Source organism: Enterococcus sp. DIV0840, from assembly GCF_050527835.1.
Taxonomy (GTDB): Bacteria; Bacillota; Bacilli; order Lactobacillales; family Enterococcaceae; genus Enterococcus_L; species Enterococcus_L ureasiticus.
Genome location: NZ_CP172876.1, coordinates 749730 through 865072, shown reverse-complemented (window position 1 = coordinate 865072; position 115343 = coordinate 749730). Strand labels below are relative to the sequence as shown.

At 35.9% G+C, this 115343-nt stretch carries 107 protein-coding genes, 2 pseudogenes and 1 other annotated feature (2 of these 110 cut by a window edge); of the genes and pseudogenes, 29 read left to right on the top strand and 80 right to left on the bottom strand.

Features of this window, described 5'->3' with window-relative positions:
- Positions 1-473, bottom strand: the 5' end (the start) of a protein-coding gene (gene dapF, locus IGL98_RS04040; protein ID WP_206842740.1) for a diaminopimelate epimerase. 502 nt of this gene lie to the left of the window's left edge; only the first 473 of its 975 coding nucleotides appear in the window; it begins with the start codon at positions 471-473; its stop codon lies off the left edge, out of view.
- 130 nt (positions 474-603) lie between these two features.
- Positions 604-1212, bottom strand: coding sequence for a superoxide dismutase (locus IGL98_RS04035; RefSeq protein ID WP_206842738.1), 609 nt, complete (start codon positions 1210-1212; stop codon positions 604-606).
- 168 nt (positions 1213-1380) lie between these two features.
- Between IGL98_RS04035 and IGL98_RS04030 the strand changes: the two genes are divergently transcribed.
- The 3 genes from IGL98_RS04030 (at position 1381) to IGL98_RS04020 (ending at position 4490) form a co-directional block, all read left to right on the top strand.
- On the top strand, positions 1381-2193 hold the full coding sequence (locus tag IGL98_RS04030) for a DUF1189 domain-containing protein (protein ID WP_206842737.1): 813 nt from the start codon (positions 1381-1383) through the stop codon (positions 2191-2193).
- A 142-nt stretch (positions 2194-2335) separates the two neighbouring features.
- The gene (ispG, locus tag IGL98_RS04025; RefSeq protein ID WP_206842736.1) at positions 2336-3427 is read left to right on the top strand and encodes a flavodoxin-dependent (E)-4-hydroxy-3-methylbut-2-enyl-diphosphate synthase; all 1092 of its coding nucleotides are present in this window, start codon (positions 2336-2338) and stop codon (positions 3425-3427) included.
- Positions 3428-3527: 100 nt separating this feature from the next.
- The gene (locus IGL98_RS04020; RefSeq protein WP_206911754.1) at positions 3528-4490 is read left to right on the top strand and encodes a phosphoglycerate dehydrogenase; all 963 of its coding nucleotides are present in this window, start codon (positions 3528-3530) and stop codon (positions 4488-4490) included.
- A 54-nt stretch (positions 4491-4544) separates the two neighbouring features.
- Here IGL98_RS04020 and IGL98_RS04015 read toward each other — a convergent pair whose 3' ends face one another.
- On the bottom strand, positions 4545-5483 hold the full coding sequence (locus IGL98_RS04015) for a glycosyltransferase family 2 protein (RefSeq protein WP_206842734.1): 939 nt from the start codon (positions 5481-5483) through the stop codon (positions 4545-4547).
- A 413-nt stretch (positions 5484-5896) separates the two neighbouring features.
- On the opposite strand from IGL98_RS04015, the gene IGL98_RS04010 reads away from it, so the two are divergent.
- Positions 5897-7384 carry a helix-turn-helix domain-containing protein gene (locus IGL98_RS04010; RefSeq protein ID WP_206842733.1) on the top strand — a complete coding sequence of 496 codons (1488 nt, stop codon included), beginning with the start codon at positions 5897-5899 and terminating at the stop codon, positions 7382-7384.
- A gap of 113 nt (positions 7385-7497) precedes the next feature.
- Here IGL98_RS04010 and IGL98_RS04005 read toward each other — a convergent pair whose 3' ends face one another.
- The 10 genes from IGL98_RS04005 to IGL98_RS03960 form a co-directional block, all read right to left on the bottom strand.
- Entirely contained in the window at positions 7498-7809 is a 312-nt protein-coding gene (locus tag IGL98_RS04005) for a HesB/YadR/YfhF family protein (RefSeq protein WP_206842732.1), read from the bottom strand.
- 179 nt (positions 7810-7988) lie between these two features.
- Complete coding sequence (locus IGL98_RS04000; RefSeq protein WP_206842731.1) at positions 7989-8654, bottom strand: potassium channel family protein; 666 nt, start codon at positions 8652-8654, stop codon at positions 7989-7991.
- A gap of 167 nt (positions 8655-8821) precedes the next feature.
- Positions 8822-9454: a response regulator gene (locus IGL98_RS03995; protein WP_206842730.1), complete on the bottom strand. Its 633-nt coding sequence runs from the start codon at positions 9452-9454 to the stop codon at positions 8822-8824.
- Positions 9429-10532 (bottom strand): sensor histidine kinase, encoded by a 1104-nt coding sequence (locus tag IGL98_RS03990; protein ID WP_069645633.1) that lies wholly within the window; start codon positions 10530-10532, stop codon positions 9429-9431. The genes IGL98_RS03995 and IGL98_RS03990 overlap by 26 nt, the downstream gene beginning before the upstream one ends.
- Complete coding sequence (gene liaF, locus IGL98_RS03985; RefSeq protein ID WP_069645634.1) at positions 10529-11260, bottom strand: cell wall-active antibiotics response protein LiaF; 732 nt, start codon at positions 11258-11260, stop codon at positions 10529-10531. Before liaF ends, IGL98_RS03990 begins: the two co-directional genes overlap by 4 nt.
- A 198-nt stretch (positions 11261-11458) precedes the next feature.
- Positions 11459-11932: a transcription elongation factor GreA gene (gene greA, locus IGL98_RS03980; RefSeq protein ID WP_069645635.1), complete on the bottom strand. Its 474-nt coding sequence runs from the start codon at positions 11930-11932 to the stop codon at positions 11459-11461.
- Between the two features lie 261 nt (positions 11933-12193).
- The gene (gene mltG / locus IGL98_RS03975) at positions 12194-13363 is read right to left on the bottom strand and encodes an endolytic transglycosylase MltG (protein ID WP_422851613.1); all 1170 of its coding nucleotides are present in this window, start codon (positions 13361-13363) and stop codon (positions 12194-12196) included.
- A 438-nt stretch (positions 13364-13801) separates the two neighbouring features.
- Positions 13802-15139 carry a H2O-forming NADH oxidase gene (gene nox, locus IGL98_RS03970; protein WP_206911753.1) on the bottom strand — a complete coding sequence of 446 codons (1338 nt, stop codon included), beginning with the start codon at positions 15137-15139 and terminating at the stop codon, positions 13802-13804.
- A gap of 234 nt (positions 15140-15373) precedes the next feature.
- Positions 15374-16027 carry an HAD family hydrolase gene (locus IGL98_RS03965; RefSeq protein WP_206911761.1) on the bottom strand — a complete coding sequence of 218 codons (654 nt, stop codon included), beginning with the start codon at positions 16025-16027 and terminating at the stop codon, positions 15374-15376.
- Between the two features lie 100 nt (positions 16028-16127).
- Complete coding sequence (locus IGL98_RS03960; RefSeq protein ID WP_206911752.1) at positions 16128-16997, bottom strand: SPFH domain-containing protein; 870 nt, start codon at positions 16995-16997, stop codon at positions 16128-16130.
- A 168-nt stretch (positions 16998-17165) separates the two neighbouring features.
- Here IGL98_RS03960 and IGL98_RS03955 point away from each other — a divergent pair, with 168 nt between their 5' ends.
- Complete coding sequence (locus IGL98_RS03955; protein WP_206911751.1) at positions 17166-18137, top strand: ring-cleaving dioxygenase; 972 nt, start codon at positions 17166-17168, stop codon at positions 18135-18137.
- Positions 18138-18160: 23 nt separating this feature from the next.
- Complete coding sequence (locus tag IGL98_RS03950; RefSeq protein WP_206842726.1) at positions 18161-18781, top strand: flavin reductase family protein; 621 nt, start codon at positions 18161-18163, stop codon at positions 18779-18781.
- A 68-nt stretch (positions 18782-18849) separates the two neighbouring features.
- Here the strand turns inward: IGL98_RS03950 and IGL98_RS03945 are convergent, their stop codons facing one another.
- The 4 genes from IGL98_RS03945 to IGL98_RS03930 form a co-directional block, all read right to left on the bottom strand.
- On the bottom strand, positions 18850-19200 hold the full coding sequence (locus IGL98_RS03945; RefSeq protein WP_206842725.1) for an iron-sulfur cluster biosynthesis family protein: 351 nt from the start codon (positions 19198-19200) through the stop codon (positions 18850-18852).
- A gap of 77 nt (positions 19201-19277) precedes the next feature.
- On the bottom strand, positions 19278-19769 hold the full coding sequence (locus tag IGL98_RS03940) for a gamma carbonic anhydrase family protein (RefSeq protein WP_206911750.1): 492 nt from the start codon (positions 19767-19769) through the stop codon (positions 19278-19280).
- A 125-nt stretch (positions 19770-19894) separates the two neighbouring features.
- Complete coding sequence (gene efrB, locus IGL98_RS03935; RefSeq protein ID WP_206842723.1) at positions 19895-21661, bottom strand: ABC transporter ATP-binding protein; 1767 nt, start codon at positions 21659-21661, stop codon at positions 19895-19897.
- A complete protein-coding gene (locus IGL98_RS03930) occupies positions 21658-23388 on the bottom strand; it encodes an ABC transporter ATP-binding protein (RefSeq protein ID WP_206911749.1) in 1731 nt (576 codons plus the stop codon). Before IGL98_RS03930 ends, efrB begins: the two co-directional genes overlap by 4 nt.
- Positions 23389-23582: 194 nt before the next feature.
- On the opposite strand from IGL98_RS03930, the gene IGL98_RS03925 reads away from it, so the two are divergent.
- The 3 genes from IGL98_RS03925 to rnjA all read left to right on the top strand — a co-directional run bounded on the left by IGL98_RS03925 (position 23583) and on the right by rnjA (position 26150).
- Positions 23583-23972, top strand: a complete 390-nt coding sequence (locus IGL98_RS03925; RefSeq protein ID WP_206842720.1) for a YbaN family protein — start codon at positions 23583-23585, stop codon at positions 23970-23972.
- Positions 23973-24265: 293 nt separating this feature from the next.
- Complete coding sequence (locus IGL98_RS03920) at positions 24266-24478, top strand: DNA-directed RNA polymerase subunit epsilon (protein ID WP_069645646.1); 213 nt, start codon at positions 24266-24268, stop codon at positions 24476-24478.
- Between the two features lies 1 nt (position 24479).
- Positions 24480-26150 carry a ribonuclease J1 gene (gene rnjA, locus IGL98_RS03915; protein ID WP_206842719.1) on the top strand — a complete coding sequence of 557 codons (1671 nt, stop codon included), beginning with the start codon at positions 24480-24482 and terminating at the stop codon, positions 26148-26150.
- 59 nt (positions 26151-26209) lie between these two features.
- On the opposite strand, the gene IGL98_RS03910 is transcribed toward rnjA, so the two are convergent.
- The 4 genes from IGL98_RS03910 to IGL98_RS03895 all read right to left on the bottom strand — a co-directional run bounded on the left by IGL98_RS03910 (position 26210) and on the right by IGL98_RS03895 (position 28422).
- Positions 26210-26692: a glycosyltransferase gene (locus IGL98_RS03910; protein ID WP_430605008.1), complete on the bottom strand. Its 483-nt coding sequence runs from the start codon at positions 26690-26692 to the stop codon at positions 26210-26212.
- A gap of 60 nt (positions 26693-26752) precedes the next feature.
- The gene (locus IGL98_RS03905; protein WP_206911747.1) at positions 26753-27418 is read right to left on the bottom strand and encodes a hypothetical protein; all 666 of its coding nucleotides are present in this window, start codon (positions 27416-27418) and stop codon (positions 26753-26755) included.
- A complete protein-coding gene (locus tag IGL98_RS03900) occupies positions 27415-27852 on the bottom strand; it encodes a MerR family transcriptional regulator (protein ID WP_206842717.1) in 438 nt (145 codons plus the stop codon). The genes IGL98_RS03905 and IGL98_RS03900 overlap by 4 nt, the downstream gene beginning before the upstream one ends.
- Before the next feature lie 120 nt (positions 27853-27972).
- A complete protein-coding gene (locus IGL98_RS03895; RefSeq protein ID WP_206842716.1) occupies positions 27973-28422 on the bottom strand; it encodes a universal stress protein in 450 nt (149 codons plus the stop codon).
- Positions 28423-28599: 177 nt separating this feature from the next.
- Here IGL98_RS03895 and IGL98_RS03890 point away from each other — a divergent pair, with 177 nt between their 5' ends.
- Positions 28600-28749 (top strand): hypothetical protein, encoded by a 150-nt coding sequence (locus IGL98_RS03890; protein WP_167351769.1) that lies wholly within the window; start codon positions 28600-28602, stop codon positions 28747-28749.
- Positions 28750-29064: 315 nt separating this feature from the next.
- On the opposite strand, the gene IGL98_RS03885 is transcribed toward IGL98_RS03890, so the two are convergent.
- From IGL98_RS03885 to IGL98_RS03870, 4 genes are all read right to left on the bottom strand, one after another.
- Positions 29065-29265 (bottom strand): cold-shock protein, encoded by a 201-nt coding sequence (locus tag IGL98_RS03885; protein ID WP_010760372.1) that lies wholly within the window; start codon positions 29263-29265, stop codon positions 29065-29067.
- 148 nt (positions 29266-29413) lie between these two features.
- Positions 29414-30082, bottom strand: coding sequence for a RadC family protein (gene radC, locus IGL98_RS03880; RefSeq protein ID WP_069646029.1), 669 nt, complete (start codon positions 30080-30082; stop codon positions 29414-29416).
- Positions 30083-30168: 86 nt separating this feature from the next.
- Positions 30169-30828 (bottom strand): HAD family hydrolase, encoded by a 660-nt coding sequence (locus IGL98_RS03875; RefSeq protein WP_206842715.1) that lies wholly within the window; start codon positions 30826-30828, stop codon positions 30169-30171.
- Positions 30829-30975: 147 nt separating this feature from the next.
- Positions 30976-32295 (bottom strand): bifunctional folylpolyglutamate synthase/dihydrofolate synthase, encoded by a 1320-nt coding sequence (locus IGL98_RS03870; protein WP_206911746.1) that lies wholly within the window; start codon positions 32293-32295, stop codon positions 30976-30978.
- Positions 32296-32658: 363 nt separating this feature from the next.
- Between IGL98_RS03870 and IGL98_RS03865 the strand changes: the two genes are divergently transcribed.
- The 4 genes from IGL98_RS03865 to IGL98_RS03850 all read left to right on the top strand — a co-directional run bounded on the left by IGL98_RS03865 (position 32659) and on the right by IGL98_RS03850 (position 39103).
- Positions 32659-35226: a YfhO family protein gene (locus IGL98_RS03865; RefSeq protein ID WP_206911745.1), complete on the top strand. Its 2568-nt coding sequence runs from the start codon at positions 32659-32661 to the stop codon at positions 35224-35226.
- Between the two features lie 21 nt (positions 35227-35247).
- Positions 35248-35841: a TVP38/TMEM64 family protein gene (locus IGL98_RS03860; protein WP_206842711.1), complete on the top strand. Its 594-nt coding sequence runs from the start codon at positions 35248-35250 to the stop codon at positions 35839-35841.
- Positions 35842-36077: 236 nt separating this feature from the next.
- Positions 36078-36530, top strand: a complete 453-nt coding sequence (locus IGL98_RS03855) for a DUF1307 domain-containing protein (protein WP_206842709.1) — start codon at positions 36078-36080, stop codon at positions 36528-36530.
- A gap of 17 nt (positions 36531-36547) precedes the next feature.
- Complete coding sequence (locus tag IGL98_RS03850) at positions 36548-39103, top strand: BspA family leucine-rich repeat surface protein (protein WP_206842707.1); 2556 nt, start codon at positions 36548-36550, stop codon at positions 39101-39103.
- An 80-nt stretch (positions 39104-39183) separates the two neighbouring features.
- Here IGL98_RS03850 and IGL98_RS03845 read toward each other — a convergent pair whose 3' ends face one another.
- The 7 genes from IGL98_RS03845 to IGL98_RS03815 form a co-directional block, all read right to left on the bottom strand.
- Positions 39184-41829: a valine--tRNA ligase gene (locus tag IGL98_RS03845; protein ID WP_206911744.1), complete on the bottom strand. Its 2646-nt coding sequence runs from the start codon at positions 41827-41829 to the stop codon at positions 39184-39186.
- A gap of 77 nt (positions 41830-41906) precedes the next feature.
- Positions 41907-42127 (bottom strand) — a binding site (T-box leader).
- Positions 42128-42171: 44 nt separating this feature from the next.
- Entirely contained in the window at positions 42172-42663 is a 492-nt protein-coding gene (locus tag IGL98_RS03840; protein WP_206842702.1) for a thiol peroxidase, read from the bottom strand.
- 144 nt (positions 42664-42807) lie between these two features.
- Positions 42808-43461, bottom strand: coding sequence for a redox-sensing transcriptional repressor Rex (locus IGL98_RS03835; protein WP_206842699.1), 654 nt, complete (start codon positions 43459-43461; stop codon positions 42808-42810).
- Between the two features lie 150 nt (positions 43462-43611).
- Entirely contained in the window at positions 43612-44817 is a 1206-nt protein-coding gene (thiI, locus tag IGL98_RS03830) for a tRNA uracil 4-sulfurtransferase ThiI (protein WP_339099615.1), read from the bottom strand.
- A 44-nt stretch (positions 44818-44861) separates the two neighbouring features.
- Positions 44862-46010, bottom strand: a complete 1149-nt coding sequence (locus IGL98_RS03825) for a cysteine desulfurase family protein (RefSeq protein ID WP_206842698.1) — start codon at positions 46008-46010, stop codon at positions 44862-44864.
- 121 nt (positions 46011-46131) lie between these two features.
- Positions 46132-47853: a septation ring formation regulator EzrA gene (gene ezrA, locus IGL98_RS03820; protein ID WP_069645660.1), complete on the bottom strand. Its 1722-nt coding sequence runs from the start codon at positions 47851-47853 to the stop codon at positions 46132-46134.
- A 229-nt stretch (positions 47854-48082) separates the two neighbouring features.
- Entirely contained in the window at positions 48083-48748 is a 666-nt protein-coding gene (locus IGL98_RS03815; protein ID WP_206911743.1) for an HAD family hydrolase, read from the bottom strand.
- A 194-nt stretch (positions 48749-48942) separates the two neighbouring features.
- Here IGL98_RS03815 and IGL98_RS03810 point away from each other — a divergent pair, with 194 nt between their 5' ends.
- On the top strand, positions 48943-50295 hold the full coding sequence (locus IGL98_RS03810) for an aspartate kinase (protein WP_206911742.1): 1353 nt from the start codon (positions 48943-48945) through the stop codon (positions 50293-50295).
- 94 nt (positions 50296-50389) lie between these two features.
- Here IGL98_RS03810 and IGL98_RS03805 read toward each other — a convergent pair whose 3' ends face one another.
- The 7 genes from IGL98_RS03805 to IGL98_RS03775 all read right to left on the bottom strand — a co-directional run bounded on the left by IGL98_RS03805 (position 50390) and on the right by IGL98_RS03775 (position 57783).
- Positions 50390-51616 (bottom strand): collagen binding domain-containing protein, encoded by a 1227-nt coding sequence (locus tag IGL98_RS03805; protein ID WP_206913091.1) that lies wholly within the window; start codon positions 51614-51616, stop codon positions 50390-50392.
- Positions 51617-51652: 36 nt separating this feature from the next.
- Positions 51653-52738, bottom strand: coding sequence for a non-hydrolyzing UDP-N-acetylglucosamine 2-epimerase (gene wecB / locus IGL98_RS03800; protein ID WP_206913089.1), 1086 nt, complete (start codon positions 52736-52738; stop codon positions 51653-51655).
- A gap of 130 nt (positions 52739-52868) precedes the next feature.
- Positions 52869-54125: a glycosyltransferase family 2 protein gene (locus IGL98_RS03795; RefSeq protein ID WP_206913087.1), complete on the bottom strand. Its 1257-nt coding sequence runs from the start codon at positions 54123-54125 to the stop codon at positions 52869-52871.
- Between the two features lie 320 nt (positions 54126-54445).
- A complete protein-coding gene (locus IGL98_RS03790; protein WP_206913085.1) occupies positions 54446-54964 on the bottom strand; it encodes an HAD family hydrolase in 519 nt (172 codons plus the stop codon).
- 227 nt (positions 54965-55191) lie between these two features.
- Positions 55192-56031: a Cof-type HAD-IIB family hydrolase gene (locus IGL98_RS03785; protein WP_206913084.1), complete on the bottom strand. Its 840-nt coding sequence runs from the start codon at positions 56029-56031 to the stop codon at positions 55192-55194.
- Positions 56032-56065: 34 nt separating this feature from the next.
- Complete coding sequence (locus tag IGL98_RS03780; protein ID WP_206913082.1) at positions 56066-56899, bottom strand: DUF72 domain-containing protein; 834 nt, start codon at positions 56897-56899, stop codon at positions 56066-56068.
- 143 nt (positions 56900-57042) lie between these two features.
- Positions 57043-57783 carry an acyl-ACP thioesterase domain-containing protein gene (locus tag IGL98_RS03775; protein WP_206845136.1) on the bottom strand — a complete coding sequence of 247 codons (741 nt, stop codon included), beginning with the start codon at positions 57781-57783 and terminating at the stop codon, positions 57043-57045.
- A gap of 418 nt (positions 57784-58201) precedes the next feature.
- Here IGL98_RS03775 and IGL98_RS03770 point away from each other — a divergent pair, with 418 nt between their 5' ends.
- The 3 genes from IGL98_RS03770 to IGL98_RS03760 all read left to right on the top strand — a co-directional run bounded on the left by IGL98_RS03770 (position 58202) and on the right by IGL98_RS03760 (position 60951).
- Positions 58202-59047 carry a helix-turn-helix domain-containing protein gene (locus IGL98_RS03770; protein ID WP_206845139.1) on the top strand — a complete coding sequence of 282 codons (846 nt, stop codon included), beginning with the start codon at positions 58202-58204 and terminating at the stop codon, positions 59045-59047.
- Positions 59048-59285: 238 nt separating this feature from the next.
- Positions 59286-59870, top strand: coding sequence for a lytic polysaccharide monooxygenase (locus tag IGL98_RS03765; RefSeq protein ID WP_069645670.1), 585 nt, complete (start codon positions 59286-59288; stop codon positions 59868-59870).
- A gap of 31 nt (positions 59871-59901) precedes the next feature.
- Positions 59902-60951, top strand: a complete 1050-nt coding sequence (locus tag IGL98_RS03760; protein WP_206845142.1) for a chitinase — start codon at positions 59902-59904, stop codon at positions 60949-60951.
- Between the two features lie 56 nt (positions 60952-61007).
- On the opposite strand, the gene IGL98_RS03755 is transcribed toward IGL98_RS03760, so the two are convergent.
- The 5 genes from IGL98_RS03755 to IGL98_RS03735 all read right to left on the bottom strand — a co-directional run bounded on the left by IGL98_RS03755 (position 61008) and on the right by IGL98_RS03735 (position 70407).
- Positions 61008-61631, bottom strand: a complete 624-nt coding sequence (locus IGL98_RS03755; protein WP_206845152.1) for a recombinase family protein — start codon at positions 61629-61631, stop codon at positions 61008-61010.
- A 42-nt stretch (positions 61632-61673) separates the two neighbouring features.
- Positions 61674-63818 carry a peptidase domain-containing ABC transporter gene (locus IGL98_RS03750; RefSeq protein WP_242590294.1) on the bottom strand — a complete coding sequence of 715 codons (2145 nt, stop codon included), beginning with the start codon at positions 63816-63818 and terminating at the stop codon, positions 61674-61676.
- Between the two features lie 10 nt (positions 63819-63828).
- Positions 63829-66942, bottom strand: a complete 3114-nt coding sequence (gene lanM, locus IGL98_RS03745; protein WP_206913080.1) for a type 2 lanthipeptide synthetase LanM — start codon at positions 66940-66942, stop codon at positions 63829-63831.
- 109 nt (positions 66943-67051) lie between these two features.
- Positions 67052-67246, bottom strand: a complete 195-nt coding sequence (locus IGL98_RS03740; RefSeq protein ID WP_206845177.1) for a mersacidin family lantibiotic — start codon at positions 67244-67246, stop codon at positions 67052-67054.
- Positions 67247-67368: 122 nt separating this feature from the next.
- Positions 67369-70407: a SpaA isopeptide-forming pilin-related protein gene (locus tag IGL98_RS03735; RefSeq protein ID WP_206913072.1), complete on the bottom strand. Its 3039-nt coding sequence runs from the start codon at positions 70405-70407 to the stop codon at positions 67369-67371.
- Positions 70408-70653: 246 nt separating this feature from the next.
- Here IGL98_RS03735 and IGL98_RS03730 point away from each other — a divergent pair, with 246 nt between their 5' ends.
- Positions 70654-71526 carry a helix-turn-helix domain-containing protein gene (locus IGL98_RS03730; protein ID WP_206913071.1) on the top strand — a complete coding sequence of 291 codons (873 nt, stop codon included), beginning with the start codon at positions 70654-70656 and terminating at the stop codon, positions 71524-71526.
- Between the two features lie 19 nt (positions 71527-71545).
- Here the strand turns inward: IGL98_RS03730 and IGL98_RS03725 are convergent, their stop codons facing one another.
- From IGL98_RS03725 to IGL98_RS03700, 6 genes are all read right to left on the bottom strand, one after another.
- On the bottom strand, positions 71546-73795 hold the full coding sequence (locus tag IGL98_RS03725; protein ID WP_206913068.1) for a vWA domain-containing protein: 2250 nt from the start codon (positions 73793-73795) through the stop codon (positions 71546-71548).
- Between the two features lie 36 nt (positions 73796-73831).
- Positions 73832-74491, bottom strand: a complete 660-nt coding sequence (locus IGL98_RS03720) for a hypothetical protein (RefSeq protein WP_206913065.1) — start codon at positions 74489-74491, stop codon at positions 73832-73834.
- Between the two features lie 16 nt (positions 74492-74507).
- Entirely contained in the window at positions 74508-75380 is an 873-nt protein-coding gene (locus tag IGL98_RS03715) for a BsaA family SipW-dependent biofilm matrix protein (RefSeq protein ID WP_206845191.1), read from the bottom strand.
- Positions 75381-75439: 59 nt separating this feature from the next.
- A complete protein-coding gene (locus IGL98_RS03710; protein WP_206913063.1) occupies positions 75440-76201 on the bottom strand; it encodes a hypothetical protein in 762 nt (253 codons plus the stop codon).
- Between the two features lie 36 nt (positions 76202-76237).
- Positions 76238-77287 (bottom strand): BsaA family SipW-dependent biofilm matrix protein, encoded by a 1050-nt coding sequence (locus tag IGL98_RS03705; protein ID WP_206845208.1) that lies wholly within the window; start codon positions 77285-77287, stop codon positions 76238-76240.
- A 91-nt stretch (positions 77288-77378) separates the two neighbouring features.
- The gene (locus IGL98_RS03700) at positions 77379-78131 is read right to left on the bottom strand and encodes a signal peptidase I (protein WP_206913062.1); all 753 of its coding nucleotides are present in this window, start codon (positions 78129-78131) and stop codon (positions 77379-77381) included.
- A gap of 466 nt (positions 78132-78597) precedes the next feature.
- Here IGL98_RS03700 and IGL98_RS03695 point away from each other — a divergent pair, with 466 nt between their 5' ends.
- A complete protein-coding gene (locus IGL98_RS03695; protein WP_069645683.1) occupies positions 78598-79167 on the top strand; it encodes a recombinase family protein in 570 nt (189 codons plus the stop codon).
- A gap of 164 nt (positions 79168-79331) precedes the next feature.
- Here IGL98_RS03695 and IGL98_RS03690 read toward each other — a convergent pair whose 3' ends face one another.
- The 3 genes from IGL98_RS03690 to IGL98_RS03680 form a co-directional block, all read right to left on the bottom strand.
- Positions 79332-79646, bottom strand: a complete 315-nt coding sequence (locus IGL98_RS03690) for a DMT family transporter (protein ID WP_206845214.1) — start codon at positions 79644-79646, stop codon at positions 79332-79334.
- A complete protein-coding gene (locus tag IGL98_RS03685) occupies positions 79643-79978 on the bottom strand; it encodes a DMT family transporter (protein WP_206845215.1) in 336 nt (111 codons plus the stop codon). The genes IGL98_RS03690 and IGL98_RS03685 overlap by 4 nt, the downstream gene beginning before the upstream one ends.
- Positions 79979-80779: 801 nt before the next feature.
- On the bottom strand, positions 80780-82108 hold the full coding sequence (locus IGL98_RS03680; RefSeq protein WP_206845218.1) for an aminopeptidase C: 1329 nt from the start codon (positions 82106-82108) through the stop codon (positions 80780-80782).
- Between the two features lie 147 nt (positions 82109-82255).
- Between IGL98_RS03680 and IGL98_RS03675 the strand changes: the two genes are divergently transcribed.
- The 3 genes from IGL98_RS03675 (at position 82256) to IGL98_RS03665 (ending at position 84758) form a co-directional block, all read left to right on the top strand.
- Positions 82256-82630, top strand: a complete 375-nt coding sequence (locus IGL98_RS03675) for a GntR family transcriptional regulator (RefSeq protein ID WP_069645687.1) — start codon at positions 82256-82258, stop codon at positions 82628-82630.
- Between the two features lie 14 nt (positions 82631-82644).
- A complete protein-coding gene (locus IGL98_RS03670; protein WP_206913061.1) occupies positions 82645-84027 on the top strand; it encodes a DUF5808 domain-containing protein in 1383 nt (460 codons plus the stop codon).
- A gap of 251 nt (positions 84028-84278) precedes the next feature.
- Positions 84279-84758, top strand: a complete 480-nt coding sequence (locus IGL98_RS03665; protein ID WP_206913059.1) for a GNAT family N-acetyltransferase — start codon at positions 84279-84281, stop codon at positions 84756-84758.
- A gap of 78 nt (positions 84759-84836) precedes the next feature.
- Here the strand turns inward: IGL98_RS03665 and IGL98_RS03660 are convergent, their stop codons facing one another.
- From IGL98_RS03660 to IGL98_RS03600, 13 genes and pseudogenes are all read right to left on the bottom strand, one after another.
- Positions 84837-85454 carry an AAA family ATPase gene (locus tag IGL98_RS03660; protein WP_206845235.1) on the bottom strand — a complete coding sequence of 206 codons (618 nt, stop codon included), beginning with the start codon at positions 85452-85454 and terminating at the stop codon, positions 84837-84839.
- 4 nt (positions 85455-85458) lie between these two features.
- The gene (locus tag IGL98_RS03655) at positions 85459-86322 is read right to left on the bottom strand and encodes a class II fructose-bisphosphate aldolase (RefSeq protein WP_206845239.1); all 864 of its coding nucleotides are present in this window, start codon (positions 86320-86322) and stop codon (positions 85459-85461) included.
- A gap of 23 nt (positions 86323-86345) precedes the next feature.
- Entirely contained in the window at positions 86346-86747 is a 402-nt protein-coding gene (locus IGL98_RS03650) for a tetratricopeptide repeat protein (RefSeq protein ID WP_206845241.1), read from the bottom strand.
- 14 nt (positions 86748-86761) lie between these two features.
- Positions 86762-88051 (bottom strand): PTS sugar transporter subunit IIC, encoded by a 1290-nt coding sequence (locus IGL98_RS03645; protein ID WP_206913057.1) that lies wholly within the window; start codon positions 88049-88051, stop codon positions 86762-86764.
- Between the two features lie 30 nt (positions 88052-88081).
- Positions 88082-88387, bottom strand: a complete 306-nt coding sequence (locus IGL98_RS03640) for a PTS sugar transporter subunit IIB (protein WP_206845247.1) — start codon at positions 88385-88387, stop codon at positions 88082-88084.
- 24 nt (positions 88388-88411) lie between these two features.
- Positions 88412-90511, bottom strand: a complete 2100-nt coding sequence (locus IGL98_RS03635; protein ID WP_206913055.1) for a BglG family transcription antiterminator — start codon at positions 90509-90511, stop codon at positions 88412-88414.
- Positions 90512-90723: 212 nt separating this feature from the next.
- Positions 90724-90924: a heavy-metal-associated domain-containing protein gene (locus IGL98_RS03630; protein ID WP_206845258.1), complete on the bottom strand. Its 201-nt coding sequence runs from the start codon at positions 90922-90924 to the stop codon at positions 90724-90726.
- Positions 90925-90960: 36 nt separating this feature from the next.
- Positions 90961-91407, bottom strand: a complete 447-nt coding sequence (locus IGL98_RS03625) for a CopY/TcrY family copper transport repressor (protein ID WP_069645703.1) — start codon at positions 91405-91407, stop codon at positions 90961-90963.
- Between the two features lie 243 nt (positions 91408-91650).
- Positions 91651-92169 (bottom strand): GrdB-related putative oxidoreductase, encoded by a 519-nt coding sequence (locus IGL98_RS03620; protein WP_206845260.1) that lies wholly within the window; start codon positions 92167-92169, stop codon positions 91651-91653.
- Positions 92170-92184: 15 nt separating this feature from the next.
- Positions 92185-93542, bottom strand: a pseudogene (gene celB / locus IGL98_RS03615) (PTS cellobiose transporter subunit IIC).
- A 21-nt stretch (positions 93543-93563) separates the two neighbouring features.
- The gene (locus tag IGL98_RS03610; RefSeq protein ID WP_206845262.1) at positions 93564-93893 is read right to left on the bottom strand and encodes a PTS sugar transporter subunit IIB; all 330 of its coding nucleotides are present in this window, start codon (positions 93891-93893) and stop codon (positions 93564-93566) included.
- Positions 93894-93916: 23 nt separating this feature from the next.
- Positions 93917-94870: pseudogene (locus tag IGL98_RS03605) on the bottom strand (N(4)-(beta-N-acetylglucosaminyl)-L-asparaginase).
- 294 nt (positions 94871-95164) lie between these two features.
- Positions 95165-96418 (bottom strand): transposase, encoded by a 1254-nt coding sequence (locus IGL98_RS03600; RefSeq protein WP_206847206.1) that lies wholly within the window; start codon positions 96416-96418, stop codon positions 95165-95167.
- Positions 96419-96669: 251 nt separating this feature from the next.
- Here IGL98_RS03600 and IGL98_RS03595 point away from each other — a divergent pair, with 251 nt between their 5' ends.
- From IGL98_RS03595 to IGL98_RS03580, 4 genes are all read left to right on the top strand, one after another.
- Entirely contained in the window at positions 96670-97437 is a 768-nt protein-coding gene (locus IGL98_RS03595; RefSeq protein WP_206841509.1) for a MurR/RpiR family transcriptional regulator, read from the top strand.
- Positions 97438-97594: 157 nt separating this feature from the next.
- Complete coding sequence (locus tag IGL98_RS03590) at positions 97595-98014, top strand: effector binding domain-containing protein (protein ID WP_206841506.1); 420 nt, start codon at positions 97595-97597, stop codon at positions 98012-98014.
- A 241-nt stretch (positions 98015-98255) separates the two neighbouring features.
- Positions 98256-99587: a PTS sugar transporter subunit IIC gene (locus IGL98_RS03585; protein WP_206841504.1), complete on the top strand. Its 1332-nt coding sequence runs from the start codon at positions 98256-98258 to the stop codon at positions 99585-99587.
- A 142-nt stretch (positions 99588-99729) separates the two neighbouring features.
- Positions 99730-101160: a 6-phospho-beta-glucosidase gene (locus IGL98_RS03580; RefSeq protein ID WP_206841501.1), complete on the top strand. Its 1431-nt coding sequence runs from the start codon at positions 99730-99732 to the stop codon at positions 101158-101160.
- A gap of 143 nt (positions 101161-101303) precedes the next feature.
- On the opposite strand, the gene IGL98_RS03575 is transcribed toward IGL98_RS03580, so the two are convergent.
- Both IGL98_RS03575 and IGL98_RS03570 read right to left on the bottom strand, forming a co-directional pair.
- Positions 101304-102002 (bottom strand): phage tail tip lysozyme, encoded by a 699-nt coding sequence (locus tag IGL98_RS03575; protein WP_206841499.1) that lies wholly within the window; start codon positions 102000-102002, stop codon positions 101304-101306.
- Positions 102003-102107: 105 nt separating this feature from the next.
- Entirely contained in the window at positions 102108-102731 is a 624-nt protein-coding gene (locus tag IGL98_RS03570; protein ID WP_206911795.1) for a peptidoglycan amidohydrolase family protein, read from the bottom strand.
- Between the two features lie 915 nt (positions 102732-103646).
- On the opposite strand from IGL98_RS03570, the gene IGL98_RS03565 reads away from it, so the two are divergent.
- Positions 103647-103868, top strand: a complete 222-nt coding sequence (locus IGL98_RS03565; protein WP_206911794.1) for a hypothetical protein — start codon at positions 103647-103649, stop codon at positions 103866-103868.
- Positions 103869-103957: 89 nt separating this feature from the next.
- Here IGL98_RS03565 and IGL98_RS03560 read toward each other — a convergent pair whose 3' ends face one another.
- Positions 103958-106180, bottom strand: a complete 2223-nt coding sequence (locus IGL98_RS03560) for an ATP-binding cassette domain-containing protein (protein WP_206911793.1) — start codon at positions 106178-106180, stop codon at positions 103958-103960.
- 491 nt (positions 106181-106671) lie between these two features.
- On the opposite strand from IGL98_RS03560, the gene IGL98_RS03555 reads away from it, so the two are divergent.
- The gene (locus tag IGL98_RS03555) at positions 106672-107406 is read left to right on the top strand and encodes a MerR family DNA-binding transcriptional regulator (RefSeq protein WP_206841491.1); all 735 of its coding nucleotides are present in this window, start codon (positions 106672-106674) and stop codon (positions 107404-107406) included.
- Between the two features lie 335 nt (positions 107407-107741).
- Here IGL98_RS03555 and IGL98_RS03550 read toward each other — a convergent pair whose 3' ends face one another.
- From IGL98_RS03550 to IGL98_RS03500, 11 genes are all read right to left on the bottom strand, one after another.
- Positions 107742-108035 carry a hypothetical protein gene (locus tag IGL98_RS03550; RefSeq protein WP_206841489.1) on the bottom strand — a complete coding sequence of 98 codons (294 nt, stop codon included), beginning with the start codon at positions 108033-108035 and terminating at the stop codon, positions 107742-107744.
- A complete protein-coding gene (locus IGL98_RS03545; protein WP_206841487.1) occupies positions 108016-108288 on the bottom strand; it encodes a hypothetical protein in 273 nt (90 codons plus the stop codon). Before IGL98_RS03545 ends, IGL98_RS03550 begins: the two co-directional genes overlap by 20 nt.
- Before the next feature lie 111 nt (positions 108289-108399).
- Positions 108400-108576, bottom strand: a complete 177-nt coding sequence (locus IGL98_RS03540) for a hypothetical protein (RefSeq protein ID WP_206841483.1) — start codon at positions 108574-108576, stop codon at positions 108400-108402.
- 457 nt (positions 108577-109033) lie between these two features.
- Entirely contained in the window at positions 109034-110290 is a 1257-nt protein-coding gene (locus tag IGL98_RS03535; RefSeq protein WP_206841481.1) for a lipase, read from the bottom strand.
- The gene (locus IGL98_RS03530) at positions 110291-110701 is read right to left on the bottom strand and encodes a hypothetical protein (protein ID WP_206841477.1); all 411 of its coding nucleotides are present in this window, start codon (positions 110699-110701) and stop codon (positions 110291-110293) included.
- 197 nt (positions 110702-110898) lie between these two features.
- A complete protein-coding gene (locus IGL98_RS03525) occupies positions 110899-111048 on the bottom strand; it encodes a hypothetical protein (RefSeq protein ID WP_206841473.1) in 150 nt (49 codons plus the stop codon).
- 1 nt (position 111049) lies between these two features.
- Positions 111050-111442: a hypothetical protein gene (locus tag IGL98_RS03520; RefSeq protein WP_206841471.1), complete on the bottom strand. Its 393-nt coding sequence runs from the start codon at positions 111440-111442 to the stop codon at positions 111050-111052.
- A gap of 301 nt (positions 111443-111743) precedes the next feature.
- Entirely contained in the window at positions 111744-112274 is a 531-nt protein-coding gene (locus tag IGL98_RS03515; RefSeq protein ID WP_206841468.1) for a DNA-3-methyladenine glycosylase I, read from the bottom strand.
- A gap of 122 nt (positions 112275-112396) precedes the next feature.
- Positions 112397-113320: a transketolase family protein gene (locus IGL98_RS03510; RefSeq protein ID WP_206911792.1), complete on the bottom strand. Its 924-nt coding sequence runs from the start codon at positions 113318-113320 to the stop codon at positions 112397-112399.
- Complete coding sequence (locus tag IGL98_RS03505) at positions 113320-114150, bottom strand: transketolase (RefSeq protein WP_206841464.1); 831 nt, start codon at positions 114148-114150, stop codon at positions 113320-113322. Before IGL98_RS03505 ends, IGL98_RS03510 begins: the two co-directional genes overlap by 1 nt.
- A protein-coding gene (locus IGL98_RS03500) for a PTS ascorbate transporter subunit IIC (RefSeq protein ID WP_206911791.1) crosses the window boundary here: on the bottom strand, positions 114150-115343 show its 3' portion. The gene runs 174 nt beyond the window's last position; the window shows 1194 of its 1368 coding nt (coding positions 175-1368); its start codon lies off the right edge, out of view; its stop codon occupies positions 114150-114152. Before IGL98_RS03500 ends, IGL98_RS03505 begins: the two co-directional genes overlap by 1 nt.

Sequence of the window (115343 nt, the reverse complement as noted above, 5' to 3'; positions counted from 1 at the left end):
CTTGATAATTCTGGAATCACTTCATCGATTATCGTATTATTTGTAGTATGCATCGGGATCGCTTCAGCCTCGAAGCGAACTGGTGAAATCTCCACTTGATAGGTCGCCACTTGTTTAGCTAAATTGGGTGCTTGCCTCACTTTGAGATCTGCAAACATGGTTTCTATAGTGAAAGATTCTTTGTCATATTTTTCAGCTAAATATCTAGCGACTGTGCGTAATCCATTACCGCACATGCTGGCTTCGCTACCATCACTATTGATTACACGCATCTTAGCTAATGATTCTCCTTTAGCTACCTTTTCTACAAGCAACAGGCCATCTGCTCCATTGAGTAAACCATTATCTCTATCACACAAATAGGTGCGTAAAGCATCGATTTCTTCATCTGTAAAGGCACGTTCCAATTGTGTTTCATCTATTAAAAAGAACTCATTTTCTGATCCGTGAACTTTTTGCATCGTTATATTCATTATAAAACTCCTTTACACAATGCTCTCCATTTTTTTTATTCTTAACTATAAGTATGCCACAAACAAAAGGAGGAAAACAGTGTAATTTACTGTTTTCCTCAAAAAGTTTCTAAAAATTCTATTTTTCAGATTATTTGGTTGCTGCGAAGCGTTTGTTAACTTCATCCCAGTTTACAAGATTCCAGAATGCGTCAATATAGTCTGGACGTACATTTTTATAGTTTAGATAATACGCATGTTCCCAAACGTCTAAGCCTAAAACTGGTGTTTTACCATCCATTAAAGGTGAATCTTGGTTAGGTGTTGAAGTAATTTCTAATTTACCGTTATTTGAAACTAACCACGCCCAACCTGAACCAAATCGCCCAGTTGCGGCTGTTTTAAATTCTTCTTTTAATTTATCGAAACTACCAAAAGCTGCATCGATAGCGTCTTTGATATCACCTGTTGGTGCGCCGCCAGCATTAGGAGCCATGATTTCCCAGAAGAATGAGTGATTCGCATGTCCGCCACCGTTATTACGTACAGCAGTACGAATATCTTCAGGAATACTATCCATGTCAGAAATCAACTCTTCTACTGATTTAGTCCCAAGTTCAGGATGTTTTTCGATTGCTGCATTTAAATTCGTCACATAAGTGTTGTGATGTTTGTCGTGGTGTAGATGCATTGTTTCTACATCAATATAAGGTTCTAATGCATCATAAGCATAAGGTAGATCTGGTACAGTGTAAGTCATAATAAAATCCCTCCATTAATTAAGTATAACGTTTCATACATTCATAGCATAACAGATTTTATGGCAACCTTCAAAGTAATTGCTTACAAAGTTCGGGCTAAACTTGTTTTTCCCTGTTAACTCCTTTAAAATGACGAGTGTACTCAATTTCAAGTCAGGAGAGAATTTATGAACTCATTTACACTTTTTAAACACTCATTATTTCAGTTAACTGATCTCCATCAGGCTAAAAAAATGCCGTTTTGGAAAGTCATTTTATATGTTGTTTTTCTAAGTATCATTCTTGCCCTTCCAATAACAAAACAAATCTTTTCTATAATGCAAGATATCAAAAGTGATGGACAAGAAATTGCCGCAAAATTACCAGATTTTAACATCACCGACGGAAAACTAAAAACAGCAAGCGGAGCTGAAGGATTTATTTATCAAACAAACTCGATCATTTTCACTTTTGATCCTGATGGAAAACGATCACTTAACGATGTCACGGCTGATTCAGTCGGTAATGCTGTTGGTTTAGGCTTTTTACAAGATGAATTTGTGGTGTCTTTACCTAATTCAAGTGCCGCAGACTCTTTGCTAGGTACCAGCCAATTTGAAGTTCCTTATGCTAAAGGGACCTTAGATGGTTTAAACAGTACAGATTTAAAAGAGGCCTTGGATGAAGCCAGTGTTCCTTTTTGGATAAAACTAATTGTATTTGTCGTTACTTTATACCCAACTTTCATCAACTTGGTTATCAATTTACTTATGATCGCAATCGGTGCAAATCTATACAGTAAGATTCGTTTGTACAAGCTACGATTTTTAGATTGCTTAAAAATCTCAACCTATTGCGCAACATTCCCTGTAATTGTCAGCAGTATTATTCATTTTATTAATCGATCTTTTGATGATAGTTTTTTGATTGTTTTCGTTTCTTTATTGATCTTTTTCTTTGCGACACGTACTGAAGAGCGGCAAGAACCACCTTTAGCTTAATGTAAAATCAGAATCACTGGATCTAGGTTTAATCTTTTATTACATTCTCAGGTGTATGATTATGTGATAAGATAAACCATGAATTATACTTGTTGAAATCTAATCAGCAAAATAATAGTGTAGCAATAAGGAGAGAATCATTATGGGAGAATTGACCCATCGTAAAAATACACGTCAAGTTAAGGTCGGCGACTTAACCATTGGCGGAAGTGATGAATTATTCATTCAAAGTATGTGCACAACAAAAACACATGATATTGAAGGCACTGTAGCACAAATCAAGCGTTTGGAAGATGCTGGCTGTCAAATCGTTCGAGTAGCTGTTCCAGATGATGCAGCGGCTGAAGCCTTAGGTGCTATCAAAAGTCAAATTTCAATTCCTTTGGTTGCTGATATTCATTTCGACTATCGCTTAGCATTAAAAGCAATCGAACAAGGTGTTGATAAGATCCGAATCAATCCTGGAAATATCGGACGTAAAGACCGTGTAGAAAAAGTTGTTACTGCATGTAAATCTAAAGGAATACCAATAAGAATCGGTGTTAATGCCGGTTCTCTAGAAAAAAAATTCTTGCAGAAATATGGTTATCCTACGGCTGAAGCTATGGTTGCCAGTGCTGTTGAACATATTAAAATACTTGAAGAGTTAGAATTTTACGATATTATCGTTTCATTAAAAGCTAGTGATGTTAACTTAGCCATTGAAGCCTATACTTTAGCTGCACAAACGTTTGATTATCCTCTACATTTAGGGATCACTGAAGCTGGGACCAAATTTTCTGGCGGAATGAAGTCTGCCGCAGGACTTGGTGCATTACTGTCTCGAGGTATTGGAAATACTTGTCGTGTTTCATTATCCGCTGATCCTGTAGAAGAAATCAAAGTGGCTAAAGAAGTCTTAAAAGCTTTTGGTTTAGCAAGTAATGCTGCTACGTTAATTTCTTGTCCAACTTGTGGACGGATTGAAATTGATTTGATTCCTATCGCTAATGAAATCGAAGAATATATTGAAAAAATCAAGGCTCCCATCAAAGTTGCTGTTCTAGGCTGCGCCGTTAATGGCCCTGGTGAAGCACGTGAAGCTGACATTGGGATTGCCGGTGGAAATGGTAAGGGGATGCTTTTCAAAAAAGGAAAAATCATTCGTACCGTTCCAGAAGAAATCATGGTTGATGAGTTGAAAAAAGAAGTTGATAGTCTTGCCGCAGCATATGCTCGTGGAGAAAAAATATAATATAGCTGATTCTCAAAAAAAGATTGAAACTAGCAATAGTTCAATCTTTTTTAGTTTGAGAAGCTTTTTTGTTACAATGGACTAGCGAGGGGGAATCGACATGGGACAACCAATAATTTATCTTTATGAACAGATGAGAGAAGAACAAGTTGAGACAATCAGACAAAGCGCTCCTGATTACATTGTTATTGATGCTACCAGAGAATCACCACAAATAATTGAGGACGATATTGAGGTCATGTTAGGCTGGGATAAAGATTTAGGACAGCGTTTATTAAATTCTGAAACGAGCCATCTAAAATGGGTCCAATCTATTTCTGCTGGTGTGGATACCTATGATTTAGACCATTTTTCTAAAAAAGGCATTTTGCTGTCTAACGCTAGTGGTATTCATAGTATTTCAATTTCAGAACATGTTTTAGGTGTTTTATTAGCTGAGTTTAGAGGCATTCGTACCAGTATCATTAATCAAGCAAAAAAAGAATGGACGAGAGAAAATATTTCCTATCAGCAACTGTCTATGCAAAAAATGCTGATTGTCGGCACCGGACACATCGGCCAACAACTTGCTAGCTTTGCACAAGGATTAGGGATTCAAACATATGGAGTAAATACTTCTGGTCATGTAACAAATGGCTTTATCGAGTGTTATTCTCATAAAAATATGAGCCGTATCGTGAAGGAGATGGATATTGTTGTAAATATTCTCCCTCTGACAGATGATACGTATCAAATGTATAACGAACGAATGTTTCTTGCCATGAAGCCTGGTACTGTCTTTGTGAATGTCGGGCGCGGTCCTTCTGTTAACACAAATGATTTGATCCATGCATTAAATACTGGCCAGTTAAGCTTTGCCGCTTTAGATGTTTTTGAAGAGGAACCTTTACCTTATGACAGTCCATTATGGGAAATGAAGAATGTTCTGATCACTCCTCATATATCTGGTTTAACACCTGGTTTCAAGACTAAGCTTTTGACGATTTTCACACAAAACCTTAGACAGTTTCTAAAAGATGGTACGTTAGCGAAAAATGAAATTGCCCTACACCAAGGTTATTGACCCAAATGAAAAATACTGACCCGAATCACTATAAAAGATTCGAGTCAGTATTTTTTATTGTTGTTGATCTTTTTCTGTTTCCTTCACGAGATAAATTGGGCGTTTCTTTGTCTCTAAGAAAATTTTACCGATATATTTTCCAATGATTCCAAGACAAAGTAATTGCAGTCCACCGACAAATAAAATAATACATACCATTGAAGGCCAACCACTAGTAGGATCTCCTTTGATGATTGTTCTAAAGAAAATAACAAACATCGCCATGACTGATCCCACACATGAGAAGGCTCCAACATAAGAAGCCAAATTCAACGGTGCTTCTGAAAAATTGACAATCCCATCAATTGAATAACTTAATAAACTCCAAAAAGACCATGACGTAGCGCCCGCTACACGTTCGCGATTTTCATAAGAAAGATACTCCGTGTTAAAACCCACCCAACTAAAGATACCTTTTGAAAAACGATTATACTCAGTCAATTCTAAAATAGCATCTACCATTTGACGTGTCATTAAACGAAAATCTCTAGCACCATCGACCATTTCTGTTTCACCGATTTTGTTGACTAATCGATAAAATATTCTGGCAAAGAAACTGCGGATTACGGGTTCGCCTTCACGATCACCTCGTCTTGTACCGATACAATCCAATTCTTTATTTGTCTCTAGCATTTGAATCATTTCAGGCAACAGTTCAGGCGGATCTTGTAAATCCACATCCATCACTGTAATCAAGCTGCCTTTAGCTTCTTTAAGTCCCGCATAGAGCCCTGCTTCTTTCCCAAAATTTCTAGAAAAAGAAAGATAGCGAACCTTTTCAGGATGCTCTTTATATAATTTTCTCAGTGCATTTAGGGTTTGATCTTTTGATCCATCATTAATAAATATGTATTCTATGTTATGTTGAATTTGTGAACTTATCTTCTCCACTTCTTCAAAAAACAAGGGAATTGATTCCTCTTCATTGTAACAAGGAACAATAATTGATAGCATGACATTTCCTCCAAAAAGTATTCTTCTATGATTATAGCATACATCTACAACAGAATAATAATAAAATTATAAATAGTTTTGATCACTTTTTTCAACAACTGACTCAAAGAAAAAGACAAGAGCTAAAAATAAATCACCCCAATATAAATAACACATATTTTTTAATTAAATAAAAAATATGATTACTTAATCCATAATAAATACAGCGATTACAAATAAAAAATAGAGTATAAAACTAATTCAAAATAATTGCACTATGTTTTTTTTATCTTTAATTTCTAATTGAAATCCAGCAGATAAATGGTTATTATAGATAGAGTAAATGATTTTTATCTATAATATATTATTTTTTGTGAAATTAATAACTTTTATTATCAGAAAAATCATAATTAATTACCAAAGGGAGACTAAATATGCTAGAAGACATTTTATTAGATGATGTTGCCCAACGTAAAATCAGCGTCTTTAATCACTTATTGACCACAGCTGACGGTACATACAGTGTTCATTACTTTGAACAATTCACAGACTTTTCTTACGCTCGCTTGAACTCATTGTTTTCAGAAATACATGCAGATCTCATGGAAAAACAAGGTTTTGAGTTATTAACGGATCAAGGGAAGGTACATATAGATTCATCAAAGCTACGTGATATTCCATATTCTCAATTTTTATTTCGTAAGAGTTTACCTTATAAATTTTTACTTGCAACCATTTTAGAAAAAGAATACACAATCGAAAATTTTTGTAGGGATCACTTTATTAGCCGGGCATCGATCATCCGAAGGCTTCAACCAATGATTAATTATTTAAAGGATTTTGATATCCAGTTAAACTGTACAAAACTTCGGATCACTGGAAAAGAAAACTTAATTCGGATCGTTTATTTAAACTTCTTTTGGATTGCATCTTATGGCGAAGATCTTTTTTTAGCTTTAGATGAAACAAAAAGAGGCTTCGATTTATTCGATCCCGAAGACCATCAATGGATGACGTATATAGAGCCCAGAGAATGGTATTTATTGACGACGATTTCTCAATTGCGGATCAAAAAGAAGCATTTCATTATTGAACCACCATTCAAACAACTAACTTTTCCTAAAACAAGTGTTTCCTTTGTTAAAAAATTAGAAAAATCGAAGGTTCCTCAGCATTTTATTGAAAGAGAATCTACATTTCTTTCATTTATGATGTTTTACTGGAATATTTATTTTTATTCAGATGATCCTAGAATCCATTTTGTAAAAGAATATATGGAAAGTGATCAGCAACCTTTAGGTAATTTAATTGAGCGTTTTGAGGCTTTTTATCAACCTTTATTTTCAGAAAAAAAACTTTCAGATGATGAAAAAGAGGTGCTAAATACGAATATTTTCACTACCTGTCTAAATCATTTTGTAATAAAAGATTCATTACCAATCGCTATTAATTTTATGGAATCCTGTATGAAAGAACAAAACCCCTTATATGAACCTCTTTCCAGAAAAGTCAGAACGTTCTTAGAAGAGATTATTTCAGAGCCAGAATTCGCTTGGATCAAAAATTGTTTAGAAGATTTAGTTTATATTTGTTCCTTTTTACTGCTTCCTTTTTACGAACGCAGCAATAAAAAATATCAATTAAATGTTGGCATTATTTTGTCACCTAATGCCATTTTTCTGCAATCTCTATTTGATTTTTTAGAACAAATTTCATTTATCTCTGTCTCATTTGTTTCTTCAACATCTGAGGATGACTATGATTTTTACATAGCGGCATCAAAACTTTTATTACCAGATAAAATCAAAATGACTGGTAATTTTCAGATAATCCCATTATCGCCCGCACTAGATTATCAAGTGAGTCTCATTGATACTTTACATAAAAAATATACAGAAAAAACTTCTTCTTTAGTTGGTTGATACACCTATTTAGTTTCGGTAAGGCTGTGTATTCATGTTTAAAAAGTGGAGCAAAACCAACAAATAGTTTTGCTCCACTTTTTTATCTCTTCATAGTTTGAAAAATAATCTAACTATTGTTTCAGATCTTCTTTATTTTCAGCAAATTTATATTTGGGCTCGTCTGTTTCTTCATCATAGTCCACAAATAAATCATATCCTTTAAAAAACCAATCATCGGTTTCTTCAATAAAATAAGTAATCCCATCGATCTCTTCTTTGACTAACGGTTGATCTGGAGCTTCAACAGACATTGCGATAGAAAAACCTTCATGAACATCTGTCTTACCATAAATTTTACCATAAAAGCGTATACCATTATCTGAAGTAACACCTACTTCATCTTTGAACCATTGTTGCGCATGTGGCGTAATTGTTAATTTCATCTTTAAGTTCCTCCTAATTTAAAAGCGTAACGGGCTCAGCTCTGACTGAAAAATAGGAAATTATGACTACGGCGCTTTTTGTCTCTTTCATAATTTATCTTTTTTCTGAGAGACTAGTTTACGTATCCACTTGTCATTTTAGCATAGAGTCTGATTTTCAGAGAATAAAGTGCTTGAACTTACTCATTCATCTTTTCATCCAATAAATCAACATCGTCGGTTTCTCCAACAACTAATAAATTGTCGTTTTCTCTGACCATCTCTTCTGCAGCAGGAGATGCAATCACTTGTGATTTTGAGCGACGTATAGCAACTACGGTCAACCCAAAACGCTGGCGAAAGTTCAGATCACCTAAAGTTTTGCCATAAAATTTTGGATTAGAGACACGAACTTCTGCCAATGACACTTCATTTGATAGTTCAATATAATCTAAAATATTTCTAGAAACCAATTTATGTGCCACTCTGATGCCCATATCACGTTCTGGATGGACAACTAAGTCTGCACCAATTTTTTCTAGTACTCTTGCATGATACTCATTTACAGCTTTCGCTAAAACGTTTGGCACACCCATTTCTTTGACCATTAGAGTAACCAAAATACTTGCCTGGATATCCTCACCGATCGCAACAACAACGTGGTCGAAATTACGAATACCTAGAGAGCGCAGTGTCGCTTCATCTTGGGCGTTTGCCACAACAGCATGCGTTGCGATATTCATATATTCATTCACTCGATCTTCATTACTATCAATAGCTAAAACTTCTTGACCAGATTCGATCAAAGTCTGACAGATACTACCGCCAAATCTTCCTAGACCAATAATTGCAAAATTTTGCTTCATGTTTATTTCTCCTACCATTAAATTTAATTTAAGTATAACAAACAGACGGACAATTGAACAGAAACAGAGGCTTTATTTCGTTACTAATTAATATACAAAAAAAGGTGAACAAGACAAACTAATAGCGTTTATCTTATTCACCTTAAATCACCATTTGATTCAACTTGTTATTTTGCTAATCCGTGCTGAAACGCATAAATAGCCGCTTGTGTGCGGTCTTCAACATCTAATTTTGCTAAGATATTTGATACGTGGGTTTTAACCGTTTTAAGCGTAATAAATAACTCATCAGCAATTTCCTGGTTGCTACGTCCTTTGGCGATCAACATCAAAATTTCATGTTCACGATTCGTCAAGTCTTCGTGTAGAACAGGTTCTTGCTTCTTCGTCAAACGTTCCATCATTTTAGTTGTTACTACTGGTTCTAAAACACGTTCTCCTCTAGAAATAGCACGGATAGCATCTGCAATCTCATGAGCCGTAGAGGTCTTCAATAGATAACCCGCAGCGCCAGCTTCAATCGCTGGATAAACTTTTTCATCATCGATAAAACTAGTGACAATAATGATTCGTGCTTGCGGCCAATCTTTTAAAATCGCCTTTGTTGATTCGATTCCATCCATCACATCCATGACTAGGTCCATCAAAATCACATCAGGTCGTAGTTCTAACGCTTTTTCATAACCAACCTGGCCGTTTTCAGCTTCCCCAACTACTTCAATATCCTCTTGAATCGATAAATATGAAGATACGCCTAATCGTACCATTTCATGGTCATCCACTAACATTACTTTGATCACTTGTTATTTCCTCCTTTATTACAGGCACTTTGATCTCAACGCTTGTCCCTTGTCCTTTAAAACTAATGATTTTAACGATACCGCCCATTCCAGCTACACGTTCTCGTATATTCTTTAAGCCGTAACTGCCAGCCTTATTGTCATTTTCGCTCATATCAAATCCCACACCATCATCCACCAAACGCAATAAAACGTTTTTGTCTACTTGATGAAGGTAAACTTCAAGTTCTTTTGCTTTAGCATGACGAAGCGTATTGGACAATAGTTCTTGAACAATTCTAAACAAATGGTCCTCAATACTATTATTCAAATGAACATCTTCAACATCCCAAGTCAATTCGATTTTGATTTTCGTCTGTAACTCTTTTAATAATTGCTCGATCCCTTTACGTAAACTTTTTCCTTCTAAGCTTACTGGACGTAAATGAAGCAATAAAGCACGCATCTCAGATTGAGAAGCATTGATAATATCTGTTACTGTTACTAACTGTTTGCGAAATATCTCTGGTGTTTCACTTCGTTGTGCTTGCTCATTTAGGGCTGATAGCATCATCATTGCGGCAAATAGCTGCTGACTGACAGAATCATGTAACTCCCTAGCGAGCCTGTGACGCTCTTCTTCTAAAATTTCTTCTTTTGTTTCACCGTCCATCAACTGGGGACGACTATTCAATAATTGCAATTCCTTTGACATTTCTAATAATTTCGTTTGGACTTTGGAAATATCTCGGTCAACTTCCCCGATATATTGATCATTACTAGCATGTGCTACATTTTTAGCCAAAGCTGGATTTTCGTAGCTCCCTCTTGCTAATAACCGAAGTTTTTCTTCAATTCTACCATATTGTGCCTTTTGTACAATAGATACGAGTAGAAATGTTGATAATCCCACTAAAAGTGAAATCAAAAGCATATGGAAAATCAAAGGAATGTAAAATACTTTCCTTTGAAGTAATTCCAACATCCAATTTTTTTGCTTGATTGAATGAAAGTATGAAAATAGAGTAAGTAAAACTACAATAAACGTACTACAAGCGGCGTACAAGGAAAGCATCTGTCGAGAAATCTTACCCATCATACACGAATCACCTCAAGATCCCCGACCAACGTATTAGTCATGATTTTTAAGCGGCGGTTATTTGTATCAAAGTCATTGCTGTAGACTCTTAATGATTCGTTTTTCAGATGATATTTCTCTTCTTCAAAGTTAACATTTCCATAAAAAGTAGAATGTTCTAGTGTTACGGCAACGCCTAGCGGAACTAAAATTCTTGTACGGCCAAAACCTTTACGAATAATGATGATGCTGTCATCTTTGGGCAATAAAGTGTTGCCTAAATCAACGATCGTATCACCTGAAAGAACATCTATATTGATGTCATCCCATTCATAAACATTACTACCGATACGTTCATTAGCAAACCATGGACGTTTGAAACGACGTCCGCTTTTTGGTTCAACATTAGTTGTTTCCACCATGATCATTTGTTTCTTTCTCCAAGGTGCACGCTGAGTGATATCAACGCCTGCGATTTCTACACCTTTTAAACCAATAAATAAAACGCCAAAGACTAACATCAACCAAAATGCAGGACTATTCATTACCCCAATCAAAATCAAGATAATACCCAACACTAATTGGAAATTATTAAAATTACTGCGATGAACCTTTTTCAGTGCATAAACAGCACTCAAGATACCCAGTACTAATACTACTGCTAAGCCTGGGTTATGTATAATTTGCCATAAGGCTAATATAAAAAGTAGTGCTTCTACTACGATAAAAAAACGCCATGGGTTATTCATTATAATCCCCCTTCCTATGAAATTAGTATACCTTGATTCCCCTATTAATGTTAGTTGCTAAAGCCCCATTTTACTATAGGACTTTAGCCCTAATTTTTCTACAACTAACAGGAATCAACTCGCTATTAATCAGGTTTAAAGGGCAAGTCAAAACTAATAATAGCTTTGGCCCGCCCTTTGTTCTTATTAACTGTTTTGTTAACCAACCTTTGTGATTCTTACTTGCATATCTCCACCAGGAGTTGCAATAGCGACTTGATCGTTTAATTTTTTACCAATCAATGCTTGTGCAATTGGTGAATCATTTGAAATTTTACCAGAAAAAGGATCAGCTTCTGCGCTACCTACAATAGTATATTCTTCTTCATCACCATCAGGTAATTCAATAAATGACACTGTTTTACCGATTGATACTTCATCAGTATCAACGCCATTATTATCAATAATTTCCGCAAAACGAATCATATTTTCTAAAGTAGTGATCTTTCCTTCTACAAAAGCTTGCTCATCTTTGGCAGACTCATATTCTGAGTTCTCTGATAGATCGCCAAAACTTCTTGCAATTTTTATACGTTCAACGATTTCTTTTCGTTTAACCGTTTTTAGTTCTTCAAGTTCTTGTTCCAATTTTTCTTTGCCTTCAAGTGTCATAGGAAATACTTTTTCTACCATGTTAATTTCTCCTTCTTAACTTACTACAATGTTTTTATTTTATTTTCGTTGAAAAATTCCGCTTTCAATCCAGAAAAGAGTACCACGCTTTAAGCAAATTGTAAATAATATTCACTTAATTTTTATAAATCTGCTAGAATTTTTTCTAATAGATTGCTCTTTCAGTCTCCTTCTTGTACTTGAACGCGCGAATCCTGAGTAAAGCGAAACGAGCCGCCTAAGTTATAGGTTGGCTCGTAATATATTACGCAAACTTAAAAGTTATTCACTTTTTTCAGTTTCTGATTTATTTACATATTGTTCCACATATTCTTGATGTTGTTCATAAGTCTCAGCAAAATAAACATTTCCAGTTGAGATATCAGCAACAAAATAAAGATAATTATTCGCTATTGGATTTAAAACAGCGTTGATTGCTTGCTCACTTGGACTGTCAAATGGTCCAGGACCATAACCAGTATTTTTATAAAGATTATAAGGTGAATCTACTTCTAAATCTTTATACGTAACTAATTCTTTATGTTCACCTAGCGCGTATAAAATAGAAATATCTGATTGTAACGGCATATTAGCCGCAATTCGATTAAAGAAAACTTGTGCAATTTTCTTACGGTCTTCTTCTTTTACGCCTTCTTTTTCAACCAATGAAGCCAGTGTCAACACTTGTTGGATCGTCATGCCTTTAGCATGGACCATTGGGATAAACGGTTCGATTACACTATTGGACTTGGCAATCATTTGATCGACAAAATCTTCTAGTTTTGCATCTTTGTAGTAATCATATGTTGCTGGGAATAAGTACCCTTCAAAGTGGTAACGAACATCTTTTGCTTCAGCTGCACTTGTCAGTAACTCTGGATATTTCACCTTCATCGTATCAAAGAATGCTTGATTTTTCATCAATTCAATAAATTGATCCTTCTTGAAATTAGTATTCTTTTCGATTGCATCACCAATCTTATCAATATCAAAGCCTTCTGGAATCGTTACTTTTCCATCAGCAAGTTGTGTCGGCTCTGCTGTTCCACCTTCTCTTAAAAGTGCGCCAATCTCATCTAGCGTCATGTCTGGGGACATTTGATAATAGCCTGCCTGAAAATCAGTCAGATTCTTAAATTTCGCATAATAATTAAACACCATTCCGCTTTTGATGACTTTGCTGTCTTCTAAAATGTTGGCGATTTTCTTATTCGATGAATCTTCTGGAATGTGTACTTGAACTAATTTACTATCCTTTGGGTCAAGCGGTTGTAATCCTGCATTGACGTACTTATAGAAAGTAAACCCAAAAATGGCTATCACTAATAACAAAACAGATGCTACAATCAGCACGATCCGGCTGACAATACGATCTTCTTTCTTTCTAGTACGTTTGTTAGAATCATCTTCATTAGGGCTCTGAGTGTTCCCAGGATCTAACTGTTCATCCAGCGCCTCTGGTCGTTTTGTGTGATGCTCTGTACTGCGGGAGCCAACTGATTCCAACTCATCTAGTTTTATCGGGTCTTTTTGATTATCTGGTTGAGAACGTTGTGTTCTATTATATTCTGCTTCGTTATGCTGCGATACGTTCTGAGCATTGTGTTCAGAAGAAGCTGAATCATCATTCCCTATTTCTTCTCCCCGCAAAGAACGCAAGACCTGATCTTTGAATGAAGCGTTGGAATGATCTTGATTATTTTGGTTATCTTCTGCCAAAACAAATCCTCCTTACTTTCTATGTATCTTCTTTAACTTTAACCATTATACATGAAAGCTTTTTAAATTTAAACTTTTTTAGAGAAAAGTCACTAACTTGTAAGATTTGATTTCTTTTTAAAATCAAATTAATAGGCTGAGAACTTATGTCCTCAGCCATTAAAACCCTAATTATTCTGCACTAAGTGCGGCCATTGTAATATAGTTATATGGTTGGTTAAAGTGTGGTAAGAAGAAAATATCTAGTAATTTTAGTTTGTCGATCGTTACTTTTTCTTCGATTGCCAATGAGAACATATGGATTCCCATTGAGATATCTTCATAAGAAGCCATCTGTGCTCCAACAATACGGCGTGAGTCTTCTTCGTATACGATTCTGATTTTCACTTTGTTATTTTCTTTCATAAAACCAGGTTTTTGTAAATCTTCAAATTCAGTATATTTTATTTTCAGGCCTAATTTTCCTGCTTCTTGAACAGTCAATCCTGTAGACACCATGTGGTAACCGAAAATTGAAATACCGTTTGAACCTTGAACACCGATCGATTCTAATGGTGTTCCGCCAACGTTATGCGCTGCGACGATTCCTGAACGAACTGCGTTTGTTGCTAACGCGATATACGTTGTTTGTTGCACAGCATTTGAGAAAATCGTTGCGCAATCACCGACTGCATAGACATCAGGGTCACTTGTTTGTTGATGAAGATCAACAAGATAGGCACCATTAGCAAACAATTCTAAGTGGTCTTTTCCTAAACCATTATTGGGTCTGAAACCAATTGCATTGATTACCAAGTCTACGGCGTATTCTCCTTTGTCTGTTACAATCGCTTCAACCTTTTCGGTCCCTTTGTATTCTTTCGCCAATTCATTGTAATGAAGTTCAATGCCATGCTCAGCTAGGACTTTGTCCATATCATCTGTAAACCATTTGTCATAGTAATTCGGCAAACATCTTTCTGCGGCATCAAACAATAGAACGTTTTTGCCACGGCGTTTCGCCGCTTCAGCGATTTCAACACCAATGTAACCTGCCCCAATCACGGCAACTGTTTTGACTTCTGCTTCTGCCATTGCAGCATCAACTGTTTGACCATCTTGGAAAAGTTTTAAGAATTCTACATTTTTCAAGTACCTTCCTGGAATCGTTGGATTGATTGGTGCTGATCCAGTTGCTAAGATCAATTTGTCATAGCTTTCTGTAAATTCTTCGCCGTTATGTTTTTTACAATGAACGATTTTTTGTTTGAAATCGATACTTTCCACTGTAGTTTCCATAAAAATTTTAGCGCCTTTTGCTTCAAAGGCTTCTTTATTCGTATAAAATAAATTCTCATAAGATTCGATTTGGCGTCCTACCCATAGTGCTGTTCCACAGCCTAAATAGCTAAGGTTCGTATTTCGGTCGATCATTACTACTTCTTGATCTGGATAAGTATCCAATAATGTGTTTGCCGCAGCGATTCCTGCGTGATTGGCACCTACGATAACTGTTTTTGTTTTGCTCATAAGACTCTCCTCCATGTGATGTATTGAACTTAATTATAACTGAAGAAAGGGCTTTCTTTTATCAATTTATCAGCATTTCATTAAAAAGTTTGAGAATCTCTCATCTTTTTCACTAAATCACCATAATTATTCTTGTTTTCTTAAGATAAAATCTTGTTTTTAAGAGTATAAGTAAAATAAGCTTACTGAATACATTAAAAACGAGCCTCCTAAGTTGGAAGCTCGCATTTCTATTTATTTTTCTAAAATTATTTTTTCTATATCTTCAGGAGTTTCTGCTATATAATCAGCACCAGCGGTTTCCAATTCTACTTGATCACCGAATCCATATAACACACCAATACACGCTAGTCGATTTTCTTTTGCTCCAATCATATCATGACTGCGGTCACCGATCATCAGTGTTTTGTTTAAATCGGTAATTCCTGCAGAGTTCAGAGCATATCGTATAACATCCCCTTTTTTTGAACGTTCACCATTCAAACTAGCTCCATATATCCCAACAAAATAACGATCTAGTTTAAAATGAGCTAAGATTTGTTTTGCGTAGATTTCTGGTTTAGAGGTGGCGATATAAAGAGTACAACCAGCTTGTTGTAAGTCGGTCAGTACTTCGAGTATTCCTTCATATAAGTGATTTTCATACATTCCTTTGGCTTGATAATATTCACGGTAATAACCTACTGCTTGCTCAGTGAACTGGTCATCTAAATGATATAAATTTTTAAATGAGTCACTTAATGGCGGGCCTATAAAAGAAAATAAATCGTTTTGATTCGGCACATTTAAGTTCATCTTTTTTAAAGCGTAGATGACAGAGTTAATGATCCCTTCCCCAGAATCAGTGATTGTTCCATCTAAGTCAAATAAAATTGTTTTATAATGCATAGGAGACTCACTTTCTTTTGTTTTATAATATTTTTGAAAATTGAAGACAGAAGCTTCTAATTTAGCAGCCTCTGCCTCCTTTATCTGTTCGTTTTTCGTTCTATCTTTCATGAACATCTCCAGTGTTGATAACTGGTTGGGTTCCTTTATCTGTAATAATCGATACGAGAAGATTGTTGATCAATTGAACTTTACGGTCGTCAGTAAAATTGATTTCTTGCCCGTCTTCGATTTGTTCCAAAGCCATTTGCGTCATAGAAACCGCCCCTTCAACAATAATTTGCCGTGCTGAAAGAATCGCTTTGGCTTGTTGTCTTTGCAGCATCGCACTAGCAATTTCAGTCGCATAGGCTAAATGGTTTAAGCGCGTTTCAATGACCTCGACTCCCGCAACAGCTAGACGTTCTTGAAATTCTTTCGCCATTTCTTCTGAAACTTCGGTTGTATTTCCACGTAGAGTCAAATCATCATCATTGAACGTATCATACGGATACTGTGTCGCAATGTGACGGATAGCCGTTTCACTTTGGATTTCTATAAAGTCTTGGTAACGGTCCACATCGAACAAAGCTTTAGCCGTGTCAACGACTTTGAAAACAACGACCGCAGAAATTTCGACAGGGTTCCCATCGGAATCATTTACTTTTAACAACGAGCTATTAAAGTTTCGTACTTTTAGTGAAACATTGATTTTTTGAGTTAAAGGTGTTGTCACAAATAAGCCATTCTCTTTGATTGTACCTAAATATTGTCCAAAAAATAAGATTGCTTTCGCCTGATTTGCACTAACGATCGTTAATGAGCTTAAAAACAGGGCTGATATCCCCCACAATACCAAACCAATTGTGATCATGCCAAAACTTTCGTCCATTACGCCAATATAAGTAAAGTACCCGCCAATAATAATTAAAATAACTAGCACTACTAACGCGATGTATCCATTAACATGAAACGTTTTTTTCTCTTCCATGATCTTCCCCTACTTTCCTTTTTTCATTTAATATCCCTATAGTACTCCTCTTTATTCTTTCCATCAATAGTTAGGAGAAGAGAAAACAGTTGCTTAATTCTTGGTTTAGATGTAAACTTACTTTTAGTAAGTGAAAAATAATAATTATCAATTTGGAGGTTTTATATTATGGATACACAAATTAAAGGAATTCATCACGTTACAGCTATGACATCAAGTGCAGAAAAAATCTATCGCTTTTTTACAGACACTCTAGGGTTGCGCCTAATCAAAAAAACAGTTAATCAGGATGACATCGAAACTTACCACTTATACTTCACTGATGACCTTGGTTCAGCTGGTACTGATATCACCTTTTTCGATTTCCCTGGCATCCCGCAAGGAACTAAAGGAACAAATACTATTTCTCGTACATCATTTCGCGTTAAAAACGATGCTTCTTTAGCTTATTGGATCGAACGCTTTAACGAAAATAAAATTAATCATGGAGAAATCCAAGAACGTTTTGGTAAAAAATATCTTGAATTTGAAGATTTCGACAAACAGCAGTATCAATTGATTTCTGATGAGAACAATCAAGGTGTAGCAAGTGGAACACCTTGGAAAAAAACAGACGTTCCAGCTGAGCACGCGCTGATTGGATTAGGTCCAGTCTTTGTAACCGTAGCAGATTTTGACCATATGCAACGAGTTTTAGTTGAAGTGTTAGGCTTTAAGCTAGTCGATGCTGAAGGTAATTTCCATTTATTTGAAGTCGGTGAAGGAGGCAATGGCGGCAGTATCATTGTTGAACATCGAAACGATCTTCCAGATGCACAAGAAGGCTTTGGAAATGTTCATCACTTAGCTCTTCGTGTTGCAGATCAAGACGTATTACGTTTTTGGATCAACAAAATCAATCAACTTCAATTTCCTAGCTCTGGTTTTGTTGAACGTTTTTATTTCAAATCTGATTATTTCAGAGCGGCTCCTCATATTTTATTTGAATTAGCTACTGATGGACCAGGATTCTTAGAAGATGAAACGTATGAAGCAGCTGGAGAAAAATTATCTTTACCACCATTTTTAGAAGGAAAAAGAAAAGAAATCGAAGAATTTGTTCGTCCTTTTGACACTTCTGATGCAAATAAAGCACGTTAATAAAAGAGAAATGGAGAAGCCTTATGTTGCATTATCCGACTAAATATTTATCATCAAAACAATCCTATAAATTTCTATCAGGCAGTATCATCCCGCGTCCAATCGCGTGGGTAACAACACTGAATAAGGATCAAGAAACTATAAATGCGGCACCATTCAGCTTTTTTAATGCTGCAGCTTCCGATATTCCTTTAGTCACCTTATCGATTCTTAGACGAAATGGAGAAACAAAAGATACCGCAAGAAATATTATAGAAACAAATGAACTGGTAATCCACTTAGTCAATGACCACGTAGTTGAATCCATGAATCAAACAGCGGCTTCTTTAAGGGCAGATCAAAGTGAAATTACCATCAACAAAATAGAAACGACTGCTAGTAAATCTGTGACTGTTCCTGGAATCACGGCAGCGCCTATTCGTATGGAAGCACGGTTACATCAATATGTTCCAATTAAAAATCATCACGATCAAATCATTACCGATTTATTTATTGTCGAGATAACCGATTTTTATTTTGATGAAGCTGTATTTGATCAAGAACGTGAGTACATCTTACCAGAAGTCTTCAAACCAATTGCACGTTTAGCAGGTAATACGTATGCTCATATTAATGACTTGTTTGATCTAAAAAGGCCAGATTAAAAAGAAGTTGAGACAAATACCCATAAGGGCGATGCCCTCGGTGTTTGTCTCAACCTCTTTTTAGTTTATTACGGTCTTAAATCTACAATTGGCACATTCCCATCTAAAATCCCACTAGGACTTTTCAATTTAAAGACTTGTAAACGCGGATCAACTTCTAGCGTCATCTCTTCGTCCAAATAGCGTTTAGAGTAATCTTTGATATAAATAGCCCCAATATCGGAATCTACTGTCAAATCAAAATCAGATTTATCCTGCAATTGATCCAATATCAATAAGCGAAAGCTTGTATCAAGAGAGCAGATACCCATTTTAGAATACTTACCAACACCATCGTCTAAATCTAAAATAATCACTGCTTTGTTTTCGATATAAGGAATCAATTTTACCTGAGCTTCATCGCTAACTTTCAAATACATCCATTCTTCACCTCTTTCTTAACTAGTAAGCCAAAAATTTGTAGGTACATGTAAATGGTTCCGACTACGATTTTTTCCTAGTCTAATCGTGTATAATTTCCTGCAGCAAATTCTTTTGATAATGCTACATAATGCTGGGCATTTTCTTTGTTTTTCCGAATTTCTTCTCTCGTTAAAGGACGAATCACTTTTGCCGGTCGTCCAAATGCCAAGACATTTGGTGGAATCTCCGTCCCTTCCGTAACTAAGGAGCCGGCACCTATCAAGCTATTCTTTCCAATCACTGCATGATTTAAAACCGTTGAACTCATCCCAATCAAGGCACCCTCTTCTATCGTACAGCCATGAAGCATACTGTGATGTCCGATCGTCACGTTTTCACCAATAACCACTGGGGCATCTTGATCAACATGAATTACTGTGCCGTCTTGTACATTGCTTCCTGCATTGATCGTAATTGTATTGTTATCTCCTCTAAGCACAGATTGAAACCAAATACTAGTATCTTTAGCCAGCACTACATTACCATATACATCGGCACTTGCTGCAATAAAATACTCTTTTGTCATGTTGCTCACCTCTTCTACTATCTTTAGTATAACAAATTGGGATAAATTCTGTAGTTAAAAAGTCTTGTTCATCCCTATTAAAAAAAGGAAAGACACACTTAATCGGTGTCTTTCCTTCATACTTGTTAATCGTAGTCGCCATCTTCAGCAAATTGACTGTTATATAGTTTTTCATAAAAACCGCCTTGCTCTAATAGCTCAATATGCGTTCCTTTTTCAATGATTTCACCTTGGTTCATTACAAGAATCAAGTCAGCTTCACGAATTGTTGATAGACGGTGAGCGATCACAAAGCTTGTGCGCCCTTCCATTACACGTTCCATCGCTTTTTGGATCAACGCTTCTAAACGAGTATCAACTGAGCTTGTCGCTTCATCCAAAATCAAAATTCTTGGATCAGAAATTACTGCTCGGGCAATCGTCAATAATTGTTTTTGCCCAAGAGAAACATTGTCTCCTTCAGAATTGATTTCCATCTCGTAGCCATCAGGCATTGTGCGGATAAAGTGATCAACATTGGCAGTCTTAGCTGCATCTACCACTTCATAATCGGTCGCATCTAATTTACCAAAACGGATATTGTCTGCAATCGTTCCTTCATATAGCCAAGCATCCTGCAAGACCATACCAAAGACTGAACGCACATCACTTCGATCCATTTTTTTCGTATCGATACCGTCAATTTTGATTGCTCCTTCATTTACATCATAAAAGCGCATCAATAAATTGATCAATGTTGTTTTTCCCGCACCAGTTGGTCCAACAATCGCCACCGTCTGACCTGCTTGTACTTCAAAGTTCAAGTTTCTGATCAATGGTTTTGCAGGATCATAGCTAAAGCTGACATTATCAAATTGAACTGACCCCTGAACGTTTTTCGGTAATGGAATATCGTGTTCATTTAATTCTTCTTCAGGTTCATCCAAGATTTCAAATACACGTGTCGTCGCAGCTGAGGCACTTTGTAACGCCGCTGACAATTGCGTGATATTCCCCATTGGCTGACTGATCTGCCAAATATACTGGATAAAAGCTTGCAACTGTCCAACCACGATAGCACCAGTAATAACATAATAACTACCTAAAACAGCCATACCGATATAGGTTCCATAAGCTGTCATTTGAACAAGTGGTAACATCAATCCTGAAATAAACGTTGCTTTAAAACCAAAGCTATTCAAGTTATGGTTAACCTTTTTAAAGCCTTGTAACGTTTCTGCTTCACGGCCATAAAGTTTTAAAACACTAAAACCAGTCATATTTTCTTGCACATAGCCGTTTAGATTGCCAAGCGCATTTTGCATTCCTTGGAAGTATTTTTGTGAAATACCAACGATTGTTTTGGAAATAAATAAGGATAAAGGAATCATGATGATCGAAATCAGCGCCATCAGCCAATTGATATAAAACATCATCACAACAGCCATCACAATTCCTAAAATAGCTGAAACGATATTGATAAAACTTTGCTGCATTGCATTACTCACAGCATCTACATCATTGGTCACACGAGATAAGATATTTCCCTGTTGATTCTTATCAAAATAAGAAACAGGTAGACGATTGATCTTTTCATCGATATCTCGACGCAAATCTCGCATTGAATGTTGAACGACCGTTGCCATCAAAAATCCTGACAAAAATTGTGCCGCACAATAACCAATTCCTACAATCAATATCCAAATCAAACATTTGATAATATATGAGTAATTCAACCCATCCCCTGCTGCAATATTTTTACTGATTTCAGTGATTGGTAGACCTGAAACATAAGGCATCGCTGCATTAAAAGCAACAGTCAAAATAGTAAAGATAATCACTAAAATAAAGGTTCCTTTGTAAGGATTGATATATCTGCCTAAACGTCTAATAGAAGAGAGTGCGTTTTTCATGCTAATTCCTCCTCTGACAATTGAGAAGCAGCAATATCATAGTAGATAGGGCAATTCTCAAGTAATTCACGATGGGTACCGATGCCAACGACATCTCCTTCGTTTAATACGATGATTTTATCTGCATGCATGATCGTTCCAACTCGTTGAGCGACAATCAAAACAGTCGATTCTGTTGTTTCTTTTTTCAAACGAGCTCTTAAATTCGCATCTGTTTGATAATCCAATGCTGAGAAGCTATCATCAAATATATAAACCTCTGGACGGCGAATCACCGCTCTAGCGATTGCTAAACGCTGTTTTTGACCACCCGAGAAATTTGTTCCGCCTTCTGAAAGAAGTTCATCGTATCCATCAGGTTTTTGCGAAATAAATTCTGTTGCTTGGGCAATCTCTGCTGCTAATTCCATTTCTTCTATTGTGGCATCTTCTTTACCATAACGCATATTTTCTGCGATGGTTCCAGTAAATAGTAACGCTTTTTGTGGAATATAACCGATTTTATTGCGTAATGTACTCAATTTGTAATCCCGTACATCTACTCCATCAAGCAACACTTGACCTTCTGAAACATCATAAAAACGTGGGATCAGTTGAATCAATGTTGATTTTCCACTCCCAGTACTACCGATAAACGCAACAGTTTCACCCGGTGACGCTGTAAAACTAACATTACGGATCACAGGACTTTCTGAGTGTCCAGGATAAGCGAATGTAACATTTTTAAATTCTAAGTAGCCTTTTGTCTTTGTTTCTGTGATACCTGCTTCATTTTCGCGAATCACAGGCTCCATATCGAATGCTTCTTGAATTCGGCGAGCTGAAACAGCTGCACGAGGATACATCATAAAGACACTTGCAAATAACATAAATGAGAATAGTGCATGAAAAATATATTCGATAAACGCAATCAAGTCCCCAACTAATAGGCTCCCTTGATCGATCTGAAGTGCACCATTCCAAATAATCAACACCATAACAATATTGAATAGGAAGAAAAATCCTGGCTGTGCTGCCGCCATTAAGCGGAAAAGACTCTTAGAGCTTTTCGTATAGTCTTCATTGACTTTGCTAAACCGACTTTCTTCAAATTTTTCATTTACAAAAGCACGAATCACTCGCAAACCAGAAAGGTTTTCTCTTAAAATCCCGTTGATTCCATCTAAGTTTTTTTGCTGTTTATTGGATAATGGTTCAGATACTTTAGCGATCAATACCACAGCTGCCAAAAGAAATGGTAATGCTCCTAAAACAAACCAGCCTAATGATGGACTTGTGCGCATGACCATATATAAACTAACAAAAAACATCATTGGCGTCATAAAACCAATACGCAAGATATTCCCCATAAACAACATGATTTGATACGCATCATTTGTCGTTCTGGTAATTAGTGATGAGACTCCTATTGTTTCATATTCACGATGGGAAAAAGTCTGTACTTTTTCAAATAGATCATCACGAATATCACGTACAATATTTGTTGTCATTCGTGCGCCAAAATACCCTAGCATGATATTCATTACTACACCAACGACCGTGATCCCAATCATCAACAAACCTTGCTGTTTTACATAGTCATAATCATTATTTTTGATCCCAACATCGATCATTCGTGCTAAAATCGTCGGCAACCCTAGTTCTATCAATATAAATCCAAAAACACAAATGAAATCTAAAAATAATAGCTTCTTATATCTCATCGTGTAACGCCACATCAATTTCAATCAATCATCTCCCATTCCAATTTTTGACCCAGTACTTTCACTATAGCATAAAACTAACGGCTAGGTAAATTATATTTAAGTGAAAATCACGCACTTTTTAACAGATTAATAAACGGGACCATTTTTACTATGGTATAATGGTGATTACTTTAATTTTTGTACTAAAATCAGACGAAAGTGATGGGATCGAATCAATGAAAAAAATACTTTATATTTCTTTAGGCTGTCTCACATTTTGCTTGGGAACGATAGGAATTTTCCTACCGATTTTGCCCACAACGATTTTTTATATCTTAACCGCTTTTTTCTGGATGCGCAGCTCTGAATATCTATATACAAAATTTATTGAATCGACCTATTACCAAAAATATATCCAAGAATCTATTGTGGAAAAAAAGATTACACCTCTCGGCCGAATAAAGTTATTTTTAACTTTATTTGTGGTTTTTGCAATTCCATGTGTTATCGTCCGTAATCCATTTATGACAACAACATTAGTGATCGTCTATTTGCTGCATTTAATTGGTCTAAATTTGTATTTCAATAAAAAGAAAGTCCCACCTCTAAATGAACCAAATGAATAATAATATTTTCTTTAAAGTGGCAAGTCTGTTTCTATACTTATTCGCTGTTTTGTGATAAAATACGATTAATTGTTGTACAGCACAACACAATGGACGGTTGAAAGAAAGTACAGTTTCCATAAAACAAGTAAAGTGAAGCAAAGTCGAGGCTTCATTTCATCATCAACGAATGTTTTTGGTGACAATTGTTTTTAAGGTGGTCAACCACCTCATTTTGTTGTGTTCAAAAATTACAGTAAGAAAATATAAAAATAAATAATTAACTGCTTTGGCAGATAAAGGAGAAAAAACATATGATATATAAAGTTTATTACCAAGAAACAAAAATAAGAAACCCAAAAAGAGAAGATACAAAATCTATTTATGTTGAAGCAGAAAGCGATGTTATCGTGCGTCAACAAGTAGAAGAAAATACCCCATACAACATTGAATACATTCAAGCACTTGATGAAAATCACCTAGCTTATGAACAAGAGCACGCGGAATTCTCTTTAACGGAGTTTTAATATGAAAGTAAATATAAAAAACAATGAAACCGGCGTTTTTGCAATAGGCGGTTTGGGCGAGATCGGAAAGAACACTTATGGGGTTCAATTTCAAGATGAGATCATCATTATTGATGCTGGAATCAAGTTTCCAGAAGATGATTTGCTTGGGATCGACTATGTTATTCCTGATTACAGTTATATCGTTCAAAATCTGCATAAAGTTAAAGCGTTAATTATCACTCATGGACACGAAGATCATATCGGTGGTGTGCCGTATTTATTACGCCAAGCTAATATACCGATTTATGCTGGTCCTTTAGCTTTAGCTTTGATTACCAATAAATTGGATGAACATGGTTTATTGCGGGATGCTGAACTTCATGAAATCAATGAAGATACTGTAATTCGTTTCCGTAAAACCGCGATCAGCTTTTTTAGAACAACGCATAGTATTCCTGATGCTTTAGGTGTAGTTGTTAAGACACCGTCAGGAAATATCGTTGCAACAGGAGATTTCAAGTTTGACTTTACCCCTGTTGGTGAACCTGCAAACTTGCACCGTATGGCAAAATTAGGGGAAGAAGGCGTCTTATGTCTACTTTCTGATAGTACAAATGCGGAAATCCCAACCTTTACTAAATCAGAAAAAACGATTGGTTCTTCTATTTTAAAGATTTTTGAAAAAATAGAAGGAAGAATCATCTTTGCCAGTTTTGCTTCAAATATTTTCCGTCTTCAACAGGCTGCGGACGCCGCTGTTGCAACAGGACGTAAAATAGCAGTGTTTGGTCGTAGTATGGAGAATGCGATTGTGAACGGCGAACACTTAGGCTATATCAATGTGCCAAAAGGAACATTTGTGGATGCTAGTGAGCTGAATCAATTACCTGCTGGTGAAACGATGATTTTATGTACGGGTTCCCAAGGTGAACCGATGGCAGCACTGAGTCGAATCGCTAACGGAACACACCGTCAAATTTCAGTACAACCAGGTGATACAGTGATCTTTTCAAGTTCACCTATTCCTGGAAATACAACAAGTGTTAACCGTCTGATCAACTTGCTTTCAGAAGCAGGCGCTGAAGTTATTCATGGAAAAATCAATAATATCCATACTTCTGGTCACGGTGGCCAAGAAGAGCAAAAATTAATGTTGAGCTTAATGAAACCTAAATATTTTGTACCCGTTCATGGTGAATTTAGAATGTTGAAAATCCATGAGTCGTTAGCACAAGATGTTGGTGTACCAGCGGACAATTGTTTCATTATGGAAAATGGTGATGTGCTAGCTTTAACATCAGATGATGCTCGTATTGCCGGACACTTCAATGCTAGCGATGTTTATGTAGATGGTAATGGCGTCGGCGATATTGGAAATGTCGTCTTGCGTGACCGCCGCATTCTTTCAGAAGAAGGTTTAGTTTTAGCAGTAGCGACTGTCGATATTAAAAATAAAGAAATTCTGGCTGGTCCAGATATTTTATCCCGCGGATTTGTCTATATGAGAGAATCAGGCGAAATGATTCATGAAGGACAGCGTTTATTGTTCAATGCAATCCGTGAAGCATTACGAGATGAAAATTGTACAGAAGCGAAATTGTGTGATGCGATAACAGCCGCATTACAGCCGTTCCTATTTGAAAAAACAGAACGTCATCCAATGATTTTACCAATGATCATGACTTCATGAGTTTGAATATAAAAGAAGCAAAACTGGGAATGTTCCTAGTTTTGCTTCTTTTGTTTAGCCTATACAGATAAAAATTCCATAATCTCTTTTGCTGCTATAAAACTCCCTTTGATTGTTTTTAACTCTTGTTGCAATTTCTTAGCTTGTTGTTCATATATGGGATTGTTCAATAGTTCTTCGATATTCTTTTGAAATACAGTCTGATTTTTTAGTTTGTTCTTCTTTATTTGGATCGCATTGCCATATTCAACACAACAGCTGATATTATATTCTTGCTCTTTTTGTAAACCAATACCGATAAATGGTTTTCCAGTGAGACTAGCTGTTTGGATTGTTCCTTCCCCACCATGAAGAACACAAGCAGTTACTTTACTTTGCACTTCTTTTGCTGGTAACCAATCATAGAGATGAACATTTTTTGGTAGTTGTGCTATTTGTTCTTCTGTTAGATAACTTTTCATCGGACTAATCACTTCAACTGGCAATGTATCAAAATTCCATAGCAACTCAAAGATAAGTTGACGATTAGCAGAACTTCCCATACTGCAGTAAATGAGAGGTTTTATACTAGTTTCTAAAAGGTCTTGTAACTGTATGGGTATCTATTCATCATTTGCGAAAATTGGCCCTACATAAATACTATCGCTTGGTAAATCCGGATTTTTTGTTAATAATTCAGGTGTAGTAATACAATTTAAATCTGCAGACATTACGTCGATCGAATAAGTAAATTGAGCTTCTACGCCAAACTCTTTTATCAGTTTTTTGATATCTTTGGGAAGCCATTTTAACTTTAGAATGAATGATTTCACCATTTTTTTTAAGTACGGATTGGACTTCTCCATAAATAACGGTCCTTCTACGTGAGCTCGACTATATGCGTACGGTTTAACATAAATCAGCGGAACTTTTTTGACACGGGCACTTATTAACAGACTCATCGTAGAACCGATAATAATTCCATTTGGATTGAGTTCTTCGATCAACTGCAGTTCATTTTCTATTCTCATTTTCAAGAGGTCATAAGTAAAAGGTATTTTAATGCTTTTCATTTGATCAAAGTTCATGATATTTGTTATATCAGTATCTGTTAAATGAGGTGTTAAATACCTAAATTCAAACCCTTCTTTTTCAATGAAGGTGGCAAATTTTCGACTATACCCCATAAAAATACAGTTTGCTTGTGACTGGCACTCTTTCGCTACTTCGATCATTCTAGTTGTTTCCGCTAAGTTAAATGTTTCTGGCGCAAATAACAGTGTTCTCATTTATTAATATCTCCATTTGCTATGAATGTATGGTAAATTTGCTCAATATAACGATCGATTTCGTTTTCTTCTTCATTGTTGAACTCTTTTATTTCTGGAACTTTTTCAAATAAAACCAATATTTGTTTATAGTAATTGATTTTATCTTGGAAAATCTTTTTCTTAGATTCTATTAATTGCGTAGTTTTTTCTCTGCAGACAGCCGATGAATCGATTTGCATCATGTTTAAAACGGTCTGCATTTCTCCGAGACTGAATTCACCATATTTCATCACTAATATGTATTTGATCATTGTAAGGTCAACCTCTTGGTAAACTCGATAGCCGTTTCCTTCTCTATTTGGCTTTAGTAGGTCGACTTTGTCGTAATATCTTAATGTTGATTTTGGAATATTAAGTGTTCTAGCTACTTCTTTTACTGTTTTCCCTGTCATTTCATTCCTCCTCTTTCTTTTGAAGTACTATAACATGTAACCAAGCTTTAATGTCAACACTCAAAAAAAGCTGACAAGGTTTACACCTAATCAGCCTATTTCCGATAAATGATTTACTATTTAAACCTCATTATTCACTACTAAAACATTCGCTTTTGTATGGTTCACAACATAAGAAGTCGTTGAACCCACCATCAATCTTTCAAATCCATTTAAACCAGTTCTGCCGATTACAATTAAATCGATGGGTTCTTTTGACTCTGTAAAATCAGCAATCAACGTTTTCGGATAGCCATACATAACGTATGTGTATACTTGGGACACTCCTGTTTCAAGAGCTTTTGACTCTCTTTTTTTCATTTCTTCTTCTTCTCTTGCACGAAGATCTTCCATCAGTGTTCCCATCGACATTGTTAGTTCGCCAAAATAATTGCCCATCTCTTCAATAACAGATAAAATGTGTAAAGTTGCGCTATTTCGTTTGGCAATCTTGATTGCTTCTTGAAAAGCTTTTTCTGACTGATCAGAACCATCTACAGCCACTAAAATATTCTTATAGGTCTCTTCCATGATAAAAACCTCCTTCTTAGGTACTTCTATTATACTACTTGAAAGGGTTTTCTACAAAAATACTGCCGAGTAAAAAACTTTCTTCTTTACACTTCTAAAAAGCCATGTTATAGTAATCATGGAATTTCGTTATCAGATATCGTTGCCTTTCATAAGAATCAAGAGAGGAGAATTATTATGACATTTGGTAATAAAGTATTAAAATACCGTGTAGCACTTGATACAGAGAGAAATTTGTTTATGGCTATCGATGCAAATAACCAAGCAAATATCGCTTATGGTATCACGATTACACAAGCAGTAAAAGAATTGAAAAAATCTATTTAAGGAGTTATCAACCTAAATGAGCGATTCAAGTTCTAATACGATTTAAAGGCATCCAGTGAATGGTAAATCACGGATGCCTTTTTTGTTTTATGCTAGATTTATTCTTGCTTGTTTTTTGATCTTAATTGAAACATATTTGCTTTGTAATGTATTTATTCTTTTGATTTTTTTGATGTAAACTGTAGGTATTTCACTAGTAAGGTCCCCTCTCACTTTGGTCGTTTAGTACTGTTAAACATCTGCGCTACTTCTCAATCGCAGTGTTTCACAGCAAAAAAACATCTGACAAATGTCAGATGTTTTGGAATGGATTGATTAGTTTTTTACAACGTTAACTGCTTGAGGTCCACGATCTGAATCTTCAACGTCGAAGCTTACTGATTGACCTTCTTCGATTGTTTTGAATCCTTCACCTTGAATAGCTGAGAAATGTACGAATACATCGCTACCGTCTTCGCGAGAGATAAATCCAAATCCTTTTTCTGCGTTAAACCATTTTACTGTTCCTTGTTCCATTCTTTTGTTCCTCCTCGTGCTTAAGCACTAAATATTGTAACATTGCCCGTGTACGATAGAGGGTTTTAAAATTAAAACTTCTATATTGTCCCAAACAAGATTACACATATATTGTACATGCGAACCCTTATTTTTGCAAGAAATCTAGCTAGTCTGCCGCAAAAAAATTTTCTTCTCTCATGCTGATGTAAACTTGTTCTCCAATGATGATATGATCCAAAACCTCGATTCCCATCATCTTTCCACATTCCTGCATTCTTTGCGTAAAATGAATGTCACTTTCTGATGGAGTTGGATTACCGCTTGGATGATTATGAGCAAGGATTAAACGTGCCGCAGAACATTTCACTGCACTGCGAAAAATCTCTCTTGGATGTGCTACTGACTGGTTCAGGGATCCTTTAAAAACAGTCTCTTGTTTAATCACTTCATTTTTAGTATTTAAATACAAGCAGACTAAATGCTCTTGTTGAAAATCCTGTAATTCATAAATCAGATTTTGGGCAATTTGATAACTGGAAGAAACCTTTCCTAACTTCAATTGAGTACTTTGTTGAATTCGATAACCAAACTCTATTGCAGCTCTTAATTCAATTGCTTTGATTCGACCAATTCCTTTGGTTTCCATCATTTCGGTAAGGGTGGCATTTTTCAATTCATATAAGTGATTGAAATAATTCAAAAATTTGGACGCTACCTCCATCACATTCGTATTCTTTGAACCCGTTCTTAGTAAAATCGCTAACAATTCTTGGTTTGATAAGGCTTTTTCACCTACGACTTCTAAACGTTCACGAGGTAAACAATCTTCGGGCATTTCTCTAATAAATAATTTTTCTTCTTTGATCAAAAAATCACTCCTTTATGCTCTTCTAACAAAAGATACGCAAAGGAGTGTGGTTTTTATTTTTTTAAATAAACTGGAGCTTGAGTTAAACTCTCAAAAATTTCCAACGTTTTTGCTTTGATTTCATCGGTTGGTGCCAACAGATCTGGAACCATGATCACAGGAATTCCTGCTGCATCAGCCGCTGTTACACCATGAAATGAGTCTTCAAAGATCAAAGTGTTCTCTGCCTTTGTACCAAGGTTAGCTAAAGCTTTTCGGAATATTTGTGGATCTGGTTTTGCTCGGGTCACATCTTCTGCCGATACGATTCCTGAAAAGCGTTCCTTGATCCCAGCGCCATCTAATAATAATTCGATTGCTGGGCGGACATTACTTGAAGCAACAATTCTTGGAATCTCTTGTTGATCAAGAAAATCGAGTAATTCTAGAACCCCCTCTTTTAATGGAACTTCTCCTGCTTCAAATACTTGATAGGTATCATCATACGAACGTTGGATAAACTCATCTACTTTTTCTTTACCGAAATCTTTATAGATTCGATGATAATTTTCTTGCACCTCTTCATCCGACACACCTACAAATTCTAAATAAACTTCTTTGCTGTATGGAATGTTCATCGCATCTGCTATTTTTTGAGATGACTGATAATAAATCAGTTCCGTATCAAATAATAGACCATCCATATCAAAAATTACGCCATCGATTTTTTTCATAATTTCCTCCTCGTATAATAATTAATGAGCAACAGTTTCTTTGAAACCCTTGTACTTTTCAATATCAGTTCATTTTATTCACTGTGTCTCAAAGCAAAAGCGAAGTGAGCTCGTATAGTCTTGACAGAAAAATTGGAAAATATGAGACTAACTCTCATCGCCAGATCCTATATTCAATAACAATTCACGAACTTGTGAAACAAAATAAAGTGAACCCGTCACTAACATCAAGTCATCTGCCGACATTTTTTCTAAAATCTCACCTAAACCAAATTGCCATAATGAAACGATCTGTGTTTTATCATCTTCAAAATGTTCCATTTTAGTTAAATCGATTGCTCTAGGATAATCAAAGGTAGTCAAATACAGATGTACATTTGGGACTTTCCTTAATATCGCAATCATTTGATCGATATTTTTGGACGCTAATGCTGAGAATAAAATATGGATATCCCGATTTGGAAATTCCTTTTTCAGATTTTCAGCTAAACGGCGCATAGCATGGTCATTGTGGGCACCGTCTAAAATAATCAATGGTTCATCACTGATTTTTTCCATTCGAGCAGGCCACTGAGCCTGAGCCAACCCTTGATAAACATCTCTATCTGTAAAATTGATTTGCTGCATTTCGCAATAGAGATAAAATAGCTGAATCGAAACGGCCGCATTCTCTACTTGATGACGACCTAATAAAGGTACTTTTACTTTAGGCAATTTGCCTGCTTCACCATAAAAATCAAAGATCTCGCCCCAATTTTTATCCGGATGTCGGTACTCTGCTTTATAGTCTTTTTCATAACGATACACTCTACTGTGTTTTCCTGCGGCGACTTCATTGATCACAACAAACGTTTCTTCTTCAATATTGCCGGTCACAACAGATATTCCCTCTTTAATGATTCCAGCTTTTTGGAAAGCAATTTTTTCAAGGGTATCGCCTAAAATTTCTGTGTGATCTTTTCCGATCGTAGTGATTGCTGTTAGCATTGGTTTCACTACATTAGTACTATCTAATAACCCACCAAGTCCGACTTCGACAATGGCAATATCTACTTGTTCATCTAGAAAGTAATCCAGGGCCATAACCGTCAATGTTTCAAATTCAGTGATTCCAGCACTTTCCGGCTGCTGATCCATGTCTTTGATCAACTCTTGATATTTTTCCACATATTGGATGATATGATTGTCTGAAATCCCATGTCCGTTAATGGCAATTCTTTCATTAAAATGCTCGATATACGGAGAAGTAAAAGTTCCCACAGTGAGTCCTAATTCTTCTAACATACAGCGTAAATATGTTACTGTAGAGCCTTTTCCATTTGTGCCTGCAATGTGGATCGTCGGTACTTTTTCTTCTGGATTACCGACTCTTTTCAATAATGCTTCCACTCGATCAAGACCTGGTCTAGATCCAAATGGTAGTCTACTATGAATCCAATCGATTGCTTCTTCTATCGTCAACGACATCTTATCAACTCCTCATTCTCTATTATATCGAAAGCTGGAGTGCTTTTCACTAATTAACGACTTTAATTATGCAAATGATCGATTCTATAAAAAAGAGTAAACAAATGATTCAGTACTTTTAAATAAAAACAACTATGATAAAATAAACAAGACTCTATGTATGAACTGAACACAAATTCTTTTGCATCAAGACCTAATCCCATGATAGACTAGAATCTTAGAGAGAAATCTAATCACGTTTGTTTTATAAATAACGAGTTTCAAAAATAATATTGTTGTAGGTAGTTCGCTTGATTTTTCAAGGTTGATTGAACCTTTATCCTAAAACAGTTACAAATTATTAGAATAGAGGAGCAGTATACTATGTCAAAAACGAAAAAAAAATTATTGGTTAGTGGAAGTTTTCTTCTTCCATTCCTATTGTTAATCATACTCTGGTCGATTTTAGGTTTAGCACCGTTTGGAAATAACAATCTCTTGGTTAGCGATTTAGGGACGCAGTATATGCCGTTTTTAAGTGCATTTAAGCAGTTTTTTCAAGGGGAGACTTACTCCTTGTATTCATTTTCTGATGCACTCGGTGGAACTATTTTACCCTTGAGTGCTTATTATTTATTAAGTCCGTTCAATATTTTAGTCTTGCTATTCTCTTATCAGCAGTTGCCAATCGCTATATTATTGATTATTACGCTAAAAATTTCCCTCATGGGCAGTTCAATGTTTTATTATCTTCAAAAAACATATCGTCAATCAACTATTTCAACATTGCTTTTTTCAACGTCTTATAGCTTATGTGGTTTTGTGACGGTCTATTGTTTGAATTTTATGTGGTTGGATGCATTGATTTTACTCCCTTTACTGGTATTAGGAATTCAGCGGTTATGGGATCATAAGAAATATGTTCTTTATTCAGCGGCCTTATTTTTGGCTATCGTAACAAATTATTATATGGGCTATATGCTTTGTATTTTTGCTGTGTGCTACAGTCTTTATTGGTATTATCAAAAAACAGAGTCAGCTGAAAAGAAATCGATTTGGCTATTTATTAAGAAAGGTCGCTTATTTTTTGTTACTTCTTTTCTAACAGGAGTTAGCACGAGTTTTATTTTGATTCCTGCTGTAGAAGGAATGTTGGCGACAAAAAAGACAAATTTTGAGTGGCAAACGTTTTTACCTACACCTAATTTTGGCTTTAATTTTCTTTCCCAATTAGGTCTCGGTAGTGTTAATTTTGAGTGGCGTTTAGAGCATTTACCGACGATTTTTTCTGGTATTTTGATGGTCTTGCTTTTTATCGCTTATTTTCAACTATCGGCTATTTCTAAGAAGGAGAAAATTGGCGCCGCGTTTTTAGTTGGATTTATTTTCTTGAGTTTCTGGTTGGAACTTGTCAATACGATTTGGCATATGTTTCAAAGTCCTGCGGGATTTCCCTATAGAAATACGTTTATCTTTAGTTTTTTGATGATAAAATTTGCGTATGAAGCCTTTCTTAAATTAAAGGAAGGGGCAAAATTAAAAGTTATTGTTCCTAGTATTTTTTCTGGATTGTTGCTTTTGGGTTATATTGCTTTAAAATTTTCAAAAGAGAAAATCTTTTTATTATCCGATCATTATGTTATTTTCAGTCTAGTTAGCATTTGGTTGACCTTTGAGTTGGTAGTCTTGATTCAAAAAATGCATGGGGCAAAAAGGAACGGTCTCTATCTGTTCTTATTCTTAGTCGTTTGCGCTGAATTAATCTTTAATTTTTGGATCAGCTTTAAGGATATTCCATTTGGAAATCAAGAAAAATTTGCGCAAACTTATCAAATTCAAGATGAAATCATTTCTGATTTACAAAACGAACATCCTCATTTATTCCGAATAAAACAAACGATCGATTCCGATGCTGCAGGTTATAACGAGAAAAATAATGGTTACAATAATCCAATTCTGTATGGCTATGCTGGCGTTTCCAGCTATACTTCTACGCTGGATGCTAATACCCAAGATACCTTGAATGCTTTAGGCCTATATCAAAAAAATGATCGCAGAATCGCTTATGTTGATGAGTCAAAAGTGATCAACTTACTATTAAATGTGAACTATCAATTAACTCCAGAACTTAAATTTTACCAGAAAAATATTTCAAGCGATCCCTCAACAAATGTTTATGAAAATGAAGAAGCAATCGGTATGGGCTTTTTAGTTCCACAAGCATTTGCTGATCTTAAATTAGCTGAAAATCAGCCTCTAAAAAATCAGGAAATGATTTTACAGCAGATCCAAAAAAATAAACAAGCATATTTTCAAGAAACACAAAAAATAACTTGGTCAGAGCAAGCTGATCATCACTACACACTCAATACAAAAACAACCACAGATGGCGAACTTCATCTTTATGCACCAGAAATCGACTGGAAAAAAATCACTTCTTTTAAAGTAAATGGTGAAAAAATCCAGCCTGCAGTTTATATTGCAACAAATCAATTATTTAATCTTGGCTACTTCAAAAAAGATGACGTCGTTCAGCTACAGTTTGAGTCCGAAAATGAGATTGAGGAAAAAAACATTGAATTAAAAACCTTGCAGCAAGAAACCTTTGATTCATTTATTACCAAACAAAAGTCACAAGCAATTCAGCTTGAAGAAGAAGTCTCGGGTACATTGACCGGAGAAATCACCGTAACAGACCCAGAAAATTCATTGCTTTACTTAGCGATTCCATATGATAAAAATTGGCAGATCACAGTCGATGGTAAAAAAGTCAAAGCTAAGTCAGTTCTAGGTAATTTTACAGGAATTGAATTAACTTCTGGAAAGCATAAAATCACAATGCATTATCAACAACGTAACTTCATTATTGGAGTTTTGATTAGCATTTCTGTTGTTTTGGGAGTATTATTTTATCAACTATTAAAACGATTTAAGATACGAAAATCAAAGTAACGGTGAAAGGAAACTGCAGCCATGGGGAAAAAAATTCTGAAACGAATTATCTATGTACTGCCTATTCTAGGTGTTCTTTGTTTTACTGGTTTAGTAATTTACGGTTATTATAAAGGAATTTTTCATTCCGTTCAGTCATTACAGGATTTCATGAAACAATTTGGAGAATACGCGGTATTGATCTTTATCTTTTTACAAATGGTCCAAGTGATTGTGCCGATTCTTCCTGGCGGGATCTCAACGCTTGTGGGAATGCTGATGTTTGGTAGTATCCCAGGGTTGATTTATAGTTATATTGGTCTGATGATAGGTGATGTTATCGTCTACTGGTTGGCACGATATTACGGGAAACCATTTGCTCAGCTGATTCTTTCTAAGAAACGGTATTTAAAATTCGAAAAAATGTTGGACCGTCCTGAAAAGGGTATTAAGAAGTTGATGATTGCTACGTTATTGATTCCTTTTGCACCGGATGATTTGACCTGTTTGGTCGCCGGTCTGGCCGATTTGCCCTTTAAGGAATACATGAAAGTGTTACTACTTTTTAAACTTTGGTCAGTTGGGACTTATGGCTATGCGTTATTGTTCTTGTTTAATCGGTTTTTGATTAGTTAGAAATACTAATAGAAGCAAGTACGATTTTGATGTTCGTTGTCAAAATCGTACTTGTTTTTTTGTTGCTTAATTTCCAAATTTCACCTTCTCCTTCTTTCTTGCTAATCATCTAAAGTTTTTCCCTAATATCTACTAGCCTTTCTACCAATTAAATATTTATTGTTTTTTGTCTACTTTTCCAAACTAAAAATATGTTATTATTGATGTATAGCTATTTCAATTAAGGAGGTGCGCATATGAAAAAATTTTGTAGGATTGTTGGTATGAGTCTTTTATTTCTATTATTTATATCTGCTTGTGGAGCTGAAAAACAAACTGCCACGTATACGCTGAAACAAGATGATGAAAATGTCACGATTCAAAATGTCTATAAAGAAGATACGTTACTAAAGCAAACAATCAAAACAACTATCCAGTATAAAACGATTGGTGTAAAAACAAAAGCCAAAGCAGAAAAATTATTAAAACCAAGCAAAGAATTATATACCGACAAACAGGGAATTAACTACTCTGTTGTTTTTAAGGAAAAAGAAGCAGTTGAAACAATTGAAATCGATTTAAAGAAACTTTCTCAAGACGAAGTAAACATGTTGCCTTTGATTTCTTTGCCTGACGGAGCACTAGACTCAGCAAGTGAAAAAACGAACGCTGAAAAATTAATAAATTTAGGATTTGAAAAAAAAGACTAGCTACATGAGGAGGAATTATGAAAAAGAATTACGTGATTAAAGGTCTTATGTTTTTTGGGTTGATAGGTATTTTGGGGTTGCAATCTCCTTTAGTTTTGGCAGAAGAGCAAAATGAATCTGTTAAAGCCGCCGATTCTAGCGAACTAAAAGTATTGGATGAAACTGAAGCCACAGATGAAATGATTCCAACAACAATTGAGATACTAAGTGAGAAAACAACACTAGAAATCAATGAGACTCTTGTGTTATCTGCCAAAATTATCTCAGATAGTAATATTAAAACAGCCATATGGACAACAAGTGATGAAACGATTGCTACTGTTTCCGATTCTGGAATCGTAACGGGGAAAAAAGCAGGTAGCGTTTCTATTACAGCAAGTACTTCTAATGGAAAAACAGCTTCAGTAGTATTGACCGTTACCGAGAAAAAAGAAACAATTACAGGGACTTTTGGAACCGTTCCGTGGACATGGGAAGCAGAGACACAAACTCTTACTTTTGGTGAAGGAGAATTCCCAAGTACACAGTATTATTCGGATAATATTTTAAATAAAATTGAAAACTCCACTCTGTTACAAGGAAAAAAAATTAAACGAATAAGATTTACGAAGCTTGTAAAAGCCAATAAAATTTCTCATTATATCTTTAGCAGATTAAGTGAATTAGAATCTATTGAAGGTTCTAGTCTTTTGAACACTAGCGATGTAAGTGATATGGATTTCATGTTTTTAGACGACAACAATTTGACAACTTTAGATGTTAGTAATTGGGATACTAGCAACGTGTCTAGCATGAATAGTATGTTTAGCTCTGCTAGAAATTTGACAAGTTTAGATGTGAGTAAGTGGAACACTAGTAACGTATCCAGCATGAGTTCTTTATTTTCAGGTACTAACAGTTTAACAGATTTAGATGTCAGTACTTGGGATACTAGTAGCGTGACTAATATGGAATATATTTTTTTGGGTGCCAGCAGTTTAACAACTTTAGATGTCAGTGCTTGGGACACTAGTAATGTGACAACTATGTCTGGTATGTTTGCCCATGCCAACAGTCTAATGACTTTAAACGTGAGTAAGTGGGACACTAGTAATGTGACTCATATGAATTCCATGTTTAGTGGTACTAAAAGTTTGACAACTTTAGATGTTAGTACATGGAACACTAGTAACGTGACAAATATGACGGAGATGTTTATGGATGCTAGTGAACTGACAGCATTAGATGTCAGTAAGTGGAATGTTAGTAATGTAAAAACTATGCTGCGCCTGTTTTGGAATGCTAAAAGTTTAACAACTTTAGATATCAGTAACTGGGACACCAGCAAGAATGCATATATTAGTAGTATATTTTCTTATACAACTTCTTTAGACACTTTAATTTTAGGTAAGAACTGTCTCTTGAAAGGATTTGGTCTCCCAGAGAGAAAAAATAAAATATATACTGGAAAATGGATATTAGTTTCTCACTATACTCAGAATAGCTACTCCAGCAGTCAAGACTTAATGACAAATTATGATGGCACAAAACCTGGAAAATATGTTCGTGAAAAATTTGGAGACAGTACAAAAGTATCGGGAATTGAGTTAACCCCTCCTGTTATAGAATTGGCTGTTTCTGAAGAAGCGATATTGCAAGCTAAGATTACCCCTGCAACTGCAAGCAACAAGAAAGTAACCTACACAATATCTGACAATACTGTAGCAACAATCTCTGCAGACGGCATAGTAAAAGGGCTAAAAAAAGGAACTGCTGTGATCACAGCTACAACAGAAGACGGCAGCTTTCAAGCAACCAGTACTGTAAAAGTCGTTGAACCAAGCGCTTTCTTACTTGAGACATTTTATTTAGGAATTGATAGCTATGTAATAGGGAGCGTAAATGCTAGTTCATCTGCTAAAAAAGTCCAACTAATTATAAACGATGAAGTGATTACCACTTCGACACTCTTACGTGATGGAAGTTTCGAGTTAGATACTGAAGGAATGATCACCAAGGTAACAGATAAAGTAGAAATCGTTGCATTAGACCGGAAAAATAAAGAACTAGAACGAGCTCCTGTAACCATCAAAGAAAAATCCTATGCCTTAACCGTGAATCCCTATACTTTATACGAAGATTCAATCGTCACAGGTAAAACAGATTATTTCCATACTCATGTGGCTTTATTGGTCAATGGGGAAGAAATAGAACGAAAATTGTTATCTTCAACGAGACAATTTAGTTTTGATGTCGAAGGTTTGGTTGACTATACCGATGATGAGGTTGAAGTCGTGGGTTATCGTTATGAGGAGGAAATTACTCGTAAAGAAGTCACGATTCAAGAACCTGTGATAGAAATGTCTCTACCCCCGTACAAAGTAGATGAACCCTATGTGACTGGAAAAGTCACTGGGAAATCTGCTAAAAATGTTCGTTTATATGTAAACGGAAGAAGACAACAGACAATAAAAGTAGCTGATGATGGCACATTTAGTTTATTGGGCGTTGCTATTCTATCCCCTAAAGATAAAGTTCAATTAGCAGTTTTAAATGATGCCGGCATTGAAATTCAACGTTTCTCTGTAACGTGACAAATTAAATAATCTCATTTTAAACAAAAAATAGAGGAGAATAATCAGAAAAATTCTGATTATTCTCCCCTTTTTTATATTTAATTCACTGTACGAAGTTGCGCAATTCGTTCTTTCACAACCACTTGTTTTTCTAAATAATCTTTCTCTTTTGCTTTTTCAGCTTCCACAACATCATCCGGTGCGTTAGAAACAAAGCGTTCATTCGCTAATTTTCCTTGAACACGTTTGACTTCTTGCGTCCATTTATCTAATTCTTTCTCTAAACGGGCTATTTCTTCTTCCACGTTGATCAAACCAGCTAATGGTAAGTATAGTTCAGCTCCTGTTAGAACCGCTGACATCGCTAATTCAGGTGCAATAATATCACTTGCAATCGTTAACTCTTCTGGATTACAGAAACGCTCGATGTAATTTGTGTTTTCGATCAAAAATTTATCAATCGTTTCATCACTTGTTTTGATCAATAATGTGATTGGTTTTGAAAGTGGTGTATTCACTTCTGCACGAATATTACGCACCGCACGAATCACCTCTTTTAAGACTTCCATACCGCGAGCGGCTGTTTCATCTGAAAATTCTTCATGGACAATTGGGTAATCCGCAACTACAAGAGATACCCCTTCATGCGGAATATTTTCCCAGATTTCTTCTGTCACAAACGGCATGATTGGATGCAATAGACGTAAAATTTGGTCTAGTGTGTACACTAAAATGCTGCGTGTTGTTTGTTTTGCAGATTCATTTTCGCCGTAAAGAATTTCTTTACTCATTTCGATGTACCAGTCACAGAAATCGTCCCAGATGAAATTGTATAACTGACGACCAGCTTCACCAAATTCAAAGCGGTCAAATAAATCAGTAACACGAGCAACTGTTTCATTTAGACGTGTTAAGATCCAGCGATCTGCCACAGTTTTCTCACCGCTAAAATCGATATCTTCATAAGCCATACCTTCAACATTCATGATTACGAAACGGCTAGCATTCCAGATTTTATTGATAAAGTTCCAAGAGGCATCCATTTTTTCATAGCTGAAACGCATATCTTGACCTGGTGTTGAACCATTTGACATAAACCAGCGCAAAGCATCTGCCCCATATTTATCGATCACTTCCATTGGATCGATTCCGTTACCTAGTGATTTACTCATTTTACGTCCGTCTTCTGCTCTGATCAAACCATGCATCAAAACATTTTTAAACGGTGCTTTTTCAGTAAACTCTAAACTTTGGAACATCATGCGGCTAACCCAGAAGAAGATAATATCGTAGCCTGTCACTAATGTACTTGTTGGGAAATAACGCTGATAATCAGCTGCTTCCTCATCTGGCCAACCCATTGTTGAAAATGGCCATAGCGCTGAACTGAACCATGTATCTAGTACATCAGAATCTTGTGTCCAATTTTCTGCATCTGCTGGTGCTTCCATGCCAACATACATTTCACCCGTTTCTTTATGATACCAAGCAGGAATTTGATGGCCCCACCATAATTGACGCGAAATTACCCAGTCATGAACATTTTCCATCCAACGTAAGAAGGTTTGGTTAAAGCGTGGTGGATAAAATTCTACTGCATCTTCTGTGTCTTGATTTTTGATGGCTTTTTCAGCAAGTGGTGCCATTTTAACGAACCATTGTGTAGATAAACGAGGTTCAACAACAACACCTGTCCGTTCTGAATGTCCAACACTATGATTCATTGTTTCGATTTTAATTAAACGACCCATTTCTTTTAAATCAGAAACGATCAATTTACGTGCAGCAAAACGATCCATATCTGCATACTTTCCAGCTAAATCGTTCATAGAACCATCTTCATTCATTACATTTACGCGAGGTAAATCGTGACGGTTACCAACTTCAAAATCATTTGGGTCATGAGCTGGCGTGATTTTTACTACCCCTGTTCCAAATTCCATATCTACATATTCATCCGCAATGATTGGGATTTCTTTATCCACTAAAGGCAATGTAACTGTTTTACCGATCAACGCTTGGTAACGCTCGTCATCAGGATGAACCGCGATCGCTGTATCTCCCAACATTGTTTCAGGACGAGTCGTTGCGATTTCCACAACTCCTGTGCCATCAGTCAGTGGATAACTCATATGGTAAAACGCACCTTCGATATCTTTGTGGATAACTTCAATATCAGATAAAGCTGTTTTTGCTTTTGGATCCCAGTTGATGATGTATTCGCCACGATAAATTAGATCTTTTTCATATAAAGAAACAAAGACTTTGCGAACAGCTTCAGACAAGCCCTCATCTAAAGTAAAACGTTCCCGGCTATAATCTAAAGACAAGCCCATTTTCGCCCATTGTTCACGGATATGAGAAGCATATTCTTCTTTCCAATCCCAGACTTGCTCTACAAATTTTTCACGACCTAAATCGTAACGGGAAATATCTTGTTCTGCTAATTTTTCTTCAACCTTTGCTTGTGTTGCAATACCAGCATGGTCCATTCCTGGCAGCCACAATGTGTCAAAGCCTTGCATTCTTTTTTGACGGATGATCATATCTTGTAAAGTCGTGTCCCAGGCATGACCTAAATGGAGTTTACCAGTAACATTTGGTGGTGGGATTACGATTGAATAGGGTTTTGCTTCTTTATTGCCATTTGGTTTGAACAAATCTTGATCTAGCCATTTTTGATAGCGTCCTTGTTCTACTTCTGTAGGCTGGTATTTTGTCGGTAGATTTTTTTCTTCTGACATAAAAGTTCCTTCTTTCTGTTTTTTAACTCAAATTATGGTCGTGATGCACATACAAAAAGCCCTAAAATACTTTCGTATTTTAGGGCGTATAGACATTATACGCGGTACCACCTAAATTGTGTCTGACTATCCAAACACCGCTCATTCGTGAGGTAACGATCACTACTCGAATCATTCTACTGAATTCAAATCATTTGACTCCCAAGCTACCTTCTTACTGGTTATGTGAAAATCTTCCACCAAGCAATTTTCTCTCTATAACGATGCCAGTAGTACTCCTCTTGTTCACAGTCTTTGCTACATTTTAACATTGAAGTTGAATAGAAGTCAATTTGAAAAAAATCAACGTGCTGCTTTTGCTTGCTCTAGCGCAGTAGCATAATCTGGTTCTTCAGCAATTTCTGTAGAAATCGCTTCGCAGATAATGTTACCTTCTTTATTGATCACAAAAATGCCACGAGCCAAACGTCCCATTGCAGGAATAAATAAACCGTATGCTTCACCAAATTTGCCTTCAGTATCATGTAAAATTTCCATATCGACACCCTCAGCTGCACACCAATTTGCTTGTTCTTCTTTTGTATTATTAGAAATCGTAATGAATTTTACGCCTTCAACATTCGCCGCTTCATGGTTAAAACGTTTTGTTTGTAACGAACAGATTCTAGTATCGATATCAGGTACAACGCTGATTAAGACTGGAGTACCAGCAAATTCTGCTAGGTTTACTACTTCATCATTTAAGTTTTTTAATGAAAAAGCTGGTGCTTTGGTCCCTACCTCAGGTTGCACACCAATTATTTCTACTTCTTCGCCTTTTTTTGTTACTATCATTATTTTTCTCCTCCTAATTTAAAAGCTGAATGAGCTGCTGGCTCACAAAGCTAGATATTTAAGCTTCAAAAGCTCAGCAAGTTAAAATGCTCTCTCTCTATTTAGTATAGAGGAAGGAGGAAGAGATGACAAAGTTCTTGCTTTCTATACTTTTTTACTTGAAAAAGTTTCATCAAAATAAATCAAGGTTTGCAGTTCTGTCGTTAAATCAATATATTGTACATTGACATTATGAGGTACTGTTACACGATCAGGCGCGAAATTCAAAATCGCTGTAATTCCAGCATCGACGATTTTATCAATGGCTTCTTGTGCGAATTGGCTAGGTACTGTGGAAATCGCAACTGTTACACCCGTTTTTTTGACTTCTTCCGCTAAATTTTCCATTGGTTGGATCGTGATGTCATCAACCGATAATCCTACAAGTGCTTCTTCGGTATCAAATGCACAAACAATATTCAAGTTCTCGTTTCTGCGGAAATTATTTTTAACCAACGCTTTCCCGAGATTACCACAACCGATCAACGCAATTCGTTTTTCTTCTTGCGTATTTAAAATATGGCTAAAAACTTCAATCAAGTAAGGTACATCATAGCCATAACCACTTCGTCCCAATTCACCTAAGTGAGAAAAATCACGACGAATCGTTGCTGATGGAACTTGGATTACGTCACTAAATTCTTTTGACTTGATCCGTGTTACACCAGAATCTCCTAGCATTTTTAAATAACGTAAGTACAATGGCAACCGCTTAGCTGTAGCTTTGGGCATTGTTTTTTCTTTATGTAATTCTTTCATTTTCCACCCTCCTTGTTACTTATTTCACATATATAGTTTAGCATGCTTGTATGTCGCGGGCAACTTGTTTGTGAAAAAAAAGGGAGGTATTAGAAAAAACTAATAAAAAGAACAGATTCGATAGCGGTATCAAGTCTGTTCTTTCAACTTTTAGAGTAAATCAGAAAATTCTTCGTTTTGTTCACTTAATTCAGTTATTTCACTAACTTTTAAGCCAGCCATTGAGCGCGCCATCAATCCTTCTATATCTAGTCTGGCTTCATAGGCTTGCGCTTTATCTAATTTAGGTCTCGTTTTTGGTTGAGGTGGTGCAAAAATCGTACAGCAATCTTCAAATGGTTGAATCGCTAGCTCAAAAGTATCAATTTTTTCAGCAATTTCGATGATTTCTCCTTTATCCATCGATACAACTGGACGAATAATCGGCGTTGTAGTAACTTCGTTGATTGCTACCATACTTTGCAAGGTTTGTGATGCAACTTGACCCAATGATTCTCCATTAATGATGACTAATCCTTTTCTTTGAACACGTATCGCATCAGTCAAACGCAACATCATTCGGCGTGTTACCGTCATTAAATAACCTTCTGGTACCACTCGTTTGATTTCTTCTTGGATTTCAGTGAAGGGTACTTCAATAAATTGAATACTACCAGCATATGGTGCAATTTTTGCTGCTAAGTCTTTAGCCTTTTGCAGTGCTTGCTCGCTTGTATATGGCGGGCTGGCAAAATGAACGGCTTCCACTTCCACACCACGTTTCATTGACAAATACCCTGCAACAGGTGAATCGATCCCCCCAGAAAGCATCAGCATACTACGGCCACTCGTTCCGACAGGTAATCCACCAGCACCACGAATCGTTTCATATGAAAGATAAGCACCTTCTTTGCGGATTTCTACACGAATATTGATATCCGGCTTTTTCATTTGTACAGCTATTTCTGGGAAAAGCTCAAAAACGGCACCGCCAAGTTCTCGGTTTAATTCATTTGTATCCAATTCAAAACTATGATCAGAACGTTTAGAGGTGATTTTAAATGTTTGTCCTGGATGATAAGCAGATTTGATGATCGTTTGAACCATTGCACGAATTGCCGGCATTGTTTTTTCTACACGAACGCTTGGCGAAAAGTTTTGAATCCCGAAGACTTTTTCTAACTTAGGTAAGATTTGTGTGCTGTCTTCACCATTTAATATCAGGTGCATCCGATCTCGGTCAGCATGGATTTTGACAGCTGGAAAATCACCAAGTACTCTTTTGACATTTTGTGCTAGTTGGGAGATAAATAATTTTCTATTTTTTCCTTTAGTTGAAAGTTCGCCGTAGCGAACCATGATTTCAGTATATTTCACAAGTTTTCAATCCTTTTCTGTAAAGCATGATTTTTTTGATTCTCTTAGCCGTTTAACACCAAGAATTTTTTATATAGTTGATTAAAAATAATCATAAACTGTTCTGCTTCTGCAATCGTATTGCTTTCATCCAAACTGACACGGATGGCTGATGTCGCTAAAGAGTCAGGGACTTTCATGGCATGCAACGTGCTGCTAGCCATTTTTTTTCGACTGGAACAGGCGCTAGTCGTTGATGTGTAGATTTGTTTTTCTTCTAATGCATGCACGAGTACTTCTCCACGGATTCCTTTTAAGGCAAAACATAAAATATGCGGTGCAAAATCCGGTGTTTCTTTTGAAAATACTGTAACATTCGAATATTCCTGCAATGCCTCAATCAAATAACGACGGATAGTTGAAGTGTGCTCTGGTTTTTCAGCTTTCTTATCTGTATACAAACGTAAAGCTTTAGCCATTGAAACAATACCTGCAACATTTTCAGTTCCGCTTCTTTGATCATTTTCTTGACCTCCACCTGTTAATAACGGCGCAAGCTTGCGACCATGTTTCCAATAAATAAACCCTACACCTCTAGGGCCATGAAACTTATGGGCAGAAAAAGTCGCAAAATCTACACGCGGTGTTAGCCATTGTTCCTGACTAACTTTACTAATTGCCTGAACCGCATCCACATGAAAATGAATCGTTGGATAGTTTGCTAAACAGTCACTAATTGCTTGAATGGGTTGGATCGATCCTATTTCATTATTGACTGCCATGATCGAAACGAGAATCGTATCCTTGCGAATCAGTTTCGCTAATTCATCGACTATTACAAAGCCATGTTCATCAACAGGAGCGATTGAAAGCTCGAATCCATTTTCTGCAAGTTGTCTTGCTGTTTCAGAAACAGCTGGATGTTCAATATTCGAAATAATAATATGACGACCAAAAGATTTCTTTTCTAAAGCTGTTCCTTTTAAAACCCAATTATCACCTTCTGTTCCGCCACTTGTAAAGAAAATCTCGCTCGGCTTCACTTGAATCAAGTCTGCTATTTGCTTACGCGCTTGTTCTAACAAACGATTCGCCTGATTTCCCAAGTCATGTAAACTAGACGGATTACCAATAATACGTTGACTTACTTTTATATATGTATCTAACGCTTGAGGATAAATCGGTGTTGTTGCACTGTTATCAAAATATATCATCTAAAAAACCTTCTTCTTTTGAAATTCTTTCCTATTATATACTTTCTATTTTTGTAGTTCAACCAAACAAACAGAATTAATCAAAATAAAAAGGTGAGACACATGTCTCACCCTAAATTCTTTAAATTGCATCAAGATTATTGAAGTAGAAATCTTCAATTCTTCTAAACGCGCCTGGCTCCACTCGTTCAAGTGCAGTGCCAATCTCATCTAGAGCATCTTGATATCTGTATTCTTTCGAAAATAGTTCTAAACTGTTTTCCATTGCCACACGAATTGCTTCATGTGTATGACGGTAACGATTCGCATATTGCATCATTTGTTCTGTCAATGCAGCGGAGTTAACTAAATCATTCGTTTTCTTATCTAGTAATTCTAAATCTTCATTACAAAGATCAGAAAGCTTTTTGATTTCTTCCATATTGATACGGATTCGATTCAATGCCTTGCTTAGTTCTTCGATACGATCTGTTGCTACAAAGAAAAACTCTAAGTAATCAGCTGGTAATCCTGGTAAACGTTGTTTTTCAACATGACGTTTGATATTACGTAATCGGAAATCATATTGATCAACTTTTTCTTGAGCAGCTTTTTCACCTTTGCGTAATTCTTTTAATGAATCATCGATTTCAACTTGTTGATTTTCAATGTCATCTAATATCTTGTAACAATCTTTAAAGAATGCTTGTACTTCAGAATAAGGAACTGTATGTTCTTTCATTTTTGGTTCAAAATCTTCGTAACGGCGAATCAGCTCTTCGATTTCTGTTTGGAAACCTCTTGAACGTCCTAACTCATTATGGTTCAATGTGTAGCTTTGTGATGTGTGATCTAATTCAATCATCAACTGACGATTATTTTTCAGTGCATGGGCGATATAATCACCAACGACTTTCTGATTCGTCATCACATATTTCTTCGCATTGATCTCACGTTCCATGATTTCGTATAATGCATCAATTGCATTAGCTGTATCACGATTAGCTACTTCTACTGCATCAACTTCGGTCTTCTCTAAATCGACTGTTGAATTTTTCACGCGTTTTTGAACACGTCTTAGTTCATCTTCGAAATTCTTTTCAGGGAAAACATAATGATCTGCAAGTAGACGTTTGTATCCTTCTTCGATCTCTTTTAATTGATCAGGGAACGTTCGATTCAATTCATCATAAAGTGGTGGAATACGTTTCATCACGTCGTCTAATTCATAGGTATGACGTTCAGCGTTTTCTAAAACTTCACGCGCTTCGATCGGATCTCCAGAAGTATTTAGTGTCACAAACTGAGTAAATTCGATTTCGATATTTTTGATTTGTTTTTGTAACTCAGGATAGGCAGAGCCAAATTCTGATTTTTCATCATGAAGTAATTTACTGATTTCTTCATAAACATCTAAAGCTTTTTGTACTTCAAGTGAATTACGCTCTTCACTCTCACGTAGTTCTTTCAAACCATTACGAATGATCTCAACTTCTGATTCCATCTCAGTCATCGTTTGATCAGCTTCAGCAACTGCTTTTTTTGCTTTCATAAAACGGAAGGTTTCATTTAAATTTTCGACTTCAAAAATCTGACTTTCTAGCTCTGCAAAAGAACGAGTAGAAATCTCAGTCCAACGTTGATTCCATTCTCTAAACGTGTTCTGACTTTGCCCGACCATGTGCATCTTTTTGACATCATCGACCTCTTCAATCACTGGTAAGTCGAACAGCTCTTCTTTCCTCTTTTCCAGATCATCGAGTTTCATTTGATTTTTCTTTCTCATAAAATAACCAACTAAATACAAAACTGCTGCGATGATTATTATAGCTAAAACTACGATAATGATCAGATTATTCTTCATTCATGGTTCCTCCGTTTATTTATCCATATATGATTATACAACCGCTGATAAATAACAAAATCACTTCTATCTACAATTGTATTACTCTCTTATCTACATAAAATCCTTAAAAACACCTACAGAAAATTATACCACAATCCACTCTATCAAGCACTAGTTAATTGTAATTTCTTAATAAATGTTTTGACTTTGTAATATTGTGACGTTTCCGTCCTCATTACTAACAAGTTTAAACGATAACTTCCACTTCTTGCAACTTTTTACACATGTCACTCAATGTATCCAATTGTGCATCAGCTAACTGCTGTTCCATTCCAAAACGAATATCTTTTATAGCCCAGACTGTCATACCTGCATCATGTGCTGAGCGTATTCCTTTTTCTGAATCTTCAAGCGCAAGACAATTTTCAGGATCGATTCCTAAATCACTAGCAGTGTATTCATAAATTTCAGGTGCGGGCTTACTTTTTTTAAATTGAGTTCCACTGACAATCACATCGAAGTAACTAGCTAATTGCCCTGCTTTCAACACCTCTTGGATCGCATCCATCATTGATGAAGAGGCCAAACCGATTTTGTACCCTTTTCTTTTAAGAAATTGTAAGACTCGTTTTGCATCTGGATCGATCATACTACCATAATCGATGGGATGATCGATTTTATATTGTAAATATTTTTCAGTTAGGAAAGCTTCATCATAGTTTGTATCATTTACTTCTAGAATCGTCTCCCATAAACTTCGCATATCTGCTCCAACAAATTCAGGAATCGGTATTTGTTCAATAGATAGATCGTATTCTTTAAGAAAGGCTTTCCTACGTTGATAATAAAACTCTTCACTATCAACCAATACACCGTCCATATCGAAAATAATTCCTTCATATTTTTGTATCATTTTGGTGCTCCTTTTTTTACTATTCTTATTCAGCTCTACCAGTCTAACAAAAGTTTGAAAAAAAATGAAGAAATTTGTCGAAAAAGAACGGAAAAGATTAAATAATTGTCCATTTTGCGGTTGCTTTTCATAGGATATTTCGGTATTCTTTTACTATTATAATGAAAAATCTATTAAAATTAGGAGTGAAAAAAGTGAAAGTCACAAAATTTGGGGGAAGCTCACTTGCTTCTGCAACACAATTAGAGAAAGTTTTACAAATCGTAAAAGAAGACGTTTCACGAAAGTTCATCGTTGTTTCAGCTCCTGGTAAACGTTCGTCTGAAGACATCAAAGTAACAGATATGCTTATTACTTATTATCATGCGTATTTAAATAATGAAAAGACTACTGAAATCATCGAAAAAATCGTTGCCCGCTATGAGGCAATCTTAGATGAACTAAAACTTAATAAAGATGTTTTAGCAGACATCCAACTTGCGATCCAACATTTAGCTACTTTGAAAAAAGAAAATAATCCTCATCTTTTAGATGCTTTTTTAGCTAGCGGTGAAGACAATAATGCTAAGCTAGTAGCTGCATTTTTCCAGCAACGAGGCTTGAATGCTCGTTATAAAAATCCTTTAGATCTTGGTATCATCGTTTCAGATGAACCTGGAAATGCTCGGATTTTGCCTTCTTCTTTAAGCAAGATCAATCAATTCAGTACAACTGAAGAAATTTTAGTGATTCCTGGCTTTTTTGGTTTTACAGAAGCTGGCGACATTTGTACATTTTCTAGAGGAGGATCCGATATCTCAGGATCGATCGTTGCCGCTGGTGTAAAAGCAGATATTTATGAGAACTTTACTGATGTTAACGGTATTTTTGTCGCTCATCCCGGTATTATTCATGAACCAAAAACGATTAAAGAACTGACTTATCGAGAAATGCGGGAATTAGCATATGCGGGCTTTGCGGTGTTACATGATGAAGCCTTGATGCCCGCTTATCGCGCCAATATTCCAGTAGTTATCAAAAATACGAATAATCCTGAACATCCTGGCACATTGATCACGACTTCTAGAACAGTCAAACATGACCCAGTGGTAGGAATTGCCAGTGACCAAGGTTTTGCTAGTATCTATATAAGTAAGTATTTAATGAATAGAGAGTTAGGTTTCGGTCGTCGTTTACTTCAAATTCTCGAAGAATTAGGGCTTAGTTATGAACATATGCCTTCTGGAATTGATGATATTTCAATTATTTTAAGAGAAGGTCAATTAACAATTGAAATAGAAGAAGAATTAATGAAACGTTTAGAAGATGAGCTTGAACCTGATGAATTGCGGATCACTCATGGTTTGTCGATGTTGATGGTCGTGGGAGAAGGAATGCGCCAACGGATCGGGGTCATGGCTGACAGTACTGAAGCCTTAGCTTTTAATAAAATCAACTTAGAGATGATCAACCAAGGATCATCTGAGGTCAGCATCATGTTTGGTATCCGTGAAGATCAAGAGACAAAAGCGATTCAGGCTTTATATCAAACCTTTTTTGAAGGATAAAAAATACTAGTAATGCTTCAAATGAGAGTAAAAAGGGAAACAATCAGCTTAAGAAAATTTCTTAAGCTGATTGTTTCCCTTTTTCTTTTGCGTATTATTTAATACCGTTTTGATTTTTTTTCTTAAATAGAAACAATGACACGCTGATGAAGAGTAGTACATAGCCAATCAATCCAATCATTGATTTCAGATACCCTGTTCTTGGCAATTTGTTGGAATTTTTTTGTTTCAAATCACTGGAACTTTCAGCTGAATTTGCTGATAAATCTGAGTTGGTGGTCGTTCCTTGTTCTGATGAGATAAAGTCAGTAGTGCTTTCTACTGTCGATTCTTCAAGACTCTCAGTACTACTATCAGAAGTTGTAGAGCTTTCAATCGCGCTTGAATCCGTTGATGATGTTTCTATCGTTTCAGAAGTAGATTCTTCTGGATCAGGTTCCCCTGGTTCTCCCGATCCGCTTCCACCGCCACCAAGCCCTGGTGTTTCAGCCTCGATCACTACCTGATTTCCTTCACCATCGGCTTCCAGAATGGCTTTATTTCTATAAGGTATATTCGGATCGGCTTGTTTATTCGATCTATACGTTAAACTAACTGCATTATTCAATGTTCCTAAATTAACAATGAACCCCGCATTCGTTGAGCTTATTTTAGCTGGATCGATAGGTTCTTTCGGGTAAAACAATTGGGTTGTCTTGTCATAGGTCCCAATTTCAGCCTGAATTAGAAAGTCATTACTAAATTCCTGGTTATCCCCAAGAACATCAGTCAAAATAGTATTTGTAATGTATTTGGAATCAGGATTAATGATAATATTCCAAATAGCTGAGGTATTATCAGAACTATTCCAACCGACTTTGTTCATCACCCAATTTTCATTTTCCGTCATTGTTGTTCCACGAGCATAAAAGAGAATTTCCCCTTGGCGATTTGCTTTATGCAATTCATAAAATGGACCGAAAATTGCTGTCACAGTATTTGATTCTGAATCACCACTGATCGTCATGATTAACGAACCGTCCTCTGTAGCAATATCGTAGGAAAAGTCGCTTGCGATTAGAGTATTCCTTGGAACCCTTAAATTCATCGTATCTCCAGAAACGATTGAAACAGTATCTGGGATATTATATGTGTATGTTAATGAAACATTTTGATGATAACTGATTTCGGTTTCCTCATCAACAATAGTATCACCTTTGACTATCGTTGGATTAGAAACATATAGATCGCCAAAATCCGTGTTGGCATATGAATAGGCTGGGAAGAAAATACTAAAAATCAGACAGAAAATAGTGGCTTGAACAATTCTTTTACTTTTCATTACATAGTCTCCTTCTTTATAACGTTTCTTCAGTGTCTATATTTCCTGCAACAAACACTTAATGATCCTTTTTGCAGCATGTCCATCTCCAAATGGAAGGGGGCTTTCAACCGTTCGCATTGCTTCATATTCGTCTGTATTATTCAAAAGAGTAACGACATTTTTATATAGCATTTGTTCATTAGTACCGATAAGTTTTAAAAAACCTGCAGTAACTGCTTCTTGTCGCTCAGTCACTTCTCTAATCACCAAAACAGGGACCTTGTAATAAGGGGCTTCTTCTTGAATCCCCCCAGAGTCTGTAATAACTAAAAAACTATTCATCATCTCTTGCTGAAACGCCAAATAATTCAAAGGAGCCGTTAAAACAATATTCGATTGGTTAGCTAATAGTGAACATACTACCTTTTTTATTTTAGGATTGAGGTGTACAGGATATTTTATAACAATATCGGGATAATTTTTTGCAATTTTTATTAAAACGATACAAATTTTCTTTAACTTTTCCACATCTAATTCTCGTCGATGTAAGGTAACAAGTATTTGCCGCTGTTCTTCCGCAATCGTCCGCTTTAAATCAAGATAACGTAATGTATCGATACCTGTGTTACCTGTAATTTTAATGACGGATTGTATACCTTCTTTTTCTAAATTCTCTTTATTGCTTTGCGTTGGAACAAAATAATAATCCGCTACCCGATCGACCAATTGCCGATTTATTTCTTCTGGGAATGGTGCATTCTTATTACCAGTTCTGAGCCCAGCCTCAATGTGTGCTATTTTTTTCTGCTGGTAAAACGCCATTAAGCTAGCGACAAAAGCTGTTGTTGTATCCCCGTGAACAATCACCAAATCAGGATTTTCTGCCTTCACAATAGGTTCCAAGGTGCTCATCATGTTGATAGTCAAATTTGTTAATGTTTGTTTGTCCTTCATAACACCTAAATCGTATTGTGGTTGAATTTCCCATTCCTTTAAAAGAATGTCGACCATTTCTTTTTGTTGTCCAGTATTAACGATGGTTAGTTTGATACGTTGTGCATGCTTCTGACACTCTTTAATTATCGGAAACATTTTTATTAATTCAGGCCTTGTGCCAAAAATGATCATATAATGTTTCATCGGTGACCTCCTTTCTATTGCAACTAGAAAAAACCATAAAAATTTACCGAAAACAATACTTATTACAATGACAATAGGTGGCAAGATAGAAAACAATCGACTATCAAAATAACCGTTGATTTCATTCATTTTAGACATTCTCTTCTCTTTTCGTTTTTATCCAGGACTTTTTCCCTACTAGCTGTCTAGCAAATGCTAAAAGGATACTGGGAATTGTCAAAAAAATATACAGGTACATAAAAATCCCACCTAAATAGCATCTAATTTTGGGAGAATTTTCAATTGTTTCAATATCTCTGGTTTCTTTTATATATCTTTTAGAAAATGTTAGACCTGGATAAACTGTAATAAACGCCATTAAAAGTATAGTCAGCACGGATTTTAGCGTCATTTCTTCTAATAATGAGTGCCCCAGCATTCTTATTGAGATTAAAAGAATGACACTATTGATCAAATTATAATGAGGCTGTAGTAAAAAATAGAGCATCTCTAGTTTTCCGATTTTCGAAAGTGAATTAGTTTTGAGCAACCTAAACATATAAAAATGGCATTGAAGACTGCCTTGAATCCAGCGGCTTCGTTGTTTAATATAGCGCTGATAACTTGTCACACCTTGTTGGTAAATGATTAGTTGCTCTGTGTAAACGATTCGCTCGTTATTCAACAATAAACGAATCGTCAAATCATAGTCTTCAAGTAAACAGTCATTCCAAGGGATGTCCTCAAATTTTTTTAATACAGACAATCGGGTAAATTGACCATTTCCGCCAAGTCCAACAGTTTTGGTCTTCATTCTAAGCTTTTGTATATTTCCAATCACTTCATAAAATTCAATATCTTGCAGTAATGTCAACCAATTTCCACCTTTATAATTGTTGATAATTCGAACGCGTGCTTGGATTCCATGAATGTCAGAATGACTAAAAATTCTATCGGCAATATTGAAAGCATCTTCACATAAGAAACCATCCGCATCCAGAACCGTGACAATGACCTGATTAGAATCTATTTGTCGATAATCTTGAAGAATTTTTCTATAAGCAACATTCAATGAATGACCTTTACCTTGTTGAGCATTTGGTTTTTTTTTCTCAATTAGTTTAATTCTGGAATCAGAAACTCCATTTATAACTTTTAGCGTGTCATCAGCTGAATCATCATCAACAACGTAAATTGTTAAATTTTCTGTTGTGAAACGTAATAAAGAAAGAAGCGTTTCTTTAATGACTTTCTCCTCATTAAAACAAGGAATGACTACTACGTAATGTACTTTACGATTTGGTATAAAAAGCGTTTCAATATAAAGTTCCTTTGCACTTTTGATCATTGTGATATAGATATAATAAACACTAATTGAAATCATGGAAATAACGTAAATAACGCCCATTTAGCCCCACCTTTCTTTTGATACTAAAGGGTTTGATCATAATTGTTTTTCACAAGCTATGTGTAGTAACAACCCTAACTTACATAACAATTATCTTCCTTCGTAATTTTAAATAAATATTATGTTTTTTTAATCCAACTATATGTATGTTATCATATAAATTATGTAATTTTTATCACTTTATTCGCTCAGATTCTAAAATAATGAGAATAATAGATGGATTTTTTTATATTTAACAAAAAATAGTGTTTATCAAAACTAAAAATTAGCTTTGACAAACACTAAATCCGAATCAACTTGGGCGTATAATTCACTATTATTTATTCCTCTATCGCTTTACATTGGCGTTCTAGCTCAGCCTTAATTTTTGGTTCGGGAGCAAAATCAGCTTCCCAATTGTCAGGCTTCAATACTTTATGCGTCACTGGATGATAATGGGGTTTCCCATCAGGAAAAATTTTCCCCATGTTGGCTTCATGAACAATCGAAAATATTTCTGTCGGATCAACACCTAATAGTGAAAACGAACCGTATGTGAAATACAATAAATCAATTAGTGCATCTACTTGTTCCACCAAAGGATCTGTTACTTTATTTTGCTTACTAAGCACCTTTTCTTCTGCTTGATCGACAGATATTTTTAACTGGTTCACTAATTCTTTGAATACAACAGGGTCATTATTTGCAGATCCATATAGAAATTCAACTAATTCTTCCACTTTAAAACCCGCTCTGTCTGATGCTTGTTTAGCAGAAAATTGCGTTGGAATCTTAGGTTTCCTATTATCAAATTTTTCATGAAATGCTTCGGTTTTTTCAAAAGGATTATCGATTTTCATTTGGTTCCTCCTAAATTTAAAAGCGAAGCGGACTCGTTCAGTCTTGACAGGAAAATAGAAAAAATGTTTGTGACGCTTTCTGTCACATGCAGATTTTATCTTTTTCCTGAGAGACTTGTCCGCGTAGCTAGATAACATATCAGTAACAACGTTCAACCTTGACTGGAAATTAGTAATACTTGACTGTGACACTTCTTAGCCTTTTTCCGAAAGTTTAGCCTATGCCACTACATAATTACACCATAATGCCGTAATGCTTGATAAATTCCATCTTCTTCATTTGTTCTAGTCACATATTTCGCCACTTTTTTGACTTCGTCTTCTGCATTCCCCATTGCAACACCAAACCCGACACCACTAAGCATCTCTATATCATTCCAGCTATCTCCAAATGCCATTACTTCATCTAATGTAAATCCAAAATATTCGGCGCATTTCTGGATGCCCACAAGTTTTGATCCACCAATTGGAATAATATCAAGTGTATAGGGATTCGATCTTGTCAGTTGGCAACCTGGTAATTGTTCGCTTAAAAAATCAAACTCAGCTTGCGGACTTAATAAAACACATTGATAAATCGGTTCTTTTAAAATATCCAGATCATGATAGCGTTGAGCCTTTCTATGAATTGAAAAGCGGCTGATCAGATTTTTTACAAACGTTGTTGGAAAGTGCTTAGGTAAAAAACGAACCAGTTTTTTTGCCCATTTCTTTTGGCCAAAACGCATCAATGAACTGCCTTCCAAACTCCGTCTTGAACCGAACATAATTTGACGATGATAAAAATCTGAAAATGAAACAATCCTCTTTAGCGTCTCATCACAAAAGTGATCTGCTCGAATCGTTTCTTCCTCTGTATAAACTAGTTGACCATTGTAAGTAACAAAAACATCTAGATTTAATTCATCTATTTGTTGGCTTAAATGAACTGGACCTCGACCTGTCGCTACTCCACAAATGATTCCTTGTGCTTGGGCCTTTTCAATCGCTTGTTTAGTCGATGCTAAGGCTTTGGTATGTTTGTTCACCAAAGTACCGTCTATATCAAAGAAAATAGCTTTAATCATGGTATTCCTTTCTTTAATTGAACTATGTCATTTGTTAAAATAAGCCCATTTGTTTTGGGTTTAAATTCTTGTATTCCAATTTCAAGGCAGCTTTCATTTCTAATAAGTTGCCTGCCGCATCGCCGCCTGAATTATTGTTGAAGATCACGCCAACTTCTTTCGTCTCACGAGCCACTTTTTCCACCGCTTCAATCAACTCTGCGATTTCATCTGAATTGTAGCGATATAAGGTACGCTTTTTACGCCAATCTTTGTCATTTGCCATCCACCCTGCGGCATTGCGCCCATGAAATCGGAATAACGAAAATTGATCATTGGTAACATAAGGGAAAAATGGGACTGGATTCGTTGGAATCTGCGGCTCATCGACTGCCACTAAGGAAAACTCATTGCGTTTCATGAACGATAGTGTTTGTTTAATGTATTTAGCTGTATACCACGAACCATTTCTCAATTCTATCGCAATCGGAAATCTGGCAAACCAGTGACGAATCTTTTCCAAATACTGAACATTTTCCTTCGTACAGCTAAACGTTCCAGAAAATTGAATCAGAAATGCAAAAAGCTTCCCACTTTCGATCATGGGCGCCATGCTTGTCAAAAAAGCTTCAACCATCTCATCTTCATTTTGATAATACTGTTGCCATTCACCTTGACAGCTAATGCCGCTATATACTTTCATCACAAATCGAAAATTCTCAGGAACTGATTTAGTCCACTCTCGAACAGAGTCTTGTTTCGGAATGCCATAGTAAGCTGTATCCATCTCGACTAGTGGTAGGTAACCTGCATATTCATATAACGTAGAACGCTTTTTTCCGGTTAATTTATCATGTTCATTAAAAGAAGTCAAACCTAAACGAATCATAGCGTATTTTATCCTTTCTCTTCATAAAACTACTATAATATACATATAGTTAAAATGATTTTTCTATCATTTATTTTATACTAAAAAAGACCAAGACAAAACAAAAAGTTGTCTTAGCCAAAAAATAATTTGGTTCTAAAATCCTATTGGCTTTTTTTCCATTTCATGTTTGCTTCACAATAGATTTGACCATCGATTCGGATTTCATGTCGCGTTGTCTCTCCTTCATCCGTATCAAGCATTTCATAATGACTTTCTACTACCTGACCGTATTCTACTTCCTTATCAAATTTTACATTGATAAAGGTCGGCTCATGTGTGCTTAAAAAATCATAGCCCAATACATCTAATAACCAATTAAAGTAGATTGCATTATTAACATGCTGATTTCCGTCGATATCAAAATAACGCACACGATATGGTAGAAATTCACCATCTTCTACTTTTTCAATTTTTTCGCCACGATAAATTTTCTTGATTTTTTCACTTTCATACGGCTCAATGATCTCAGGTAATACGCTACTCATTTTACGATTTTCTTTATCCATCAAAACAAAAGTCGACTTGATCAATACGCATTCGTTTCCTTGTTCATCATGAATCCAAAAGTTTCGATAGCAAAAATATTTATTATACGCCATTGCTTGAGTCGTCACGGCGAGCTTTTCTCCCACTTTAGGTAAACGGGTAATATGGATTTCGTAATTGGTAATGACCCAGCCAAGGCCAAATGAAGCAACAAAATCACTTCCTCTATCTAAGGCATCGCTTTGTTCTTCAGATGTTTTGATTACAACAGCCAACATTGATGGAATCGTCATTTTTCTAGTAATATCGCCATCATAATAAGCTACTTCATATGGGGTCGTAAATTTTTTTGCCACTGGATCTCCTCCTTTTTTATGCTTGTATGACTGGTTAAATTATACCATACTATGCTAAATCGATGATAAAAATCAATAAATTTAGAAACTGATTCAACTGGTTTACGCACTAATATTTTTCAAAAAAGATATAATAAACGAATTTTTCTGATATAATAAAAAACCTTTTTAAAACAGAAATAGAATTTCCTCTGTTTTAAAAAGTTTTAATTTTCTATCCATTTGTTAAAAAACAAAATCTAATAACTAATTTTCCAACACTATACGTGCCCTGTATTGCCATAGCCAATCACTTCATTCAATAAAAATAAAAGCGTTTCCATGTCTATCCCTCCAAAAAATTAGTTGATTCCAAAAGAATAATACCATACTATTATATAAACTAGAACTATAATGCATAAACATAGAGGGGAACATTATGAGAATCAAAGGAGATATCATCCGCACAGTCAGAAAACAAAAAAAATTGTCGCAAGTAACTTTAGCCGCTGGAATTTGTACACAAGGAACGGTTAGTAACATTGAAAATAAAAATGTTTGTGATAGCCTTGAAATCCTTGATGCAATCTGCAAAAGATTAAACCTCAGTCTCGAAAGCGTATTAGATGATAATGATGAAAAAAAACTTACTTCCCTTTTAAATCATGTGGAAGAATTGTGTAATACGTTCAAACATAAAGAAGCCCACTCACTTTTAAAATCAACCTCGATCAATGTTTCTGATTTTCAAAATAGAGAATTAGAAGTTCGCTGGTTTTATTTTATGGGAATCACGAACTTATTGGGCTACAACAATACAACCGATAGTTTATTCTATTTTTACAGAGCTGATGAACTTGGCGATTCAAATTCTGTTTATGCGATTCTTTCTGTCAATAGTTTGGGGATCGTTTATGAAATGGCTGATGAGTTGGACAAAGCACAAGTTTATTATGAGAAATCGATCGATATGCTGAATAGGATGACAATAAAAATGCCGATTGAAGCAACCAAAATATTCTTCAATACAGCCAAATTCTATTCATTGATCAAAAATTACGAGATAGCTTTTGAGTTAGCTTCTAAAGGAATGGCCTTAAATAAATCCTATCAATCGTTATACATGTTGGATCTTTTGGCTTACGAAGCAGCTTTTAATGACTTTATGAGATCACCAGATTTAAAAGTACCAGATTTTAGCAGCGCAAAAGTTTTTGCTACTTTTAATGATAATCAACGTTTGTTAGATGTGATTGCTAATGATGAAAAAACATTAACTCACTAGATAAATCACTAGTATAAACCGCCAGTTAGAGTGTAGATTCACTTTGCTCATAACTGACGGTTTTTCAACTTTTTCTCTTTCAAAAAAGTATATGCTTATTTTTAACTAATAATATATTTATTAATATTTCATCGTTATATAATTAAAAAAATATAAATCATATCATTTGAATAATATAATGTATCATGTTAAATTAACCATTGTAAGCGCTATAAAAATACTTTTAGGAGGAATCACAATGAAAAAAACAATGCTCAAAGCAGTCCTAACACTTGGTTTATTAGCTGGAGGTTTATCTCTTTCAACCACAGTCACACATGCTCATGGATATGTTTCATCCCCAGGAAGCCGCGCATACTTCGGTAGTACTCAAGGTGGAAAAATAAATAAAAATGTTGGTCGTGCTGAATGGGAGCCTCAAAGCATTGAAGCAACTAAAAATACGTTCACTCCAGGAAAATTAGCCAGTGCAGGGGTTAGCGGGTTTGATCCATTAGATGTTCAGACTGCTGATCGTTGGTATAAATCTGATATTACAACAGGCCCTCTTGCAATCAATTGGACTTTAACTGCCCGTCACAGAACATCTACATGGGATTACTATATGACAAAACAAGGTTGGAATCCAAATCAACCTTTAGATATCAAAAACTTTGACTTAATTGGTCAAGTTGATGACAAAGCGACTGTTCCTGAAGCATCTGTAAAACATACGATTACTGTCCCTAGTGACCGTAAAGGATATCATGTGATCTATGCTGTTTGGAATGTTTACGATACTACGAACGCTTTTTATCAAGCTATTGATGTAAACGTAAAATAATTAACATACGAAACTAAAAGGAGTAGTGCACATGAAATTCAAACAATTTATCCCTGCCTTTCTATTAGTCTCAGGTATCGCCGTTGCTAGTTTGTATACAGCAACACCTGCACTAGCATCAGATTCTGCTAGTGAAATGGTCAGTGTAACAAATAAAAAAGTACTAGTCGGCTATTGGCATAACTGGGCTTCTAAGGGTAAAGATGGCTATAAACAAGGGACTTCCGCAAACATTTCTTTAGCAGAAGTAAACAAAGCATATAATGTGGTTCCCGTATCATTCATGAAAAGTGACGGTGTCAGCCGCATTCCAACATTCGCCCCCTATAACAAAACAGATGCTGCTTTTAGACAAGACGTCGCAACACTCAACAGTCAAGGTCGTGCAGTTTTACTTGCACTTGGCGGTGCGGATGCTCATATCCAATTAAAAACGGGTGATGAACAAGCCTTTGCTGATGAAATCATTCGACAAGTAGAAACGTATGGTTTTGATGGACTGGATATTGATTTAGAGCAGTCAGCAATTACAGCAGGCGATAACCAAACCGTTATCCCAGCTGCTTTGAAAAAAGTCAAAGAGCATTACAGAGCACAAGGTAAAAATTTCATCATCACAATGGCACCAGAATTTCCTTACCTAAAACCAGGTGGCGCCTATGAAAAATACATTACTTCTTTAGAAGGTTTCTACGACTATATTGCGCCGCAATTGTATAATCAAGGCGGAGATGGTGTTTGGGTAGATGAAATCAATAAATGGATTCCACAAAGTAACGATGCGTTGAAATACGAGTTCCTCTATTATATGTCTGATTCAATGATTCATGGTACACGGACATTCTTGAAAATTCCAAATGACAAGCTTGTTTTAGGCCTTCCTGCGAATGTTGACGGTGCTGGCAGCGGTTATGTGATCGATCCAACGGCTGTATACAAAGCACTCGATCAGTTAGCTAAAGATGGTAATCCAATCAAAGGATTGATGACTTGGTCTGCCAATTGGGACGTCGGTACAAACGTAAATGGTGTATCTTACAATAATGAATTTGCTACAAGATATGCTCGAATTTTACAATAAGTGACAAAAAAGGAGACTGGATAAAACTCTATGAGTTATTTTCAGTCTCCTTTTTTCTATTTATTTTCTCCGCTACGAACTAATACTTTATCGCTTGCCGATAAATCAGCGGTCTTTTTCGTTCGGTACACACCAGCTTTTCTTAAATGATGGTAAATCGTTGATGTAGCAATACCACAACGTTTGGAAATGTCTTCTGTCGACATAGTGGTATTGTGATATAGTTCAAGTGCCTCATTGACTTGATTGACAAGTGGCGGACGACCTAGGATAACACCATTCTTTTTAGCCGCACTCAGTCCTGCTAATACGCGCTCGCGAATCAATTCTGCTTCCATTTCAGCGAATGCGCCCATGATCGTAAAAAAGAACCGTCCCATTGGTGTTGAGGTATCTATATTATTTTCAATACTGACAAAATGAATGTTTCGTCGATCGAATTCTTCTAATAAACCTAAAAGTTGTTTCGTTCCTCTAGCTAATCGATCTAGTTTAAAAATAACAAACGTGTCACCTGATTCCAATGTCGTTAAAGCTTTATTCAACTCATTGCGAAAACATTTACGCCCGCTTTCATATTCCTTGAAAATTATATCAACACCATAATCCTTCAATGCCTGTTGTTGCGAATCAAATTTTTGATAATGTGTGCTGACACGCATATAACCAATAACTGTCATTTTATCCTCTCCTCCACTCTCCAGATATCCCGGCCAAAGCTTTTATGTGATGTTCATTGGATCAAAATAGATCGAGTGATAATACCCTTCTAAAGCCAACAACTCTTGATGCGTTCCTTCTTCAACGATTCTTCCTTGATCCATAACTAAAATCCTGTCGAAATGTTTGATCGTATTTAAACGATGGGCCACAATGATACACGTAAAATCATAGGTCTTTAACCGATTCATAATAAAGTTTTCTGAAATATTATCTAATGAACTCGTCGGTTCATCCATCAGTAATAAACTTGTTTCTTTTACTAATGCCCGAGCGATAGAAATTCGCTGCATTTGACCACCTGATAAATTCATTCCACCTTCTGAAATTTGTGTTTCTAAACCCAAAGGCAAATTCATGATGATTTCATCTACTCTTGAATCAAAAATTGCTTGTTCCACTCGTTCATCCTTCGCTTCTCCCTGATTCAACACAATATTATCGTACAAAGAAGCATTAAAAATCGTCGGTTTTTGATTAACAATACTGATACAGTCTTTTAATGAAGCATCATCGATTTGTTTTAAATCGATATCATTGAATTTAATCTGACCTGAAGACGTATCGTACAAACCTGCCAACAACTTCAATAATGTGCTTTTTCCTGAACCACTTTTCCCAACAATTGCTACTTTATCTCCGAGCTCTATTTTGAAGGAAACAGAATGTAAGATGTCTTCTTCAAAGTAACTGTATTTAAACGAAACATCTTCAACGCTCACCGAATCGATTGCGGTTATTGTTTCCCCTTCAATTGCTAAACGAGGATTGTCTTTTGCTTCTAAAATCTCATTTAACTTACCAAAATAAGAACGTAAAAGTAAGAACTCTGTATAAGAATCAAAAACTGTAACAATGGGTGCAATGAATGCTCCTGACAATGCATTGAAGCTGATCAATTCTCCTATTGTCAATTGACCTTTCGTTACTTGGAATAGTCCAACATAAATCAATACAATTGGCAAAATAAATTGGATAGAGGTTTGGATGGTTCTAACCCAAGTAGAAAAACGATTTTTCTCCGCCCGCAGCATAATTTGATTTTTGAATTCATTACGCCATTTTGTATAGAATTGGTTTTCAGAGCCGGATGATTTAACAGTTTCCATCCCTTCAAATAATTCTACTAGTATCCGCTGTACTTTAGATTGAGCAATCAGTTCTTTATTCGTAATGCTTTGGACTCGTCTAGAATTGACGACTGAAATTGCGCCCATCATGAAGGCACCAAAAATCGCAATCAACGTCAAGTTCAATGATAACTTGACCATTAAAATCAAATAGATAAACACAAATAGGAAATCAACCGAAATTGTGAGCATCCGTTGACTCATGATTTGCTGAATGATCACACTCAGATTGGCACGAAAAATCAAATCCCCAGTTGAACGATTAACAAAAAATCGCAATGGTAAATGAATGATTTTCTTCATAAATGCTTTCATCAGAGTTAAATCAAATAGGTTTTCTAATACGATCAAAACTAAGCCTCTAGCAACTTGCAGTAGATAATACGCAATAAAGAGAATCGCGATTATTGTACCGATTTGAACAATATTAGAGACAGCGACATTAGAATTATCGATGATTGTTTGTGTTAATCTTGGAATTGCGATCGTCACCATTTGAATCAAAAGCGTTAAAACGATAAACAGTGCAACTTTAGCTTTTTGATCATTAAAAATATCTTTTAAAATAAGCCATGTCGCATTTTTTTGCTTCTTCCGTTGTGTGACCGTAACGTCGACATCGGTTAGAATCAATGCAATGTTAGAGAAGCTATCTTGAAATTCAGATCGTTTGATTTTTTTTCGTCCGCTTGCTGGATCAAGAATCGTTGCTTCTTTCGCTGTTAGTTTTTCTAACACAACATAATGGCGTTCTTCCCAAAAACAAATCGTCGGTGTTGTTTGTTCCTCTAAAATTTCTAAATCTAGTACTCGAATCGCTTTTGTTTCGATTCCTCGATCCAATAAAATTTGATTTAGATTCGTCAGCGTATTACCGCCTTTTGGAACACCGTAGACATCACGAAGATGGCTTAATGTTACATGATCATCATAATAGTTCAAAACCATCGCTGTACAAGCCAATCCGCATTCACTATGCTCGCTTTGTTCAGTAAATGGTACTTTTTTCGTCAACATGCTTCCCCCCTTATTTCTTTGGTAATTCTAACGTTAATATGTCAGCTGTCTGTTCTGTAGTATGGAACCGTAAAAGCTGATGACCAATACCTGCCAAGCCTGTAAACAATCCATATTTTGGAATTGTCGGTAACCCTTCAAATGTATACTGTTCATTATGGATTTTCTGATTTGCTTTTTCTACTTTCGCTTTGATCTGCTCTTTTTGATGTTTTGTAGCCAATGATGTTTTGCTATATTCAATCAAAAACTCCAAATCGCCAAAGTTTCCATGACATAAACAATCATCTCTTTTCTCTTGCTCGATCAATCGTTGTGCTGCAATTTGAATTTCTTCAGCTAAAAGAGAATCTTCAAAATCACTATTTAGCAAATCTAAATAGGCTAAACCGATTCCAGTTGAACCATAACACCATAAATCGTTGACCATTGGTGGTATTGGTCGAAGATCTAACCAGCCTTTTTGAACAGGATCAAAGGTCGTTCTTTCTTTAACTAAACACTTTTTGATTACCAACATGATTTCAGGATTTTTTTCGATTTTTAACAAACTATTCGCTGCATGGATCACACCAGAATAGCCATGGGCAAAACCGCCTTGGGTGATTTTAGTCAGATCTAAATCTAAAAGTAACTGTTTAGCAAACGTAAAATAAGTTTCTTTACTCGTTATTTGATACAAATGAACAAAAACTTTTATGATCGAAGCCGTACCGCCATTCCAGTCATAACTCTCAATACTTTCTTTGTCATATCTTTCCATATATTTAGTAGCGATCGATTCTGCTGTCTTTAATAATTTAAGATCTTGATTGTAGCGATACGTATAAAGCAATGGATACACAGCAGCAAAAGAACCATAAAACGCCGAAATACTATCCACATAATCGTCTTCAAGTTTCAAGATAAAGGTTTCTGCCAGCTTATACGGTTTTTGGAATTTTTTATCTTTTGTGACATGATACAGTTCACTAAAATACAGATACATTCCTGTAATTCCGTCATAAAAATTTTCGTTCATGACATTTACAATATAATTATCAGGCGATGTTTCTTCAATGTCTTTCCAAGCAATTGAATCTTCACCTAAAAATGCCGCTTCAAGAACTACTTCCCCCACAGCTGCCGCACCATCTAAAAAGTTGATTTGATGTCTCTGCTCCTTCAGTGGAATTATTTTTTCTTGTAGGTCTGTCGAGTGATATAAGCCAAAAGATGTTTTTAAGTAATCTAACTGCTGCTGTTCTTCTGCTTCTGAATAATTCTTCAACCTTAAAACTTCAAGATCAATGGCTTTTTCTTGATACATATTCTGGATGATTTCACCTTGGCTAGCCATTAGATTTTTTGTACTAGTTGGATTAAAGAAAATCGGTACGTCATGTTGCAACATATCCCTTACTTCATAAGGTACTGGTTTTGAGTTAGAATAGCCGTGCATCCATAAATTCTCAAATAATTTCTCCCGTTCAATATAATCGACCATACAGGTAGGATGTGTGGAATAATCCAGCAAATCACCATAGCTTTGAGTAGTTTTGATCACATTACGGACTAGGCAATCTGAAAATATTTTTTCTGCTAAAAATGCTAAAGTCTCTTTGTTTTTTATAGCAAATGCTGAAAATTCCTTAAATCCCGCAATGATTGTTTCGATATAAGGAACAAAATCAACTTTTTCACCATTAAATAAAGGAATATTTTCAGCCGCATCCGTAATATGTTCTTGATACATAAACTGCATATTGACCGAATCAAAATTAACTAATTTCAATACTTTATACGGCAATTTCTGCTCACCGCCGCTTAATGCACTAAGTTGAATTCCTTTGTTTGCACCTTCGATATCAGCTTCAGCTCGTTCTTCAAATAAGTAGATCGGCACGAGACCGCTCATGACCACTGACTCCCCATTTTCCTGCATAACTTTAACGATCGCATTTTCGCTATCTGGCATAGGAAAATGATTTTGAATGATTGTTTCAAGGTCGATCAAAACAGGATATTTCCCATATGCCAACACGTTTTCCAAGTGAAAATCATTACCATTAAGTAAATAAACTAAAGCCACAGTCTGGCCAAATTGGCGATAATAGTCTGTCACTTCATCTTGTGACAAACATTCAGAATAAATCAAACGCTCCTCAAACGTGTACTCATTCTTGATTATTTTCGTAGTTAAATAAAAATCAAATTCTGGTTCCATCTTATTGATTTCTTGAACAAAGCGATCAAAACATTCACCAATCAGTAAATTCTTAGGTTTATAAACAACATCGATTTCATTACTGAATGTTAGAATCGCTACTGATTTTCCTTGATCATGAGAATCTCCTGCACCCATTTTTAAGTTAGTCAGACAAATTGGATTTTCTACTTGGAAGACTTTGTTCAGCTCTGTTTCACTCTCAGTGATGGCTTCCATCAATTCTCGAAAATTAATAAGTTGAAAATCGATTGTTTCTGCGTATAATCTTGTTAAGACTGGATAGTGATCAAAAAATTCAAGCAATTTTTTTTGTGTATCAAAACGTGCTTTTACGTATTGTTGGAACCCTTCTTTTTCATCCATTGACTCTGAAATAGACATCTTCTCTTTTTCCACATGTAGATCGTATACAAAAGTCCGTAAACCTATGTCCATAAAGCGGTTGATCACTTCACCTACAAAATCTGCTGTTGCCGTTTCCTTAACTTGGATGGTAGGGAAATCTGCTACTATTTGCTGTAATTGTTTTTCAAAATAGTCAATATGCAACCGTAGAGCATACGTAAAATTCGCTTTGTTTTCGTCCAAAACATCTTCTACTAAACGATCCTCCTGTGCTAAAATCAACTTCGTCGTTTTTACCCACGATTCATTGTGAATAGCTGCCGAAATATATTCTTTTTCTTCTGATGTCAGCTCTTTTATTGCTAGATCAAAGCCTTCTTCTGTCAACTCTAATGAGTCCAAAATCTCTTTAAAACGTTCATCTGTTACCATCGTAGGACGCTTACGCCACTTTTTATAATTTTCAAGTTTTTCCTCAGAATAAGTCATATGATTTTTTAAATAATATTCTTTTAAAACATCATAACGTTGTCGGATCGATGTTCCTTTTGCCAAATTTTTAAGACTCATGCCAAACTCCTTTTATGTTGTTATTTATGTAAAATTTCTTTGGTTAAAAACAAGTGCTAGACAAATCTCCTCTTAAGAGGAGCTCGTCTAGCAACTTGATTATTTTAGATTACCATCCGCAACATCTTGAAGAGCAGCAGCTATAGCTACATCTTGTAGAGTAACAGCTACTTGATGAAGAAGATGATGATGATGATGACCAGCTGCCCCATCCACCGAAAAAGCTCCCTTGTACTTTATTCATTTCTTCTGATGTTAATTCTTCAAAAGATTTTCCAACTTTTTTTTCAGCTTGTTTGTTCATAATATTTTTTCCTCCTAAATGGTTTTCGATAATAAAATGTGCACCTTTATTATCATCTATTTAAAATAGATTGCTATTGAAACAATCTATTTTAAAACAATTTTTTCGTTCATTGATCCAGCTTAAATCGCCAATCTAATGACAGTGAATTTTTTCGCTTCAATTTTGAAGCTTTTTGGTTTAGTAGTATTGGTATACCCTTTTACAACTGGCTCGATTTCATATTCACCAGGCGGTAAGTAAATACTCATTTGCCCAAATGTATTGGATACAACAGTGGTTTCAAAGGCTGCACCTTTAGTACATGTAATGCTGTATTCCAAGCCTTTTAGCTCTTTTTTTGCATCTTTACTTGAAAGATAAACTAAGGCACGGCCTTGTTCTTGTTTAGGTTTATTATAAAAAGTTGCTTCGGTAATTTCTCCTGCAACGATCGATTTAGTTTGAGTCATTGAGTCGATTTCATAGCCATCTGGCGCTTTTGTTTCAGTGATTGTTACTTCTCCAGCTGGTAAATCAGGGAAGAATAGCTCACCTTGGGTATCTGTAACGCCACTATGAATCGTTCCAGCTGAATCCTTTACTTCAAACTCTGCATTTGGCAAGACAGTATCTGTTTCGAAACCATCTTCATCTTTAGCAAATTTTGTGATTTTCAAAGCACCCAAGTTTTCTTTTTTGATATTCGCATGTCTGACTTCAGCTATTTTTCCTGATTCAACTGCTACTTCATAAAAAGTCGAGTCTTGCTCATAGCCTGGCGGTGCTTCGATTTCGACCACATAATATTTGCCTGGCTCCAGATCATTTAAAAGAATTTCTCCATTAGCGTCTGTTTTGTAAGTACCTACGAGTTGTGTGTTAGTATCGTAGACTTCAAAAACAGCTCCTGCTAAATACACAATTGGGTCGGAGTCCTTCACATATTTAGTGATTTTTAAAGAGCCCGTAACTGGTAGTTCTATTTTTTTATTGACCACATCAATAGAAGCTTTACCATTTGGATCTGTTTTAGATAATGTGACAAATTTTGGTGTTGTATCTAATTCATATCCTTCCGGTGCTTTTGTTTCAATCAATTTATAGATACCATAAGGTAAATCGTTTAATTGACCGATTCCATTGGCATCTGTGGTGATTTTTCCAACCAGCTCATCTGCGGCGTTATAAACATCAAATTCCGCACCAGCTAATATTGCTCCAGCTTCATCTTTTTTCACTACTTCAAGATTTCCAGTTGTTTTTTCTTTTTTATTCACAACCGTTACGCTGATCACACCGTTTGGATCATCTTTAGAAATTTTGATTGTTTTCGGTGTCTCATCTAATTCATAGCCTGTTGGCGCTTTTGTTTCGACTAGTCTATAGGTACCAAATGGTACGTCTTTCAATACGCCGATTCCATCGGCACCTGTTGTAATTTTCCCAACAACTTTGTTCTTTGCATCACGAACTTCAAATTCTGCTCCAGCTAATAATGCTCCAGCTTCATCTTTTTTCACTACTTCAAGATTTCCAGTTGTTTTTCCTTTTTTATTCACAACTGTTACGCTGATCACACCATTCGGATCATCTTTAGAAATTTTGATTGTTTTCGGTGTTCCATCTAATTCATAGCCTGCTGGGGCTTTTGTTTCGATTAGTTTATAGGTACCAAATGGTAAATCTTTCAATACGCCGATTCCATTGGTATCTGTAGTGATTTTCCCAACAACTTTGTCGTTTGCGTCACGAACTTCGAATTCCGCACCAGCTAATACTGCTCCAGCTTCATCTTTTTTCACTACTTCAAGATTTCCAGTTGTTTTTTCTTTTTTATTCACAACCGTTACGCTGATCACACCATTTGGATCATCTTTAGAAATTTTGATTGTTTTCGGTGTTCCATCTAATTCATAGCCTGCTGGGGCTTTTGTTTCGATTAGTTTATAGGTACCAAATGGTAAGTCTTTCAATACGCCGATTCCATTGGTACCTGTTGTAATTTTTCCAACAAGTTTATTCTTTGCATCACGAACTTCGAATTCTGCTCCGGCTAATAACTTGCCTTTTTCATCTTTTTTGATGACATTAAGCGCACCTGTTGTGATTTTTTTCTTGTTTATTACGGTAATACTTACCTTACCCTTTGGATCAGTTTTAGAGACTGTAACATATTTAGTTGTCGAATCTAATTCGTAGCCATCTGGCGCCTTCATTTCGACCACTGCATAATTGCCATAAGGTAAGTCTTTTAATACCGCTATTCCATTAGCATTCGTTTGCACTTGTCCAACTATCGCCAGATTACTATTAAAAACGATAAATTCTGCTCCAGCTAAAGCTTTCCCTGCTTCATCTTTTTTAATTATTTCGAGTTCACCTGTTGCGATTTCTTTTTTATTCATTATATTGATGCTACCCACTCCGCTTGGTGAGGTTGCAGAAATAGTAACATATTTCGGTGTTGAATCTAATTCATAGCCATTTGGTGCTTTCACTTCAATCAACTTATATGTTCCATAAGGAAGATTTCCCAAAGTTGCTATTCCATTAGCATTAGTCGTGATTCTTCCCATATATTGATTATTTGCGTTATAAACATCAAAAACAGCACCTGCTAAAACTTGCTTATTTTCATTGGTTTTAATGACTTTTAGGCTTCCTTTTTGAACTGGTAGTGGCTTATTACATTTCGTTAAACAGACAATTTGTCCGGCCCAAAGGAGGCTAAAACGAACCTCACTTGTTTCTATTTGGTAGCCAGAAGGTGCTTTTGTTTCACGTATAGAATAATTACCTAGACGCAATGACCTTGTTTCGGCGATACCTTTGTAGTTTGTTTCAATCACTTGAACAGGTCGGTTCCAGCTGTCATAAATTGTAAACTGCGCACCTGATAATCTCGCATTAGTGCGTTCATCATACTTTAATACTTGAACGCCACCACAAAATACTGGGGTGAAAAATCGAGATGTTGCATTCTCGCGTCCTAAAAGACTATTTTCTGTATTTGATATGTAATCATTTGTAAACATAGCTACTGTCTGGCTGTTTACAGTTGACCCTGTTGACCACGATCCGTTAATTTGAGTTGCTTCAGCTTGCTTCCCATCTAGGGAAACCATCGCTAATAAAATTAAAACGAATGAAAAAAATAAATAGCTGATTTTCTGTTTCATAAAATAAAGCTCTCCTAACAATTTAAATTTTTGACGCTTCTGAATACTAATTTTAGTAGGTAATAAACCAAATAAATAATTGAATCATGTTACTCAACTCCTTTCTGCATTTCAAATTAATTTTAAATTAATCATGAATTTATTTTGTCATCTGATAGTTATTTAATGTTTTTGCTATAATAACATAAGCATTGCAAATTTTTTCACTAGGTAAAGTATTTTATACCGAAAGAGAGGAGCATTATTTTGAAAGATTATGGAACATTATTAAAGAAAATTAGGCAAGAAAAAGGTCTTAGTCAAAAAGATATCTATGAGGGCATCATGACACGGCAAACCTATTATTTGATTGAAACAAATGCTAATATGCCATCCTTTGACAAATTTTTAATTATTCTGGAAAAACTTTTTATTTCTGTAGATGAATTTCTATTTTTACTGGACCCTGAATCTTTTCCAACTGAAAACCATTTGTACCATCAATTGAGCCAAGCAGTTTTTAAAAAAGACACGGAAAGCCTATCGTTGCTTACAGAAAGGTCTAAACAGCTGTATACAACTACAAACAATAAAAAATACGCTCACCTAAATTTAATTTCACAAGCAATGTTTTATTTAAACTCTGAGCAAATAACGTTTAATACCATTGGCCCATTGAAAAGTTTAATGCTTCCTATCAAACAATATTTGATAGGGATCGACAAATGGTATCTCTATGAATTGAAACTGTTGAATAATTCCTTATACTGTTTTGAGCTCTCCGAAGCAATCGCTTTAGGAACCTTGGTTGGGGAAAAAATCGATACGTTAGGCACTCTAGAACAACATCAAGACATCAAGCTACGCATCTATCTCAATCTTTCGTGTTTATGTTTAGATTGCCAAGATTATGAAAATACTATACTTTTTTCAAAATTGGCAAAAGAAAATGCTCAAACGAATTACCGGCTATTTGAAGCGATCATTGCCAGCTTAAATTACGAGATTGCCCAAGCAAGGATCAAAAAACAACCGGCTAATTCAAATATTACAGACTACCTTACTATTTTAGAAACATTAGACTACCAAGCAACGGTAAAAGAATACAAACAAAATCTTAAAAAAAACAACATTTATTGAGAATTATTGTTTTTTTAAATTAAAACGACGAACCAAATTTGTTCACTTTGTAATCCCAACTATATGGTCTAGGTGAAATAAAGAGTTCTTCATTACTATCTTCCCCAAAATTTGGTATGATGAACATCGTTACCCAATACTCATTATCTTTTTGATAATCTAAAATAGCTTCATTATTCTTGACTAAAGCTGAAGTGTTACTAGAGAGATGCGTTATGTTTAGATCCAAATTTGTCGTGGTTGCGATATAAGCAAAAAATGTATAATATTCCGGAATCAGATCCTTGATTTTAAGTTGTTCTTGCTGTTTCGCTAATGTGATTTCATATTTTGTAAAGAGTTCTTGGGATATCTCAGTTGCTGAATCCTTAGTCGTACTTGCAGAAATTAAATTTAGCTTTTGCTGTGTTTCATTGATCACAGATTGGTAAAATCCTTTTGATGGAATGACTAACTCTGAATTTGGTTTAAGCACACTTTGTCGGATGTTCAAAACAACTGTTTTCTTTTCTGGAATTTTCTTATTTGTAACAATGATTTGTTGATGGGCGTAGGCATCTACATTGGGTGCGAATTTAAAGCTACTTTTTCCCCCAGTAGTCGCCGCTAAACCATTGATGTTGATTGTTGTTTCATACTCTTGATTGGCTTTTAATACTTCTTCTACTGTGTAATTCTGATCGGCTTTCCATGGATGGACTATTTTTTTGACCTCATTTGAGTAAAGGGAGAAGCGATCATTTGCTGTGTATTGATCTTTACCATAGTTAAAATCAAACAATTCCGTTCGATCATCTATTTCTTCACCTTTTTCATCGTGTAACTTTTTTTGCAAACTAACGATGATCGGTTTGACTTTAGGTACAACGAATTCGGTTTGCTCGATCTCATCGCTATAGTCCTTATAAACGATCGTCGTTTTACCATTTGTTGCGGCTAGGCCGTTGGAATCAATGATATTTGGCTTTAAGATGTCGTTCACAGCATTGATTCGATACTTTATCTCAGCAAACATAACATCTTCATCAGGATCACTAGAAACGGGTGTCTTGAGTGTTCCGACATTCCAATTAATCGTTGGTCGGCCAATGACTTCTTTAATCTCAGTGGTCCCTTGACTGGCGTTGACATCCCCCTCCATTTCAAAACCTAGTCCCATAGGATCGACAACAAATGCTGATTTGATTGCCCCCACGATTTCTCCGGCAATACTACTAAGAATATCTTCTAAATTATCTGCTGTTGCAGAAAAACTTTTATCTTCAGAAGTAGCAATCTCTTTCATTGTTTGATTTCCTCTGACAACTTCATCATCTTGAGAGGTGGAATCCATATCCACACCGATCGTATAAAAATCGGTCACTACATACTCACCATTCGACATTTTTTCGTTTTTTGTAATCGTGGCTTCAGCAATTGCACTGTGCGCATGATTAGCCATTAATCGATTTTTGGAATTTGTCGGCATTTGTTCATACTCAGGAGCAAATGCACCGTTCCGATATCTCACACCATTTCCATAGGTTTTGTTATAATTGAATTTTTCTTTTGGAATTGTTTTAACACTTTCGTAATAGGTATAGTCATCTTGTTTGTAATTAAATTTATCCATACCAATCAACTGATTATATGGTTCAGTAGGTGGGTAGCTATAAGTTGGAACACCATCTGATATCAGCACAACATTTCGTTTTTTCCCCTTAGCTTTTGCCATAACTTCAGTTGCAGATTTAATGCCGGCTTGAGTAAATGTTCCACCATTCACAACTGGTTCTAATTCTTTTATTTTATCGATCAATAACCCTTTATGTTTAGAGTCAACAAATTGTTTGCTCCAACCACTTTCATTAAATGTATAATTTGTAACTTCTGAGCTATAAGTGATAAGCGCAATTCTATTCTCGTAATCTTTATGTAAAACTAGATTTACGAACTTTTCAGCAGCAGTCTTTGCTTTGATCATGCGATCATTGTCTTTCATACTTCCTGATGTATCGATGATCAAAACGATATCTGTCGGTGGTGGCGGAAATTGATTACGACCTTCGATACGAAGCGTGATATCCCATTGATTGACCATCCCAGCTACCGGCTCAGCTGTTTTACTTAATTCTATTTGTCCTGGCTGCAACTCTGTTTTTTTAGCGGCTTTAATGGGAGCATTCGTATACGACAATGAGGATTGTGCCACATAAATTGAACCGATCAAGCAAACAATCAGCATGAACCATTTCAAAGAAATCAATTGACCTTTTTTTCTTTTTTTCAAAGCGGCGCCCTCTTTCCTGTCCTTAGAATTTTAATTCTACTCATTGATGGTTTGATTTTTTAATTGATCATCTATCTCTAAACTTGGATTAATGGTCGGTGTTTCCCCACCCCACCAAGCATCTCTATAAGCAAATTTTGTTGTGCTGATTCCTTCTGCCTTGACTTCAAACGTTAATATGACTCCTGCATAGTCTTCGGTGATATTGGCTTGATTCATTTTCACTTTGGTAAATAAGTTTGTTGTACTTTCACCTTTTGTTAGTTTCTTTTTATAGTAAAAATAGCCATCTTCACCATCGATCCAGTCATTTAAATTGTAATCAATACTTAAGATAGGAGCTGGTCCATCAATGGTTGCTGGTAATAGTGTGATTGAACCATTCGCTTGCTTTTTTGTAAGGACAGGTAGTGCCAAGACGCGTACAAAACTTTCCTGTTCGCCAGTATTTTTTATAGATACTTTTTTTAAATACTCTTTTTCAGGTTCAAATGTCATTGGTGGATCAAACTCCTCTTCTATTGAAGTTTGAAAGTCGCCAAGCCTAAATTCATTCTGCTTTTGATCACTATCCGTTAAGGCGGCATAGGTTTGATATAGTCCAAAGGAAAGACTGACAAGCATCACTAAAAAGCCTGTAAATAAAAAGAGCTGTTTAACGCTTGGATACTTTTTTGATGTCTGCTTTTTTTTCACGCTCTATCCACTCCTTTTAGTCACTTAAACGATCATGATACATGTTGTATATCTCTCCTGAGGTACCGATATCCCATGTACTTAAAAGTCCTTTTGTTCCGTCATGTGCATCCATTACAGGGTTTAATTGATAGAGAGAACTTTTAAATTTGTTGGGTGCATTGGAACTTAATCGAACATTATTCAATACGGCCGCACTTACTTCATTAGGCTGAAGCAACTCAGAATAGTGAAAATATCCGTCTTTATATAACCAATACTCTTTCGTTCCACTCGGAGGTGTTGAATCATAAACATTATCGGGAAAGGTCAATTGAAACCAACGTAACTCAGTTTTATCTCTGGCACTATCATTGAACTTATACATTTCAGTTTCTGTAAGCTGGCTCGGAACGATCGCTTTTGCAGCAATAAGATTTTTACCTTCATGTAAATAAGTACCTCCAGCATTAGCCGCTGGCCGCCATGATTCTGTGTTCTTTTGATCAACGGTTGGCGACACCTCTTTAGGAGAAATTGATAAATTACCATTGCCGGTTTGATCCGTGGTATCTATTTTGAATGTTAATAAGTATTCATATAAACTGATTCGAACAAATGCTGGAATATTACCAGTGTTTTTGACTTGAATAATTTTTTTTGTTGTTAAACCAGGTTGCCATTCAAACTCAGGTTCAAATTCTTCTACGATTTCGGCTGACAGTCTTGTTCCAACAAAATGATTGACCTCACTATCCGCTGAGACGAACCAAGCATATGTACTTCCTAGAACCATCAAACCAGAAAAGAGAAATGTGCAGACTGAAATAATCAATTTAGTGTTTATTTTCGCTTGTTTCTTTTTTCTTCGTTTGTTTCTTTTGACAGAATTTTGTTTATTCTTTTTCACACTACTCCGCCTCCTATCATTTGATCGTTCTAAGAAATCCACTTCCTACTTTCATACTGCTAATGTGTTCGTTTCTTTTTACGAGGTTTTCTTTCCTGTTTTTTGTGTTTAACTATCAATAAAGTAATTAATATCAAGAACAAGCCTATACACGAAAAAATCAACGCATTGCGCCACTCTTCTCCTGTATTTGGCAATCTTAGCTTGCTTATTAGTTTTTCTATAAAGGGTTTCTCTGGTTGATCTGGATCTGAGGTATCAGGTAAAGTCGTTTTTATGGCTTTAAAGTACCAAATATTCTCCACAATATTCTTTTCAAAAAAATCTCTGTTGGTATACGATTTCCCATCCAATTCAAAGTGCGCTTCCAGCATTTTTGTATCGCCGGCTTTAAATGTACCAAGATTTAATGGAGTTGATTGGTCTTGGAGGTTTAACATTTTATTTACGCCGGATAAGGGGCCTTTATAGACTTCTTTGTCATCGTAGATCAATGTCATCTGAATCGCTTTGGACAAGTCTAATGAGCCTTTGACTATTGTCGGTTTGCTTATGTTCATTGTTAAGAGATAGGGGATGTCTTTTTCAATATTGATGATTGTGATTTTTGTGGACCATTTTTTCCCTGGTGCTACATCCTGAATCTCAACGAGATATTGACCGTCATTTTTTATTTTGATGCCTTGATCATCACCAGCAACTATTCCAGGAGGAAGATTGGACTCAGAACTTACTTCAATAGGTTTTAAAGCAAGTGACAGACTGATGAGCAAAAATAGCCATACCAACAACCACTGTTCTCCTCTGTCTCTTCTTTTCATCCTTTTCCCTCCTCAAAATAGGTAGCTGTTTTTAAATTATTTAGCAGGTACTAATGCTTTTAGCGCAGTTGCTAAAGAATCGTTGACACCAGCTGGTAACCAACCATCTACAGCATCTTTATAGGCTGCAACGCCCTCACCTTTTACGGTTAGGTCATAGCTCAATTTGCTGTATTCATTTCCTGCTGTACCTAGTAATTTGACTGCATCCATCAATTGTGTTGTATTAGCACCTGGATTTAGTACGCTAGTATAGTAGAAATATCCATCGGCTGCATTGAAATACCATTTGTCTGCAACAGTTGGATCTGTTGTGATATTGTTGAATGAAATTTGGATGTTGTCTGATCCTGTCGCTGCAGGTGCATTCCAAATCAACGTACCATCTGCAGTGAATGTTGGCGCATAAATAGGCGCTTGCGTCCATTCCTTTTCTTCAGCATCTTTGTATTCTAGTGATACGTAGCTAAGTGCAGGTGTTCCAGATTTTACGCTGATTTGATTTGTCGCATTACGAACAAATCCATCAATGCCGCTTGCATAGTATAAAGAGCCGCCTTTTTCAAAAGCGTAACGATAGGTGTACGTTGTTTTTGTTCCAACGGTTTCAGATTTTTCTTTGACTTTCAATGTGTAAGTTCCTGCGAAATCGCCGGCAGCTATAGTGATTTTTGGTGCACCAGTGCTGTCAAACTTAGAATCTGTGAAGCCAGTTGGAGCCTCTGTACCTTGCAACACATAAACTTCTTTCTTTGTTTTCCCTTCAATTTCAGCACCTGTTGTTGGTTTTGCTTGATGGTCTTTCAAAAGTTTCAGCGACTCTGCTAAAGAGACACGAGTCAAGGTTTTATATTCACCTATATTTTGAATTGCTACATCCTTGTTTACTTCTGAACCTGGATCCCATTCGGTCGGCGGCTCAAACGTTTCCACCACTTCAATGTCTTTTCCTGTTGCAATCTGTCCCTCAAAGTGGTTGGTTTTTTGGGCTTCACTGGTAAACCATGCGAATGTTGCTACCGCTATTGCAGCAAGTGCAAAAACACTCGCCAACGCAAGGATTTTTTTCTTTCTGTTTTTATTCATTTTTCAAGTTCCTCCCCATTTTTTTATTATTAACTTTTTAATAATGGTGACAGAATCGTCTTTTTCCCTTTATTAAAAAAGTAAATACCTTTTATTTATTTAAAATGTAGTATCTGATGATTGTTATAAAGCCAAAAACCGAGATCAAAAAAATAATTGATACGAACGGGTTTTCACGGACAAAGCTTAGAAATGCACCTATTTTTGGAATCACTATGATTTTTTTCCCAATCACTTGTTTTTCATTAACTGGGACATCTTCCGCTAAGTTAGCATCCCCTTGCGTGATATAGTAGGTACCTTTTGTCTCACCTAAGTGGTCTAACTTTTCTTTCACTCTATGAGTCAAAAATGCTTGGCTTTTGATACTTGGTCGAAATGTGATAATATCGCCCACTTCAGCCTCATTACCTGCAATATTTTTTATAATGATCACATCCCCAGAATGAAATCCTCCTTTTTGTTTTTCAGGATCTCTAGGTACCATTGAGTCCGTTAGCACACCTAAGAATCGATGGCCTAAAACGCTCTTATCCGCATTTTTGGTAGTTGCAAAAATAATTGATCCTATCACCACAAACAAAATAAAGCCATAAAAAATAACGTTAAATAATAGTGTATAAACAGTTTTTTTGGGCTTATGATGAGCGATACTTTTCTTTCTTTTAGAAATAGGAACCTGCTTTTTTTTATTTTTCCTAGCTTGTGGTTTCTTATTTACTGATTTGGCTGTTGGTTTTGAATGATTCGAGCTTTTTTTTCCATTTACTGCTTGCTTTGCTGATGATTTCGCAGTTCTTTTTCTTTTATTCGGTTGTTGTTTCATGTTTCGCTCTTCTCTCATTTTTCTAAACCCTCACTTTGCCTTGTACTTCCAAAAACAATGATTCCCCATTTAACAATCAAAAAAATCAACTAGTATAAGCTCAATAAAAAAGGCTTCTCACTAGTGAATTGAAGTCATTTGAGGAGTCCAAAAAACTAATGATATTGAGAAAATCAACTAAAACGCAAAAAAGAAATACGTTTGAATGAGTAAATCCCTTCATAGCGTATTTCTAAACTGTTTCCTCTAAAAAAAATCGCAGGCGTTTCAGCTCTATAAAAAACATTAGTTTATTATAGAGGAAACTGAAAGTCAATAGCATTTAAAAAAAAATTTTTTACTCTTTGTATTGTCAATCTAAAGGGCGGTGATCATGGTGTTTAGCAATTTCCATTCAGTTGTTTCAATCACTGAATAAGTGAACAACATTACAATTTTTTTACTAGTAGCAATCCAACTATCAATCATTTAGAGGTGTTTATTAATGGCAGTGATCGGCTATATGCGTGTCAGTACGCATCAACAAAAATTTGATTCTCAGCAAAAAGCGCTCGAGCGATATGGCGTAGATTTCATTTATAAAGAACGAGAAAGTGGTCGTAAATCATCTAGAAGTGAGCTAAATAAAGTATTGTCCTGTCTAAAATCAGGTGATACACTGGTTATTTTTAAGCTTGATCGATTGTCCAGAGGAACGAAACAGTTGCTGAATTTATTAGAAGAATTTGATCGGAGAAATATTCACTTTGTCAGTATTCAAAACAATATCGATACAACGACAGCAATGGGACGCTTTTTTTTCACCGTTATGGGGGCATTTGCCGAAATGGAGGCAGAATTGATTCGTGAACGGGTAATGGCCGGCCTTGACGCTGCCAGAGAAAATGGCAAACAACTGGGTCGTCCACCCAGAACTCAAGAGGTAAAAGAAGCATTGGAACTGTATACTAATTCAGATTTATCTGTTCCTGAAATTGCGAAAAAATGTAATCTCTCGGTGCCAACGGTTTATAACCATATAAAAAAACAAAATGTACTCAGAAAAGTAAACTAACACACAGTATCTGTACATAAAAAACAATGGAAAAACTAAGAATAATCAGTTAGTCTTAAGAATGCAAAGTAGCTATCCAACTTATTTAACATAGGTAGTACATACTAAAAAAACAAGGCAAAGATAAATACATTCTATTTATCTTTGCCTCAATTTTAAATGTATCAACCAATCAATTTCAGCCCAATAACGGATGCTAAAATAATCCCAATAAAAATGATTCTGCGCCAATCTTTAGATTCACCATAAAAAAGCATTCCTAAAATGGCTCCCCCAGCTGCACCAATACCTGTCCAAATAGCATACGAAACCCCCATCGGCAAACTCTTCATGGCTAAATAAAGAAAAATAAAACTACTGCCAAATGTAAGTAATAATAGGAATAAAGACTGTTTGTCTTTATTTAAATTGAAGCGATTGATTGATCCAACGCCTAGCATTTCAAAAATTCCTGCGACCATTAAAAATACCCAACTCATTTTTGACTCGCTCCTTTCTCTCCTGTGACAAATTTCAAGCCCATCACGCCAATTAGTAATACTACAATCAGTAATACTTTTGATAGCTTAAATTCTTCACCAAAAAATAGGATACCTGTAATCACTGTACCTGCTGTGCCTAATCCAACAAATACCGCATAAGCTGTTCCAACAGGTAACGTTTCTCCAGCTTTTATCAATGCGTAAAAACTGATAAAAATGAAAACAATAGTCAATACTATCTCCCACCACGTATTACTATGTTTCATTCCGATGACCCATAAGACTTCGAAAAACGCACCAATCATTAATTTTATCCAATCCTTGTTCATATAAAAAACCTCCTTAATTTTTAAAGCTGAGCGGGCTAGTTTAGCGCTTAGGATTTGTTGAACTCGAAGCATAGCTCGTGAAGCTACATACCATATAGAATAACGTTTCACTTTGCATTCCCTTGAACCAAATAACAACCACTCATCACTTTATTGTATTGTTTGGCATGTTTCAAAAAACAACTAAAAAAAGTGTCAATCAACAATTCTATCTATGGCCTAAGAATTGTCGATCCACACTTTTACTGATAAGCAGCCGGCGCTGGTTATCAAAAGTTATTTGATTTAGTTTTATTCGTTCAATCTATTGAAACTGTTTCTCATTCTACTCCATAATAAACAAATTGGCAATAGCTAAATTCTCTATTATTTATTAAGTAAAATTTAATAAGTTAACAAAAATGCTTAAATTGCCATTTAGGCCTTATTATACGCATATAATGTCTGGCAATCCTACCATTTTTACCGATATTTATTCTAACTGCTTTACTGAGAATAGTGTTCTTTTATAGAAAGTCTAATTCAATCAGATAATTCTGAAAATTTTTGTCTCATGATTTTGTAAATCTAATCAACATATGATACACTTATCTTATCAAAAAAAGATTCCTAGTGAATCAGTCAGCGTTGATATTACTTACTTTAGGCGGTAGTAATGTCAGCGCTTTTCTTTTGTTTATACAAATTATAACACACTAAAATCTTTTTGAAAATATCCGCATACTTAGGGTAATAAAAAAGTCCCACCTCATAGGAGATGGGAAATCTTCACTGAAAAAGGTGCCTTTAAGCACTATTTTTTTATGCCAAAGCCCCCATTGGATCCCAAGGTGCTAAAACAATTGGCTCTTGTTTCCATACCTCTTGTAACTCAGGTGACAATAATTCTTTGCGAACAACGATTTGATAAGTATATTCATCCATCCAGGTATCACTCATCACAAAGAACCCTTTATCGCCAACTTTTTCCCCCCAGCTATTTTCTACTTTCCATTTAACCGATGCGCCATCAATCAGATCCACACCCGTTAAAACCATCGCATGGGTCATTAAACTTTCACCAAAATCTAAACGTTCAGCCTTCGTCATAGTGAAATCAATATCGAATAAATCATTCATGTCATATGCATCTAGAGACATGATCCCACTACCTCTTGTAGAAGACTGACCCACATCACAGCCAAACCAAACAGATTCTCCTTGTTCTAATTGAGCTACTGCTAATTTTTTGAATGTCGTCATATCAACATTGATATATTTCACTTCTTTGCCGCCTACAACATTCCCTAACATTTCTACTGTATAGGTTTGATTGTAAGGTTTATCCGCTGTTGGTGCATTGATCACACTTACATAGTCATCAAGATTCACACCCACATATTTTTCATAAAATGATTGCGGCGTTAAATTTTGATCCAAATGGTAATTTTTTTCTTCGTCGCGGTATTCAAAATCAAAGGTTTCTGGTGGTGTCCCTAATGAAATCGCTAAAAAGTTATAGACTTCTCCTAGCATTGCTTCTTTGGCCGTTTGAACGTCTGCCGCTGTTTTTCCACTAGTTATCAACTCACGTAAAATTGTTGCATCTTTTCTTAATTTTTTATTTAAATAATTGTTTAGGTCACGAGAATTTGAGCTATTACTGCTTTCAGGCATAGCTGTTTTTGGCACAACCCCATATTTTTGGAAAAGAGAAACGATCATATCCCATTGTCCGCCATCTTGTTGAGGCGTTGCTAATAGGAAAGCCACTTTGCGGCTGTCTAATTCTTGATCAGCTGTTGCAATGATATTTTCATAGAAGTAATTTGATTTTTCGTATTTATCCCAGAAAAATGTATAGTTTTGAGAAAGTTCAAAATCTTTTAAATTAAAACTGTTGATCATTTTGTGTCTAAATGTATTTAAGGCTGCAAACATCCAACAACGTCCGCTTTGTTTTTGATTTGCTACTTTTCCAGTTGCAAGATCTACTGAAAAAACGGGAACATTATTTACTTCTGCACTCTGATTTTGAGCAGAAGCTGTAATACCATTTTTGACAACGCCACGTTGTAAGGCATTTTGTTTATTGTTTTCCACAAATGTGTCGTGAAATTTTTTTGTTACGGTAGGTTCGATTACTGACATATTGATTCATCCTTTCACTCATCGTATTCCTTTTTCATTATATGCCTGAATTTTCAATCTCTCAAGTTTTTAATAAAATAAAATTGCTTTTTTTGCATCACTTGTATTATCATACGTAATACAAAGAGTTAAAAAAGAGGTGAAAACATGTTATTAGAGATAGATACTCAAAGCCAAACACCGATTTATCAACAGATTTGTAATCAACTCATCATTGGCATTGCAACAAATAAGCTACAACCTGGCGAAGTCCTGCCTTCTGTTCGACAAATGGCTGACGAAATTGGCGTAAATATGATGACTGTTTCAAAAGCTTACACTTTATTGAAAAACGATGGCTATATTTTAACAGATCGCAGAAATGGCACTAAAGTTGCTGAAAAACAATCACTTGAACCTTCTTTTCAAGAACGATTTTTAAAAGAATTAGAACTATTATTAGCAGAAGCTTCTATTCATCAACTTTCAGAAAATACGATACAAGAAGAAGTTACACAGATTTATCAAAAATTTGAACAGTAAAAGGTGTGTTGAAAATGAATTTCTTTCTCTATTTATTACTTGTTGGGGTCAACTTTTTAATGGCATTTACAGGAAGAATTCCTGCAAATCCGCATAAGAACGTTATATTAGAAACAACTTTACCGAAAGATAAACTTCAAGATGAACAAGTTTTATTCGTTAGTAAGACGTACAAAAAAAGGTTACTGCAATTGGCTTTGGTTTTCACTATTATCGCTTTACCGATTTTATTGATTTCTTATGATTCTTTGACTTTGCTCTATTTTCTCGTGATGATGATCGGCTTTATCGGGGCTTCTTTTTACTTACAGATTGTTTATATTCGTAAAATGACGACTGTAAAAGTCAAAAACAATTGGATTTTACCTACAAGTCCGATTTTAGTCGATACAAAATTAGTAGCAAATAAAAATCGGAAATTGATTTCTATTTGGTGGTTTTTACCAAGTATCTTCATTACTCTTTCAGGTTGTATTTATTCTTTTAAAACACTTGGTTTGTCTAATGGCACATGGATTATTGGCCTTATTTCAATTCTTATAACAGGAATATTTTTACTTTTCTACTATTTTATTGCTCGTTTTCCGGTTAAACCAGTAACAAGCGATGAAACGATCAATCAAAATGTCAATGATCAAATGCGTCATCATTGGTCTGTTTTAATGGCTGTTTCAGCATTGGTTTTGAGTCCCTTGGCTTTTATGTCAATCGGTTCTGTTATGGTACCTTATGAACGAATGATGGTATTTTCAATTGGTTATGCTGTTCTTATTCTTGCATTTGTCATTTTCACTTTTTATTATTTATTCTCATCTAGGAAAAAACAAGATCAACTAATTGCGCAAGCCAAGGTATACCGCTACAGCGATGAGGATCAATATTGGAAGTATGGAGTCTATATTAATCCAAATGATAAAAGAATCATGGTACCTGATCGTGTTGGAATGAATATCTCTGTCAATTTAGGTAGACCTGTTGGAAAATTCACTTTAGGAGTGACGGGCGTTTTGGTTTTGGTTGCTTTGATCGCAGCAAGTATTCCGATGCTGATCAGTGATTTTTCAACTAATCCATTTGAATTGACTACAACGGACAATGGAATCGCCCTATCCGCACCATTAAGTCAACGCAGACAGATTGATTGGAACGATATTGAATCAGTAGAACTGGTTGATAGCCTACCGAAAGATAAACTTCGGATTTACGGAACAGCGACAGAAAATTATTTAACTGGGGAATTTCAGGTTAATTCCGAACCTGCTTATTTGCTTGTTTTAGCAGATAAAAAACCGATTTTAGAAATCAAGACTAAAGATAAGCTGTACTATTATACAAATAAAGATAGTAAATTAACTGAAAAATACTATCAGAATATCAAAGATAATTTAGGGAAATAAAAATAAGTTAGGAAAAGATATTATGCTTTTCCTAACTTTTTTTGAATTTATTCTTCTACTTTGTCTCTTGAACTATACAGATTCTGTGATCGAAAATGTTGCTTATCTCCTCCATAAAGTCTCCTCACACATTTAGTAAAATTGACTAGATGAGATTGTTTTACTAAAAAATGCTATATTCTTTCAATTATACTTTGACATATTTCTATTATGTGATTAAACTAAGCTTAATGAATAGGAGTGAAGAAATAATGACTGTATTCAGTTTAAGAAAATATCAAAAATCTGATTTAGAAAACATACTTGCTATATTTAACGGAACTGTTCAAGCAATTAATAAAAAAGACTATACACAACAACAAATCGAACAATTGGTTCAGTTAGATCCTGATTATGAAAAATGGGACGCTAGACTTTCGTCGAGCTATAGCGTTGTTGCTTTAAACCGAATGGAAGTTATTGGCTTTGGCAATATCACTGATGCTGGTGAACTTGATTTATTGTATGTAGATAAAAAATGGATCGGCTACGGCATAGGAAAAATGCTGGCTAAAGATTTGATGGATCATGCATTGAAAGCTGGAGCCAAGGAACTTACGGTTTATTCATCTATCACAGCTAAACCATTTTTTGAATCTCTTGGATTTGAATTAGTGGAACAAAAGGTAAACTATCGTAATGGTGTAATGCTGATGAATTATTTGATGGTATATCATAGAGATAAAAAATAAGTGATTCGTTCCATCACCTCAAAATAGAGGCTTCTCTGAATGCTCTTCAGTAGAAGTCTCTATTTTGATTAGTATTTTTCAAATGCCACATTCGATTTTATTTTTTAGGTATTCGAGCAGATTGCTATAATCAACTTTCCTATAATCTGTGACATCAATTTCATGAACTTCCCCCAACTGAAATTGGTCGTATTTTCTAGTTTGGATTATTTCTTTGAATTCTTCTTTTGAAATATGATTATCTGCTTTACTACGATCGTCTAATCGATCAAGAAAATGATAATGCGTCATTAAATGACTGAGATGTCGATCTGGTTCTAGGTCTCGTACTTTTCTTCTTTCCCATAACACATCGAAATCGGCTACTAAACGAATCGTAATCACTTCGTATTCATAAGTTTGTGCTAGTTTTGCAAGTTTATTTTTTTGCTTGTCACTAAATGGATATTCCGATACGATTACTTGTTTTCCAGCATTCATATATAATTCTAAAATACCATAATAAAAGTGCCAAACTCGCTTTTCCAACTGTGACTTTTCAGCGAGCGTATCAAAACCAACTGAATCTGCGAACAACTCCTTGCCTTCATCTGGTGTAATCAAGAGGATATTCGGAACTTGTTCACTGATTTTTTGAATCAGATAGGTTTTCCCTGTTGCGGGACTACCAGCAAGTAGGATCAAAAATTTTTTCATTGGGCTAACCTATATGGATTGGATTTTTGGCATTCATAAACAAGCCTATTTTATGTTTGACGATATCGTGACACGCTTCATTGGCCGGAATTACATTGTAGCGTAAGGATTTATTAACTGCTGTTTCTTGAAAGGATTCTTTCGCTTTTTTAGTCCAATTCACTAATAGCTCCGTACCAACATTGAATTTACGGATACCATTGTTGATTAATTCTGGATAATCTTCTTCTTTTACACCTGTTCCGCCGTGGATGACAAGTGGAATGTCAACACGTGCATGAATTTCTTTTAATAATGGTATATTGACTTCTGTTTTTGATTTAAATTGACCATGATTTGTTCCGATTGCAATCGCTAAAGCATCGATTCCTGTAGCTTGTACAAACGTAAGTGCATCTTCTGGTTTTGTGTAGACTTTGTCGTTCTCATCTACGTGAATGCCCTCTTCAGTACCACCAATTGTTCCTAGCTCACCTTCAACAGAAACACCATTTTTATGAGCATATTCCACCACAGCTTTTGTTTTTAAAATATTTTCTTTAAAAGGCAAATGAGAACCATCATACATGACCGATGTGTAGCCAAGATCAATTGCTTCTTTGATGTCATCAAAATTTCTTGCATGATCTAAATGAAGCACTGCATCAACCATTTCCTTTTCAGCCATAGTCTTAACGACAGAAACTAATACATCATAACCAATATATTTTGCCGTATCTACACTGGTTTGGATAATGATCGGAGCCCCCATTTCTTTGGCTGCTCGAATCATTTCTGGTAACATTTCTAAATTGTGGGCGTTAAAAGCCCCTACGGTAAAGTTCAATTCTTCTGCTGTTTTTGTGACGTTTTTCAATGTTGTATACATCTATTTCTCCCCAATCTATCAATTTATTGACCGCTGATTGTAACTTTTTTAGCGATTTGTCTCATGTCATCCATCTTGTTCATCCATTGTTCAATACCAGCATCATCACCGCTTCTTGCAGCCTCCGCTCGTTTTTGATTGTACAAACTCATCAATTTTTTATAGCCTGATCCGATACTATTTTTATAAGACTGACTTTTTTCTAGCGTTGAAATTGCTTGGTCGATCTCATCTAGCTGTGCCAAGAGTAAACCTACCTCTTCGTGTTTTTCAGCTAATGCACTATCCGCTAGTTCTAATTCATTGATTTCCGCTGTAAGTCGGCTAATTTCTTTACGAAGGTCATTTTTTTGATTCTCAGTCAAACTCTGTGCTACTTCCGTTTTCACAATACTTGTTTTTTTCTTTTTCAGAAAATCAAACATATTTTCACCTCTTTTTAGAATGCTTTCATGATTGGACTAATGATCCAAGCATATAGTAGCGCTGCTGTAACGGTATCCACATCAGTCGCTGTGGCATTGATAAAGCCCATACTGTTGAATATCGTCACCAACAAAGCTGGTAACAACGTAATAAAGAATCCATGTGCGATTCCGCCAATAATCGCTCCTCGTCTACCCCCAACTGCATTTCCGAAAATTCCTGCTGTTCCTCCTGCGAAAAAGTTCGTCAACATTCCTGGTAGAATCATGGCTAATCCAAAGGTTGGTAAAATAAACATCGCTAAAACAGCGCCAATTGTTGTCGTAATAAATCCTAAAATCACTGCATTAGGACTATACGGAAAAAACACAGGGCAATCCAAAGCTGGAATGGCATTCGGTACCAATTTCATCGCAATCCCTCTAAATGCTGGTACGATTTCTCCAAGCAATAAACGAACACCTGCTAATAAAACATAAACACCGACCACAAATTGGATTGCTTGTAAGAAGGCAAACATAATATAGTTTTGATTTCCTGATAATGTTGAAGAAAATGTTTCTCCTGCAAACAACACGGTTACAATATATAAGGGAACCATCACGACCATCACAGATAAATAGGTATCTTGAAGAAACTCAAAAGATTTTGGTAATTTAAGGTCTTCAACTGACTTTTTATTTTCCCCACGCTCTCCAAAAATCCAAGCAACTCCTGCTTCAAATAAATAACCAATTGTACAAAAATGACCCAGCGCAATATCATCTGATCCTGTTATTTTTCGAATGAACGGTTGTGCGATCGCTGGCATTGCAACAGCGAAAACTCCTCCGATAAATCCACCAACAAGAATTAACACGATTCCGCGAAGTCCTGCAAAATACCCAAAAACTGTCGTCATTGTCGCCATCCATAAAATCGCTTGACCTGTTAAGAAAATGTATTTCCATCTTGTAAAACGAGCAATCAAAATATTAAATACAAAAATTGCCAGAAACGTTAACGCAATGTCTCGCCCTAAACCAAGTTCATTCATCGCTTGACCGTTGATTGCCTCAATCGAAGGGATGATCCCTTGCATATGAAATCCTTCTGTAAAAATTTCACCAAAATAAGTCAAACTTCCCACAATAATACTAGAACCAGCACTTAAAACTTGAAACCCTAACAAGGTTTTTAATGACCCTGATAAAATTTGTCCAATCGATTTTTTTTGTAGGATCAAACCTAACATAGCAATCAAACTGATCGTAATTGATGCCTGCGTCAAAATATTTTCGATGATAAAATTAATTACCCCCATGATATGTGCCCCTCCATTCTATTTTTCTCGTTAAATAGCGCCTTTTGCTTGTAAAACGGGTGTGATTTTTTCATCTATCTCTGCTTTTGAAACAATATTTTTTAAATAGATAATCGCTGTTTTTTCTTCGTCAATATTAAACTTTTCGAATTGTGTTTGAAAATTTTGAGCGGTGATAATGATATCTGGATTCATAGAAACTGCCGATGAGATATCTGTATGCTCAAGTTTTGCTTCGACCCCTTTCTGATCTAGTACATCTTCTGCTGCCATTTGTGCCGCAAAGCTACTCCCTAAGCCTGCTCCGCAAACAAATAAAATAGTTAGTTTTTTCATGATTATACGCTCCTATCGTTTTTATTATTTTGTTTCTTTTAACTCATCCTCGTATAAAATCGTTTCAAATTCAGTTATATTGGTGCAGTTAGTTAATCGAGTTATTTTTGTTTCGTCATTGATCAGCTCGATCAAACTTTTCATAATATTCAGATGGGAAAACGAATCGACTGCCGCCAAACAAAATATAATCTTGACTGGATCATTTGCTTCATTTCCAAAGACGACAGGCTCTGCTAAAGTAGCTACACTTATGCCTAATTTATTTACGCCATCTTCTGGTCTTGCATGAGCCAAAGCAAGATGTTTCCCCATCACAATATACGGACCAAATTCATTAACAGAGGCGATCATTGCATTTACATAGGACTCTTTTATACACCCTTCTTTTAATAATGGACGAGCTACTCGTTGAATCGCACTCTTCCAATCCGGACATTTTTCTAATAATAAGATATCGCTTTTCTTTAAGACATCTTTCAGCATTGGCTGCAACTCCCTTTTATTTATCTTTAAATGATTCTTATCAAAAGTCTTCTCTAAATTTTGATAGATATTGCTAGAAATCGTTCCGCCACTTTCTTTAATCAAATCAAGAACTTTATAAAATAACTCAGTAGAGTCATTGTCATTGTTTACCAAACGTTTAAATTGTCTGTTTCGTTCTAAAAACTCTTGAACTTTTTTCCGACTTTCTATTTTGATAATTGGATCTACTACTAAAATTGGTTTTTCGAAATAGGTTAAACTAAGTGTTGAAAAAATCAAATCAACATCTAGTTTTTTGATTAAATCCAGCTCTCCTGTACTCAGAACAGCTAGTACATCAATGTTAAATAGTTCTTTCAAATGTTCCGCCAATAATCGTCCAGTGGCGGTTCCATGATTGCAAACTACAACCGCCTTATAGATATATTTCAGTTCTTGATTAATTGCACTTACGGAAGTAGAAAAATGAATCGTCAAGAACGCAATTTCATCGTCACTAAGATGCTTTTTGGTGATTGCTTCAATCGTTGGAGCGAATTTTTCAATAGCAAAATAAATATTTCCATAATAGCGTTTAACTGTTTCTTTTAAGGGATTTAAAATCTGTATTTCACTCTTTACCCGACTAATCAAACCAGCCATATGTCGATATAAACCTTCATGCAGTGATTCCTCTTTTTTTGAAAAAGGAATTTGGGTGATTTGTTCGACATATTGAATCAGTTGAATCGACAATAATTGAGCTTGTACCCATTCAACCGAACTGCTTATACTCCCAGTATTAAAGGTCTCCAACATAAAAATGATATAATTTTTTTCCGATCTCGGCGGCCTAACTGCTAAAGCTTGGCAAAGTTGATCGACAAAAGAAGTTCTAAGCTTATTTTGATCCGTATCCCATACTTCCCAATCAGAGTTTACAATTAAATCTTGCCTTAAATAACGACTCAGCCAAATAGCCGTAAACATCACAAGTTGATTTCGATAAATATCTTCTTTTGAAGAGATCGTTTGATGGTAGATATAATCTATTTTTTTCAATACATTTTTAGGAATATAGCGAAATAAATGTTTTTCTGAAACGCTCAATCCTACATCCTTCTCATCAAGAAACCGCAAGCTGTCAATTGATTGGTTGACTACATCGTAAATCATTGTTCGAATCGTTCGCTCCGATCCTTTTAGAATGATTCCTTGTTTAGGAATACTCAACACTTCTATGCCATACTCTAGGAGAATACTTCTGACCCTACGCATATCTTCGTCCATTGTGCTTTTTGATATTTGATACTCCGATTCTTTTTGATATAAAAAAATAGGATGTTCCGATAAAGAAAAAGCCAAGATCAAATCAAAAATTCGTTCCTCACGATTTAAGTAATCGAATTCATTTTTTTCATCAATAATCGTATCTAGTTGTTTTTTTTCAGTTTGATCAAGTGTTAAAAGCATTCCTTTATTTCGGATTGTTCTGATCTCTGGCATTTTATGACTGATGAGAAACACGTTGATTTCGTTAATCTCATTTCTGATTGTTCGATTACTGATTTGAAAATCCTCACTTAGCTCATCAAGAGTCAAAGAATAATCTGACCTAATAAACCGTTTAAGTATTTGTATTGTACGATCTTTCATTTGTTTCTCTCCTTGTCTGATTTCATTATATAGTTGGACGGTTCATTTGATTAGTGGAGATTGTTGCAACATTTATTTGCAAAAATGTAAGCGCAGCCATTTATTTGCAATTGAATAGTCGCATTATTAGTATACAAAAAAAGCCTGGCGCAAAACTGTTTTTGTTTTGCGCCACACTTTTTAAATAAAGATTCTTTTATCTCAGCCTGTTTTTATTCAACAGTAAATTTTGTTTCTGATAATGAATTCTGTAATTCAGCATTAGAAATGTCTCTATCACTTGTTACAGATGCTGATTTTTTTTCTAAATCAACACTAGCAGACTGAACCCCTGCAATTTTTTCGAAATTTTCTTTGACGATATTTACGCAACCGTCACATTTCATTCCATTGATCGATACTGTTTTTTCCATTGTTAAACACTCCTTATATTTTTTTAGTACTCCTGCCTAACGAATCAAATGACACTGACACTGTCCTTTTATACAGTTGCAAGGTACTTCTTTCACCGCTGAATTTCGTTTTTCTTTTAGTAATATTTCCAAGCGATCAATATCGTCAAAACTCAATAGACTATCCTCGATTATTGATTCAAGCACACTTCCAACTTTTTTGCTGCAGACTTTAGTCAGCATTTCTTTAGAAAGTGCCTCGATGCTTTTCCGTTCCTCAACTAAAGGAAAATACGTAAACTTATTACCATTACGAGTTGTTCCTAGCATCCCTTTATCAACTAAGCGGCTCAGTAACGTCTTGACCGTGGTACTTTTCCACTCAGTTTTTTCATTAAGAATATCTGTCACTTCTTTACTTGTTGTTTCTTTCGTCGCCCAGGCAACACGCATGACTTCCCATTCTGCATCAGTGATATTTAATGTTTTTTTATTATCTGACATAAAAAGTCTCCTTTTTACTGTTTTTTGATGCTTTTCAAAAACTACATATGTAGTCAATCGATATATTGATAATAGCTCTTTTTTTGTAGTTTGTCAAAGGGAAGATTCCCTCCATTTTTGCTCTGACTCTCAATCTATAGAAACAGACGTAAAACACGAGCATTGTTTTACGTCTGTTTCACTTACTTATAGGAGTTTGATTAGAGTGCTATCTGCTTTGAACGGTTTGATAAGCTGAACATATCAAAAGCAAACCTCTTTTTCTACTGTTGTTGTGTCTTGCCCGTGTGCTTTTTTAGCAGTCAATAGTGCCATATTTTTAAATGAATCATTCAAGCCAATGCCACCTTTTTTCGGCATTTTAACGATTGGAATTTGTTTTTTATATTTCTCTGTCGCTGGGTTTTCAACAGACATTGACGCAATTGCTGGAATTCCGTATTGATTAAAAGAAATCGCTAATTTAGCCGCCATTTCTCCAAAGTTAGGATACTGCATTGCCGGACCACAAAGAATGGCATCTGCTTCAAACTTTTTGGCAAAGCCTACAAATTTTTTCGTCATTTCTTCTTGATTTTCTAAATAATACTGATCCCCACAATAAAGAGTCGCAACGATTTGTGCGTCATTCTCTTCAAAAAATGGACTTAGTGTTTGACCTGGTCCCATCGCTGATTTCTTACCGCCAGGAGTTAAATGAGCATTTTCATCACTCCCCATCCCAGCTTGCACATGGTTTAATACTACTATAATTCTTTTCATCAAAGAACCTTCTTTCTAAATATCATCAAAGTCAAAATCATCAAAATTAATCTCTTCTTCTTCCTGTGTTTCTATTGCCTGTGCTTCTTCACGTAGATATTGATCGTCCATTACTTTGACAAATGGATAGTAGATGAACATACCTAAAACAAACAATAATGCTTGCAAAACAGCTCCTTGCCAGCCACTTACCAAAAATCCTGAAAATATGATTGGTGTGGTCCAGGGTAACTGAATACCGTTTGTTAAAGGAACTAGTCCCCAGTCCATTGCAAAATACGCAATGATGATATTAATCGTCGGCACCAATGCAAAAGGAATTAAAATCAATGGATTCAAAACGATCGGCAGTCCAAAAATAATCGGCTCATTAATGCCAAAAATCCCAGGAACTAAAGACAGCTGTGATAATTTTTTGATCCGTTGACTCTTACAGAAAATAACCATAACCACAATCAACGAAAGGGTCGAACCAGCACCACCAAATGTAGCGAACATATCTTGAAACTGTCCTGTAATAATATTAGGAATTTCTTGTCCATGTTTGTATGCATCTAAATTTTCAACTGATAATGCTCTTAAAACTGGATTAAAAACAGCGCCAACAACACTGCTTCCGTTGATACCAAAGAACCAGAAAAAATGTAAAAAAACATACGCAATGATCATCGCTCCAAGTGTATTTCCTAAAGCTAATAATGGCGTTTGTAAGAAATCAAAAATAATTGCTTGTAAGTTTCCATAAGAAGTTAAACTAACCAGCCAATCTGCAACAAAGAAAATCATGACCACAATAAAACTTGGAATCAAGGCTTCAAAGGATTTCACTACAGTCGGCGGCACACCATCTGGCATTTTAATCGTCCAACCTTTACTTAAACCCAAACAAAAATTCGTGTGGAAATCAACGCTACGATCATTCCTAAAAATAATCCGTTAGATCCCATCCATTTTAATGGCAGACTCGCAACTTCAACTAATTGTTCTGTTCCTTCCAGCGTATACTCAGTGTAATAAGGCGTTACGATAAAAAAAGATACCAGCGAAATGATACCAGCTTGCATCGCATCCACTTTAAATTGACGGCCAAAACTGTAGGCAATTCCCACAACCGCCAAAATCGTCATCACATCAAAACTTGCATTAGCAGGAACCGCCATATGCTCCGCCCAATCAGCTCCTAAAATCCCTGACATCCACTGATCCCATTGAGGTAGCGGAAAGTTTGCAATCAAAAGAAAAATCGATCCTACGATCAGTAAAGGAGTGGATAATAAAAAGCCATCACGAATCGCAACAAGATATTTGTTTTCCCCAATGACTTTAGCCATCGGTGTCAAAATACGTTCCAACCAATCCAAAAACTTTTTCATATAGACACGCTCCACTCTTCGTTATTTTTTATTTGATTTAATTAGTTTCAACGCTTCTTTTAAGGCTTTTTCGCCATCCATCATACCATAAATTTCTGGTGTGATCGCAGCCACCGGAATTCCTTGTGGTGCAAATTGTTCTTTCGTTTTTTCAAGTAAAAAGCGGACTTGAGGACCTAATAAAATAGCGACTGGTTTCTCCTGATCGACTACTTCTTGCGCTCTAGCAACTGGAAATGCAGTGATTTCTAACGGCATTTGATGCTTGTTTACGACTTCCATCATTTTATTGACCATAATGCTTGTAGACATCCCTGCATCACAAAATAAATAAATCTTTTTTTTACTCATGTTCTTCTCTCCTTTGTTTTTTATTAATCAATAGGTGCTTTGATTCGTTTTTCATAGGCATCTAGCCATTCTTGCGTTATCGGCTCAATGATCGTTTGATGATTTTCACCCATATTAGCTAGATAAATTGCCGGCTTTTCTCGATGATTTGCTACACTGAAGGTAAACTCAACATTGGTGGCAACGCCCCATTGACCCACTTTATTCATTGCGACTAAAGAGAATGCTCCAGCTTTACCATAACGTTTGGTCAGCTTATCATTAAACGTATAGACGGCTTGATCGCAAGCTTCTTGTGGTGTCTTCCCCTCACCCATCAAACGAACAATTTCATAAGCCAAACATCCTTTCATCAAATCTTCCCCTAAACCTGTAGCGGATGCTCCTCCGATTTCGCTATCCACATAAAAACCAGAACCAGATAACGGCGAATCTCCTACACGTCCTGGTTTTTTCATAAACAAACCAGAACTAGAAGTTCCAGCCGCCATACTGCCTTTTGTATCAAGAGAAATTGCGCCGATCGTATCATGTCCATCATATGGGCTTAAATTACTTTTAGCGATTTCTTCTACTCGTTTTTCCCAGATTCGATGTGCTCTTTGGGTCAACATATTTTTCCGCTCAAATCCATTAAGCATGGCATATTTTGTTGCGCCTTCTCCAACTCTAAAACTGTTGAACTTTTCATCACTTAATTTTCTAGCAACAGAAATCGGATTTTTCGTATCCGTGATTCCAGCAACTGCGCCAATCTTAAATGTATCACCATCCATAAAAGCAGCATCCATTTCTAAGATGCCCTCAGCGTTAGGTAAACCACCGAATCCAACAGATTTATAGTATGGATAAATTTAAATCGTTTGAATTGTTGCCTCAATTGCATCTCCTGCTTGACCATTCTTTGTCAGTGATTCACTTGCTTGAACGACACCATCGTGTGCCATTCGCCAAGTAGCAATTATTCCCCATGGCATTTGCATCCCCATCCTTTAAAATAGCGTTTTCAATATTTTATACTTGCATTATGCACGATATATACAATTTAGTATATACCGAAATCTATCGTTCAAAAAATAAGAAACTGAGGCATAACTCTGTGAGTCCTATCCTAGTCTTATGGAATCCGGATAAACGGTGGAATCAAAAGGAATTGTTGGTTTAGTAAGCACATCTTTTCCCTAAATATCTTATGGAAAGTATACTTGAGCCAATTTCATAATTCACTTTTAAAAAAAGTAAACACTCATCCAATTTTAAATAAATCATTTTTAAAATGACATGACTGCTTCTTTTTTAGCTAATAATTGTGCGCAAAATGTTTTTAAATTGTAAGCCAGTTGGATTAATTGGTGTTCGACTACCACTCGTGTGGCGATAAAATAGTTCGTGCTATTAAGGCTATAATTGTCTTTAAGATAGGCATTAACGCGTTCGACTGATGTTCGCTCTTTGTAATGTTTCCGCCATGCCCGTGTACCTCGGGCTGGCTGTGAGTACTTGCGAAAGTTGTCAGATTGTTTGATTTTAATGACGGTTTGACAGAGGCCTTCATTTCTTAACGGACAATCGCGACAATGGGTTTCAGGTTTCGTAAATTTTAATGCACTGTAACGCTTATCAAAACTATCATACTTGTAACTATATTCTAGTAAGCACGTTGGGGCGTAAAAACGATCAATTTCGCCATCATTTTTAGGCACACGTTTTAAATCAATAATCGGTTCAAGTTTTAACTCATGGGCTTTTTCATAGATGGAGTGAGCGTCATAGCCTTTGTCCATTAGAACCATGGTATCTTCGATACCTAAATCGGCTACTTTCATCATTAAGGGGATCGCAACACTGACATCTGCGACAAAGGCAGACGTTGTGATGCCAGCTAAGATATATTGGCTATGGGCCGTGACGGCATAATGGGTCTTATAACCGAACCAATAATTATGTTTGCCTTGACTGTTTGCTTTCACACCCCACGAAGGATAAATCGGTAATTCTTGGCGGATCTCTTTAAGTGTCATTTCTTTTTGAACAGTTGTCGATGAGACTTTTTCGTTCTCTGTTTTTTTAGGCTTGGAATGACCGTCAACAGAGGTTGCATCGATGGCAACGATTTCCGTATAAATTTGAAATTCTTGATTGATTTTGGCCAGTAACTCGTCGTTTAATTGAACTAAAACTGTTGGGTTATCACTTAAGATTTTCATGATTCGACAGAAACTCGCTTCTGAAGGCACCCGTTCAGAATAAAGAAAGCCCAAACTTAGTTTGAAGGCGACATCTTCGTTTAATCGTTGAACAAGGGCTTTAATCGATGGAATCCCCTCAATATAGCGGGTAATCATCGCTCTAATAGCCGCCTCATAGTTGAGAGTAATGGGAGCACCGACGTGGGTTTCTTTTTGAAAGAGCAATACCATTGGATAAAAATCGATTGGGGAGAAAATATGGGCATGTCGTTCTTTGACATCAAGTTGTATTAAAATTTCTATGTCAATGAAAGTAGGTTGTTGTATAATGGTCATAAGGGAACACTCCTTTTTGATTATGCTTGTGTCGTAACTACATTATATCAAAAATGGGGAGGTTCCCTTTTTTTATTTAATTTTAACTCTTGCGCCTCAAGGGGTTGGAATTATGAAATTAGTTCATATAGATAAAAAATAGTAATAACAAGCGAAATAGCAACGTTTCCTGTACAATATAAGTTGTATACTTTTTTTGTTTCTTATATAAAAAATGAAGGAACTACTATCTTTGCGCAGGAGGGATCTTTTTGTTTGATTTAGAAAAAGTCCAGTCATTAAATGAGCTGGAAATGCTTGTTTATCACTACATCTTAGAACATATGGACAATATTCCAAAGTTAACAATTCGACAACTTTCTACAAATTGTCACGTGTCCACATCAACGATTTTACGTTTTTGTTCAAAAATGGGATTCGATGGTTTTTCAGAATTAAAATATGCCATCAAAAAAGAACAACAACAAGAAGAACACTCCTTCGAACAATATTATGATGCTACAATCCATGTTGATTCTTTTTTAAAACGTCTTAATCAACAAACATATTATGAAACATTGAAACCCGCGGTCACGATGATTTCCTCTGCTCGCCATATCGTTTTTTCAGGCATTGGTACAAGTGGTATTTTGGGAAATTACGGTAGTCGCTATTTTGCCAATATGGGCATTAACGCATATAGTATCGGGGATCCATTTACACCTATTCCTCAACGAGGGTTTGAAAATACGTTAGCGATTATCCTCTCTGTTTCAGGTGAAACCTCTGAAATAATCAAACAAGCAACTGATTTTAAACGATCTGGTGCTAAAATCCTAAGTATTACCAATGATGAACATTCAACGATCGCTCGTTTAGCTGATTACAATATTTCTTATTATATGCCCGATGAACGATCTATTTACACCGATCCTTATATCAATATCACGACACAAATCCCAGTTATTGCCTTGATTGAACTACTTGCTCATCAAGCTGGTAAAGCGTTTGCTGAGCAATCTGATCACAAAAATAACTAAACTGACGAACTTTTTTCACACTGATCATAATACTGAAATTTTGACAAAACGCTCAAGAGTTGCTATGGTTTTTGAGATGATGTACCGAGCATCAGAAACCAAACATAATTAAATTAAAGTACATCTAACCTATTATTAAAGAGGAGTGTGACGGTTCATGTCTTTTAACATCGAGCATTTGGACAACGAAATAATCACAGGAAAACAGTACAAATTTGCTATTCCGAGAACACCAGAAGATTTTGCTGAAGTGAACAACCAAAAACTAGAGATTCTGCCTACTGATAAAAAAAGTGTCCAAGCTATCATTATCAATGATTCAGATGAAAGTAATGGTACGTACAAATATTTTGTTGAAGATAGTGAAGGCAATCGAACCTTTACAGTAGAAGCTGGCGATTATGCTATCTTTACAGGCCCTTTTGAAACATTAGCAGATATCGATAACTTTATCGGCGCAAGTTATGGTGAGCTTTACCAATCACCTGAATATGGAATTGGTGGAACAAACAATATTCAACTTCTTGATTTTGAGAATAAAAAAATTACATTAAAACTACCCGCAGTAAGTAAATAAACGTACGACCTAGAAATAAATTGCTTTTTGATTTGTTTCTAGGTCGTATTTTTAATTGATTTGTTTTTTTACTCGGTACATGTTTCTGAACAAGCATAACCTATTTCAAATCCGTAAAATTTCTTTTATAGTGTATATGTAAACGTATTCAGTAGATTTAAATCAGAGCGGCCGCTCTATTGAAATACTACTATACGCAATTATTTTCCGTTACTTTAGTTAACCAAAGGAGAGGTTTAGAATGAATGAATGGATCAATGAAAAAGTTCTACCACCCGTTTTAAAGTTCGTCAACACGAAAGCGATTACAGCATTGAGAAATGGTATGTTGTACACAATGCCATTTACAATCGTGGGTTCGATTTTTCTATTATTAGCCAATTTACCGATCGAGTCAGTGGCAAAATGGATCACCGACAGTGGTTTGGTCGTTTACTTCAATCAAGCTTATGGGGCATCTTTTGCCATCATGTCAGTTTTTGCGGTAATTGGGATCGCTTATTCCTATGTAAAAACAGAAGGCTTTGAAGGTCTACCTGCCGGAATGATTTCCCTTGTTGTCTTTATTTTATTTATGTCTCCCGATGTGACTGATTTAGACAGCGGTGTAACGATTGGAAATGTTATCAATAAAGACTGGACTGCTGGTAAGGGAATGATCACAGCAATCATCGTTGGTCTTATCGTTGGTTGGGTTTACAGCTGGTTCTTACGTCACGATATTCGGATCAAATTACCTGAAGCTGTTCCTGAAAACGTAGCAAACTCATTTACTGCCTTGATTCCTGCTGCGGCTTTGATTACTGGTGCAATGTTTGTCTATATTTTCTTTGATAAAGTCTTTAAAACAACATTCTTTGATTTCATTTATGATGTCTTACAATCTCCACTTCAAGGAGTGACTGATTCCTTGGGCGGTGCGTTAGTACTTGGTTTCTTAGTCCCATTATTCTGGTTCTTCGGTGTTCACGGTTCAACGATCGTCGGCGGAATCATGGGTCCGATTTTACAAGCCAATTCTTTAGAAAACACAGATATTTTAAAAGCCGGTAAAGAATTGACTGTTGCAAACGGTGGTCATATCGTAACGCAACAATTCTTAGATCAATTTTTAACTGTAACGGGTGCTGGTATGACACTTGGATTAGTGGTTTATATGGTGTTCTTTGCAAAATCAGCACAATTCAAACAATTAGGTCGTTTGTCAATTGGACCTGCCGTGTTCAACATTAATGAACCAATCACATTTGCCACACCGATCGTAATGAACCCGATCATGGCGATTCCATTTATTTTAACGCCTGTCGTGTCATCTGTTATTACTTATTTCGCTTTGTACACTGGTTTAGTCCCATTATTTACAGCAGTTCAAGTGCCTTGGACAACGCCGCCAATCATTTCTGGATTATTAGTTGGCGGTTGGCAAGCAGCGTTACTACAAGCATTTGTTTTAACGTTAGGATTCTTTATTTACCTACCATTTGCTAGAAAAATGGATGCTATAAACTATGCACAAGAAACAAATCAACCTATTACAGAAGACGTGTTAGAAGAAATTGAAGCTGAAGCTTAAACATCCGTTCTAAACTGACTTAAACATCACTGCACAGCTGATTCAGTTCAATTAATTCCTCCCAGCTGTGTGGTGATTTTAATGTTCAAACATGAATTAGAAATAGAAACGAATAAATTTGTAAGTAAAAGGAGTAGATCATATGTCAATTTTAAGAGAAAATTTCCTTTGGGGCGGCGCTGTTGCAGCCCATCAATTAGAAGGTGGTTGGAATCAAGGTGGTAAAGGTGTCAGTGTTGCTGACGTTATGACCGTTGGCGCTCATGGCGTGCCTAGACGAATCACAGACGGCGTGTTAAAAGGCGAAAATTACCCTAACCATGAAGCCATCGATTTTTATCATCATTACAAAGAAGATGTGAAATTATTCGCTGATCTTGGGTTAAATTGTTTCCGGACATCGATTGCCTGGACACGGATTTTCCCAAATGGGGATGAAGCTGAACCAAATGAAGAAGGCTTGCAGTTTTACGATGATTTATTCGATGAATGTTTAAAATATGGGATCGAACCTGTAATTACCTTATCTCATTTTGAAATGCCTTATCATTTAGTTACTGAATATGGTGGCTGGCGTAATCGTAAAATGATTGATTTCTTTGCGAAGTTTGCTCGTGTTTGTTTTGAACGTTATAAAGATAAAGTCACTTATTGGATGACTTTCAATGAAATCAATAATCAAGCGAATTACGCGGAAGACTTTGCGCCGTTTACCAACTCTGGGATCAAATACCAAGAAGGTGAAGATCGTGAAAAAATCATGTATCAAGCGTCTCATTATGAGTTAGTAGCTAGCGCACAAGCTGTTAAAATCGGTCATGAGATCAATCCTGATTTTCAAATTGGTTGTATGATCGCGATGTGCCCCATTTATCCGTATTCTTGTAATCCCAAAGATATGATGATGTCAGTCAGTGCCATGCAAAAACGTTACTGGTTTACAGATGTTCATGTGAGAGGGCATTATCCAAGCTTTATGGAAAACTATTTAGCTCGTAAAGGGTTTGATTTAGATATTACGGAACAGGATTTGACTGATTTAACACATGGTTGCGTGGATTATATCGGCTTTAGTTACTATATGTCGTTTGCTATTAAAGATCATGATAAGGGGCCTGCTTTTGATTATGATGAGTCGCAAGATTTAGTTAAGAATCCTTATGTAGAAGCTTCTGATTGGGGTTGGCAAATCGATCCACTTGGTTTGCGTTATGCGATGAACTGGTTTAATGAGCGCTATGAATTGCCTTTGTTTATTGTGGAAAATGGCTTTGGTGCGATCGATGAAATTGAACCAGATGGCACGATCAATGACCAATATCGGATTGATTATTTGAAAGCTCATATTGAGATGATGAAAGAAGCTGTTAAATTTGACGGTATTCCATTGATTGGATATACGCCTTGGGGCTTTATTGATTTGGTTTCTGCGGGGACTGGTGAGATGAAGAAACGGTATGGTTTTATCTATGTGGATAAGGATAATGAAGGGCAAGGGACGTTGAAGCGTTCTAAGAAGAAATCATTTGATTGGTATCAGCAAGTGATTAAGAGTAATGGGGAAGAGTTGTAAGCGACTTGGATATAAGAATAAGAGGAGAAAATAACTGCACTTACACAGTTTATTTTCTCCTCTTAGTTTGTCTGTTTCACTTAAAAATACACACTATAAAGCTAATTTTAAAATCTATTGTACGACATGTACTAAAATTGAACTTATCCTACTAAATTATTTTTTAGTGCAGCTTCTAAAATTCCTGCTGTTGGATTCGTACCCGTCCAATCATAGACTGGCATATCTTTACCATTATTATCACGATAAATGATTTTCAAAATATTTACTTGCGTTGGACTAGTTAAAATCTTGATTTTATCTCCTGTAAAATAGTACATTGCATTTCCTTTGGCATATAAACATTGCATAGTTATCTCTCCCTTTTTTTCATCTTTTGGTGGTTCAGTTATATTTGAATTTTTCAATAAATTATACCAATATCTTGCCTGTGTTTGTCTTATTGGCTGATCCGGATTTTTCGGTCTTTCATAATAACGAATAAAAATTTCTGCTAAATTCTCTGGCGATTGAGTGCTTTGAGTAAACTGCTTGAACGTCATGCTAGGATGGTTAAACTGTTTATTTTGTGACACTTCCCATTCCAGTCTCTTGCATTGACTAATAACATCCTGATAAACTAAGTCATTCTCTTTCGCCCAATTAATATATTTAGTAGCTGGTGTCCATTGTACTAAGCCATATCCACCTATCAAGTTACCTACATCATCGGATTCCCAACGATCAGCAATAATACCACTTTCCGATTGCATGTTACCTAAAATCCCCGCAACAGATTCCTTTGTCCAACCGTTAGAAACTAAGTAATTCCAAATTTGTTGAGCTGTCTCTATTTGTCCCACTATTTTGCCTCCCTTATATTTATTTACAGTCTATTTATAAAATAGTTAGAAAGCTATGTTCTTGGTATCAAACCTAGCCAACTAAATTATTTTTTAATGCAGCTTCTAAAAAACCTGCTGTTGGATTCGTACCACTCCAGTCATAAACTGGCATATCTTTACCATTGTTATCACGATAAATAATTTTAGAATATTTGCTTGTGTCGGACTAGTTAAAATCTTGATTTTATCTCCTGTAAAATAATACATTGCATTTCCTTTAGCATATAAACATTGCATAGTTATCTCTCCTTTTTTTTCATCTTTTGGCGGTTCAGTAACACCATTCAATCTATAGTATTCGATAGGATCTGGTGCCATTCTTCCATCTGCAACCGTTGTATTAATTGTCATATCACCTGCATTACAATGAATGATTGTATTGTTGTCTATAAAAAAACCAGTATGTCCATAGAAGTCCCAATATTTAGCTACAAATATATCGCCTTTTCTACACTCAGATCGAGAAATTTTCGTAGCTATTTTAGGTAAAATACTATCATGTAATGAACCTGTCCACCCTTCATTTAGATTGCTTTCTACAAATCCCCCTGCTTGTAATGCTGAAATAACAGCGGATGAACAATCATATTGAGGTGGATTTCCTCCACCCCATGGTCGAGCATTCGAATAAACAACTTTTCCTTTTCTGTCAGTCATCCATTTAATCATTGCTTCAATACTTGCCATTTGAATTCCTCCTTCCTTATTTTTCAGGTTAGGCCTTAACCGTATATACAGATTATCACTATTTTGACTTCTAAAACTTTCTGTTTTCTCCCAGATTACTGTCAATGGACTATTCTTAACAATCCGAACCAGTTTAAGAGTTCTCTAACTAATCTAGTAGTTTATCACTTAAATGTTTTAGACTTTAAGAGTGTATATCAATAGAACGCTAGATAATTACTTGATTTTCTCCCGTGTTCGTATTGACCATTAATGTCAAGTTCTTTATACTTATTAATATAGGATAGAAACGAAAAAAGCTTTACGAACTAGGAAAAGTTCGCAAAGCTCAATCACATATAAATAACCATTGGCACCTCAAGTATCTGGCGGGAACCTCATACTTGAAGTCCTTGTAAAATCAGCAAGCACTGCCCAAACAAGTCGCCAATAGTCGCTAGCATTACAACTAGCTTCTTTCATTGTACAAAAATCAAGTGTCTTTGACCCCTTCTTTTTTGTCGAGTTTTATTTGATGAGAAGTGGAATAGTAAGGTTAGTTCATACTATTGATGAACAGGTATTGGGAAATTTTCCCGATATCTTTTTTTGTTTCTATCCTATTATATAACAACAACCTGATAGAAAATAAAAAACGGCACCTCACATTTTGGCGGGAACCAAAATTATGAGGCCCTGTAAAGACAGCAAGCACTGCCAATACAAGTTGCCGATAGCCAATACCAAAGTACCAGCTTGTTTTATTGTACCCAATTTCAGTGTAGATTTCTACCTTATGTGAGAAATTCTTTTGAATTGCGTAGACAAGTGTTCTGTGGGTGTGTCTATTGAAAACGATGAGGCGTGGGTCTGATCGTTTTTTGTTTGCCTATCTAGTTGGGATTTTAATCAAATTTAGACTAGGAGAATGTAGACATGAGAAAATCACAGGAAGCAAACACAATCACTTATCAGAATATTTTGGATGTAAAAGCTTATTTGTATGAATTGAAAGAGTGGCATGAGGCCTTGCATTTTATGACTCACTTTCTTGAAGGTAAAGTAAGAAGAAATCCACAAGAAATGAAAGCTTGTGCTGAAATGTTTGAAGTAGTTTATCAAAATTTTGATACTTTAATAACCGAAACAGATGAATAGTTGACTAAATTTACGAACAGAAAATAACGAATGATTTATAGAAATAGAAAAAGTCGAAGAGACATTTCTCTCCGACTTTTTAATTATCGCTAAATAAACTGTCCTGTAATCGAATGACTATTTTTTATTTCTTCTGGTTTCCCTTCAAAAACAATTTCCCCACCTTGATTACCCCCATCAGGGCCAATATCAACGATCCAATCCCCTTGCTTGATCAAGTCAACATGATGCTCGATCACAATAACCGTATTACCTTGATCTACCAAATGATTCATGATTTCCGTCAAGTGTTCGATATCCGATAAATGAAGTCCCGTTGATGGTTCATCTAAAACGTAAATACTGCCTTTTTTGTAAAACTCACTGGCTAATTTCATCCGCTGACATTCCCCGCCAGATAAGGTATTCATCGGTTGTCCTAAGGTTAAATAGCTCAAACCAACTTGTTCCATGGCTTGTATTTTTTTCAAAATTGCTGGCTCTTTGAAGAATACCAATGCCTCTTCAACTGTTAATGCTAATACTTCTGTGATGTTTTTTCCTTGGAACTGATAATCTAACACTTCTTGTTTATAGCGTTTGCCATGGCACACATCACATTCGCTTTTTATTGCTTCCATAAACGCTAAATTTGTCTCAATGAATCCTTGCCCTTTACAATTTTCACAGCCGCCTTTGGAATTATAGCTAAATAATGAAGGCGAAACATCGTTGGCTTTTCCAAATAGCTTTCTGATGTTGTCCATGATCCCAATATACGTTGCTGGATTTGAACGTGAATTTGTTTGAGCTGCAGCTTGATCGATCACGATGGTTTCAGGAAATTCTGATAAAAAGGATTCTTTGACCAAGGTACTTTTCCCTGATCCTGCCACACCTGTAATCATCGTTAAGGTCTTTTTCGGAATCCGTAAAGCTGTCTCCTTTAAGTTATGCTTACTTGAAAGACGTCCTTGGTAAAAATCGACTGCTGGTCTAACCTGTTTTTTCAACTCTGTTTGATTTTTCAAGCAGTTTCCTGTTAGCGTGTCTGACTCGAGTAAGTCCTTATACGTTCCTTCAAACATAATATTTCCACCATGTTTTCCTGCCTGAGGACCAACTTCGATCACATGGTCGGCAATTTTAATCACATCTGGATCATGTTCGATCACAATGACAGTATTGCCTTTATCTCTTAGTTTGAACAACAATTCATTTAAACGGTGAACATCTCTAGGATGCAGTCCGATGCTTGGTTCATCAAATATGTAAATCAAATCCACCAGACTATTATTTAAATGCTTGACCATCTTGACCCGTTGAGACTCACCGCCAGATAATGTTGCGGTTTCTCGATTTAAACTTAAATAGCCTAACCCAATTTCAACTAAGTGACTGATTTTTTCTTTCAGATTTTTAATGATCGGCGTAGCATTTGGGATTTCGATCGTTTCTAAGACATCCAGCATTTTAATCAATTCGATAGAAGTAAAATCTGCAATTGAATAGTCACCGACTGTTACAGCTAACGAAGCTTGTGACAAACGTTTTCCCTGGCAAAGCGGACAAGTTGCTTCATGGGTATATTCATTAATCAGTTTCTGGGTTCGTGGTGATATTTCGCCTTCTTTTTGCAAATAGAGGCGATTGAACTTTGCAAATAACCCTTCATATGTGAAATTAACATCCTCGATTTTAACTTTAATATCTTTTCCAAAAAGCAGTGTATCCAATTCTTGTTCTGTATACTCTGAAATTTTCTTATCATTGTCAAATAAACCTGAATCTAAATAGCCTTTCATATGCCATTCTGTGTTTTTAAACGCAGAAAACTGGATCGCTCCACTTTTTAAAGACTGTGAAGGATCTAAAAATTTATCTTCATCGATTCTCAGTGTTCGCCCAATTCCTTGACACTCTGGACACATACCTGCTTGATCATTAAAGGAAAAATAATTGGCTGTTCCAATACTAGGCTTCCCAAATCTTGAAAAAAGCACGCGCAGCAAAGGATTGATATCTGTGATCGTTCCTAATGTTGAACGAGAATTGCCACCTAAACGCTTTTGATTGATAACCACTGAAGTCGATAAATTTTCAATGCTGTCCACATCTGGGTGCTGATATTTCGGTAGAAAATTTTGTATAAACGCACTAAAGGTTTCATTTAATTGTCGTTGCGATTCATTAGCGATCGTTTCAAATACAATCGAGGATTTTCCTGAACCCGAAACACCTGTAAAAACAGTTATTTTTCGTTTCGGTATTTTTACTGAGACATTTTTTAAATTATTTTCTCGTGCCCCATTGATTGTTACATATTCTGTCATAAAAATCCTCCTTAAAATAAAAGCGGAACAAATCGGTTAATCCTGTAGAAAATTAGGAAATTGGTATTGAAATGCCCTTCATTTCACTGACAATTTATTTATTTTCCTAAGGATTGATTTGTGCAGCTAGATAACAGTTAAAAGCGGAACAGGCTCGTTCAACCTTGACTGGAAAATAGGAAAAATCGACTGAGACGCTTTCTGTCTCATTCTATTTTTATCTTTTTCCCGAAAGGTTAGCCTGTGCAGCTAGATACCAATAAAAGCGGAACAGGCTCGTTCAACCTTGACTGGAAAATAGGAAAAATCGACTGAGGCGCTTTCTGTCTCATTCTATTTTTATCTTTTTCCCGAAAGGTTAGCCTGTATAGCTAGATACCACTAGACTAACCCTATCGTAGCACATTTGTGCAAGTTCCAAGGTTATAGATTACAAAGTTTGTTAAATAGCTTATAATAATCAAAAACATTGTTATCCGGAGGAATATCCCATGAGTATTCGACCCATTGATATTGCCAGAGAATTGAATATCAGTACCAGTTTATTACGGCATTATGAAAAAAAGCAACTCATCCCCTCACCTGAGCGAAGCAGCAGTGGTTATCGACTTTATACTGAAGAAAGTTTGCATTACTTTCGTGCGATTCGAACAACTACGCTCACTTATGGCTATCACGCTACAAATGACATCATGGCCGCTATCCAAAGCCATAACTTTACAGCCGCTTTTTGGTTATTGAATGAAGAACAAGTTAAACTAAATCAACGAAAAAATATATCTGATCAAACCTTAGCCCTCCTCCACGACGAGGAATGGCAAGAAATCACGCTGTTACCCACTCGAGGTTGGCTGACGATTGGTGAAACAGCTGAACGTTTAGCGATTCCTGAAACTACGATTCGCCACTGGACCAAAGAACGACTCCTTGAAGTCCCACGGGATAGTGACAGTAACTATCGAATGTTTGATGAACATGCCTTACAACAATTATTATTTATCCGTTTGATTCGAGCCTCTACTTGGTCATTAAATGAAATCCGAGAAATATTGGCGCAATTTCAAGCAGATTCACCTAAGCGAATGATTGAATTAGCAGAACAATCCTTACGTGCTTTGAATGAACTTCTTAAACGTCAAATGATTGCCAACAAGTATATTTATGCGCTGATTCAATTTTTACAGCCAGATTTTTTTGAAGATTTTCCTAGCACTGATTTTTATTGAAATACAATAAGTAGCTAAGAACAAGGTAGATTATGTTACTTTGTTCCTAGCTACTGCGGTTACTCGTGTCATAAAAAGAAATCATTTCTATAAATTGAATAGCCTTTTCTGTACTTTCCAAAGGATATGCAGGATTCTAAGTAAAAAAATGAGTGGGACATAACTCTACGAGTCATATCCCACTCACATGGAATCTAGATAAATGATGAGAGCAGAAGCAACTCCTTTCTGAATAAATGCTCCCGTCCCATACTCTCGAAAAGACAAGCCAAGGAGAATAGAATGTAGTCTTTCTTTGCAACTTGACTATTCAGCTATTTTCATGTTTCCACTGTTCATAGAAAGTAGCTAACCGCTTGATATGAAGAGGAATACGCTCGGGTGAAGCTTCTAAAAAAAGTCAATGCATTATTTTCTGCTGCAATCATTCGTTGGTCAACAGAAGCCAGGATTTTTTCCATTTCTTGTTCTAGCATGTGAAGATTATCTGCAAAACCTAAATGTTCTGCGACAGCTTCTGGATTATTAGGAAACTGTCCTTCTAGTTCTTTTTTTAATTCTTCACGAACATATGGATAGTACTGTGCGAGATTCATTTCTACGTTTATTTTAGGTCGGGTTTCTGTCATGAGGTACCTCTTTTGGTGTTTCTGAGGAAAGGGGTGGTACAAGATGAAGGTCGGGTTTCTTTGCTGGTTGTTCCCACTTCTCTACTAATCTCTGTGTATCTTGAATGGTTTCAAGCATACGAGCCATTATTTCACTAGTATTTTTTTCAACAGTCGCATGCATTTGTTGCTGCTTCACTACAGCTTCCTCGCCGATTTTTCGGACAAGCTCTTTTTGTCGTTCCCTTTCAAGTTCAAGTTCTTTTTCGTCCATAAAAACACCTCTTTTCTAATTTAATTGTTTAGTCAACATCATAAAAAATTATACCAAAATCCAACAGTCCAGAAACGTTTAGCAATCGAAAAAAATTCAAAAATTCTATCCCTATATTGATTGAATTTTTGAGGCCTGCTGTTTTATTGCTTCTTTTACTTTTTTTCCAGCTTGTCCTTTTAAAGAGCTACCTAAATTACTTGATAAACTCTCTAAAGAACTTTTCAATTCATTTATGTACGTGTCAGTAATTGATTTTACTTCTTGTTCTCTTGATGCGTGATCCATGAGCGCGGCAGTCCCTACGAATGAACGAATAGTATTTTTTTGTCTCGCTTTTCTAAGCTCTTTTAATCCAGCTTCATCAAGAATTTCATCTGTGAATAGCTCTACCTTGTCCTCTAAAATCCTCCTTTTAATTTTCTAAATTACGTAATTCTTTTCTATAATTTTCTACTAACTCTTCCATCTCGTTCATTATTTTTTTTCTTTCTTGATGAAATCGATCCTCTAACTCCAATGATTCATTTTGGAAATAATGATACGCTTCAGATAGAGCTTCACGACCATAAGGAAGTTTTCCAGCCCAATACTCAGTTTCTTTGACATAGTCGTCTATTTCTTGAACTATTTTTCTTTTGTTCCAAGCTAACTGATCTTCTTTTTCCTCCTATATTCGTACTTCTTTCATATACTCTAGCTTTAATTCTTCTTCTTTATCCATTCTTAACGCATTCCTTTACAGTTAGTCTGGTTGAAATTGTTTCGCTAATTGTTGATCCACAGATAACAGTTTTTCAATACTTCCATGAATTTCTGTTTTGAGCGTATCACAGCTACTTGCGATTTCTCTGTATTCAGCAATTTTGGATTCATTTCTCTCTTTAGGTCGGTCGCAAATGATTGATTTACTGACACCTATAGATTCGAGTGCGTCCAGTACTTCTGGTTCGCTCAAATCATGCCCTAATGTTATTCCTGCTTTCAAGGAGTTTTGCCAAGCTTGTTCTGCTTTTTCTGTTTTCCGACGAAGGAAACTTTCTGCCTCTAAAAACGTCGCATTGACCGTACTCATTTGTGCATTTAACACAAGAAGTGCTTCAACACTGTCTAAGAAAATAGCTTCATTGGCTGATAAACCGCCACCACTTTTCTTTAACTTATTTCGCAAGAACTTCATCCATGCTTGTGTGCCACTAAGAACACCTAGTAACTGCTGTTTATCATTCTCCGCTCTTTTTTTTATTGCTTTTACGTTGAACTCATTATCAGGAATTAACAATCGACCCGTTTTTTTATCAAATTCCCACATAGCCAGACTATGGTAAGCGCCACCAAATCGATCAGCCATCTTTTTGTCTTTCTCCATATCAATAATAATGGCAAACTCTCGACCGGTCACTCGAAGTCCTCCGACAGCATCATTCCTATTTCGATAGTTATAAAACATACCTGGGTTGTCTTTTGCCCATTTTTTTCCATCTTTTGACATCATGCTTCCAGCATAAGGACCATTGAATCCTACGTTAAGCCATTTGTTTTCTGCGGCAATATAAAAAGCTAAACTTTCTCCTAAAGAATGTCCTGTCGTTGTAATTGTCGCAAAAGGATACCGATTTCTAATAGACTCTGCGAATTGCTGGGCTGTGACAGATTGGGCGTCCACCATTTCGGGTGCTCCAAACCAATCAAATGATTTCAGTTTCTCACTTCCTGCACCAACGGTTTGTATATCTGTCGCTAGATCTAAACTATCTGATTGATTCGTTCCTGCGTAAGCAATTACAACTTGTGAGGTGTCTGCTTTTCCGTTAACTATTGGGGCAACGGCCATTGCTTGCATTCCGTTGTCTGAGTTGTTTTCAACTTCGAGAATTTTGTATTCTTTATCGTTAAATTCTGTTAAACTTCCTTTATTTAAGTTTGAATTATAGTCATTATGTTTAGGATCTAGTAAATAAACTTTTTCACTCATTTCTTTATAAGATTTATCATCAACCATTTATATAGTCTCCTTTGATCCATTTGTATAAATTATTTCTATTTTATTTTTCGTAACGCCATTATTTTGAACATTTTTATTCAAAATGTCTATACTTCCTATATCATGAGATTCTTTCCAATAAGTTAGATTTACTTCTACAAATTGTTGCTCTTTATTCGTAATAGTCACTCTCATATGATAAGCTCCTGTCATAGTTTGCCTATCTGGTCCACTACTTTTATCAAATTTTATGGATTTAATCTCTCTATATTTATTTTTCAATGCAACTGCTGATTCTCTTTCTGTTTCTAATAAATTTCGTTGTTCTTCTTTAGCTTTTTCTTCTGCTTTTTTATCCATATACAATTTCCCTCCAAAACCAATAAGCACTATAACAATTCCAACTATTATTGTAATTCGTTTATTCATTATATCCCCCTAAACAGATATATAGTAAACTTATCATAATACAAAAATATATATGATATTGATTTTTTCCTAAGTAATGTTATTTAACTTACAAGTTTCCATACTTTTAATTAGCCCGAGTCACCCAATTCTTCCAATTCAATGTTTGAATATTAAAGATTGTTTATTTATAATTAGGAAAACGGCCATTATCTTTATTACAAGGTCTGTGCCATTCTCCACTCATAATCTGTTGACAATTTAGGGTTACTTAAAGCATCTCCTTTTACCCATGGATAATCATTTTTCTTATTATCAACATCATAAACTTCATCTGCCAATATCTTATAGTCTTGATCACTAATCATATTAATTCTCCTTTAAGATATCAATATCATTTAATGTTCTATTTCTATTCTCTATTTTTTCTAACTTAAAAGCAGCAGGATTTATTCTTGTACCTATAGAATCAACATTTACTTTATCTATTCTTTCTAAAGAAAATGTTATTAAATTATCCTGATTAACTTTAGCAGAAACATGCCAAGATCCAGTTTCTGTATTGTACTTAAATTCAGAAAATTTTATTGACTTTACATCTGAATAATTCTGCACAACAAATAATGCTATAGTTTTTTTTGCTTGTAATATCTGTTCTTCTTTGACTTTTTCTTCTGCTTTTTTATCCATATACAATTTCCCTCCAAATCCAATAAACACTATAGTAATAATTCCAACAATTATAGCAATTCTTTTATTCATTATTTCCTCCCGAAAAGATAAATAGTAATATTATTTCAACACAAGAGTGACTATTCTCTTGTAACCCTTCCCAAATAAAGTTATTTAATTTATGAATTATCATAATCTTAAATAACTCAAGTCACCCACTCATTACAATTAATTGTCGGATAATTTTCTACGAATTATGAGCTGTGACAGACTGGGCGTCCACAAATCGAGGTACCTTAAACCAATCGTTTATCACTTCTGGTACCAACCGTCTGTATATCTGTAACGCTATCTAAATCATCCTATTTAGCGTTATATTTCTAAGAAGTTATCATAACTCTCGATTCAACACGTCATCTTGAATCATCCCACTGGCTTTCATAAACATATACGTAACTACTGGACCAACAAAGGTAAATCCATGCTTTTTCATATCCTTGGCTACATTTTTCGATAACACTGTAACGTTTGGAACCTCGTAAGCTTCTTCATACACATTCAACTGAGGAACACCGCCCACAAAATCCCACATATATTCAGCGAAACTTCCGTATTCTTCTTGCACCGCTAAAATCGCTTGAGCATTTTGAATTGTTGCGTTGATTTTTCTTGGGTTACGAATCATTTCAGGATCCTGCATGATTTTTTCCACATCGTCCGGCATCATAGCCGCAACTTTCTGAATCTCCATATTATGAAAGTTTTTCAAAAATGCCTCTAATTTACCAGCTGCTGCTTTCCAACTTAAACCAGCTTGAAACGTTCCTACAGTGAGTAAAATAAAAAGTAAACGATCATCATGTGTGGGTTTGCCCCATTGCTTGTGGTACCAGTCGAATTTTGACGGTTGCTTTTCTTTCATCTTTTTCTCCTACAAATAGTTATTTCTTTTATAATAGCACAAAAGAAATAACGAGATGGATTCGCTACTTCTCAACTAAAAAAAAAGTTTGGAAGAAACACCCAAACTCTACATCTGTTCACCTATTTTAATAATTCCACCATCGTTTTTGAAATAGCTTCTGCTTTTAATCCATAAACTTCCTTTAAATACGCCATTTTACCAACTTGACCAAATTGTTCTTTGACACCGATTCGTTTCATTTTCACAGGATGATTTTCAGCTACTATTTGCGCTACACCACTACCCAATCCGCCAATAACATTATGGTTTTCTGCGGTTACAATTGGTCCTAGTTTAGCTGCTTCAATCACTATTTCTTCATTCATCGGCTTGATTCTAAACAAATCAATCACTTGAACTGAGATACCTTGTTTCTCTAAATCCTCCGCTGCCTGAAGAGCTTCTTCCACCATAATTCCACTAGCAAAAATCGTACCTGCTGTTCCTTTTTTTAACCTACAATACCCTTTAGAAAAATCTTCCTTACCAGTATAAAGTGCCTTCGCTTGTTTGCGAATCGTTCGAATATAGAATAGTCCTTGTGCCGTATGTGCATATTCTAAAATCGCTTTAAATTGGTATGGATCTGATACTTCATAGATATGGTTTCCCGGAATGACCCGCATCAAGGCAATATCTTCAAACGGCATATGTGTGCCGCCGTTCATTTCAGCAGTAACACCTGGATCAGTTCCTACAATTACCGCATGATTCTTGGCATAACCAAGAGATAGAAAGACTTGATCAAAGGAACGCCTCGTTGCAAATGGCGCAAAGGTATGGATAAACGGGACAAAACCAGTGACAGCAAGACCCGCTGCTGCTCCCATTTCTTCCGCTTCCATGATGCCCACATTGATATAACGTTTTCCTAGTTGCTCTTTTAATTTACTTGTTCCCATCGAACTTGCTAGATCCGCTTCTAATGCTACAACTTTTGGATCTTTTTCTGCTAACGCTAAAATCGTTTTTGTATAGACTTGTCGCATTTCTAAGTCTTTCATTATTGATTCACCTCGATCTTTTCAGCCAACACGTCAATCGCTTCTTTGATGGCTAATTTTCCTGCTTCATCTGGACGAACATGATGATTGTCCACTAATGCTTCAAAGTAAGGAACCCCTTGTCCTTTTACTGTATCTAAAACAATCGCTGTTGGTTTACCGATCATTTGTTTCGCTTGATTCAACGCAACTTCAATTGTATCAACATCACTGCCATCAACACGCCAACTATTAAACCCAAAGGCCTGCATTTTTTCGACAAAATTAAATGGATCGCAAATATCTGTTGTATCACCATCTAACTGTTTTTTATTATCATCAATCAATACGATCAAATGATCCAACTTTTGATGAGCCGCAAACTGAAACGCCTCCCAGCACTGTCCTTCATTTAATTCACCGTCACCAACGATTGCATAGGTATAATTACTTTTGCCTAACAACTGATTGCCTTTTGCGATCCCTGTTGCCGCTGAGATTCCTTGACCTAAAGACCCTGTTGTCATATCCACACCCGGTGTTTTGATTCGGTCTGGATGAGAAGGAAGATTTGTCCCATTTTGATTTAAACTAAAAAGAAATGCTTCGTCGAAATACCCTTTTAAAAACAACGTAGCATATAGCGCAGGCCCTGCATGTCCTTTCGATAAAACAAAATAATCACGGTCTGGATCATCTTTTCTTTCTGGTGAAACATTCAAGACTTTTCCATACAAAACAGCCAACGTTTCAACAATGGACAAGCTACCGCCAAAATGTCCAAAGCCTAAATTATCTAATTCTCTCATCGTATAATAACGAATCTGATCTGCAAATTTCTGTGTGTCCATTATGCCGCCTCCTTCGTCTCAGTTGTTTTTTTCTTGCCGAAAATCGTTAATCCAATCAATAACGCCAACACCGCTAAAACACCGACAACGACAGCCATTTGACCGCCCATATCTGCTAATTTACCAAGAAAAATCCCCGCAACACCATAATCTGTATCAGAGAAAGTCGACCCTTGGAAGCCTAAATCACCCATAACAGGCATTAGTAAAATCGGCATAAAACTAATAATCACCCCATGAATAAACGAACCCACAACGGCACCTCGAACTCCACCTGTAGCATTTCCAAAAACCCCGGCCGTCGCACCACAGAAGAAATGTGGCACCACACCTGGAATAATCACGGTCGTACCTGTCGCAATCATAATAAATAAACTAACGATCCCACCAACAAAACTAGTTAAAAAGCCAACCAAAACAGCATTTGGTGCATAAGGAAAAACAATCGGACAATCTAAAGCTGGAATCGAGTTAGGCACTAATTTTTCAGAAATCCCTTTAAATGCCGGTACAATTTCAGCTAAAATCAAACGAACGCCAGCCAAGATCACAAACACACCTGCCGCAAACATCCCTGCTTGTTGTAACGCATAGATAATATAATTTGTCCCATTACTAAGATTTTCAGAAATAAAGTCATTCCCTGCAAACAAGGCCACGATCGTATACACAATTCCCATCGTCAACGTAATACTAACCGTCGAATCACGTAAGAATGACAAGCCTTTTGGAAAATTGATATCTTCCGTTGATTTCTTTTTATCCCCCACATATTTTCCGATAAAACCACTAAGCGCATAACCAAAGTTTCCAGTATGCCCCAACGCCACTGAATCATTCTTGGTAATTTGTTTGGTAAATGGCTGAGCGATCGTAGGAAAAATCGTATTTGCTAATCCTAAGGCCAAACCGCCAACTAAGACTAACGGCACGGCACTCATTTTTGTGACACTCATGATTACCGCAATCATACAAGCCATATAAAGTGTTGCATGACCTGTTAAATAAATATATTTAAATTTCGTAATGCGGGCGATCAAAATATTAAACGCCATTCCCGCTAACATAATAAGTGCTGTATATGTCCCATATTTTGTCAAAGCCAACGCAACGATTGCTTCATTATTCGGCACCACACCTTGCATGTTAAACGCATGCTGGAACATTTCACCAAATGGGGCTAGTGACCCTTC

Bases quoted from the DNA above. Each gene is read 5' to 3' on its own strand.
- IGL98_RS04030 (WP_206842737.1), top strand. From the start codon at position 1,381: ATGAACTCATTTACACTTTTTAAACACTCATTATTTCAGTTAACTGAT.
- IGL98_RS03690 (WP_206845214.1), bottom strand. From the start codon at position 79,646: ATGAGTTGGGTATTTTTAATGGTCGCAGGAATTTTTGAAATGCTAGGC.
- IGL98_RS03580 (WP_206841501.1), top strand. From the start codon at position 99,730: ATGTCAATTTTAAGAGAAAATTTCCTTTGGGGCGGCGCTGTTGCAGCC.
- IGL98_RS03825 (WP_206842698.1), bottom strand. From the start codon at position 46,010: ATGATATATTTTGATAACAGTGCAACAACACCGATTTATCCTCAAGCG.
- IGL98_RS03840 (WP_206842702.1), bottom strand. From the start codon at position 42,663: ATGATAGTAACAAAAAAAGGCGAAGAAGTAGAAATAATTGGTGTGCAA.
- IGL98_RS03760 (WP_206845142.1), top strand. From the start codon at position 59,902: ATGAAATTCAAACAATTTATCCCTGCCTTTCTATTAGTCTCAGGTATC.
- IGL98_RS03910 (WP_430605008.1), bottom strand. From the start codon at position 26,692: ATGGGAAGTTCTGCTAATCGTCAACTTATCTTTGAGTTGCTATGGAAT.
- IGL98_RS03555 (WP_206841491.1), top strand. From the start codon at position 106,672: ATGAGTATTCGACCCATTGATATTGCCAGAGAATTGAATATCAGTACC.
- IGL98_RS03640 (WP_206845247.1), bottom strand. From the start codon at position 88,387: ATGAAAAAACTAACTATTTTATTTGTTTGCGGAGCAGGCTTAGGGAGT.
- IGL98_RS03920 (WP_069645646.1), top strand. From the start codon at position 24,266: ATGATATATAAAGTTTATTACCAAGAAACAAAAATAAGAAACCCAAAA.
- IGL98_RS04010 (WP_206842733.1), top strand. From the start codon at position 5,897: ATGCTAGAAGACATTTTATTAGATGATGTTGCCCAACGTAAAATCAGC.
- IGL98_RS03645 (WP_206913057.1), bottom strand. From the start codon at position 88,051: ATGGGGGTAATTAATTTTATCATCGAAAATATTTTGACGCAGGCATCA.
- IGL98_RS03955 (WP_206911751.1), top strand. From the start codon at position 17,166: ATGGATACACAAATTAAAGGAATTCATCACGTTACAGCTATGACATCA.
- IGL98_RS03845 (WP_206911744.1), bottom strand. From the start codon at position 41,829: ATGTCAGAAGAAAAAAATCTACCGACAAAATACCAGCCTACAGAAGTA.
- IGL98_RS03660 (WP_206845235.1), bottom strand. From the start codon at position 85,454: ATGAAAAAATTTTTGATCCTACTTGCTGGTAGTCCCGCAACAGGGAAA.
- IGL98_RS03735 (WP_206913072.1), bottom strand. From the start codon at position 70,407: ATGAAACAGAAAATCAGCTATTTATTTTTTTCATTCGTTTTAATTTTA.
- liaF (WP_069645634.1), bottom strand. From the start codon at position 11,260: ATGAATAACCCATGGCGTTTTTTTATCGTAGTAGAAGCACTACTTTTT.
- ispG (WP_206842736.1), top strand. From the start codon at position 2,336: ATGGGAGAATTGACCCATCGTAAAAATACACGTCAAGTTAAGGTCGGC.
- lanM (WP_206913080.1), bottom strand. From the start codon at position 66,942: ATGAGTCTTAAAAATTTGGCAAAAGGAACATCGATCCGACAACGTTAT.
- IGL98_RS03675 (WP_069645687.1), top strand. From the start codon at position 82,256: ATGTTATTAGAGATAGATACTCAAAGCCAAACACCGATTTATCAACAG.
- wecB (WP_206913089.1), bottom strand. From the start codon at position 52,738: ATGAAACATTATATGATCATTTTTGGCACAAGGCCTGAATTAATAAAA.
- IGL98_RS03540 (WP_206841483.1), bottom strand. From the start codon at position 108,576: ATGGATCACGCATCAAGAGAACAAGAAGTAAAATCAATTACTGACACG.
- IGL98_RS03885 (WP_010760372.1), bottom strand. From the start codon at position 29,265: ATGGAACAAGGAACAGTAAAATGGTTTAACGCAGAAAAAGGATTTGGA.
- IGL98_RS03965 (WP_206911761.1), bottom strand. From the start codon at position 16,027: ATGCATTATAAAACAATTTTATTTGACTTAGATGGAACAATCACTGAT.
- IGL98_RS03620 (WP_206845260.1), bottom strand. From the start codon at position 92,169: ATGAAAAGAATTATAGTAGTATTAAACCATGTGCAAGCTGGGATGGGG.
- IGL98_RS03525 (WP_206841473.1), bottom strand. From the start codon at position 111,048: ATGATTAGTGATCAAGACTATAAGATATTGGCAGATGAAGTTTATGAT.
- IGL98_RS03895 (WP_206842716.1), bottom strand. From the start codon at position 28,422: ATGGAAGAGACCTATAAGAATATTTTAGTGGCTGTAGATGGTTCTGAT.
- IGL98_RS03815 (WP_206911743.1), bottom strand. From the start codon at position 48,748: ATGATACAAAAATATGAAGGAATTATTTTCGATATGGACGGTGTATTG.
- IGL98_RS03860 (WP_206842711.1), top strand. From the start codon at position 35,248: ATGGGGAAAAAAATTCTGAAACGAATTATCTATGTACTGCCTATTCTA.
- IGL98_RS03650 (WP_206845241.1), bottom strand. From the start codon at position 86,747: ATGTTTGATTTTCTGAAAAAGAAAAAAACAAGTATTGTGAAAACGGAA.
- IGL98_RS03630 (WP_206845258.1), bottom strand. From the start codon at position 90,924: ATGGAAAAAACAGTATCGATCAATGGAATGAAATGTGACGGTTGCGTA.
- IGL98_RS03610 (WP_206845262.1), bottom strand. From the start codon at position 93,893: ATGAGTAAAAAAAAGATTTATTTATTTTGTGATGCAGGGATGTCTACA.
- IGL98_RS03695 (WP_069645683.1), top strand. From the start codon at position 78,598: ATGGCAGTGATCGGCTATATGCGTGTCAGTACGCATCAACAAAAATTT.
- IGL98_RS03870 (WP_206911746.1), bottom strand. From the start codon at position 32,295: ATGTCGTTGACGATAGAAGAAGCAATCGATTGGATTCATAGTAGACTA.
- ezrA (WP_069645660.1), bottom strand. From the start codon at position 47,853: ATGAAGAATAATCTGATCATTATCGTAGTTTTAGCTATAATAATCATC.
- IGL98_RS03805 (WP_206913091.1), bottom strand. From the start codon at position 51,616: ATGAAAAGTAAAAGAATTGTTCAAGCCACTATTTTCTGTCTGATTTTT.
- IGL98_RS03940 (WP_206911750.1), bottom strand. From the start codon at position 19,769: ATGACAAAAGAGTATTTTATTGCAGCAAGTGCCGATGTATATGGTAAT.
- IGL98_RS03680 (WP_206845218.1), bottom strand. From the start codon at position 82,108: ATGTCAGTAATCGAACCTACCGTAACAAAAAAATTTCACGACACATTT.
- radC (WP_069646029.1), bottom strand. From the start codon at position 30,082: ATGCCCGAAGATTGTTTACCTCGTGAACGTTTAGAAGTCGTAGGTGAA.
- IGL98_RS03960 (WP_206911752.1), bottom strand. From the start codon at position 16,997: ATGGAAGAGAAAAAAACGTTTCATGTTAATGGATACATCGCGTTAGTA.
- efrB (WP_206842723.1), bottom strand. From the start codon at position 21,661: ATGAAAAACGCACTCTCTTCTATTAGACGTTTAGGCAGATATATCAAT.
- IGL98_RS03700 (WP_206913062.1), bottom strand. From the start codon at position 78,131: ATGAGAGAAGAGCGAAACATGAAACAACAACCGAATAAAAGAAAAAGA.
- IGL98_RS03765 (WP_069645670.1), top strand. From the start codon at position 59,286: ATGAAAAAAACAATGCTCAAAGCAGTCCTAACACTTGGTTTATTAGCT.
- IGL98_RS03505 (WP_206841464.1), bottom strand. From the start codon at position 114,150: ATGGACACACAGAAATTTGCAGATCAGATTCGTTATTATACGATGAGA.
- IGL98_RS03945 (WP_206842725.1), bottom strand. From the start codon at position 19,200: ATGTATTTGAAAGTTAGCGATGAAGCTCAGGTAAAATTGATTCCTTAT.
- IGL98_RS04005 (WP_206842732.1), bottom strand. From the start codon at position 7,809: ATGAAATTAACAATTACGCCACATGCGCAACAATGGTTCAAAGATGAA.
- IGL98_RS03850 (WP_206842707.1), top strand. From the start codon at position 36,548: ATGAAAAAGAATTACGTGATTAAAGGTCTTATGTTTTTTGGGTTGATA.
- IGL98_RS03865 (WP_206911745.1), top strand. From the start codon at position 32,659: ATGTCAAAAACGAAAAAAAAATTATTGGTTAGTGGAAGTTTTCTTCTT.
- IGL98_RS03570 (WP_206911795.1), bottom strand. From the start codon at position 102,731: ATGGCAAGTATTGAAGCAATGATTAAATGGATGACTGACAGAAAAGGA.
- IGL98_RS03890 (WP_167351769.1), top strand. From the start codon at position 28,600: ATGACATTTGGTAATAAAGTATTAAAATACCGTGTAGCACTTGATACA.
- IGL98_RS03530 (WP_206841477.1), bottom strand. From the start codon at position 110,701: ATGAATAAACGAATTACAATAATAGTTGGAATTGTTATAGTGCTTATT.
- rnjA (WP_206842719.1), top strand. From the start codon at position 24,480: ATGAAAGTAAATATAAAAAACAATGAAACCGGCGTTTTTGCAATAGGC.
- IGL98_RS03795 (WP_206913087.1), bottom strand. From the start codon at position 54,125: ATGGGCGTTATTTACGTTATTTCCATGATTTCAATTAGTGTTTATTAT.
- IGL98_RS03590 (WP_206841506.1), top strand. From the start codon at position 97,595: ATGTCTTTTAACATCGAGCATTTGGACAACGAAATAATCACAGGAAAA.
- IGL98_RS04020 (WP_206911754.1), top strand. From the start codon at position 3,528: ATGGGACAACCAATAATTTATCTTTATGAACAGATGAGAGAAGAACAA.
- IGL98_RS03565 (WP_206911794.1), top strand. From the start codon at position 103,647: ATGAGAAAATCACAGGAAGCAAACACAATCACTTATCAGAATATTTTG.
- IGL98_RS04015 (WP_206842734.1), bottom strand. From the start codon at position 5,483: ATGCTATCAATTATTGTTCCTTGTTACAATGAAGAGGAATCAATTCCC.
- IGL98_RS03515 (WP_206841468.1), bottom strand. From the start codon at position 112,274: ATGAAAGAAAAGCAACCGTCAAAATTCGACTGGTACCACAAGCAATGG.
- IGL98_RS03750 (WP_242590294.1), bottom strand. From the start codon at position 63,818: ATGTTGACGAAAAAAGTACCATTTACTGAACAAAGCGAGCATAGTGAA.
- greA (WP_069645635.1), bottom strand. From the start codon at position 11,932: ATGGTAGAAAAAGTATTTCCTATGACACTTGAAGGCAAAGAAAAATTG.
- IGL98_RS03835 (WP_206842699.1), bottom strand. From the start codon at position 43,461: ATGAAAGAATTACATAAAGAAAAAACAATGCCCAAAGCTACAGCTAAG.
- IGL98_RS03900 (WP_206842717.1), bottom strand. From the start codon at position 27,852: ATGACAGGGAAAACAGTAAAAGAAGTAGCTAGAACACTTAATATTCCA.
- IGL98_RS03665 (WP_206913059.1), top strand. From the start codon at position 84,279: ATGACTGTATTCAGTTTAAGAAAATATCAAAAATCTGATTTAGAAAAC.
- IGL98_RS03855 (WP_206842709.1), top strand. From the start codon at position 36,078: ATGAAAAAATTTTGTAGGATTGTTGGTATGAGTCTTTTATTTCTATTA.
- IGL98_RS03625 (WP_069645703.1), bottom strand. From the start codon at position 91,407: ATGTCAGATAATAAAAAAACATTAAATATCACTGATGCAGAATGGGAA.
- IGL98_RS03560 (WP_206911793.1), bottom strand. From the start codon at position 106,180: ATGACAGAATATGTAACAATCAATGGGGCACGAGAAAATAATTTAAAA.
- IGL98_RS03990 (WP_069645633.1), bottom strand. From the start codon at position 10,532: ATGATGGGTAAGATTTCTCGACAGATGCTTTCCTTGTACGCCGCTTGT.
- IGL98_RS03685 (WP_206845215.1), bottom strand. From the start codon at position 79,978: ATGAACAAGGATTGGATAAAATTAATGATTGGTGCGTTTTTCGAAGTC.
- IGL98_RS03710 (WP_206913063.1), bottom strand. From the start codon at position 76,201: ATGAAAAGAAGAGACAGAGGAGAACAGTGGTTGTTGGTATGGCTATTT.
- IGL98_RS03520 (WP_206841471.1), bottom strand. From the start codon at position 111,442: ATGAATAAAAGAATTGCTATAATTGTTGGAATTATTACTATAGTGTTT.
- IGL98_RS03875 (WP_206842715.1), bottom strand. From the start codon at position 30,828: ATGAAAAAAATCGATGGCGTAATTTTTGATATGGATGGTCTATTATTT.
- IGL98_RS03635 (WP_206913055.1), bottom strand. From the start codon at position 90,511: ATGAAAGATCGTACAATACAAATACTTAAACGGTTTATTAGGTCAGAT.
- IGL98_RS03670 (WP_206913061.1), top strand. From the start codon at position 82,645: ATGAATTTCTTTCTCTATTTATTACTTGTTGGGGTCAACTTTTTAATG.
- IGL98_RS03785 (WP_206913084.1), bottom strand. From the start codon at position 56,031: ATGATTAAAGCTATTTTCTTTGATATAGACGGTACTTTGGTGAACAAA.
- IGL98_RS03535 (WP_206841481.1), bottom strand. From the start codon at position 110,290: ATGGTTGATGATAAATCTTATAAAGAAATGAGTGAAAAAGTTTATTTA.
- IGL98_RS03655 (WP_206845239.1), bottom strand. From the start codon at position 86,322: ATGTATACAACATTGAAAAACGTCACAAAAACAGCAGAAGAATTGAAC.
- IGL98_RS03600 (WP_206847206.1), bottom strand. From the start codon at position 96,418: ATGACCATTATACAACAACCTACTTTCATTGACATAGAAATTTTAATA.
- IGL98_RS03510 (WP_206911792.1), bottom strand. From the start codon at position 113,320: ATGAAAGACTTAGAAATGCGACAAGTCTATACAAAAACGATTTTAGCG.
- IGL98_RS03770 (WP_206845139.1), top strand. From the start codon at position 58,202: ATGAGAATCAAAGGAGATATCATCCGCACAGTCAGAAAACAAAAAAAA.
- IGL98_RS03550 (WP_206841489.1), bottom strand. From the start codon at position 108,035: ATGACAGAAACCCGACCTAAAATAAACGTAGAAATGAATCTCGCACAG.
- IGL98_RS04035 (WP_206842738.1), bottom strand. From the start codon at position 1,212: ATGACTTACACTGTACCAGATCTACCTTATGCTTATGATGCATTAGAA.
- IGL98_RS03780 (WP_206913082.1), bottom strand. From the start codon at position 56,899: ATGATTCGTTTAGGTTTGACTTCTTTTAATGAACATGATAAATTAACC.
- IGL98_RS03585 (WP_206841504.1), top strand. From the start codon at position 98,256: ATGAATGAATGGATCAATGAAAAAGTTCTACCACCCGTTTTAAAGTTC.
- IGL98_RS03705 (WP_206845208.1), bottom strand. From the start codon at position 77,287: ATGAATAAAAACAGAAAGAAAAAAATCCTTGCGTTGGCGAGTGTTTTT.
- IGL98_RS03755 (WP_206845152.1), bottom strand. From the start codon at position 61,631: ATGACAGTTATTGGTTATATGCGTGTCAGCACACATTATCAAAAATTT.
- IGL98_RS03905 (WP_206911747.1), bottom strand. From the start codon at position 27,418: ATGAGAACACTGTTATTTGCGCCAGAAACATTTAACTTAGCGGAAACA.
- nox (WP_206911753.1), bottom strand. From the start codon at position 15,139: ATGAGCAAAACAAAAACAGTTATCGTAGGTGCCAATCACGCAGGAATC.
- IGL98_RS03925 (WP_206842720.1), top strand. From the start codon at position 23,583: ATGAAAAAAATACTTTATATTTCTTTAGGCTGTCTCACATTTTGCTTG.
- IGL98_RS04000 (WP_206842731.1), bottom strand. From the start codon at position 8,654: ATGAAGCAAAATTTTGCAATTATTGGTCTAGGAAGATTTGGCGGTAGT.
- IGL98_RS03740 (WP_206845177.1), bottom strand. From the start codon at position 67,246: ATGAACAAACAAGCTGAAAAAAAAGTTGGAAAATCTTTTGAAGAATTA.
- IGL98_RS03545 (WP_206841487.1), bottom strand. From the start codon at position 108,288: ATGGACGAAAAAGAACTTGAACTTGAAAGGGAACGACAAAAAGAGCTT.
- IGL98_RS03950 (WP_206842726.1), top strand. From the start codon at position 18,161: ATGTTGCATTATCCGACTAAATATTTATCATCAAAACAATCCTATAAA.
- IGL98_RS03790 (WP_206913085.1), bottom strand. From the start codon at position 54,964: ATGAAAATCGATAATCCTTTTGAAAAAACCGAAGCATTTCATGAAAAA.